The 114,342-nt window shown below is 71.9% G+C and carries 102 protein-coding genes and 1 riboswitch (1 of these 103 only partly in view); of the genes, 27 read left to right on the forward strand and 75 right to left on the reverse strand.

What is annotated here, in order from left to right; all coding sequences use genetic code 11:
* Positions 1-138: 138 nt before the first annotated feature.
* From truB to rimP, 7 genes are all read right to left on the reverse strand, one after another.
* Complete coding sequence (truB, locus tag ACIPPS_RS00175; protein WP_401424943.1) at positions 139-1,065, reverse strand: tRNA pseudouridine(55) synthase TruB; 927 nt, start codon at positions 1,063-1,065, stop codon at positions 139-141.
* The gene (rbfA, locus tag ACIPPS_RS00180; RefSeq protein WP_401424945.1) at positions 1,065-1,520 is read right to left on the reverse strand and encodes a 30S ribosome-binding factor RbfA; all 456 of its coding nucleotides are present in this window, start codon (positions 1,518-1,520) and stop codon (positions 1,065-1,067) included. The genes truB and rbfA overlap by 1 nt, the downstream gene beginning before the upstream one ends.
* A gap of 29 nt (positions 1,521-1,549) precedes the next feature.
* Positions 1,550-1,843 (reverse strand): DUF503 domain-containing protein, encoded by a 294-nt coding sequence (locus tag ACIPPS_RS00185; RefSeq protein WP_401424948.1) that lies wholly within the window; start codon positions 1,841-1,843, stop codon positions 1,550-1,552.
* A gap of 141 nt (positions 1,844-1,984) precedes the next feature.
* Positions 1,985-5,086: a translation initiation factor IF-2 gene (gene infB, locus ACIPPS_RS00190; protein WP_401424950.1), complete on the reverse strand. Its 3,102-nt coding sequence runs from the start codon at positions 5,084-5,086 to the stop codon at positions 1,985-1,987.
* A gap of 147 nt (positions 5,087-5,233) precedes the next feature.
* On the reverse strand, positions 5,234-5,512 hold the full coding sequence (locus ACIPPS_RS00195) for a YlxR family protein (RefSeq protein ID WP_401424953.1): 279 nt from the start codon (positions 5,510-5,512) through the stop codon (positions 5,234-5,236).
* 130 nt (positions 5,513-5,642) lie between these two features.
* Complete coding sequence (gene nusA / locus ACIPPS_RS00200) at positions 5,643-6,650, reverse strand: transcription termination factor NusA (protein ID WP_401424955.1); 1,008 nt, start codon at positions 6,648-6,650, stop codon at positions 5,643-5,645.
* Between the two features lie 2 nt (positions 6,651-6,652).
* On the reverse strand, positions 6,653-7,150 hold the full coding sequence (rimP, locus tag ACIPPS_RS00205; RefSeq protein WP_401424958.1) for a ribosome maturation factor RimP: 498 nt from the start codon (positions 7,148-7,150) through the stop codon (positions 6,653-6,655).
* 152 nt (positions 7,151-7,302) lie between these two features.
* On the opposite strand from rimP, the gene ACIPPS_RS00210 reads away from it, so the two are divergent.
* The 4 genes from ACIPPS_RS00210 to ACIPPS_RS00225 all read left to right on the forward strand — a co-directional run bounded on the left by ACIPPS_RS00210 (position 7,303) and on the right by ACIPPS_RS00225 (position 10,400).
* Entirely contained in the window at positions 7,303-7,893 is a 591-nt protein-coding gene (locus ACIPPS_RS00210) for a hypothetical protein (protein ID WP_401424961.1), read from the forward strand.
* Entirely contained in the window at positions 7,890-8,306 is a 417-nt protein-coding gene (locus ACIPPS_RS00215; protein WP_401424963.1) for a DUF4439 domain-containing protein, read from the forward strand. The genes ACIPPS_RS00210 and ACIPPS_RS00215 overlap by 4 nt, the downstream gene beginning before the upstream one ends.
* 43 nt (positions 8,307-8,349) lie before the next feature.
* A complete protein-coding gene (locus ACIPPS_RS00220; protein WP_401424966.1) occupies positions 8,350-9,249 on the forward strand; it encodes an aminoglycoside phosphotransferase family protein in 900 nt (299 codons plus the stop codon).
* A gap of 143 nt (positions 9,250-9,392) precedes the next feature.
* Positions 9,393-10,400, forward strand: coding sequence for a slipin family protein (locus tag ACIPPS_RS00225; protein ID WP_401424968.1), 1,008 nt, complete (start codon positions 9,393-9,395; stop codon positions 10,398-10,400).
* Positions 10,401-10,547: 147 nt separating this feature from the next.
* Here ACIPPS_RS00225 and ACIPPS_RS00230 read toward each other — a convergent pair whose 3' ends face one another.
* The 11 genes from ACIPPS_RS00230 to ACIPPS_RS00280 form a co-directional block, all read right to left on the reverse strand.
* The gene (locus ACIPPS_RS00230) at positions 10,548-12,248 is read right to left on the reverse strand and encodes a proline--tRNA ligase (protein WP_401424971.1); all 1,701 of its coding nucleotides are present in this window, start codon (positions 12,246-12,248) and stop codon (positions 10,548-10,550) included.
* Positions 12,249-12,352: 104 nt separating this feature from the next.
* Positions 12,353-12,901 (reverse strand): GNAT family N-acetyltransferase, encoded by a 549-nt coding sequence (locus tag ACIPPS_RS00235; RefSeq protein WP_401424974.1) that lies wholly within the window; start codon positions 12,899-12,901, stop codon positions 12,353-12,355.
* A gap of 21 nt (positions 12,902-12,922) precedes the next feature.
* Positions 12,923-13,768, reverse strand: coding sequence for a GNAT family N-acetyltransferase (locus tag ACIPPS_RS00240; protein WP_401424976.1), 846 nt, complete (start codon positions 13,766-13,768; stop codon positions 12,923-12,925).
* A gap of 209 nt (positions 13,769-13,977) precedes the next feature.
* Entirely contained in the window at positions 13,978-15,135 is a 1,158-nt protein-coding gene (gene ispG / locus ACIPPS_RS00245; protein ID WP_401424979.1) for a flavodoxin-dependent (E)-4-hydroxy-3-methylbut-2-enyl-diphosphate synthase, read from the reverse strand.
* A 102-nt stretch (positions 15,136-15,237) separates the two neighbouring features.
* A complete protein-coding gene (locus tag ACIPPS_RS00250) occupies positions 15,238-16,542 on the reverse strand; it encodes a M50 family metallopeptidase (protein ID WP_401424982.1) in 1,305 nt (434 codons plus the stop codon).
* Positions 16,539-17,801 (reverse strand): 1-deoxy-D-xylulose-5-phosphate reductoisomerase, encoded by a 1,263-nt coding sequence (gene dxr, locus ACIPPS_RS00255; protein WP_401424984.1) that lies wholly within the window; start codon positions 17,799-17,801, stop codon positions 16,539-16,541. The genes ACIPPS_RS00250 and dxr overlap by 4 nt, the downstream gene beginning before the upstream one ends.
* Positions 17,802-18,261: 460 nt before the next feature.
* The gene (locus ACIPPS_RS00260; RefSeq protein ID WP_401424986.1) at positions 18,262-20,190 is read right to left on the reverse strand and encodes an acyl-CoA dehydrogenase family protein; all 1,929 of its coding nucleotides are present in this window, start codon (positions 20,188-20,190) and stop codon (positions 18,262-18,264) included.
* A 259-nt stretch (positions 20,191-20,449) separates the two neighbouring features.
* A complete protein-coding gene (locus ACIPPS_RS00265; RefSeq protein ID WP_401424988.1) occupies positions 20,450-21,895 on the reverse strand; it encodes an aldehyde dehydrogenase family protein in 1,446 nt (481 codons plus the stop codon).
* 201 nt (positions 21,896-22,096) lie between these two features.
* Complete coding sequence (locus ACIPPS_RS00270) at positions 22,097-23,068, reverse strand: EamA family transporter (RefSeq protein ID WP_401424991.1); 972 nt, start codon at positions 23,066-23,068, stop codon at positions 22,097-22,099.
* A gap of 103 nt (positions 23,069-23,171) precedes the next feature.
* A complete protein-coding gene (locus ACIPPS_RS00275; RefSeq protein ID WP_401424993.1) occupies positions 23,172-24,731 on the reverse strand; it encodes a PucR family transcriptional regulator in 1,560 nt (519 codons plus the stop codon).
* Between the two features lie 163 nt (positions 24,732-24,894).
* The gene (locus tag ACIPPS_RS00280) at positions 24,895-27,261 is read right to left on the reverse strand and encodes an ATP/GTP-binding protein (RefSeq protein ID WP_401424995.1); all 2,367 of its coding nucleotides are present in this window, start codon (positions 27,259-27,261) and stop codon (positions 24,895-24,897) included.
* A 217-nt stretch (positions 27,262-27,478) separates the two neighbouring features.
* Here ACIPPS_RS00280 and gabT point away from each other — a divergent pair, with 217 nt between their 5' ends.
* The 3 genes from gabT to ACIPPS_RS00295 all read left to right on the forward strand — a co-directional run bounded on the left by gabT (position 27,479) and on the right by ACIPPS_RS00295 (position 30,357).
* Positions 27,479-28,813, forward strand: coding sequence for a 4-aminobutyrate--2-oxoglutarate transaminase (gabT, locus tag ACIPPS_RS00285; RefSeq protein ID WP_401424998.1), 1,335 nt, complete (start codon positions 27,479-27,481; stop codon positions 28,811-28,813).
* Positions 28,814-29,144: 331 nt separating this feature from the next.
* Positions 29,145-29,747, forward strand: a complete 603-nt coding sequence (locus ACIPPS_RS00290; protein ID WP_401425001.1) for a phosphatase PAP2 family protein — start codon at positions 29,145-29,147, stop codon at positions 29,745-29,747.
* Positions 29,701-30,357 (forward strand): hypothetical protein, encoded by a 657-nt coding sequence (locus tag ACIPPS_RS00295; RefSeq protein WP_401425003.1) that lies wholly within the window; start codon positions 29,701-29,703, stop codon positions 30,355-30,357. Before ACIPPS_RS00290 ends, ACIPPS_RS00295 begins: the two co-directional genes overlap by 47 nt.
* A 79-nt stretch (positions 30,358-30,436) precedes the next feature.
* Here the strand turns inward: ACIPPS_RS00295 and ACIPPS_RS00300 are convergent, their stop codons facing one another.
* The gene (locus ACIPPS_RS00300; RefSeq protein ID WP_401427119.1) at positions 30,437-32,239 is read right to left on the reverse strand and encodes a chitinase; all 1,803 of its coding nucleotides are present in this window, start codon (positions 32,237-32,239) and stop codon (positions 30,437-30,439) included.
* 115 nt (positions 32,240-32,354) lie between these two features.
* On the reverse strand, positions 32,355-32,825 hold the full coding sequence (locus tag ACIPPS_RS00305; protein ID WP_401425006.1) for a hypothetical protein: 471 nt from the start codon (positions 32,823-32,825) through the stop codon (positions 32,355-32,357).
* A gap of 284 nt (positions 32,826-33,109) precedes the next feature.
* Here ACIPPS_RS00305 and ACIPPS_RS00310 point away from each other — a divergent pair, with 284 nt between their 5' ends.
* From ACIPPS_RS00310 to ACIPPS_RS00320, 3 genes are all read left to right on the forward strand, one after another.
* A complete protein-coding gene (locus ACIPPS_RS00310) occupies positions 33,110-35,380 on the forward strand; it encodes an MMPL family transporter (protein WP_401425009.1) in 2,271 nt (756 codons plus the stop codon).
* A gap of 272 nt (positions 35,381-35,652) precedes the next feature.
* Positions 35,653-36,249 carry a DUF485 domain-containing protein gene (locus ACIPPS_RS00315; protein ID WP_401425011.1) on the forward strand — a complete coding sequence of 199 codons (597 nt, stop codon included), beginning with the start codon at positions 35,653-35,655 and terminating at the stop codon, positions 36,247-36,249.
* Complete coding sequence (locus ACIPPS_RS00320) at positions 36,246-37,865, forward strand: cation acetate symporter (protein WP_401425013.1); 1,620 nt, start codon at positions 36,246-36,248, stop codon at positions 37,863-37,865. The genes ACIPPS_RS00315 and ACIPPS_RS00320 overlap by 4 nt, the downstream gene beginning before the upstream one ends.
* Positions 37,866-38,005: 140 nt before the next feature.
* Here ACIPPS_RS00320 and ACIPPS_RS00325 read toward each other — a convergent pair whose 3' ends face one another.
* The 6 genes from ACIPPS_RS00325 to ACIPPS_RS00350 form a co-directional block, all read right to left on the reverse strand.
* Positions 38,006-39,424 (reverse strand): NAD(P)/FAD-dependent oxidoreductase, encoded by a 1,419-nt coding sequence (locus tag ACIPPS_RS00325; RefSeq protein WP_401425015.1) that lies wholly within the window; start codon positions 39,422-39,424, stop codon positions 38,006-38,008.
* A 34-nt stretch (positions 39,425-39,458) separates the two neighbouring features.
* Positions 39,459-40,253, reverse strand: coding sequence for an ABC transporter permease (locus tag ACIPPS_RS00330; protein WP_401425017.1), 795 nt, complete (start codon positions 40,251-40,253; stop codon positions 39,459-39,461).
* Complete coding sequence (locus tag ACIPPS_RS00335; RefSeq protein ID WP_401425019.1) at positions 40,253-41,185, reverse strand: ABC transporter permease; 933 nt, start codon at positions 41,183-41,185, stop codon at positions 40,253-40,255. The genes ACIPPS_RS00330 and ACIPPS_RS00335 overlap by 1 nt, the downstream gene beginning before the upstream one ends.
* The gene (locus ACIPPS_RS00340; protein ID WP_401425021.1) at positions 41,182-42,333 is read right to left on the reverse strand and encodes an ABC transporter ATP-binding protein; all 1,152 of its coding nucleotides are present in this window, start codon (positions 42,331-42,333) and stop codon (positions 41,182-41,184) included. The genes ACIPPS_RS00335 and ACIPPS_RS00340 overlap by 4 nt, the downstream gene beginning before the upstream one ends.
* 78 nt (positions 42,334-42,411) lie before the next feature.
* A complete protein-coding gene (locus tag ACIPPS_RS00345; RefSeq protein ID WP_401425023.1) occupies positions 42,412-43,659 on the reverse strand; it encodes a PotD/PotF family extracellular solute-binding protein in 1,248 nt (415 codons plus the stop codon).
* Between the two features lie 29 nt (positions 43,660-43,688).
* Entirely contained in the window at positions 43,689-45,203 is a 1,515-nt protein-coding gene (locus ACIPPS_RS00350; RefSeq protein ID WP_401425026.1) for a gamma-aminobutyraldehyde dehydrogenase, read from the reverse strand.
* A 145-nt stretch (positions 45,204-45,348) separates the two neighbouring features.
* Here ACIPPS_RS00350 and ACIPPS_RS00355 point away from each other — a divergent pair, with 145 nt between their 5' ends.
* Positions 45,349-45,927, forward strand: coding sequence for an NADAR family protein (locus ACIPPS_RS00355; protein WP_401425028.1), 579 nt, complete (start codon positions 45,349-45,351; stop codon positions 45,925-45,927).
* A gap of 131 nt (positions 45,928-46,058) precedes the next feature.
* Here the strand turns inward: ACIPPS_RS00355 and ACIPPS_RS00360 are convergent, their stop codons facing one another.
* Positions 46,059-46,700: a DUF4190 domain-containing protein gene (locus tag ACIPPS_RS00360; RefSeq protein WP_401425030.1), complete on the reverse strand. Its 642-nt coding sequence runs from the start codon at positions 46,698-46,700 to the stop codon at positions 46,059-46,061.
* Positions 46,701-46,775: 75 nt separating this feature from the next.
* On the opposite strand from ACIPPS_RS00360, the gene ACIPPS_RS00365 reads away from it, so the two are divergent.
* The 3 genes from ACIPPS_RS00365 to ACIPPS_RS00375 are packed head-to-tail and all read left to right on the forward strand — an operon-like array spanning position 46,776 to position 49,295.
* Complete coding sequence (locus ACIPPS_RS00365; protein ID WP_401425033.1) at positions 46,776-47,804, forward strand: adenosine deaminase; 1,029 nt, start codon at positions 46,776-46,778, stop codon at positions 47,802-47,804.
* 16 nt (positions 47,805-47,820) lie between these two features.
* Positions 47,821-48,513 (forward strand): glycerophosphodiester phosphodiesterase, encoded by a 693-nt coding sequence (locus tag ACIPPS_RS00370; protein ID WP_401425035.1) that lies wholly within the window; start codon positions 47,821-47,823, stop codon positions 48,511-48,513.
* Positions 48,510-49,295 (forward strand): SAM-dependent methyltransferase, encoded by a 786-nt coding sequence (locus ACIPPS_RS00375; protein ID WP_401425037.1) that lies wholly within the window; start codon positions 48,510-48,512, stop codon positions 49,293-49,295. The genes ACIPPS_RS00370 and ACIPPS_RS00375 overlap by 4 nt, the downstream gene beginning before the upstream one ends.
* A 177-nt stretch (positions 49,296-49,472) precedes the next feature.
* On the opposite strand, the gene ACIPPS_RS00380 is transcribed toward ACIPPS_RS00375, so the two are convergent.
* From ACIPPS_RS00380 to ACIPPS_RS00390, 3 genes are all read right to left on the reverse strand, one after another.
* Positions 49,473-50,096 (reverse strand): hypothetical protein, encoded by a 624-nt coding sequence (locus tag ACIPPS_RS00380; RefSeq protein WP_401425040.1) that lies wholly within the window; start codon positions 50,094-50,096, stop codon positions 49,473-49,475.
* 61 nt (positions 50,097-50,157) lie between these two features.
* A complete protein-coding gene (locus tag ACIPPS_RS00385; RefSeq protein ID WP_401427122.1) occupies positions 50,158-51,321 on the reverse strand; it encodes a PotD/PotF family extracellular solute-binding protein in 1,164 nt (387 codons plus the stop codon).
* 206 nt (positions 51,322-51,527) lie between these two features.
* Positions 51,528-52,964 (reverse strand): gamma-aminobutyraldehyde dehydrogenase, encoded by a 1,437-nt coding sequence (locus ACIPPS_RS00390; protein ID WP_401425042.1) that lies wholly within the window; start codon positions 52,962-52,964, stop codon positions 51,528-51,530.
* Positions 52,965-53,155: 191 nt separating this feature from the next.
* Between ACIPPS_RS00390 and ACIPPS_RS00395 the strand changes: the two genes are divergently transcribed.
* From ACIPPS_RS00395 to ACIPPS_RS00415, 5 genes are all read left to right on the forward strand, one after another.
* Positions 53,156-53,662 (forward strand): Lrp/AsnC family transcriptional regulator, encoded by a 507-nt coding sequence (locus tag ACIPPS_RS00395; protein WP_401425044.1) that lies wholly within the window; start codon positions 53,156-53,158, stop codon positions 53,660-53,662.
* Positions 53,647-55,026 carry an aspartate aminotransferase family protein gene (locus ACIPPS_RS00400; protein ID WP_401425046.1) on the forward strand — a complete coding sequence of 460 codons (1,380 nt, stop codon included), beginning with the start codon at positions 53,647-53,649 and terminating at the stop codon, positions 55,024-55,026. The genes ACIPPS_RS00395 and ACIPPS_RS00400 overlap by 16 nt, the downstream gene beginning before the upstream one ends.
* Before the next feature lie 232 nt (positions 55,027-55,258).
* Positions 55,259-55,987 carry an ABC transporter ATP-binding protein gene (locus ACIPPS_RS00405; protein WP_401425049.1) on the forward strand — a complete coding sequence of 243 codons (729 nt, stop codon included), beginning with the start codon at positions 55,259-55,261 and terminating at the stop codon, positions 55,985-55,987.
* Positions 55,969-57,114 carry a hypothetical protein gene (locus tag ACIPPS_RS00410; protein WP_401425051.1) on the forward strand — a complete coding sequence of 382 codons (1,146 nt, stop codon included), beginning with the start codon at positions 55,969-55,971 and terminating at the stop codon, positions 57,112-57,114. The genes ACIPPS_RS00405 and ACIPPS_RS00410 overlap by 19 nt, the downstream gene beginning before the upstream one ends.
* Positions 57,115-57,456: 342 nt before the next feature.
* Positions 57,457-58,413 (forward strand): hypothetical protein, encoded by a 957-nt coding sequence (locus tag ACIPPS_RS00415; RefSeq protein WP_401425054.1) that lies wholly within the window; start codon positions 57,457-57,459, stop codon positions 58,411-58,413.
* 46 nt (positions 58,414-58,459) lie between these two features.
* Here the strand turns inward: ACIPPS_RS00415 and ACIPPS_RS00420 are convergent, their stop codons facing one another.
* The 4 genes from ACIPPS_RS00420 to rlmN form a co-directional block, all read right to left on the reverse strand.
* On the reverse strand, positions 58,460-59,488 hold the full coding sequence (locus ACIPPS_RS00420) for an ABC transporter ATP-binding protein (protein ID WP_401425056.1): 1,029 nt from the start codon (positions 59,486-59,488) through the stop codon (positions 58,460-58,462).
* A complete protein-coding gene (locus ACIPPS_RS00425; protein ID WP_401425058.1) occupies positions 59,488-61,104 on the reverse strand; it encodes an ABC transporter permease in 1,617 nt (538 codons plus the stop codon). The genes ACIPPS_RS00420 and ACIPPS_RS00425 overlap by 1 nt, the downstream gene beginning before the upstream one ends.
* A 104-nt stretch (positions 61,105-61,208) precedes the next feature.
* Complete coding sequence (locus tag ACIPPS_RS00430) at positions 61,209-62,288, reverse strand: thiamine ABC transporter substrate binding subunit (protein WP_401427125.1); 1,080 nt, start codon at positions 62,286-62,288, stop codon at positions 61,209-61,211.
* Positions 62,289-62,375: 87 nt separating this feature from the next.
* Positions 62,376-62,483, reverse strand: a riboswitch (TPP riboswitch).
* Positions 62,484-62,512: 29 nt separating this feature from the next.
* Positions 62,513-63,619 carry a 23S rRNA (adenine(2503)-C(2))-methyltransferase RlmN gene (gene rlmN / locus ACIPPS_RS00435; protein WP_401425060.1) on the reverse strand — a complete coding sequence of 369 codons (1,107 nt, stop codon included), beginning with the start codon at positions 63,617-63,619 and terminating at the stop codon, positions 62,513-62,515.
* Positions 63,620-64,436: 817 nt separating this feature from the next.
* On the opposite strand from rlmN, the gene ACIPPS_RS00440 reads away from it, so the two are divergent.
* Positions 64,437-64,877 (forward strand): STAS domain-containing protein, encoded by a 441-nt coding sequence (locus ACIPPS_RS00440; RefSeq protein WP_401425062.1) that lies wholly within the window; start codon positions 64,437-64,439, stop codon positions 64,875-64,877.
* Positions 64,878-64,955: 78 nt separating this feature from the next.
* Here the strand turns inward: ACIPPS_RS00440 and ACIPPS_RS00445 are convergent, their stop codons facing one another.
* The 5 genes from ACIPPS_RS00445 to rpsB form a co-directional block, all read right to left on the reverse strand.
* Positions 64,956-66,041 (reverse strand): phosphatidate cytidylyltransferase, encoded by a 1,086-nt coding sequence (locus ACIPPS_RS00445; RefSeq protein ID WP_401425064.1) that lies wholly within the window; start codon positions 66,039-66,041, stop codon positions 64,956-64,958.
* On the reverse strand, positions 66,041-66,598 hold the full coding sequence (gene frr / locus ACIPPS_RS00450) for a ribosome recycling factor (RefSeq protein ID WP_361603651.1): 558 nt from the start codon (positions 66,596-66,598) through the stop codon (positions 66,041-66,043). The genes ACIPPS_RS00445 and frr overlap by 1 nt, the downstream gene beginning before the upstream one ends.
* A 101-nt stretch (positions 66,599-66,699) precedes the next feature.
* Positions 66,700-67,464, reverse strand: a complete 765-nt coding sequence (gene pyrH / locus ACIPPS_RS00455; protein ID WP_401425068.1) for a UMP kinase — start codon at positions 67,462-67,464, stop codon at positions 66,700-66,702.
* Positions 67,465-67,622: 158 nt separating this feature from the next.
* Positions 67,623-68,459 (reverse strand): translation elongation factor Ts, encoded by an 837-nt coding sequence (gene tsf, locus ACIPPS_RS00460; RefSeq protein ID WP_401425071.1) that lies wholly within the window; start codon positions 68,457-68,459, stop codon positions 67,623-67,625.
* Positions 68,460-68,583: 124 nt separating this feature from the next.
* The gene (gene rpsB, locus ACIPPS_RS00465; RefSeq protein WP_401425074.1) at positions 68,584-69,534 is read right to left on the reverse strand and encodes a 30S ribosomal protein S2; all 951 of its coding nucleotides are present in this window, start codon (positions 69,532-69,534) and stop codon (positions 68,584-68,586) included.
* A gap of 255 nt (positions 69,535-69,789) precedes the next feature.
* On the opposite strand from rpsB, the gene ACIPPS_RS00470 reads away from it, so the two are divergent.
* The gene (locus ACIPPS_RS00470; protein WP_401425077.1) at positions 69,790-70,314 is read left to right on the forward strand and encodes a M23 family metallopeptidase; all 525 of its coding nucleotides are present in this window, start codon (positions 69,790-69,792) and stop codon (positions 70,312-70,314) included.
* Between the two features lie 46 nt (positions 70,315-70,360).
* Here ACIPPS_RS00470 and ACIPPS_RS00475 read toward each other — a convergent pair whose 3' ends face one another.
* The 17 genes from ACIPPS_RS00475 to ACIPPS_RS00555 all read right to left on the reverse strand — a co-directional run bounded on the left by ACIPPS_RS00475 (position 70,361) and on the right by ACIPPS_RS00555 (position 83,195).
* On the reverse strand, positions 70,361-70,918 hold the full coding sequence (locus ACIPPS_RS00475; RefSeq protein WP_401427127.1) for a TetR/AcrR family transcriptional regulator: 558 nt from the start codon (positions 70,916-70,918) through the stop codon (positions 70,361-70,363).
* A gap of 53 nt (positions 70,919-70,971) precedes the next feature.
* Positions 70,972-71,808 (reverse strand): RNA polymerase sigma factor WhiG, encoded by an 837-nt coding sequence (gene whiG / locus ACIPPS_RS00480; protein ID WP_401425080.1) that lies wholly within the window; start codon positions 71,806-71,808, stop codon positions 70,972-70,974.
* Positions 71,809-72,047: 239 nt separating this feature from the next.
* Positions 72,048-73,205, reverse strand: coding sequence for a DNA-processing protein DprA (gene dprA / locus ACIPPS_RS00485; RefSeq protein ID WP_401425082.1), 1,158 nt, complete (start codon positions 73,203-73,205; stop codon positions 72,048-72,050).
* Positions 73,202-74,815, reverse strand: coding sequence for a YifB family Mg chelatase-like AAA ATPase (locus ACIPPS_RS00490; RefSeq protein WP_401425084.1), 1,614 nt, complete (start codon positions 74,813-74,815; stop codon positions 73,202-73,204). The genes dprA and ACIPPS_RS00490 overlap by 4 nt, the downstream gene beginning before the upstream one ends.
* 1 nt (position 74,816) lies before the next feature.
* Positions 74,817-75,182, reverse strand: coding sequence for a YraN family protein (locus ACIPPS_RS00495; protein ID WP_401425087.1), 366 nt, complete (start codon positions 75,180-75,182; stop codon positions 74,817-74,819).
* A 105-nt stretch (positions 75,183-75,287) separates the two neighbouring features.
* Positions 75,288-75,596 carry a DUF2469 domain-containing protein gene (locus ACIPPS_RS00500; RefSeq protein WP_055510545.1) on the reverse strand — a complete coding sequence of 103 codons (309 nt, stop codon included), beginning with the start codon at positions 75,594-75,596 and terminating at the stop codon, positions 75,288-75,290.
* A gap of 55 nt (positions 75,597-75,651) precedes the next feature.
* Positions 75,652-76,170 carry an NUDIX hydrolase gene (locus tag ACIPPS_RS00505; protein ID WP_401425089.1) on the reverse strand — a complete coding sequence of 173 codons (519 nt, stop codon included), beginning with the start codon at positions 76,168-76,170 and terminating at the stop codon, positions 75,652-75,654.
* Positions 76,167-76,928, reverse strand: coding sequence for a signal peptidase I (gene lepB, locus ACIPPS_RS00510; protein WP_401425091.1), 762 nt, complete (start codon positions 76,926-76,928; stop codon positions 76,167-76,169). The genes ACIPPS_RS00505 and lepB (ACIPPS_RS00510) overlap by 4 nt, the downstream gene beginning before the upstream one ends.
* Positions 76,929-76,991: 63 nt before the next feature.
* Positions 76,992-77,972, reverse strand: coding sequence for a signal peptidase I (lepB, locus tag ACIPPS_RS00515; RefSeq protein ID WP_401427129.1), 981 nt, complete (start codon positions 77,970-77,972; stop codon positions 76,992-76,994).
* Positions 77,887-78,945 carry a signal peptidase I gene (lepB, locus tag ACIPPS_RS00520; RefSeq protein ID WP_401425093.1) on the reverse strand — a complete coding sequence of 353 codons (1,059 nt, stop codon included), beginning with the start codon at positions 78,943-78,945 and terminating at the stop codon, positions 77,887-77,889. Before lepB (ACIPPS_RS00520) ends, lepB (ACIPPS_RS00515) begins: the two co-directional genes overlap by 86 nt.
* Positions 78,938-79,702: a signal peptidase I gene (lepB, locus tag ACIPPS_RS00525; protein WP_401425095.1), complete on the reverse strand. Its 765-nt coding sequence runs from the start codon at positions 79,700-79,702 to the stop codon at positions 78,938-78,940. The genes lepB (ACIPPS_RS00520) and lepB (ACIPPS_RS00525) overlap by 8 nt, the downstream gene beginning before the upstream one ends.
* Before the next feature lie 71 nt (positions 79,703-79,773).
* Positions 79,774-80,124, reverse strand: a complete 351-nt coding sequence (gene rplS, locus ACIPPS_RS00530; RefSeq protein WP_401425098.1) for a 50S ribosomal protein L19 — start codon at positions 80,122-80,124, stop codon at positions 79,774-79,776.
* A 129-nt stretch (positions 80,125-80,253) separates the two neighbouring features.
* Positions 80,254-81,075 (reverse strand): tRNA (guanosine(37)-N1)-methyltransferase TrmD, encoded by an 822-nt coding sequence (gene trmD / locus ACIPPS_RS00535; protein WP_401425101.1) that lies wholly within the window; start codon positions 81,073-81,075, stop codon positions 80,254-80,256.
* On the reverse strand, positions 81,072-81,653 hold the full coding sequence (gene rimM, locus ACIPPS_RS00540; RefSeq protein WP_401425104.1) for a ribosome maturation factor RimM: 582 nt from the start codon (positions 81,651-81,653) through the stop codon (positions 81,072-81,074). The genes trmD and rimM overlap by 4 nt, the downstream gene beginning before the upstream one ends.
* A gap of 85 nt (positions 81,654-81,738) precedes the next feature.
* Positions 81,739-81,978, reverse strand: a complete 240-nt coding sequence (locus tag ACIPPS_RS00545; protein ID WP_005311361.1) for an RNA-binding protein — start codon at positions 81,976-81,978, stop codon at positions 81,739-81,741.
* Between the two features lie 2 nt (positions 81,979-81,980).
* Positions 81,981-82,421: a 30S ribosomal protein S16 gene (gene rpsP / locus ACIPPS_RS00550; protein WP_401425107.1), complete on the reverse strand. Its 441-nt coding sequence runs from the start codon at positions 82,419-82,421 to the stop codon at positions 81,981-81,983.
* Positions 82,422-82,601: 180 nt separating this feature from the next.
* Entirely contained in the window at positions 82,602-83,195 is a 594-nt protein-coding gene (locus tag ACIPPS_RS00555; protein WP_401425109.1) for a hypothetical protein, read from the reverse strand.
* Positions 83,196-83,575: 380 nt separating this feature from the next.
* Here ACIPPS_RS00555 and ACIPPS_RS00560 point away from each other — a divergent pair, with 380 nt between their 5' ends.
* A complete protein-coding gene (locus ACIPPS_RS00560; RefSeq protein WP_401425112.1) occupies positions 83,576-84,316 on the forward strand; it encodes a class I SAM-dependent methyltransferase in 741 nt (246 codons plus the stop codon).
* A gap of 75 nt (positions 84,317-84,391) precedes the next feature.
* On the opposite strand, the gene ftsH is transcribed toward ACIPPS_RS00560, so the two are convergent.
* From ftsH to ACIPPS_RS00590, 6 genes are all read right to left on the reverse strand, one after another.
* The gene (ftsH, locus tag ACIPPS_RS00565) at positions 84,392-86,332 is read right to left on the reverse strand and encodes an ATP-dependent zinc metalloprotease FtsH (protein ID WP_401425114.1); all 1,941 of its coding nucleotides are present in this window, start codon (positions 86,330-86,332) and stop codon (positions 84,392-84,394) included.
* Between the two features lie 146 nt (positions 86,333-86,478).
* Positions 86,479-88,035 carry a signal recognition particle protein gene (gene ffh, locus ACIPPS_RS00570; protein ID WP_401425117.1) on the reverse strand — a complete coding sequence of 519 codons (1,557 nt, stop codon included), beginning with the start codon at positions 88,033-88,035 and terminating at the stop codon, positions 86,479-86,481.
* 344 nt (positions 88,036-88,379) lie between these two features.
* Positions 88,380-90,845 (reverse strand): [protein-PII] uridylyltransferase, encoded by a 2,466-nt coding sequence (locus ACIPPS_RS00575; protein ID WP_401425119.1) that lies wholly within the window; start codon positions 90,843-90,845, stop codon positions 88,380-88,382.
* 40 nt (positions 90,846-90,885) lie between these two features.
* Complete coding sequence (locus ACIPPS_RS00580) at positions 90,886-91,224, reverse strand: P-II family nitrogen regulator (protein WP_101390346.1); 339 nt, start codon at positions 91,222-91,224, stop codon at positions 90,886-90,888.
* Complete coding sequence (locus ACIPPS_RS00585; protein WP_401425122.1) at positions 91,221-92,567, reverse strand: ammonium transporter; 1,347 nt, start codon at positions 92,565-92,567, stop codon at positions 91,221-91,223. Before ACIPPS_RS00585 ends, ACIPPS_RS00580 begins: the two co-directional genes overlap by 4 nt.
* 318 nt (positions 92,568-92,885) lie before the next feature.
* The gene (locus ACIPPS_RS00590) at positions 92,886-94,361 is read right to left on the reverse strand and encodes a hypothetical protein (protein WP_401427131.1); all 1,476 of its coding nucleotides are present in this window, start codon (positions 94,359-94,361) and stop codon (positions 92,886-92,888) included.
* Between the two features lie 416 nt (positions 94,362-94,777).
* Here ACIPPS_RS00590 and ACIPPS_RS00595 point away from each other — a divergent pair, with 416 nt between their 5' ends.
* Positions 94,778-95,431: a bifunctional DNA primase/polymerase gene (locus ACIPPS_RS00595; RefSeq protein WP_401425124.1), complete on the forward strand. Its 654-nt coding sequence runs from the start codon at positions 94,778-94,780 to the stop codon at positions 95,429-95,431.
* 158 nt (positions 95,432-95,589) lie between these two features.
* Here ACIPPS_RS00595 and ftsY read toward each other — a convergent pair whose 3' ends face one another.
* The gene (gene ftsY, locus ACIPPS_RS00600) at positions 95,590-96,816 is read right to left on the reverse strand and encodes a signal recognition particle-docking protein FtsY (RefSeq protein WP_401425126.1); all 1,227 of its coding nucleotides are present in this window, start codon (positions 96,814-96,816) and stop codon (positions 95,590-95,592) included.
* Between the two features lie 85 nt (positions 96,817-96,901).
* On the opposite strand from ftsY, the gene ACIPPS_RS00605 reads away from it, so the two are divergent.
* Positions 96,902-98,374 (forward strand): cytosine permease, encoded by a 1,473-nt coding sequence (locus ACIPPS_RS00605; protein WP_401425128.1) that lies wholly within the window; start codon positions 96,902-96,904, stop codon positions 98,372-98,374.
* Between the two features lie 98 nt (positions 98,375-98,472).
* The gene (locus tag ACIPPS_RS00610) at positions 98,473-99,450 is read left to right on the forward strand and encodes an LLM class flavin-dependent oxidoreductase (protein ID WP_401425131.1); all 978 of its coding nucleotides are present in this window, start codon (positions 98,473-98,475) and stop codon (positions 99,448-99,450) included.
* Positions 99,451-99,498: 48 nt separating this feature from the next.
* Here the strand turns inward: ACIPPS_RS00610 and ACIPPS_RS00615 are convergent, their stop codons facing one another.
* The 4 genes from ACIPPS_RS00615 to ACIPPS_RS00630 form a co-directional block, all read right to left on the reverse strand.
* Positions 99,499-100,929 (reverse strand): sugar porter family MFS transporter, encoded by a 1,431-nt coding sequence (locus tag ACIPPS_RS00615; protein WP_401425133.1) that lies wholly within the window; start codon positions 100,927-100,929, stop codon positions 99,499-99,501.
* A gap of 200 nt (positions 100,930-101,129) precedes the next feature.
* Entirely contained in the window at positions 101,130-104,738 is a 3,609-nt protein-coding gene (smc, locus tag ACIPPS_RS00620; protein WP_401425136.1) for a chromosome segregation protein SMC, read from the reverse strand.
* Between the two features lie 210 nt (positions 104,739-104,948).
* Positions 104,949-105,164, reverse strand: coding sequence for a hypothetical protein (locus tag ACIPPS_RS00625; protein ID WP_401425138.1), 216 nt, complete (start codon positions 105,162-105,164; stop codon positions 104,949-104,951).
* Between the two features lie 394 nt (positions 105,165-105,558).
* On the reverse strand, positions 105,559-105,840 hold the full coding sequence (locus tag ACIPPS_RS00630; RefSeq protein ID WP_401425141.1) for an acylphosphatase: 282 nt from the start codon (positions 105,838-105,840) through the stop codon (positions 105,559-105,561).
* A gap of 216 nt (positions 105,841-106,056) precedes the next feature.
* Between ACIPPS_RS00630 and ACIPPS_RS00635 the strand changes: the two genes are divergently transcribed.
* Both ACIPPS_RS00635 and ACIPPS_RS00640 read left to right on the forward strand, forming a co-directional pair.
* A complete protein-coding gene (locus ACIPPS_RS00635) occupies positions 106,057-106,977 on the forward strand; it encodes a CAP domain-containing protein (RefSeq protein ID WP_401425143.1) in 921 nt (306 codons plus the stop codon).
* A gap of 83 nt (positions 106,978-107,060) precedes the next feature.
* A complete protein-coding gene (locus ACIPPS_RS00640; RefSeq protein ID WP_401425145.1) occupies positions 107,061-107,444 on the forward strand; it encodes a winged helix-turn-helix transcriptional regulator in 384 nt (127 codons plus the stop codon).
* Here ACIPPS_RS00640 and mutM read toward each other — a convergent pair.
* The 8 genes from mutM to recG all read right to left on the reverse strand — a co-directional run.
* Positions 107,434-108,294, reverse strand: coding sequence for a bifunctional DNA-formamidopyrimidine glycosylase/DNA-(apurinic or apyrimidinic site) lyase (mutM, locus tag ACIPPS_RS00645; protein WP_401425148.1), 861 nt, complete (start codon positions 108,292-108,294; stop codon positions 107,434-107,436). The genes ACIPPS_RS00640 and mutM overlap by 11 nt on opposite strands.
* 122 nt (positions 108,295-108,416) lie before the next feature.
* Positions 108,417-109,274: a ribonuclease III gene (gene rnc, locus ACIPPS_RS00650; protein WP_401425150.1), complete on the reverse strand. Its 858-nt coding sequence runs from the start codon at positions 109,272-109,274 to the stop codon at positions 108,417-108,419.
* Between the two features lie 19 nt (positions 109,275-109,293).
* Complete coding sequence (gene rpmF, locus ACIPPS_RS00655) at positions 109,294-109,467, reverse strand: 50S ribosomal protein L32 (RefSeq protein ID WP_030496967.1); 174 nt, start codon at positions 109,465-109,467, stop codon at positions 109,294-109,296.
* A gap of 2 nt (positions 109,468-109,469) precedes the next feature.
* Complete coding sequence (locus ACIPPS_RS00660) at positions 109,470-110,108, reverse strand: YceD family protein (protein ID WP_401427133.1); 639 nt, start codon at positions 110,106-110,108, stop codon at positions 109,470-109,472.
* Positions 110,109-110,259: 151 nt separating this feature from the next.
* Positions 110,260-111,327 (reverse strand): ATP synthase F0 subunit B, encoded by a 1,068-nt coding sequence (locus ACIPPS_RS00665; protein ID WP_401425153.1) that lies wholly within the window; start codon positions 111,325-111,327, stop codon positions 110,260-110,262.
* Positions 111,328-111,437: 110 nt separating this feature from the next.
* Complete coding sequence (gene coaD, locus ACIPPS_RS00670) at positions 111,438-111,929, reverse strand: pantetheine-phosphate adenylyltransferase (RefSeq protein WP_401427135.1); 492 nt, start codon at positions 111,927-111,929, stop codon at positions 111,438-111,440.
* Between the two features lie 26 nt (positions 111,930-111,955).
* Positions 111,956-112,537 carry a 16S rRNA (guanine(966)-N(2))-methyltransferase RsmD gene (gene rsmD / locus ACIPPS_RS00675; RefSeq protein WP_401425156.1) on the reverse strand — a complete coding sequence of 194 codons (582 nt, stop codon included), beginning with the start codon at positions 112,535-112,537 and terminating at the stop codon, positions 111,956-111,958.
* Between the two features lie 88 nt (positions 112,538-112,625).
* Positions 112,626-114,342, reverse strand: the 3' portion of a protein-coding gene (gene recG / locus ACIPPS_RS00680) for an ATP-dependent DNA helicase RecG (protein WP_401425158.1). Its footprint extends 518 nt past the window's final position; 1,717 of the gene's 2,235 nt are visible here — the last part of the coding sequence; the start codon falls outside the window, past its right edge; its stop codon occupies positions 112,626-112,628.

Here is a 114,342-nt window from a genome sequence, read left to right on the forward strand (position 1 = left end):
CGTAGGGGGGGGGGGGGGGGGGGGGGGGGGGGGGGGGGGGGGGGGGGGGGGGGGGGGTGGGGGGGGGGGGGGGGGGGGGGGGGGGGGGGGGGGGGGGGGCGCCCCCCCCCCCCCACGAAGGGGAGAGACGTTCCCGCCTCAGCCGAAGACGGCCAGGCTCTTCGCCTTGCCCTTCTGGTCCTCCACCAGCGCCAGCAGACGCCCGTCCGGGCCGAAGACCGCGACGGGCCCCGCCGGGTAGGACGGCATCTCCAGGCGCACGCCGTTCAGCAGCAGCCGTGCCCGCTTCTCGTCGACGTCCCAACGGGGGAACGCCGCGGTGGCCGCGTCGGCGACCGGCATGACCGTCAGCTCCTCCTGGAGCTGGTCGAGCGTCCGGGCCGAGTCCAGCTTGTACGGGCCGACCCGGGTCCGCCGCAGCGCGGTCAGATGACCGCCCACGCCGAGCCCGGCGCCCAGGTCGCGGGCGAGCGCCCGGATGTACGTACCGGAGGAACAGACCACCGAGACGACGAGGTCCACGACCGCCGTGCCGTCCTCGGCGACCGCCTCCCGGACGTCGTACACCTGGAAGGACGAGACCGTGACCGGCCGCGCCGGGATCTCGAACTCCTCGCCGCCGCGCACCCGCGCGTACGACCGCTTGCCGTCGATCTTGATGGCGGAGACCTTCGACGGCACCTGCATGATGGCGCCGGTCAGCTCCGCCACGCCCGCGTCGATCCCCTCCCGGGTCACCTTGGACGCGTCCACGGAGGCCGTGATCTCGCCCTCGGCGTCGTCGGTGATCGTCGTCTGACCGAGGCGGATGGTGCCGAGGTACTCCTTCTCGGTCAGCGCGAGGTGACCGAGCAGCTTGGTCGCCCGTTCCACGCCGAGGACGAGGACGCCCGTCGCCATGGGGTCGAGCGTGCCCGCGTGGCCGACGCGACGGGTCTTGGCGATCCCGCGCATCTTGGCCACGACGTCGTGCGAAGTGAAGCCCGACGGCTTGTCGACGATGACCAAGCCTCCCCCGGCCTCCGGCCGGGAGGTGCCCCCAGGCGTCTTTGCTGCGGTGCTCATCAGGCGGTGGTGCCCTCTTCGTCCTCGTCCTCGTCCTCGGGCTTGCGGTACGGGTCGGCCTCGCCGGCGTACTTCGCGCCGGACGACGCCTCGCGCACGGCCGCGTCGGAGGCCCGCGCCTTGTCGAGGAGGTCCTCGATCGTCTTGGCGGTCTCCGGGAGGGCGTCCGCGACGAAGGTCAGCGTCGGCGTGAACTTCGTCCCGGCGGCGGAACCCACGGCCGAGCGGAGGATGCCCTTGGCGCTCTCCAGGCCGGCGGCCGCGCTGGCCCGCTCCTCGTCGTCGCCGTAGACCGTGTAGAAGACCGTGGCCTCCCGCAGGTCACCGGTGACGCGGGTGTCCGTGATGGTCACGTGCGTACCCAGGCGCGGGTCCTTGATGCCGCGCTGCAGCTTCTCGGCGACCACCTCCCGGATGAGGTCCGCCAGCTTCTTCGCCCGCGCGTTGTCGGCCACTGGTCCTTCTCCTTCTTTGCCTTGCTCATTCAGTCTTCATCAGTGTGGAGCCTGCGTCGCACCGACAGCAGCTCCACTTCGGGCCTGGCCGCGACCAGCCGCTCGCAGCGGTCCAGCACGTCCGACACGAACCCCGGGTCCCCGGACACCAGCGCTACGCCCAGCTGGGCCCTGCGATGGAGGTCCTGGTCGCCCACCTCGGCCGCGCTCACGGAGAACTTGCGCTGGAGCTCGGCGACGATGGGCCGGACGACGGAGCGTTTCTCCTTCAACGAATGAACGTCGCCGAGGAGCAGATCGAAGGACAGAGTCCCCACGTACATGTAATGCCGGATGTCCCGCCGGTTCGGGTTCGGTGGCCCGCCATGCCGTCGCTTGGCAGGAACACCAGAACCGTACACGCAACGGCCGGGGCCGATCGACGGAAATAACTTCCGCCGACCGGCCCCGACCTACCGCTGCGCTCAGGCGCGCGGCTTCTCGCGCATCTCGTACGTCGCGATGACGTCGTCGATCTTGATGTCGTTGAAGTTTCCGAGGTTGATACCGCCCTCGAAGCCTTCGCGGATCTCGGTGACGTCGTCCTTGAAGCGGCGCAGACCGTGGATCGTGAGGTCCTCGGCGATGACCTTGCCGTCGCGGACGAGGCGCGCCTTGGTGTTGCGCTTGACCTCGCCGGAGCGGATGAGGACACCGGCGATGTTGCCCAGCTTGGACGAGCGGAAGACCTCGCGGATCTCCGCCGTACCGAGCTCGACCTCTTCGTACTCCGGCTTGAGGAGGCCCTTCAGAGCCGCCTCGATCTCCTCGATGGCCTGGTAGATCACCGAGTAGTACCGGACGTCGACGCCTTCGCGCTCCGCCATCTGGGCCGCACGGCCGGCAGCCCGGACGTTGTAGCCGATGACGATGGCGTCGGAGCCCATGGCCAGGTCGATGTCGGACTCGGTGACCGCACCCACACCGCGGTGCAGGACACGGATGTCGACCTCTTCACCGACGTCGAGCTGGAGCAGCGAGGCCTCGAGAGCCTCGACCGCACCGGACGCGTCGCCCTTGATGATGAGGTTGAGTTCCTGGACCAGACCGGCCTTGAGCACCTTGTCGAGGTCCTCGAGGGACACCCGGCGGACGCGCTTGGCGAAGGCGGCGTTGCGCTCACGCGCAGCACGCTTCTCGGCGATCTGACGGGCCGTACGGTCCTCGTCGACAACCAGGAGGTTGTCGCCGGCACCCGGGACGTTGGTGAGACCCAGGACCAGGACGGGAGTCGACGGGGTCGCCTCCTCGACGTTGTTGCCCTTGTCGTCGAGCATCGCCCGGACACGGCCGTACGCGTCGCCGACCACCACGGTGTCGCCGATGCGCAGCGTTCCGCGCTGGACCAGGACGGTCGAGACGGCACCACGACCACGGTCGAGGTGGGACTCGATCGCAATACCCTGCGCGTCCTGGTTCGGGTTGGCCCGCAGGTCGAGCGAGGCGTCGGCGGTGAGGACGACGGCCTCCAGCAGGGAGTCGATGTGCAGACCCTGCTTGGCGGAGATGTCGACGAACATCGTGTCGCCGCCGTACTCCTCGGCCACCAGACCGAACTCGGTCAGCTGACCACGGACCTTGGTCGGGTCCGCGCCCTCGACGTCGATCTTGTTGACCGCGACGACGATCGGGACGCCGGCGGCCTTGGCGTGGTTGAGCGCCTCGATCGTCTGCGGCATGACGCCGTCGTTGGCCGCGACCACGAGGATCGCGATGTCGGTCGACTTCGCACCACGGGCACGCATGGCGGTGAACGCCTCGTGACCCGGGGTGTCGATGAAGGTGATGCGACGCTCTTCGCCGTTGACCTCGGTACCCACCTGGTAGGCACCGATGTGCTGGGTGATGCCACCGGCCTCGCCCGCGACGACGTTCGTCTTGCGGATCGCGTCGAGAAGTCGGGTCTTACCGTGGTCGACGTGACCCATGACGGTGACGACCGGCGGACGGGAGACCAGAGCCTCTTCGCCGCCCTCGTCCTCGCCGAACTCGATGTCGAAGGACTCGAGGAGCTCGCGGTCCTCCTCCTCCGGCGAGACGATCTGAACCGTGTAGTTCATCTCCTCGCCGAGCATCGTCAGCGTGTCGTCGGAGACGGACTGCGTGGCCGTGACCATCTCACCGAGGTTCATCATCACCGCGACGAGCGACGCCGGGTTGGCGCCGATCTTCTCGGCGAAGTCGGTGAGGGAGGCACCGCGCGACAGGCGAATGGTCTCGCCGCCGCCGCGGGGCAGCATCACGCCGCCGACCGACGGGGCCTGCATGGCCTCGTACTCCTGGCGCCTCTGCCGCTTCGACTTGCGACCACGACGCGCGGGACCGCCGGGGCGACCGAAGGCGCCCTGCGTGCCACCACGGCCACCGGGGCCACCGGGACGGCCACCGAAGCCGCCGGGACGACCGCCGAAGCCGCCGCCACCGCCGCCGGGACCACCCGGACGACCGCCGCCGCCACCACCGGGACCGCCGGGGCGGCCGGCGAAGCCGCCGCCGCCACCACCGGGACCGGCCGGACGGCCGGCGAAGCCGCCGCCGCCGCCACCGGGACGACCGCCGCCGCCACCCGGACGACCACCGGGGCCACCGGGACCACGACCGCCGCCGGGGCCACCACCGGGACGCGGGCCGGCAGCGGGACGCTGCGGCATCATGCCGGGGTTCGGACGGTTACCGCCGGGCGCGCCGCCCGGACGGGGAGCCTGCGGACGCGGCATGCCACCGGGGGTGGGACGCGCGCCGCCCTGGCCCTGGGGACGCGGGGCGCCACCGGGGCCGCCCTGCGGACGCGGGGCACCCGGCGCGGCACCGCCGCCGGGACGCGGGGCACCGCCACCGGGACGGGGCGCCTGCGGGCGCGCCATTCCGGTGGAGCCACCCGAGGTGAAGGGGTTGTTGCCCGGACGCGGACCGGCCGGACGGGCACCGCCCGGGCGCGGAGCGCCCTGGCCCTGCGGACGCGGGGCACCCTGGCCCTGCGGACGCGGAGCGCCCTGACCCGGACGGGCGGGACGCTCGCCGGCGGGACGGGGTCCCGGGGCGGCGCCACCGGAACGCTGACCGGCGGCGGGAGCCGACGGAGGCGCGGTGAACTCGGGTGCGGCCGGAGCCGGCGTGGCCGGCTTGGGCGCGGGCTTCGGGCCCGGGCGGGGGCCCGAGGCGGCCGGAGCCGGAGAGGGGGTGCTGCTCGCCGGAGCCGCCGGGGCGACCGGGGCCGCAGGCGCGGCGGGGGCCGGCTTGGGGGCCGGGGCGCCGGGCTTCGGGGCAGCGGGACGTGCCGCGGCGGCCGGAGACGGCGCCGAGGGCTTCGAGGGGGCGGCCTTACGAGGCGCGCCAGGCTTCGCAGCGGTCTTGCCGGCGTTACCGCCGGGACCCTGCAGCGCATCAGTCAACTTGCGCACGACCGGCGCCTCGATCGTCGAGGACGCCGAACGGACGAATTCACCGAGTTCTTGGAGCTTGGCCATGACGACCTTGCTCTCCACGCCGAACTCCTTGGCGAGTTCGTATACCCGGACCTTAGCCACTTCGCTCCTTTTAGGTCCGGTTACCGCCGGACCGTCGCTACTTCATGGGCGTACTCATCGCGTACTCATCGAGTGCTCATCGCAATCTCGACCTACTTCCAACTCGCGAGGTACCTGACCGCACGGTCATCCGTGCCGTACTTCTTCTTACGGTGCTGCCTGCTCGACGTGAAAGCGGATTTCCGCCGTTTCGAGCGGACCCTGGACCTTGAAGGCCCTCGGGAACGCCCGGCGACGGACCGCCAGGTCGAGACAGACCGAGGCGGGGTGCAGATACGCACCCCGGCCGGGCAGCGTACCGCGATGATCGGGGACGCATGCGCCCTCGACCGCCACGATGCGCAGCAGATCGCTCTTGGCCGCTCGCTCCCGGCATCCCACACAGGTTCGCTCAGGGCACGCGCGGGCATGCGTCCGGCCAGACACGCTTAAGTCTACCTCCCCGTAACGACCTCACCCGTTCGGGGCAAGAATCGAACGGTCGTCTTGTCGTGATCTCGCCGTCGCACAACGTGACGGCGGCGAGATTCATTCCTCGGTCGGGGTGTGGATCCGCTCAGTCCCGGTCGCGCTCGTCCTCGGACGGGTGCTCGGTGTCCGGGCGGATGTCGATGCGCCAGCCGGTGAGGCGGGCGGCCAGACGGGCGTTCTGCCCCTCCTTGCCGATCGCCAGCGAGAGCTGGTAGTCCGGCACGGTCACCCGGGCGGAGCGGGCCGCCAGGTCGACGACCTCGACCTTGGAGACCCGGGCCGGGGAGAGCGCGCTGGCCACCATGTCGGCCGGGTCGTCGGACCAGTCCACGATGTCGATCTTCTCGCCGTGCAGCTCCGCCATGACGTTGCGCACCCGGCTGCCCATCGGGCCGATGCAGGCGCCCTTGGCGTTCAGGCCCGAACGGGTGGACCGTACGGCGATCTTGGTGCGGTGGCCGGCCTCACGGGCGATCGCCGCGATCTCGACGGAACCGTCGGCGATCTCGGGGACCTCCAGGGCGAACAGCTTCTTCACCAGATTGGGATGCGTACGCGAAAGAGTGACGGACGGACCGCGGACACCCTTGGCGACCCGGACGACGTACGTCCGCAGGCGCAGACCGTGCGTGTACTCCTCGCCCGGCACCTGCTCCTGGACCGGAAGAATGGCCTCCAGCTTGTCGTCCAGGCGGACCAGGACGTTCTTCGGGTCCTTGCCCTGCTGCACCTGGCCGGAGACGATGTCGCCCTCACGGCGGGCGTACTCGCCGAAGGTGACGTCGTTCTCGGCGTCGCGCAGCCGCTGCTGGATGACCTGGCGGGCGGTGCTCGCCGCGATCCGGCCGAAGTCGGACGGGGTGTCGTCGAACTCCTTGGGCTCCTGGCCCTCCTCCAGCTCGGAGGGGTCCTCCTTCGCCCACACCGTCACGTGACCGGTCTGCCGGTTCAGCTCCACGCGCGCGTGGCGGCGGGCCGAGGGCGTCCGGTGGTACGCGATGAGGAGGGCCGACTCGATCGCCTCGACCAACAGGTCGAAGGAGATCTCCTTCTCTTGTGCCAAGCCCTTCAGGAGCTTCACGTCGATGTCCACGGCTACGCCTCCTCTTCCTTCTTGTCCTTGCGGTTGAACTCGATCTCGACACGCGCCTTGGCGATGTCCGCGAACTCGGCCCGGCGGGCGGTGGGCTTGCGCCCCTTCACGCCCGGGACCTCCAGGTCCACGCCGGTGTCGTCGACGGCGAGGATCCGCGCGACGAGCTCGTCGCCGTCGTTCAGCTGGAGCCTGGCGAGGCGGCCGATGGCGCGCACGTAGTGGCGGGGCTCGGTGAGCGGGCGCTCCGCGCCCGGGGTACCGACCTCGAGGGTGTACTCCCCCTCGCCCATCGCGTCGGTCTCGTCCAGCGTCGTCGAGAGCGCGCGGCTCACATCGGCGACCTGGTCCAGATCGGCACCTTCGTCGGAGTCGACGACCACGCGCAGCACCCGCTTGCGTCCCACCGAGGCCACCTCGATCTCCTCGAGGTCGAGTCCCTGCGAGGCGATGAGCGGCTCGAGGAGTGCTCGCAGCCTGTCGCTCTGGGTGGTGCTCATCCGGGTGACTCCTCGGCCGCGTGTGCTGTTGTGGGTTCGTCGCGTGTCAGACCAAAGGGTATCCGGTCGCAAGGGGTGTTGCCGTCCACGGGCCGGGAGGCCGCGGGTACGCTCGCCTGCGGTGATCTTCGATCCGGGCCGAGGGAGTGGATGTGGGGCGCACGGGGACCGTAGGCAGGCGCGCGCTCCTGGCTGCCGGGGCGGTGACGCTGGCCGGCTGCACCTCCGGGGGCGGCGCCGAGCGGCCCGCGAAGCCGAGCGCGGCCGAGCTGGCGGCGCGGGCCGAGGCGGCGCTGCGGCGGCGCTCGGCGGCGACGAGCCGGGGCCTGCTGGAACGTTACGACGCGGTGCTCGCCACGCATCCCGCGCTGGCGGGGCGACTGACCCCGCTGCGGGCGGCGGTGGCGGCGCAGGCCGCGGCGCTGGCCGGGGACGAGGGCCCGGCGGGTGACGCCGCCCCCTCGGCCACCGCTCCCCCGAGCGCCGCTCCTTCGGCGGACACCCGGTCGGCGGATCCGGGCGCCGGGCGGCCCGCGACGGCCTCGTCCTCGGCCTCCCCCGCGCCCGTACCGGCCGATCCGGCCGCCGCGCTCAAGGAGCTGGCGGCCGCCGCGCGGAGGACCGCGGACGCGCACGCGACGGCGCTGCTCGCGGCGCCGCCCGAGTACGCCCGGCTGCTCGCCTCGGTGGCGGCGTCCGGCGCCGCGCACGCGTATCTGCTGACCGAAGGGGACCGGGCATGAGCGCCCTGGACGCGGCGCGGGCCGCGCTCGCCGCCGAGCACGCGGCGGTGTACGGCTACGGGGTCGTCGGCGGCCGGGTCGGGGCCGAGCGACGGGCGGAGGCCACGGCCGCGTACGAGGCGCACCGGGCCCGGCGGGACGGGCTGCGCCGGACCGTGCGGGACCTGGGTGGCGAACCGGTCGCCGCGGCGGCCGGCTACGCGCTGCCGTTCGCGGTGCCGGACACGGCCGCCGCCGTACGGCTCGCCGCCGTCCTGGAGGACCGGGTGGCCGAGGTGTACTCCGATCTCGTGCGGGCCGCGGAGGGTCCGTTGCGGCGGGACGCGGCGGCGGCGCTGCGCGAGGCGGCGGTACGGGCCGTCCGCTGGCGCGGGACCGACGTAACCTTTCCTGGGCTCGCCGAGCGGGTGTAGGCCCCTCGACCCGGCCCCTTTGACCAGAAGGAACAACGCACGCATGGCTTTCGAACCGCCGCAGCGACTGGCACGCACGCTCGGCGAGACGTACGGGGACGCGGTCGCGGCCGAATGGCTCGGGAAACTGCCCGAGCTGGCGCGGACCACGCTCCAGAACGCGTCCGTGGACGTCGAGCGGGTGATGGCGCCCGGCGGGCGCAGCAGCCTGGTGGTGCTCGTACGGCGGGCCGACGGCTCCCCCGCGGCGGTGAAGATCGCCCCTGGTGCGGCACGCCCGGACCTGGAGCGGGACGCGCTGGCGCACTGGGACGGCTGGGGCGCGGTGCGCCTGCTGGCGGCTCCCGAGGACGGTTCGCTGCTGCTCGAACGGCTGCATCCGGAGCAGTCGCTACGGTCCCTTCCGGAGGCGAAGGCGCTGCTCGAAGCGGCGGGCACGGTACGCAGGCTCTGGGTCGAGCCGCCCGCTGGGCACGGTTTCGAGTCGGTCGCCGAGCGGACGGCCCGGCAGGCGACGGCCATGGAACCCCATCGTGCGGATCCGGAGACCGGTGCGCTGACGGCGGCCGCCCTGGAGGCCCGCGAGGAGCTGGTCGCGCTCGCCCCGGAGACGCTGCTGCTGCACGGGAACTTCCGCCAGGGCAAGGTGCTCGCCGGTGACCGCGCGCCGTGGCTGGCCGTGGGCCCCGAGCCGCTGGTCGGGGAGCGGGCGTACGACCTGGCGCGGCTGGTACGGGACCGGGTCGAGGACCTGGTGGCGGCCTCCGCGGGGGCGTCGGCCGCCCGTCGGCGGGTCAACAAACTGGCGGACTCGCTGGAGGTGGACCGGGAGCGGCTGCGCGGCTGGACGCTGTTCCGCGCGGTCGAATCGGGGACGCGGGCGCTGACGGCGGGGCGCCGGCAGGACGCGGAGCTGCTCCTGGAGTTCGCGGGCTGGCTGTAGGTCCACGGGGCGGCTGCGGTTTCGCGAGGCGGTCGCAGGTCTGCGGGGCGGTTGCGGGTTCGTGGGGCGGCTGTGAGTTCGTGGGGCGGCTGTGGGGGGAATACCCCTGCTGTAACGCTCGGCTCGAAGCTCAGGGGGCCGTCATGGTCGAGGAGCTGTTGGCAGCGGCGGCGGCGACCGGAGTAGCGGTCGTGGTCTACATCGGTGCGGCCGCGCGCGTGGTGAAGCAGTACGAACGGGGCGTCGTCTTCCGCTTCGGCCGGCTGGTGAAGGAGGTCCGGCAACCGGGCTTCACGCTGGTCGTCCCCGTGGTCGACCGGTTGCACAAGGTGAACCTCCAGATCGTGACGCTGCCGGTGCCGGCCCAGGAGGGCATCACCCGGGACAACGTGACGGTGCGGGTGGACGCGGTCGTCTACTTCAAGGTGGTCGACGCCGCGGACGCGCTGGTGCGGGTGGAGGACTACCGCTTCGCTGTCTCGCAGATGGCCCAGACCTCGCTCCGGTCGATCATCGGCAAGAGCGATCTGGACGACCTGCTGTCGAACCGGGAGAAGCTCAACCAGGGTCTGGAGCTGATGCTCGACAGTCCGGCCATGGGCTGGGGCGTCGCGATCGACCGGGTCGAGATCAAGGACGTCTCGCTGCCGGAGACGATGAAGCGCTCCATGGCGCGGCAGGCGGAGGCGGACCGGGAGCGGCGGGCGCGGGTGATCAACGCGGACGCGGAGCTCCAGGCGTCGAAGAAGCTGGCGGAGGCGGCGGAGGTCATGTCGGAGCAGCCGGCGGCGCTCCAGCTGCGGCTCCTGCAGACGGTGGTGGCGGTGGCGGCGGAGAAGAACTCCACGCTGGTGCTGCCCTTCCCGGTGGAGCTGCTCCGGTTCCTGGAGCGTGCGGCGCAGCCGCAGGGCGCGTCGGCGCAGGGCGCGCAGCCGCACGCCGAGAGCGCCGCGGACGCGGCGGCGCGGGAGGAGCGCAGGGTGCCGGTGGCGCCGCCGGAGGCCTTCCAGGACCCGGTGCCGATCCTCCCGGGCGAACCGCCGCTGTCCCGACCGACCGTCGACCTCCCGGACCTGGCGCCCCTGCCCGACGACACGCTGGCGGGCGCCCCGGCGGACCCGGCCCCGGACCCCAGGGACGAGGCGGCCTGAGCCGTCCCGTCCCGTTCCGTCCGGCGCGGGGCGGGCGGTTCGGCGTCCCGTCGGGGGAGCCGGCCACGACCGGCTGTGGCCCGCCCCGGCGGAACGGGGCGGGCCACAGGACGGATACGGCCCAGGGGCCGATCCGAGGGTCAGGTGCTAGGCGCTCAGGCGGGCGACGGCCTCGGCGACCGTCAGTTCCTCGCGCTCGCCCGTGCGGCGGTCCTTCAGCTCCAGGACGCCCTCGGCCGAGCGGCGGCCGGCGACCAGGATCTTCGGGACGCCGATGAGTTCCGCGTCGGTGAACTTCACGCCCGGGGAGACGCCCGCGCGGTCGTCGACCAGGACCCGCAGGCCCGCGGCGCGCAGCTGCTCGGAGACATCCAGGGCCAGCTCCGTCTGGAGCGCCTTGCCCGCGGCCACGACGTGGACGTCCGCCGGGGCGACCTCCGCCGGCCAGCACAGGCCCTTGTCGTCGGCGCTCTGCTCGGCGAGGGCGGCCACGGCGCGCGAGACGCCGATGCCGTACGAGCCCATGGTGACCCGGACCGGCTTGCCGTTCTGGCCGAGGACGTCGAGCTTGAGGGCGTCGGCGTACTTGCGGCCCAGCTGGAAGATGTGGCCGATCTCGATGGCGCGGTCCAGCTGCAGTCCCGTGCCGCACTTCGGGCAGGGGTCGCCGTCCTGGACGACGACGACGTCGACGTACGCGTCGACCTCGAAGTCACGGCCCGCGACCACGTTCTTCGCGTGCATGCCGTCCTTGTTCGCGCCCGTGATCCACGCCGTGCCCGGCGCCACCCGCGGGTCGGCGACGTAGGTCACCTTCTCCAGGCCCTGCGGGCCGACGTAGCCGCGCACGAGGTCCGTGCGCTCGGCGAAGTCGGTCTCGGTGACCATCTCGACCGTGGCCGGGGCGAAGTGGGCCTCGACCTTGCCCAGGTCGACCTCACGGTCGCCGGGGACGCCCACGGCGACGATCTCGCCGTCCACCTTCACCAGCAGGTTCTTCAGCGTGGCGGAGGCCGGGACGCCGAGCGAGGCGGCGAGGGTCTCGATGGTCGGGGTGTCCGGGGTGGGGATGTCCTCGGCGGCGGCGACGGCGGAGCCGTCCACCGGCTTCAGCTCGTAGGCGACCGCCTCGGTGTTCGCCGCGAAGTCGCAGTTCGGGCAGTCGGCGAAGGTGTCCTCGCCGGCCTCGGCCGGGGCGAGGAACTCCTCCGACTTCGAGCCGCCCATCGCGCCCGCGGTCGCGGCGCAGATGCGGTAGTCGAGGCCGAGGCGCTCGAAGACGCGCTGGTAGGCCTCGCGGTGCAGGGCGTAGGAGCGGGCGAGGCCCTCGTCCTCGGTGTCGAAGGAGTACGAGTCCTTCATCAGGAACTCGCGGCCGCGCAGGATGCCGGCGCGGGGGCGGGCCTCGTCGCGGAACTTCGACTGGATCTGGTACAGGATGACGGGCAGGTCCTTGTAGGACGAGCACTGGTCCTTCACCAGGAGCGTGAAGATCTCCTCGTGCGTCGGGCCGAGGAGGTAGTCGCCACCCTTGCGGTCCTGGAGGCGGAAGAGCTCGGCGCCGTACTCCTGCCAGCGGCCGGTGGCCTCGTAGGGCTCACGCGGCAGCAGCGCGGGCAGGGAGACCTCCTGCGCGCCGATGGCGTCCATCTCCTCGCGGACGATGCGCTCGACGTTGGCGAGGACCTTCTTGCCCAGCGGCAGCCAGCTCCAGATGCCGGCGGCGGTGCGGCGCACGTAGCCCGCGCGGACGAGGAGCTTGTGGCTGAGGACCTCGGCGTCCGCCGGGTCGTCGCGCAGCGTCTTCGCCATCAACTGGGACATGCGCTGGACCGGTGCGTTGGCCATGGTTCTCGTACTCCTGCCGGAAAAGGGTGATGGCATGGAGGTTAGCCGGGCGGCCCACGCGGGCGGAAATCAGTTCCGGCGCGGCGGCGGGCGGGGGGGGCGGGTCACCGCCTCCGCAGCGGCAGCGGGGCGCCCATCACCGCGTACGGGCGGGGTGCGCTCGGGAAGTGGACCCGGCGGGCCAGGTCGACGTAGCCGAGGGAGCGGTAGAGGCCGCGGGCCGGGCTCTCGGTGTCGATGGCGGAGAGGATCGAGCGGGGCAGCGGCGACCCGTCGGTGATGGTGGTGATCAGCGCGCGGCCCACGCCCCGGCCCTGGTGGGCGGGGTGGACGTGGAGTTCGGTGATGACGAAGGAGTCGTCGAGCCATGCCACGGTGTCGGTGGCGCGGAGGTACGGCTCCACGATGGAGGACCACCAGTGGCCGCGGTCGTTGGGCATCCCGTAGACGAAGCCGACCAGCCGGCCGGCGGCGGTGGTCGCGCCGTACGCGCGGGCGCCCGGGTTCTGCAGATGGCGCAGCACGATGTGGCGGCGGACGACGACCTCGTCCTCGCTCAGTCCGAAGGCGATCGCCTGTACGGCGAGGGCGTCGTCGACCCGTGCGGCGAGGTCGACCGGTCCGATCGTGACGTCGGTGTCAGCGTCATCCATGCGCCGCACCTTACAAGTGCCTCAGAACAGCACGCTCATGAAGGCGCCGACCTCGCGGAATCCGACGCGGCGGTAGGCGGCCCTGGCGGGGGCGTTGTAGTCGTTCACGTAGAGGCTGACGATCGGGGCGACGTCGGCGAGCGCGTAGCGGAGCACGGCGGCCATGCCGGTCTCGGACAGGCCCCGGCCCCGGTGTTCGGGGGCGACCCAGACGCCCTGGATCTGGCAGGCCTGGCGGGTGGCGGCGCCGATCTCCGCCTTGAAGACCACCCTGCCGTCCTCGATGCGGGCGAAGGAGCGGCCGGAGCCGACGAGTTCGGCGACGCGGGCCTGGTAGAGCAGTCCGCCGTCGCCGGCCATCGGGGAGATGCCGACCTCCTCGGTGAACATGGCCACGCACGCGGGCATGATCACCTCCATCTCGTCCTTGCGGATGCGGCGGACGAGCGGGTCGGGGTCGACGGTGACGGAGGGCGCCTCGGTGACCATCAGCGGCTGGTGGGCGCGGACGTCGCGGGCGGGGCCCCAGCTGGGTTCCAGGAGGCTCCAGAGCCGGGAGGTGGGCTCGGAGGGGCCGACGATCGAGGAGCAGCGGCGGCCGGTCCTGCGGGCGCGGTCGGCGAAGGCGCGGATTGCCTCGGGGGTGGCGCAGATGGGGACGAGGTTGGCGCCGGAGTAGCACAGCGAGCGCAGCCGCCCGTCGGCGTACCAGCCCCACATCTCGCCGCCGAGGCGCCAGGGGTCGAGCCCGGCGGCCCGGACGCGGGCGGTCACGAAGGCGTTCTCGACGGGGGCGCTCTCCAGGACGGCGAGCGCGGCGCCGAGGTCGGCGGGTTCGAGGACCCGGGTGGTGGTCTGCGTCAACACGAGGGGGCCTCACCATGCGGTCTGTTGATTCTCCGCACTGTACCTGGAGCGTCGGGGAGGTGGCGGGTGGTGTGCGCGAGGACCCTGCCGGGCGTCCGCGCGGGTCCGGTGGCCCGTCTCCTGCCGGTGGCCCCTCCCGCGCGGACAGCGCGAGACCCCGGCGCGGGGGCGCCGGGGTCTCGGGTGTGCGTCACGTTCCTACGGGTCGGTCAGACGCCGATGGCGACCGTCGGCTCGCCCGACATCACGCCGTCCTTCTCCATCTGCTCGGCGATCTTCATCGCCTCCTCGATGAGGGTCTCGACGATCTTCGACTCGGGGACGGTCTTGATGACCTCGCCCTTGACGAAGATCTGGCCCTTGCCGTTGCCGGAGGCGACGCCGAGGTCGGCCTCGCGGGCCTCGCCGGGGCCGTTGACGACGCAGCCCATGACGGCGACGCGCAGCGGGACCTCCATGCCGGTGAGACCGGCCGTGACCTCTTCGGCGAGCTTGTAGACGTCGACCTGGGCGCGGCCGCAGGACGGGCAGGAGACGATCTCCAGGCGACGCGGCTTGAGGTTCAGCGACTCCAGGATCTGGTTGCCGACCTTGACCTCCTCGACCGGCGGGGCCGAGAGGGAGACGCGGATGGTGTCGCCGATGCCCTCGGACAGCAGCGCGCCGAAGGCGACGGCGGACTTGATCGTGCCCTGGAAGGCGGGGCCGGCCTCGGTGACGCCGAGGTGCAGCGGGTAGTCGCACTGGGCGGCCAGCTGGCGATAGGCGTTGACCATGACGACCGGGTCGTTGTGCTTGACCGAGATCTTGATGTCGCCGAAGCCGTGCTCCTCGAAGAGGGAGGCCTCCCACAGCGCGGACTCGACCAGCGCCTCGGGGGTGGCCTTGCCGTACTTCTTCAGCAGCCGGGCGTCGAGGGAGCCCGCGTTGACGCCGATGCGGATCGGGGTGCCCGCGTCCTTGGCGGCGTGGGCGATCTCCTTGACCTTGTCGTCGAACTGCTTGATGTTGCCCGGGTTGACGCGGACGGCCGCGCAGCCGGCGTCGATGGCGGCGAAGACGTACTTCGGCTGGAAGTGGATGTCCGCGATCACGGGGATCTGCGACTTCTTCGCGATCGTCGCGAGCGCGTCGGCGTCGTCCTGCGTGGGACAGGCGACGCGCACGATCTGGCAGCCGGAGGCGGTCAGCTCGGCGATCTGCTGGAGCGTGGCGCCGATGTCGGACGTCCGGGTCGTCGTCATGGACTGGACCGAGACGGGTGCGTCGCCGCCGACGGCCACCGTACCGACCTGGATCTGGCGGCTCTTGCGCCGCTCGGCGAGCCGGGTCGGAACGGAAGGGATACCGAGAGAGATCGCGGTCATCAGCTGTACAACCCCAAGGTGTGGTTCATCGGGCTCAGGTCTTCGAGATTACCGCCCCCGTGGCGGGTGGCCGGACACCCCGGGGGTCCGGCCACCGAAGGATCACGTCAGCTTCACCGGGTTGACGATGTCCGCCGCGAGGACGAGCAGGGTGAAGCAGACGAACACGCCCGCGACGACGTACGCGGCCGGCATCAGCTTGGCCACGTCGAACGGGCCCGGGTCGGGACGCCGGAAGATCCGTGCGGTGTGGCGGCGTACGGACTCCCACAGGGCGCCCGCGATGTGACCGCCGTCGAGCGGGAGCAGCGGCAGCATGTTGAACAGGAACAGCGAGACGTTGAACATCACGAGCAGCTGGAGGAAGAAGACCAGCCGGGTCTCGGCCGGTGCCTCGATGCTCATCAGCTCGCCGCTGATACGGGCCGCGCCGACGACACCCACGGGTGAGTCCTGCTTGCGCTCGCCGTCGCCGAAGGTGGCGTCCCAGAGGTCCGGGACCTTGCCGGGCAGGGCGAGCACGGAGTGGAAGCCGGCCTGGAGCTGGTCGGTCATCCGGGAGGCGGACTCGCCGAACGTGAGCGGGACGACCTCGCGGCCGGATTCGAAGCCGAGGTAGCCGGCGGAGACGTACTGCGCGGGTTGCAGGACCCGGCCGTCCGCGTCCTTCTTGAGGACCTTGTTCTCCATGAGCGTGGCCTGGAGGGCCAGCTCCCGCCCGTCCCGCTCGACGGTGACGGTGGCGGGCCCGGTGGTGGCGCGGATGCGGTCGGAGAGGGTGTTCCAGTCGGTGACGCGCTCGCCGTTGAAGGCGACGATCCGGTCGCCCTTGAGCAGGCCGGCCTGCTTCGCGGGCGAGACCCGGTCGCTCGGCTTGCAGGTGTCGCGCTTCTCGCTCTGGTCGATGACGCAGTTCGTGACGCCCGCGACCTTGGTGGTCTGGGCCTCGAAGCCGACGGCCATCGCGCTGCCGAAGAAGAGCACGACGGCGAGGACCAGGTTCATGAACGGGCCGGCGAACATCACGATGACGCGCTTCCACGGCCTGCGCGTGTAGAAGAGCCGCTTCTCGTCGCCGTCCTGGAGCTCCTCGAAGGAGGCCTCGCGGGCGTCCTCGATCATCGCGCGCCAGGGCGAGGTGGAACGGGCCTCGATCCGGCCGTCCTTGCCGGGCGGGAACATGCCGATCATCCGGATGTAGCCGCCGGCCGGGATGGCCTTGATGCCGTACTCCGTCTCGCCCTTCCTCCGCGACCAGATGGTCGGACCGAAGCCGACCATGTACTGGGGGACGCGGATGCCGAAGAGCTTGGCCGTGGAGAGGTGGCCGAGCTCGTGCCAGGCGATGGAGACGAGCAGCCCGAACGCGAAGAGCGCGATGCCGAGGAGCGTCAGAAGTACGGTCATGCGCGCGCCTCCGCGGTCGCCTTCGCAGCCTGTGCTGCCAGTTCCCGGGCCCGGGCCCGGGCCCAGGTCTCCGCTTCAAGGACGTCCGACACCGTCAGTGAGGTTCCCCGGTCGGGGATGCCGTGCTCGGTGACGACTGCCGTGACCGTATCCATGATTCCTGTGAAGGGCAGCCTTCCGGCGAGAAAGGCCTCGACGCACTCCTCGTTCGCCGCGTTGAAGACGGCGGGGGCGGTGCCGCCCAGTTCGCCGACGTGACGGGCGAGGCCGACGGAGGGGAAGGCCTCGGTGTCGAGCGGGAAGAACTCCCAGCTGGAGGCCTTGGTCCAGTCGAAGGCGGGGGCCGCGTCCGGGATCCGCTCGGGCCAGCCGATGCCGATCGCGATCGGGCCGCGCATGTCCGGTGGGGTGGCCTGGGCGAGCGTGGAGCCGTCGGTGAACTCGACCATCGAGTGGACGTACGACTGGGGGTGCACGACGACCTCGATGCGGTCGAAGGGGATGTCGTAGAGGAGGTGCGCCTCGATGACCTCCAGGCCCTTGTTCACCAGGGTCGCGCTGTTGACCGTGATGACGGGGCCCATGGCCCAGGTCGGGTGGGCGAGGGCGTCCTCCCGGGTGACGTGCGCGAGCTCCGCCCGTGTACGGCCGCGGAAGGGACCGCCGGAGGCGGTGACGACCAGCTTGCGGACGTCGGCGCGGGTGCCGGCGGCGAGGGCCTGGAAGAGGGCGGCGTGCTCGGAGTCGACCGGGATGATCTGGCCGGGCCGGGCCAGCGCCTTGACCAGCGGGCCGCCGACGATCAGCGACTCCTTGTTGGCGAGGGCGAGGGTGCGGCCGGCTTCGAGGGCGGCGAGCGTGGGCGCGAGGCCGATGGAGCCGGTGATGCCGTTGAGCACCGTGTGGCAGGGCGAGGCGGCGAGCTGGGTGGCGGCCTCGGGTCCGGCGAGGATCTCGGGGAGGGCGGCGCCGGGGCCGTGCAGCCGCACGAGCGCCTCGCGCAGCTCGGACGCCTTGTCCTCGCGGGCGACGGCGACCGCCGCGACCTTCAGCCGGTACGCCTGCTCGGCGAGCAGCTCGACCCGGCCGCCGGACGCGGCGAGGGCGGTGACCCGGAAGCGGTCGGGGTTGCGCAGGACCAGGTCGATGGCCTGGGTGCCGATGGACCCGGTGGAGCCGAGGACGACGATGTCCCGGCGGCCTTCGGCGGGATCGAAGACCACGTGCGGGTCGGCGAGAGGAGAGGGGCGGTCGCTCATGCCCCCATTCTTGCCGCAAAGACGTCGCGCCCTTCACGGGGGACGGGTGAACGCTCCGAAGAGGTCGTGCGAGAGAGGTCGTGCGAGAGAGGTCGTGCGAGAGAGGTCGTGCGTGCGAGCGGGCGGCCACGTTCCGCGCGCGGGTCGAGTCGGCGGCGGTGATGCCGGGTGCGGGGGGGCGGTGACGGCGGGGGGCGGTGACGGCGGGGGCCGGATGCCCCCGGCCCGGGGGCTCGGCCGGGAGGGCGGTACGCCCGGGGGCTGAGCCGGGAGGGCGGTACGCCCGGGGGCTGGGCCGGGGGCGGTAGGCCCAGGGGCCCAGGCCGAGGGGCCGGTGGGTCCGGGGGCCTGGGCCGGGGCCGGTAGGCGTGCCGGGCCGCGGGGGGCTGGGCGCCCGGCCGACCCTTCCTGACGAGCGTCCGGAGCGGTGGCCGGTGGGCGCCGGCTCGGCGGTGCTCCGTCACGGGATCGTGCGGTGGGCGTTCTCCTGGGTGGACGGGCCCGGCGCCGCGTCCGCGACCCACGGGCCGTCGCCCGAGGGGTCCACCACGCCCGCCTCCAGCCACTCGAAGCGGCCCGCCATGACGCCGTCCACCACCCGGCGGTCGATGTCGTCCGTGTTCGACCAGAGGCGCCCGAAGAGCTCCTCCACCCGCAGCCGCGCCTGTCGGCAGAACGCGTCCGCCAGCGCGTGGGCCTCCCGGCCGTGCGGGTCGCCCGAGGACCGCATCCACTCCGCCCGTACACACGCCGCGCTCATCGCGAAGAGCTCCGCGCCGATGTCCACGATCCGCCCGAGGAACGCCTGCTTGAGCTCCATCCGCCCCTGCCACCGCGACATCGCGTAGAACGTCGAGCGGGCCAGCTTCCTGGACGTCCGCTCCACGTACCGCAGGTGCGCCGCGAGGGCGCCGAACTCCGCGTACGCGTTCGGGAGTTGCCCCGGACCGGCGACCAGCTTCGGCAGCCAGCGCGCGTAGAAGCCGCCCGCCCTGGCCCCCGCCTTCGCCTTGTCGCCCAGCGACGCGTCCGGGTCGATGATGTCGCCCGCCACGGCCAGGTGCGCGTCGACCGCCTCGCGGGCGATCAGCAGGTGCATGATCTCGGTCGAGCCCTCGAAGATCCGGTTGATCCGGAGGTCGCGCAGGAGCTGCTCCGCCGGGACCGCCCGCTCACCGCGCGCCGCCAGCGAGTCCGCCGTCTCGTACCCCCGGCCGCCCCGGATCTGGACCAGTTCGTCGGCGATCAGACAGCCCATCTCGGAGCCGTACAGCTTCGCGAGGGCCGCCTCGATCCGGATGTCGTTGCGGTCCTCGTCGGCCATCTGGGAGGAGAGGTCGACGACCGCCTCCAGGGCGAACGTGGTCGCCGCGATGAAGGAGATCTTCGTGCCGACCGCCTCGTGCCGGGCGACCGGCTTGCCCCACTGTTCCCGTACCGCCGACCACTCTCGCGCGATCTTCAGCGCCCACTTCCCCGCGCCCACGCACATCGCGGGAAGCGAGAGCCGGCCGGTGTTCAGCGTCGTCAGCGCGATCTTGAGGCCCGCGCCCTCGGGGCCGATGCGGTTCGCGGCGGGCACCCGCACCCCGTGGAAGCGTGTGACGCCGTTCTCCAGACCGCGCAGGCCCATGAAGGCGTTGCGGTGCTCGACGGTGATGCCGGGCGAGTCCGCCTCCACGACGAAGGCGGTGATGCCGCCCCGGTGTCCCTCGGACTTCGGCACCCGGGCCATGACGACGAGCAGATCGGCGACGACGCCGTTGGTCGTCCAGAGCTTCACCCCGTCGATGACGTAACCGTCCTCGCCGTCGGGCACGGCGGTGGTGGCGAGCCGGGCCGGGTCGGAGCCCACGTCCGGCTCGGTCAGCAGGAAGGCCGAGATGTCGGTGGTGGCCAGGCGCGGCAGATAGGTGTCGCGCTGTTCCTGCGTACCGAAGATCTTCAGGGGCTGCGGTACGCCGATCGACTGGTGCGCCGAGAGCAGCGCGCCGATCGCGGGGCTCGCCGAGCCCACGAGGGCGAGGGCCCGGTTGTAGTACACCTGGGTGAGGCCGAGGCCCCCGTACTTCGTGTCGATCTTCATCCCGAACGCGCCGAGCCTCTTGAGACCGGTGACGACCTCGTCGGGGACGCGGGCCTCGCGTTCGATGAGCCGGCCGTCGATCCGGGTCTCGCAGAACTCCCGCAGCTTGGCGAGGAACGCCTCGCCACGCCGTACGTCCTCCTCGGACGGGAGCGGGTGCGGGTGGATGAGATCGAGCCGGAACCGGCCCAGGAACAGCTCCTTCGCGAAGCTGGGTCTGCGCCAGTCCTGCTCGCGCGCTGCCTCGGCGACCTGCCGGGCCTCGCGTTCCGTGACCTTGGGCCGCTGGGTGGGTGCGGACATGAGGAGCTCACCTCGCCGCTCGTCGGGTGCCTTGTGGCTACTCGTCCGTGGTACCCGATTCCGGGCCGTACGGAAAGCGGTACGGGCGGTGGTACGCGGCGGGTTCGGGAGGCGGCGCTCAGCGCGTTCCGGGCGGCGTACGCGACGAGGGGCGGGGCGCGCGCGTACGAGGACGGCCGGAGCCCCCGCACAGTGGGCTCCGGCCGTCGGTCTCGGATAACCCGTACGCCGCGTGCGTGCGTACGGGTGACAGGGCCGCCTAGAGGGCGAGGCCCGTGAGGACGAGGACGCGCTCGTAGGTGTAGTCGTCCATCGCGTACTTGACGCCTTCGCGGCCGACGCCGGACTTCTTGGCGCCGCCGTACGGCATCTGGTCGGCGCGGTAGGACGGGACGTCGCCGATGATCACGCCGCCGACCTCGAGCGCGCGGTGGGCGCGGAACGCGGTCTGCAGGTCGTGGGTGAAGACGCCCGCCTGGAGGCCGAAGTCCGAGTCGTTGACGGCGGCGAAGGCCTCGGCCTCGCCGTCGACCTTGGCGACCGTGAGGACCGGGCCGAAGACCTCGGCGCGGGCCAGGGTGACGTCGGCCGGGATGTCGGTGAGGACGGTCGGGGCGTAGGTCGCGCCCTCGCGGCCGCCACCGGTGAGCAGCTTCGCGCCGCCCTTGACGGCCTCGTCCACCCAGGCCTCGACGCGCTTGGCGGCGTCCTCGTCGACCAGCGGGCCGACGTCGGTGGCGTCGTCCGCCGGGTCACCGGTGACCTGGGCCTCGACGGCCGCGACGATCTTCGGGACGAGCCGGTCGTAGACGGTCGCGTCGGCGATCACGCGCTGCACGGAGATGCAGGACTGGCCGCCCTGGTAGTTGGAGAAGGTGGCGATCCGGGTCGCCGCCCAGTCCAGGTCCTGCTCGGACGCCCAGTCGCCGAGGACGACGGCGGCGGCGTTGCCGCCGAGCTCCAGGGTGCAGTGCTTGTGCGGCACGGACTGCTGGATGGCGTAGCCGACGGTGTCCGAGCCGGTGAAGGAGATGACCGGGAGGCGCTCGTCCCGCACGAGGGCGGGCATGCGGTCGTTCGGCACGGTCAGGATGGACCAGGAGCCGGCCGGGAGGTCGGTCTCGGCCAGCAGCTCGCCCAGGATCAGGGAGGACAGGGGGGTGGCCGGGGCCGGCTTCAGGATGATCGGGGCGCCGACGGCGATGGCCGGGGCGACCTTGTGGGCGCTGAGGTTCAGCGGGAAGTTGAACGGCGCGATGCCGAGGACGACGCCCTTGGGGATCCGGCGGGTGAGCGCCAGGCGGCCGACGCCACCGGCCTCGGTGTCGAGCCGCTGGGCCTCTCCGCCGTTGAAGCGGCGGGCTTCCTCGGCGGCGAAGCGGAAGACGGAGACGGCGCGGCCGACCTCGCCGCGCGCCCACTTGATCGGCTTGCCGTTCTCGGCGGAGATCAGCTGGGCGATCTCCTCGGTGCGCTCGGCGAGCCGCTTCGATACGTGGTCGAGGGCGGCGGCGCGGACGTGCGCCGGGGACGCGGCGAACTCGTCGACGACCGCGTGGGCGGCGGCGACGGCCTCCTCGACCTGGGCCTCGGTGGGCACGCTGACCTTGCCGACCAGACGTCCGTCAAAGGAGTTCGTGACGTCGAAGGTGGCGTCGCCGGTGGCCTCGCGGCCGGCGAGCCAGAAGGCGTGGGTGGCAGTCATTGCGTCCCGGCCCTTTCGTATCGGGGGTGCGAGCGATTGCTCTCGTGCCACGTTAGGGCGAAGCGGGCGGACGGTGGTTTGTGCGGTGTGGAGTGGTGGGGGCGGTCGACTCCTACGGATTGGCGGAAGGGCGGTGTGCGGGCGGCGGCAGGGCGGGCGGAGGGCTGCGGGCGGCGGGCGCCCGGGGTGGGCGCAGCCCGCTCAGCGGCGGCGTTCCGTCGTCACGATCAGGCACACGCCCGCCACGACCACCGCGCCGCCGAGGGCGATGGGCCAGGTGAGGGCCTCGTTCAGGATGAGGGCGCCGAGGAGGACGGCGACGACCGGGTTGACGTACGCGTAGGTGGCGACGAGCGAGAGCGGCGCGGTCTGGAGCAGCCAGGCGTACGCGGTGAAGGCGATCAGGGACCCGAAGACGACGAGGTAGGCGAGGGCGGCCCAGGAACGGGTGGAGATCGCGGCGAGGTCGAGCCCGTGCTGCTCGCCCCTGATCAGCGCGACCGCCGCGCAGCCGAGGCCGCCGGCGACCATCTCGTACGCACTGGCGGTGAAGGGGTTGGCGGGCATCGGGATCCGGGAGGACGAGAAGGAGCCGACCGACCAGAGCAGGGACCCGACGACGACGAGGGCGACGCCGCTGATGCGGACGTCACCGCTGAGCCCGGGGAGGGTGAGGACGGCGAGTCCGGCGAGTCCGAGGAGGACGCCGGCCACGCCGCCGAGGGTGGGGCGCTCCCCGGAGACGGCCTTGAGGACGACGACCCAGGCGGGGACGACGGCGACGAGGAGTGCGGCGAGACCGGAGGGGACGGAGGTCTCGGCGAGGACGACGAGGCCGTTGCCGCCGAGGAGCAGCAGCACGCCGACGAGGGCGGCGGAGCCGAGCTGCGCGCGGGTGACCTTGAGCGCGGCGGGGCCCTGCCGCCAGGCGATCAGGCCCAGGAGGAGGAGGCCCGCGACCACGAAGCGGAGCCCGGCGGACAGGAAGGGCGGCATCGTCTCGACGACGATCCGGATCCCGAGGTAGGTCGACCCCCAGACGACGTACACGATCCCGAGTCCGGCCCAGACGGCCCCGGATATCCGGCGTCCCGACCGCTCGGGGGTGGGGACAGGAGCGGAGGGAGGAGTGAGGGGGCGGACCTCGTGAGCCGGATCGACGGGGCTTGTCATGCACAGGAGATTAGGCAACCGGATGCCAGGAGGCCAAGGAATTTGCCCGCGATCGGGCAGCAGGAGCAGGTTCTGGCGCCGAACTGGCCGGGTCTCGGCCTCCCTACCGCTCCCCCGCGTCCGTCCCCGTCGCCTTCAGGGCCAGCCACAGCTCCATGCGGACGTCCGGGTCGTCCAGGGAGCGGCCCAGGATCTCCTCGACGCGGCGCATGCGGTAGCGGAGGGTGTGGCGGTGGACGCCCAGGTCGGCCGCCGCCGCGTCCCACTGGCCGTGGCGGGAGAGCCACGCCCGTAGGGAGGCGACCAGGTCGCCGCGGCCCGTCGCGTCGTGTTCGTACAGCGCGCGCAGCATGCCGTCCGCGAAGGCGCGCACCGCGTCGTCGGCCAGCAGCGGCAGGACGGAGCCCGCCGCCAGGTCCTCGTGCTCGACCAGCGCCTTGCCCCGCCGCCGCGCCACCGACAGCGCCTGCTCGGCCTGCTTGTACGCGGCGGCGGCAGCGATCGGGCCCGCCGGGGCGGAGAGCCCGACGACGACACCGGCGTCCTCCGCGTCCCGCTCGCTGTACGCCTCACAGGCCGAGACGACCGCCCCGCCGTCCCCGGCCAGGACCAGCAGGCGCTCCTCGCCCTCCGGCACCGTCAGAACCGTCTCGCCCGCGCGCGCCGCCGCCGACTCCAGGGCCTCGGCCAGCTCAGGGAGCGGCGGCTCGCCCTCCCGCTCCCCCGGCACCGGCTCGGCGATGAGCAGCCGGAAGGGGGCGTCGAGGAGCCCGCCGTACAGGTCGCCGGCGACCGCCCGCGCGTGGTCCGGCTGGCCGGACAGCATCATCCGCAGCACCGCCGCGCCGAGTCGCGCCTCGGCCGCCTGGAGCGAGCGCGAGCGCTCGGTGGTCAGCGTGAGCAGGGCGATCGCGGAGTGCACGGCGTATCGTTCCGCCGTCCCGAGCGGCGCGCCCGTGCCGACCGCGAGCGCGCCCCTGACCCGCCGCCCCGTGCCGAGGGACTGGAGCTCGACCCGGTCCTCCGTGCCGCCGACGACCGCGCTCGCGGGCGCGGGCCGCTCCCGGAGCCGTTCGACGTCGGGGGTCAGTCGGGCGGCCCGGCGCGCCGCCCACTCGGGGGAGGCGGCGAGGACGGTCCCGGAGGTGTCGTAGAGCGCCGCCCAGCCGTCCACATGGGCCGCGAGCCGCGCGACGACCGCGACGGGGCCCTCCGCGAGCGCGGCCCTGGTCATCTCGCGCTGGGCCTCGAAGCCGGCCGTGACCGCCCGGTACTGGTCGGCCGCGATGGCCGCGGAGACGGCCTTGCTGATGGCCAGGAACGGGGTCCGGCGCGGTACTTCGAGCAGCGGGAGGCCCTCCGCCCGCGCGGCCTCCACGAGCGTGGCCGGAATGTCCTCGTAGTTGACGCCGATGGCGAAGCCGAGCCCCACCACGCCCGCGCCGAGCAGCCGCCGGACGTAGCGGCGCATCGCGTCGGCGTCCCCGGCGTCCAGGGTGAGCGCGGTGGTGAGCAGCAGTTCGCCGCCCTCCATGTAGGGGACCGGGTCGGCGAGCTCGCTGACGTGGGCCCAGCGCACGGGGGTGTCGAGGCGGTCCTCACCCGCGCGGACGGTGAGCTTGAGAGCCGAGTGCTGGACGAGGGAGGCGAGGGTGGGCGGCATTGGGGACCGTCGGACCTTTGAGCGAGGGGGCGCCGCTCAGCCGAGCGGCGCACTCGATTGTGCCAGGGCCCGCGAGCGCCCGCTCCGGCTCGACGGTGGCGACGACCGCTTCAGGCCCCCGCTCCGGCCCCCGGCGCCCCGTCTCCCGGCCCCGGGCCGTTCCTCAGCCCCGCAGGTCCACCAGGAGCGGCGGCGTGTGTTCGCCGCGCACATGGGTCAGTGACAGGACGGCGTGCCCGGCGGGGACGGCGTGCGCGAGGTCCGAGGCCGACCAGCGCTCGCGCTCCACCTCCCGTACGGTCACGGCCTCCGCCGTCGCCGCCCGGCCGGTCACCAGCCGGCGCATGAAGTGCAGGGCCTTGGTCAGGGGCTCGTCGGAGATGATCTGCCGGTTGGTGACGTCCCGGGTCTGCACCCACTCCGTGCCCCAGGTCTCGGCGAACCGGCCGCCGTCCCACGGCGCGATCCCGGCGAACACCATCCGGCAGCCGACCGCCCCGAGCAGCGGGCCGCGCAGCGCCTCCGGTACGTCCTCCAGGCTGCGGAGCGCGAGGACGACGCCCGCGTGGGCGGAGCGCAGCCGTTGCAGGGCCCGTACGGAGTCGCCGGTGACGGTGTACGTCGCGTCGTCGAGGACCAGGCAGGCGAAGAGGGACCGGTCGCGACGGGCGAGGGCCGCCTCCGCGAACTGGGCGAGCAGCAGCCGGGAGACGATCCGGGACGCCTCGGCGTGCCCGCGTTCGGGCAGGTCGACGCGGACGCGGAGCGGGTGCTCGACGGCGCCGAGGGAGAACTGCGGCCGTTCCCGAGCGCCTTCGCCGCCCTCCGTGCGGAAGAAGCCGGCGAAGGCCGGCCGGTCGAGGAAGGCGATGCGCTCGGCGAGCAGGACACCGACCTCGTCGCCGCGGTCCGCCTGCCGCCCGCGCGCGTCGAGCTCGCGCAGCTGGGCGGGGTCGTCGGCGACGGCGGCCCGCAGCGCCGCGAGCGGCTCGGGCGCTCCCGTGAGCAGCTCCCGCAGCTCCGGCACGCCGGGGAAGCGGCCGTACGCGGCCCGGAACGGGCCGATCAGCTGGGCGAGTGCGGTGCCGGCCCGGCGGCTGTCGGCGACGAGGTCCCCGACGAGCGCCTCGGCGAGGATCCGGGCGGCTTCGTCGGGGTCGTCGGCGCCGCCGTACAGGTCGAGGTCGTGGGTGGACCCGGGCCGCCCGACGGAGACGACGACGTCGAAGGAGTCGTCGGGACCGAGGGCGGCGCCCTGGGCGGTGACGGCGACGACGGCGGCCCGGTTGGCGAGCGCCTGGAGGCAGAGTGCCTCGACGACGGGCCGGACCAGGCGCACGGTCTTGCCGGCACCCGCGGGCCCGACGGCGAGCAGCGAGGTCCCGAGCACGGCCGGTTCCAGAGCGACGCCGGTGGTGCGCCGGGCATAGGGGTTGCGCGGGTGGTCGGCGGCGGTGCCGATGAGGACCTGGCCGGTGGCGAGGTCGTGGGTGGCGGTACGGACGGGCAGGTCGCGCAGGCCCGAGGGGTGGCCGCAGGCGGCCGCGCCCCGGGTGCGCACGGCGTCGGTGAAGGCGGCGAGGCGCTCGGGCCGGGTCCGTACGCCCTGCCAGGCGCGGCGGATCCGGGCGTAGTCGACGTCCCCGAGCGCGCCCTGCCGGGTGGCCTCGGCGAGCTGGGCGGCGGCCTCGGGCAGCCCGGCGTCCCGCAGCTCGGACCACTCGGCGGGGTCGGCGCCGGGCGGGGGCGGCGGGGCGGCGGCCGTCGCCCCGGCGGGGCCGCCGAACCGGCGGCGTACGGCGGGCCAGGCGCCGGCCCGGCCGACGGCCGCGACGAGGGCGGCGATCAGGAGGACGTAGTAGAGGTTGGAGACCCAGGTGAGCCAGGTGACCGTGCGGGGCATCTCGCGCCAGACGCCCGGCACCAGCACGAAGAGGGGCCAGACGGGCACGCCGTAGCGCTGCCAGATCTCACGCCAGTTGCCGACGCGGCCGAAGCCGACGGCGAAGAGGGTGAGGAGGATCCCGTACCAGAGGTAGACCGCGCCGACGTAGACCGCGAAGTCGGGGCTGGTGGCGGCGCGCCACTCCTCGGGGACGAGCCACAGCATCGGCAGCAGCCACCAGTCGTTGACGAAGATCCACCACCCCTCCAGGTAGCCGTTCCAGAGGAGCGACCAGAGGAGCCAGCCGCAGAGGTACGCGACGAACGCGCCGGTGATCAGCTGGCGGCCGGGGACGAGGTCGGGTTCGCTCTCGGGCCGCTCGCGGTGGCCGAGCCGCCAGATGCCGGGGGCTGCGGCGGGGCGGGGGATACGGAGCCAGTCGGCGACGCCGATGCGGGTGGGCGCGTGGGTGGGCGGTGGCGGTACGGGCGTACGGGGTCCGGCCTGGGAGGTCCGCGGTACCCGGGACGGGGGCCCGGCCGGCACGGGCGGTCCCGCCGGGCGCGGAACCGCGCCCGACCCGGGATCGCGCGGCTCGCCGCCGCCCCGGGTGTCGCGTGACTCGTACGTGCCGTCGGTCTCCATGAAACCCCTGCCCCCTGACCAGCCAGGTCGCCGCATCTGTGCCACCGTCAATCTAGTGGGCGCGGACCGGGCCGGAGCGGTTTCCCCGCCGCCATGTCCACACCGGACAAGGACATACCCCGCAACACTCCCGATCGGCGCATGCCCGCGCGCCTCCCCCGCGCCTAGCCTGCGGAAGAAACCCACAAGAGCGTCCAGAACACCCCAGGAGCCCCGCATGAACGCTGTCCCGCAGGAGCGGCGCGTCGTCACCGCCATCCCCGGTCCGAAGTCGCAGGAGCTTCAGGCCCGCCGCCTCGACACCGTGGCCGGCGGCGTGGGCTCCGTCCTGCCCGTCTTCACCGCGAAGGCCGGCGGCGGCATCATCGAGGACGTCGACGGCAACCGCCTGATCGACTTCGGCTCCGGCATCGCCGTGACCTCCGTCGGCGCCTCCGCCGAGGCCGTCGTGCGCCGCGCCGCCGCGCAGCTCGCCGACTTCACGCACACCTGTTTCATGGTGACGCCGTACGAGGGGTACGTCGAGGTCTGTGAGGCGCTCGCCGAGCTGACCCCGGGCGACCACGCGAAGAAGTCCGCGCTCTTCAACTCGGGCGCCGAGGCCGTCGAGAACGCGGTCAAGATCGCCCGTTCGTACACCAAGCGTCAGGCCGTCGTCGTCTTCGACCACGGCTACCACGGCCGCACCAACCTCACGATGGCGCTGACGGCGAAGAACATGCCGTACAAGCAGGGCTTCGGTCCGTTCGCCCCCGAGGTCTACCGCGTACCGGTCGCCTACGGCTACCGCTGGCCCACCGGCGCCGAGAACTGCGGCCCCGAGGCCGCCGCGCAGGCGATCGACAACATCACCAAGCAGATCGGCGCCGAGAACGTCGCCGCGATCATCATCGAGCCGGTCCTCGGCGAGGGCGGCTTCATCGAGCCGGCCAAGGGCTTCCTGCCGGCGATCGTGAAGTTCGCCAACGACAACGGCATCGTCTTCGTCGCCGACGAGATCCAGTCCGGCTTCTGCCGCACCGGCCAGTGGTTCGCGTGCGAGGACGAGGGCATCGTCCCGGACCTGATCACGACCGCCAAGGGCATCGCGGGCGGCCTGCCGCTCGCCGCCGTCACGGGCCGCGCCGAGATCATGGACTCCGTGCACGGCGGCGGCCTGGGCGGCACCTACGGCGGCAACCCGGTGGCCTGCGCCGGCGCGCTCGGCTCCATCGAGACCATGAAGGAGCTCGACCTCAACGCCAAGGCGAAGAACATCGAGTCCGTCATGAAGGCCCGCCTGTCGGCGATGGCGGAGAAGTTCGACGCCATCGGTGACATCCGCGGCCGCGGCGCCATGATCGCCATCGAGCTGGTCAAGGACCGCGCCACCAAGGAGCCGAACCCGGAGGCCGCGGGCGCGCTGGCGAAGGCCTGCCACGCCGAGGGCCTGCTGGTCCTGACCTGTGGCACCTACGGCAACGTGCTCCGCTTCCTGCCGCCGCTGGTCATCGGTGACGACCTCCTGAACGAGGGTCTCGACATCATCGAGAACGCGTTCGGGCAGATCTGAGCCGATCCACACGCGGTGTGAAGAGAGTGTGGGGGGCCGATGGCGGGATGGAGATCCGGCTGTCGGTCCCCTTCTTCCTGCCGTACGGTTTCTGCAGATGAGAGAAACACCCCGCTCGCAGGTGACTGCGGGCGACAACCGGGCGGAGCCTCCCCAGCCCCGTCCTGGTCGCGCCCTGGCGCACACCACTGGAGCCTCGTGCTCCGGAACTCCTCACCGATCGGATGGCCGCCCGCCCCACACCCCCCGGGGCGCGCGGCAGCCCGATCACCTCGGACGCCCCGGAACCACCCCCCCTGTTCCGGGGCGTCCGGCTGTCTTCTCGGCGGTCGTGCTGCTGGCGGCCCTCACCTGGCAGGTCCTGGTGCGGGGCCCGCTGGCGCGCCTGGACGAGCACGCGTCACGCGCCCTGGTCGACCTCGTCCCCCGCCCCCTCTCCGAACTCGGCGCCGACCTCGGCAACATGACGGTCGCCCTCCCGGTCCTGGCCTGCGCGATGGCGTACGCGGCCTGGCGCGGCCGCCGCTCCCAGGCCCTCTTCGCGGGGCTGACGATGGCGCTGGTCCCGCTCCTGGTCATCCCCCTGAAGGAGTGGACGGCCCGCCCGGGCCCCCTGGAACCGTGGGCAGCCGGCTACTACCCCTCGGGCCACACGGCGACCGCGATGGTGGCGTACGTCGGCGCCGCCTACCTGGTCTCGACCCGCCTGCTCCCGCCGGCCGCCCTCCTCACCGCCCTGACCGCCACGGGCCTGATCCTCCGCGGCTACCACTGGCCCCTGGACGTCCTGGCCTCGGTCGCCCTCTGCGTCCCCCTGCTGCGCTGGCCCGTCGTCGCCGAGCGATACGGTCGCCGCACGATCTTGACCGACGATCCGGGGAGCAGACATGACGTGGGGACGGCCGGGAGTGCCGGGGGACCTGCCGGCACCTGAGGTGCTGTGGGCGCGCTGGGCCCTCGTCGCCGTGGTGGAGGCGACCACCGAGGCGGAGGAGAGCGCGCGCTACCGCACCGGCACCTGGATCGACGAGGAGGGGCTCCACCTCGACGACTGCGGCTGCACCTGGTGGACGTTCTCGCGCATGGCCGACGGCAGGTACGTGCTCTTCGGCGAGGACGAGTCGAGCGAGGTCAAGTGGCACCGGCCGCCGGTCGACATGCTGGCGGGCGCGCCGGACTGGCTCCCCCACGAGGAGCTGCGGGACCGCCTCGAAGGGAACGAACTGGGCTGCGTCTACTGGTACGAGAACGGCGCCTGGGCGCGCGCGCCGTACCCCGGCGACCTGGGTGACGACGGACTCGACTGCGGGATGAGCCGTTTCGTGGTCCGCGTCGAGGCCCTGCGTCTGCTGGACGAGCGTGTCCGCCGCGACGGCGGGACGTCCGCAGCGGCCCTGCTGGAGCACGCCGAGCACCGGCGTCTGACCCCGGAGCTCCTGGAGTCCCTCGTCGCTCCCGCCGACGGATCGGCCCCGGACCTTCCGGCCATGACCCGGGCCCTGCACCGCGCGGGTCTGGCGCCCCGTACGGCCGCGGCGGGCTGATCGTCCGTACCGCGGACGGGCGGTCCGGAGTCACGTGAGCGGCTCCGGACCGGCCGTCCTGCGGCGGACGGATCGACCGTCAGCTCCAGCGGTAGGCGTCGAAGTTGCGGCTGAACTCACCGCCGTTGAAGCGGTCCCAGTTGATCGACCAGGTCATCAGGCCGCGCAGGGCGGGCCAGGTGCCGTGGGTCTGGTACGGGCCGCAGTTCTGCTTCTTCGTCAGGCAGTCCAGGGCCTTGTTGACCTCGGACGGGGTCGTGTGGCCGTTGCCCGCGTTCGGGGAGGCGGGCAGACCGATGGCGACCTGTTCCGGGCGGAGGGCCGGGAAGACGCGGTCGGGGTTGCCGGCGACCGGGAAGCCGGTGAGGAGCATGTCGGTCATGGCGATGTGGAAGTCCGCGCCGCCCATGGAGTGGTACTGGTTGTCGAGGCCCATGATCGGGCCCGAGTTGTAGTCCTGGACGTGGAGCAGGGTGAGGTCGTCGCGCAGGGCGTGGATGACCGGCAGGTAGGCGCCGGCCCGCGGGTCCTGGCCGCCCCACTGGCCGGAGCCGTAGAACTGGTAGCCGAGCTGGACGAAGAAGGTCTCCGGGGCCATCGTCAGGACGAAGTCCGCGCCGTACTTGGCCTTCAGGGACTTGACGGCCGAGATCAGGTTGACGATCACCGGGCTGGTGGGACTGCGGAAGTCGGTGTCGCCCGTGTTCAGCGACAGCGAGTGGCCCTCGAAGTCGATGTCCAGGCCGTCGAGTCCGTACTCGTCGATGATCTTCGAGACCGAGGAGACGAAGGCGTCGCGGGCGGCCGTGGTGGAGAGCTGGACCTGGCCGTTCTGGCCGCCGATGGAGATCAGGACCTTCTTGCCCGCGGCCTGCTTGGCCTTGACGGCCGCCTTGAAGTCGGCGACGGACTCCACGTTCGGGCACTCGGTGGCCGGGCAGAGCGAGAAGCGGATGTCTCCGGAGGTCACCGAGGTCGGCTCGCCGAAGGCGAGGTTGATGACGTCCCAGGAGTCGGGGACGTCGGCCATCCGGGTGTAGCCGGAGCCGTTGGCGAAGCTGGCGTGGAGGTAGCCGACGAGCGCGTGGGCGGGCAGGTCACCGCCGGGGTTGCCGCCTCCGCCGGAGGTCGTGGTCGCCGTCACGGCCGTGGACCTCGCCGACTCGCCCGCGCTGTTCACGGCGGAGACCTGGAAGGTGTACGCGGTCGAGGGCGCGAGCCCGGTCGCGGTGTACGAGGTGCCGGTGACGGTCCCCGCCAGGGCGCCGCCCCGGTAGACCTTGTAGGAGGTGGCTCCGGAGACCGCCGGCCAGGACAGCGGTACGGAGGTGGAGCTCGGCGAGCCCGCCGTGAGGCCGGTGGGGACCGCCGGTATCTGGACGGGGGCGCCGCCGGGGCCGAAGAGCGAGAGGTCGTCGGCGTGGTAGGCGCCGGTGCCGTACCAGCCGTGGGTGTAGAGGGTCACGGAGGTGGTGGAGGCGCCGGTGGTGAAGGTGGTGCTGAGCTTCTGCCAGTCGGGGGCGGACTGGGTCCAGGTGGAGACGTCGGTCGTGCCGGTGCCGGACGCGCCGAGGTAGACGTAGCTGCCGCGCACCCAACCGCTCAGCGTGTAGGCGGAGTTCGGCTTGACGGTGACGGTCTGGGAGCACCGGGCCTGGTCGCTGCCGGCCGGGGTCGCCCGGAGCGCCTTCGTCCCGCCGTGCACGGGGGACGCGACGACAACTCCGCTGCCCGCCGTACAACTCCAGCCGTCCAGGCCGGCTTCGAAGCCGCCGTTGCGCGCCAGTTCGGAGTCGGCCGCCTGGGCCACGGGGGTGAGGGCGGCGAGTCCGCCGGCGGCGAGCACGCCCGCCAGGGCGAGGACGAGAGGGCGGGTGCCGATGGTGCGGGGGGTGCGTCTGGTGCCTCGGGATCCTGTGGTGCGGTCCACAACTGCCTCCGGGGGTGGGGGAATCGAGGTGGAGCGCGCCACAGCATGGTCCAGACCAATCAAGTGGTCAAGACCTCTGCCCGTCTTCCCCGCGCGCCAGACCGCCCGCCGCCTCGTGCATCGCCAGCTCCAGGAGCGCGGCGTCATTGAGGGTGCCGGTCCCGTCCGGCGTCACCAGCCAGCGCACACCGCCGGCCGTCCGGCCGGGGTAGGGGACGACGATCCAGGTGCCCCGGCCCGCACCGCGCACCCCCGTGCCGAGCCAGCGGGAGGCCGTGCCGGGCGGCACGAAGAAGCCCATCCGCGCCTCCCCGAAGTCGGCGAGGACCGGGCCGGGCCGGTCCACGAGCCGGGTCAGGACGTCGAGCGTGGGATAGCCGAGCTCCCCCGGCAGGATCAGGACGTCCCACCGCCTGCCGGCCGGCAGCAGCGCGATCCCGAGCGGATTGCGCTCCCACTCCCACCGGCAGGCGTCGGGATCCGGTGCCACCGACGCCAGCCATTCCACCGCGGTCTTGGCCGCCCCCGAACCAGTCATGGCCTACGGCCTCCCTTCCGTCCGCGGACACGGTGTCCGCACACGGGAGAGCGGGGTCGGTGACGATCATTACGCGGGTTCGGCCCGCCAGTTGGCAGTGACCTGAGTCACAGAGCGAGGAAGGGGGCGCCTCGGGGCTCCCCCGCCGGTCCCCGGCCCCTCCTTCGGCGCGCGCCCGTTCGGGTGGAGAGCGGTGGGCGAGGTCGTCGGCCTCCCGGTCCCGCCCGCCGCCCCGTGTTCGGATGGCCCTCCGTACGCGCGCCGCACTCGCCCCGGGAGCACCCATGTCGAATCCCACCCCACCGGGCAGAGGACTGCTGCGGCGGCTGGGCGAGTGGTCCGCCCGCCACTTCGTCGTCGTGCTGGTCGCCTGGGTCGTGGCACTGGGCGCCCTCATCGGGCTGAACCACGCGTACGGGGGCGAGTACTCCGACAACTACTCGCTGCCGGGCACCCAGTCCCAGAACGGCCTCGACGTGCTCCGCGCGCACGATCCCGCCGCCGGCGGCTACGGCGCCCAGGTGGTGCTGTACGACGGCGCCAAGCCGCTCACCGAGTCCGGCGACCAGGTCTCGTCCGCGGTGGACTCGCTGAAGAAGCTCCCGCACGTCCTGACCGCCACGAGCCCGCTGCCGGCGCCCGGCGCCCAGCCGCCCGCGCCACCCCCGGGCACCCCCGACGTCGGTCCGCTGTCCACCGACGGGAAGACCGGGTACATCACCGTCCGGTTCGACGTCCAGCCCGGCACCCTCGGCGACGACTACCTGACCGGTGTGGACAGCGCCGTGGAGCCGCTGCGCGCCGCCGGGGTCCAGGTCGAGTACGGCGGTTCGCTGGGTGAACTCGCCCGGCCCGAGGCGAACGACCGGACGAGCGAGGCGATCGGGTTCGGCGTCGCGATCGTCGTCCTGATCATCGGCTTCGGCAGTCTGATCGCCGCCGTACTGCCCCTGGTCACCGCCCTGGTCGCGGCCCTCTGCGGCCTCGCGATCCTCGGTCTCCTCGCCGCCGTGTGGACCTTCGCGACCGTCTCCCCCACCCTGGCCACGATGATCGGCATCGGCGTCGGCATCGACTACGCGCTCTTCCTCATCACCCGGCACCGGCAGTTGCTGATGAACGGCCGGGACCCGGTCACCGCGGCCGGCATCGCGACCGCGACCAGCGGACGGGCCGTCCTCGTCTCGGGCTGCACCGTCATCATCGCCCTCGGCGGCCTGTGGGTCTCCGGGCTGAGCTTCATCGGGCTGCTCGGCCTGGCCGCGACCTCCACCGTGGTCACGGCCGTCGCCGGGGCCCTCACGCTCGTCCCGGCGATGCTCGGGCTGATCGGGCGCCACATCGACCGGCTGCACCTGCGGGCCCCCGTCGCCGAGGCCGACGAGACGACCGGCGAGGCACACGGCACCTGGCACCGCTACGCGCTGCGGGTGGAACGCCGTCCCTGGTGGTTCCTGACCTCGGGCGTCGTCGTCCTCGTGGTGCTCGCCATCCCGCTGTTCTCCATCCAGCTCGGCCACATCGGCGACGGCGCGGACCCGAAGTCCTTCACCGACCGGCGCGCCTTCGACCTGATGTCCACGGCCTTCGGGCCCGGCTCCAACGGGCCGCTGACGCTGGTGATCGACCAGACCTCGGTCCCGGCGGCGGACCGTTCCGCGCTCGCGAGCCAGGCGCAGAAGGCGCTCACCGGCGTTCCCGACACCGTCCTGATCACCCCGCTCACGCCGACCTCCGACGGCGACGTCCTGCTCGCCACGGCCTACTCGGTCGCCGCCCCGCAGGACGAGCGGACCACGTCCCTGACCAACCACCTGGCCGACGACGTCCTCCCGCAGGCGGTCGACGGCACCACGGCGGCCACGTACGTCACCGGCACCACCGCCAGCCAGGTGGACTTCCTCGACATCGTCTCCAGCCGGCTGCTGCTCATCATCGCGGTGGTCGTCGCCCTGGCGTTCCTCGTCATCCTGGTCGTCTTCCGCGGCCCGCTCGTCGCCGCCAAGGCGGCGGTGCTCAACATGCTGTCCATCGCCGCCTCGTACGGCGTCGTCGTCGCCGTCTTCCAGTGGGGCTGGGGCGGCCCGGCGCTCGGGGTCTCCGGCGACGTGCCCATCGAGAGCTATGTGCCGATGATGATGTTCGCCATCGTCTTCGGCCTCTCCATGGACTACGAGATCTTTTTGCTGTCCCGGGTCCACGAGGCGTGGCTGCGCACCGGCGACGCGAAGGCGAGCGTGGCCCACGCCCTGGAGATCACGGCGCGGGTCATCACCTGCGCGGCGCTCATCATGGTGAGCGTCTTCGCTGCCTTCATCCTCAACGACAGCATCGTGGTGAAGATGATGGGGCTCGGCCTCGCCGCGAGCGTGCTCATCGACGCGACGGTCGCGCGTCTGCTGCTGGTGCCGGCCGTGATGACGCTGCTCGGCAAGTGGGCCTGGTGGACCCCGCGCTGGCTGGACAGGATCCTGCCGCACGTCGACACGGAGGGCGAGGGCGAGCTGGCGCAGGCGGGCGGCGACGGCACGGCGGGGTCGCGGAAGACTCCGTGACGGCCACCGCTCGGCCCGCCCGGCGCATTGCCCCGGACCGGTCGTGCCGAGCGGTCCGGCCGGCCCCGGAGGCGGTCCGAGACACCGCCGTGACCTGCGGAAAGATCCACGAGGGGGTTACCGCGGGTTTCGCGACCACGCGCACAGGATCGTCACCGAACCGACATACCGAGCGGTCGGAAACCCCTTATGCGGGGGCTATACCCATGAGTAACGTACGCGGACCACCGGCGCCACCCGCCCGTTCCCCGGGGCGGCAAGGAGCGAGATCGATGTCGTACCACCAGCCTTTCCCCGGCCCACCGCCCATACCCCGGCACCGGAATTCCGGGCGGCACCGCCATGAGGCGGGGTCGCAGTCCTGGGAGGGTGGATCGCCGTCCTGGGACACCGATCCACAGGAAGCCTGGGACTCGTCCCCGCGAGCGTGGGACTCCTCGCCGCAGGACCGGGACTCCACGCGGCAGCCCTGGGACGCGTCCCCGCAACCGCCCGCCGCCACCCGCGAGCGTGATGATCTGCACCGGCTCGGAGCGGCCTACCGCAGGCTCCGCCGCGTCGCCACCTTCACCGCGCTCGGCTACTTCGTCATCTTCCTTCTCCTGTCCGGCTACGCCCCCTCGATGATGACCGGCAACCTCGCCGGTGGTCTCACCGCCGGTCTGGCCCTGGGGCTCCTCCAGTTGCCCGTGGCGCTGGCCGCGATCGCGCTGTACGAGCGGATCGCGCGCCACCGCGTCGACCCGCTCGCCGCGGCGATCCGCGAGCGCGCCGAGCGGGCGGCCGCGGCAGCCGCGCCCCGGCCGGAACGCCCGAGCCCCTCCGGACGTCCCGTGTGGCAGCGGCCCACCGGAGGTGCGGGCGCATGACCAGCTTCAGCTCCGAGGCCCAGACCATGTCGCTGATGGCGTTCATCGCGGTCATCACCGTCACGCTTCTGCTGTGCGTGATGACCGGCCCCGACCGTGACGACCTGGGCGACTTCTACACCGGCTACCGCTCGCTCTCCCCCGTGCAGAGCGGCCTCGCGATCGCCGGCGACTACATCTCCGCCGGCACCGTGCTCGGCACCATCGGCATCATCGCGCTCGTCGGCTACGACGGCGTCACGCTCGCCCTGAGCACCGTGCTCTCGCTGGTCCTGATGATGTTTCTGCTCGCCGAACCGCTGCGTAACGCCGGCCGGTTCACGATCGGCGACGTCTTCACCCGGCGTCTCCCCGGCCCCGCCGTGCGGATCACCACGGCCGCGGTCACCCTGACCGCCCTGCTGCCGCTGGTGATCTTCCAGCTCGCGGGCGCCGGTGATCTCCTCTCCGTCGTCCTCGGCGTCGACGCCGACGGCTTCAAGACCGGGGCGATCGTGTTCCTGGGCCTGCTGATGATCGCGTACGCGGCCATCGGCGGCATGAAGGGCACCGCCTTCATCCAGATCGTCAAGACCGTCGCCCTGCTCGGCGCGTCCCTCGCGATCGCCACGCTCATCCTCAACCGCTTCGACTTCAGCCTGCCCTCCCTGCTGGACGCCGCCAAGCGCGGCAGCGGGGCGGGCGAGGCCTACCTCGCCTCCGGTCTGCAGTTCGGCGGCAACGAACTCGACATGATCAGCACGCAGTTGACGGTCGTGCTCGGCGCCGCGGTGCTGCCGCAGATCACCATGCGCATGTTCACCGCGCGCAGCGCGGCAGCCGTGCGGCGCTCGATGTCCTGGGCCGTGTCGACCGTCGTCGTGACCTGTCTGCCGATCGCCGTCATCGGCTTCGGCGCGGCGGCGATCGTCGGCCACAAGGGGATCGTCGCCGGCGACCCGCAGGGCAAGACAGCGTTCCTCATGGTCAGCCAGGCCGTCATGGGAACGGACCAGACGACCGCCGAGGCACTGCTGTTCACGGCCGTGGCGACAGCCATCTTCCTCACCCTGCTGGCCTCGGTCGCCGGGATCACCCTCGCCTGCGCCAACACCCTGGCGCACGACCTCATCACGCACGGGCTGCGCCGCAAGGCGCGACTGAAGGCATCCGCGGAGATGGCCATCGCCCGGACCGCCGCGGCGGGCGTCGGGCTCGTGGCGATCGCGATCGCCGCCGGTGCACGGCACCTGAACCTCCAGGCACTGCTCACCCTGTCGTTCTGCATCGGCGCGTCCGCGGTCGCACCGGCGCTCGTCTACAGCCTCTTCTGGCGCCGCTACTCCCGTACGGGACTGCTCTGCACCCTCATCGTGGGCAGCGCCTCCGCGTTCGTCCTCATGACCGGCAGCAACCTGGTGTCCGGATCACCCCAGGCGATCTTCCCCGACCAGGACTTCAACTGGTTCCCGTTCACCACGTCGGGCATCCTCTCGGCCCCGCTGGGCTTCCTCGCGGGCTGGCTCGGCACGGTGCTCTTCGAACGTGACCCGGCCGGCCAACGCATGCGGTACGAAGCGGTGGAGGCGACGATCCTGGCCGGCGCACCCGCGGCGAACAGCGCCTCCGAGTCCTGACGCGCCCGCCCCGACGCAGGGGCGCCCGGCCTGAAGTCCCAGGCCGGGCGCCCCTGCGGCTGTCCCGAGGTGCTGGGGGCCGCTCGTTCGGATCGTGCCGGGCTCGCGTCCCTGGTACCGCCCGATCCGATCGACACCCCCTAGCTGTCGAAGCCCAGGCCGACGCGGTCCATGGCCTTCAGCCACAGATTGCGCCGGCCGCCGTTCTCGTCGGCGCGGGCGAGGGACCACTTGGTGAGGCCGATGCCGGCCCAGGCGATCGGCTCCGGCGGGAACGGCAGCGGCTTGGAGCGGACCATCTCCAGCTCCGTCCGCTCGGTGCGCTCCCCCGCCAGCAGGTCGAGCATCACGTCGCCGCCGAAGCGGGTGGCGCCGACGCCGAGACCGGTGTAGCCGGCCGCGTACGCGACCTTGCCCTGGTACGCCGTACCGAAGAAGGCCGAGAAGCGGGAGCAGGTGTCGATCGCGCCGCCCCAGGCGTGGCTGAAGCGGAGCCCCTCCAGCTGCGGGAAGCAGCGGAAGAAGTGCTCGGCGAGCTTCAGGTACGTCTCCGGGCGGTGGTCCATCTCGGCGGTTACCTTGCCGCCGAAGCGGTAGATCGCGTCGTAGCCGCCCCACAGGATCCGGTGGTCGGCGGTGATCCGGAAGTAGTGGAACTGGTTGGCGCTGTCGCCGAGGCCCTGGCGGTTCTTCCAGCCGACGGCGGCGAGCTGCTCGGGCGAGAGCGGCTCGGTCATCAGGGCGTAGTCGTAGACGGGGACGGTGTAGGGGCGGACCCGCTTGACCAGCGACGGGAAGACGTTGGTGCCGAGCGCGACCCGGCCGGCGAGGATCCTGCCGTACGGGGTGCGCACGCCCATGCCCGCGCCGACGGCGACCAGATCGAGGCCGGGGGTGTTCTCGTAGATCCGTACGCCCAGGTCCTGCGCCGCGCGCTTGAGGCCCCAGGCCAGCTTGGCGGGGTTGAGCATGGCGACCCCGCGCCGGTCCCACAGACCGCCGAGGAAGGTCGGGGAGTCGACCTCCGCGCGGACCGCGTCGCCGTCGAGGAGTTCGAGGCCGTCGGCGAGACCGAGCCGCTCGATCTCCTCGTACACCTCGTGGAGTTCCTCGACCTGGTACGGCTCGGTGGCGACGTCGATCTCGCCGGTGCGCTCGAAGTCGCAGTCCAGCGCGTAGCGGGCGACCGCCGCCTCGATGGCGTCGAGGTTGCGCTCGCCGAGCTCCTCCAGCTTCGGCAGCTCGTCCGGCCAGCGGGCGAGCCCGTTGCCGAAGCCGTGGGTGAGGGAGGCGGCGCAGAAGCCTCCGTTGCGGCCCGAGGCGGCCCAGCCCACCTCGCGGCCTTCGATCAGGACGACATCCCGGGAGGGGTCGCGCTCCTTGGCGAGGAGCGCGGTCCACAGTCCGCTGTAGCCGCCGCCGACGACGAGAAGGTCGCACTTCTCGGTGCCGGTGAGGGCGGGCAGGGCGCCGGGCTTGCCGGGATCTTCCAGCCAGAAGGGGACGGGCCGGGCGTCGGAGAGAGATTGTGCAGCGAGACGCATGGCGACTGGGGCCATGGTTTCCAACTCCTTCAGGTGTTACGGGGTCTGCTCAGCTTGTCGCTGTTTTCTTGCGCCGGTTCGAGATGATCTGTCCGGCTACCACCACCAGTACAGCAAGGACGAACATCGCTGTGCCGATGACGTTGATCTGGACGGGCGTACCGCGCTGTGCCGAGCCCCAGACGAACATGGGGAAGGTGACGGTCGAGCCCGCGTTGAAGTTGGTGATGATGAAGTCGTCGAACGAGAGCGCGAAGGCGAGCAGCGCGCCGGCGGCGATGCCGGGGGCGGCGATCGGCAGCGTGACCCGTACGAAGGTCTGCACCGGGCCCGCGTAGAGGTCGCGCGCGGCTTCCTCCAGGCGCGGGTCCATGGACATCACGCGCGCCTTGACGGCCGTCACCACGAACGACAGACAGAACATGATGTGGGCGATCAAAACCGTCCAGAACCCCAGCTCGGCGCCCATGTTGAGGAAGAGCGTGAGCAGGGAGGCGGCCATGACGACCTCGGGCATGGCCATCGGCAGGAAGATCAGCGAGTTGATCGCGCCGCGCGCCCGGAAGCGGTAGCGCACCAGCGCGAAGGCGATCATCGTGCCGAGGACCGTGGCGCCGACGGTGGCCCAGGCGGCGATCTGCAACGACAGGGTCAGGGAGCCGCACATGTCGGCGACACCGCAGGGGTCCTTCCAGGCGTCCAGGGAGAAGCGCTGCCAGGCGTAGTTGAAGCGGCCGTTCGGCTTGTTGAACGAGAACACCATCACGACGATGTTCGGCAGGACCATGTACGCGAGCGTCAGCAGGCCCGCGATGACGACGAGGTTCCGACGGATCCAACGCATCAGACCAGGTCCTCCGTTCCCGCGCGGCGGATGTAGACGGTGACCATGACCAGCACGATCGCCATGAGGATGAAGGAGAGCGCGGCGGCCGTCGGGTAGTCGAGCACCCGCAGGAACTGCGACTGGATGACGTTGCCGACCATCTTGGTGTCGGTCGAGCCGAGCAGTTCGGCGTTGACGTAGTCGCCGCTCGCCGGGATGAAGGTGAGCAGCGTGCCGGAGACCACGCCGGGCATCGACAGCGGGAACGTCACCTTGCGGAAGGTGGTCGCGGGGGACGCGTACAGGTCCCGCGCGGCCTCGTGGAGCCGGCCGTCGATCCGCTCCAGGGAGGTGTAGAGCGGCAGGATCATGAAGGGCAGGAAGTTGTACGTCAGACCGCAGACCACCGCCATCGGGGTGGCGAGCACGCGGTCGCCCTCGGTCCAGCCGAGCCAACTGGTCACGTCCAGGACGTGCAGCGCGTTCAGCGCGTCGACCACCAGGCTGTCGTCCGCGAGGATCGTCTTCCAGGCCAGGGTCCTGATGAGGAAGCTGGTGAAGAAGGGCGCGATGACGAGGACGAGGACGAGGTTGCGCCAGCGGCCGGCCTTGAAGGCGATCATGTACGCGAGCGGGTAGCCGAGCAGCAGGCACAGGAGCGTGGCGGTGCCGGCGTACAGCAGCGAGCGGACGAACTGCGGCCAGTACTCCTGGAAGGCGTCCCAGTAGGTCTGGACGTGCCAGGTGACCTCGAACCCCTTCTCCAGGGAGCCGGTCTGCACGGAGGTGGAGGCCTGGTAGACCATCGGCAGCGCGAAGAAGACGACCAGCCAGATGATGCCGGGCAGCAGCAGCCAGTAGGGGACGAGCCGCTTGCGGGTGGAGGGCTTGCGCGTCACCGGTTCCTCGACCGGTGCGGCTTCCCCCTTCGTCAGGGTGGGGGCGCTCATCCGGCGGCCTCCACCGTCTCCACGCCCGCGTCGATGTCCTGGTCGGCGTCCAGGCAGAAGGTGTGCGCCGGGTTCCAGTGCAGGACGACCTCGGCGCCGGGCACGAGACGGGTGTCCCGCTCGATGTTCTGCTCGTAGACCTGGAGCTCCGCGCCCGCCGGCGAGTTCACCACGTACTGCGTGGAGACGCCGATGAACGAGGAGTCGGCTATCCGCCCGGTGACCTTGTTGCGGCCGTCGGCGAGGGACGCGGCGTCGTCGGCGTGGGTGAGGGAGATCTTCTCGGGGCGCACGCCCACGAGGACCTTCCCGCCGGTGCGTACCGTCGCCGAACATCGGTCGGCGGGCAGCCGGAGCGTGCCGCCGCCGGCCGTCACGACCAGGTCGGAGCCGCCGGCCTCGACGACCTCGGCCTCGATCAGGTTGGACGTGCCGAGGAAGTTGGCGACGAAGGTGGTCCGCGGGTTCTCGTACAGGTCGGCGGGGGCGCCGAGCTGCTCGACCCGGCCGCCGTTCATCACCGCGACCTGGTCGGCCATGGTCATGGCCTCCTCCTGGTCGTGGGTGACGTGCACGAAGGTGATGCCGACCTCGGTCTGGATGCGCTTGAGCTCCAGCTGCATCTGGCGCCGCAGCTTGAGGTCGAGCGCGCCGAGCGGCTCGTCGAGGAGCAGCACCTGCGGGTGGTTGATGAGCGCGCGGGCCACCGCGACGCGCTGCTGCTGGCCGCCGGAGAGCTGGTGCGGCTTGTGCCGGGCCTTGTCGCCGAGCTGGACGAGCTCCAGCATGTCGTCGACCTGCTTCTTGACCGACTTGATGCCGCGTCGGCGCAGACCGAAGGCGATGTTCTCGGTGATGTCCATGTGCGGGAAGAGCGCGTAGGACTGGAAGACGGTGTTCACCGGACGCTTGTACGGCGGGAGGGCGGTGACGTCGGTGTCGCCGAGGAAGACCGAGCCGCTGGTGGGGTCCTCCAGGCCGGCGATCATCCGCAGCGTGGTCGTCTTGCCGCAGCCGGAGGCGCCGAGGAGCGCGAAGAACGAGCCCTGCGGGACGGTCAGGTCGAGCGGGTGGACGGCGGTGAAGGGGCCGTACGTCTTGCTGATGCCGGTGAGACGGACGTCGCCGCCGGTGTTCTTGTCAGTCATGGGTTGCGATCCCAGGGGTCGTGAGAGGTGGACGGCATGGGGGCGGAGTCCGCGCGGCGTGCCGCCGCGGGGGGAGGCTCAGGCGCCGATGAGCTTGGCGAACTTCTCCTCGTACGCCGTCTCTTCCTGGCTGGTCAGCGAGCGGAAGGCGTGCGACTTCGCGGCCATGGCCTTGTCCGGGAGGATCAGCGTGTTCGAGGCGAGCTCGGGGTCGATCTTGGCCAGCTCGTCCTTCACCCCGTCGACGGGGCAGACGTAGTTGATGTACGCGGCGAGCTGGGCGGCGACCGGGAGCTCGTAGTAGTAGTCGATGAGCTTCTCGGCGTTGGCCTTGTGCCGGGCCTTGGCCGGGACCATCAGGTTGTCGCTGGAGGTGATGTAGCCGGCCGAGGGGATCGCGTACTGGATGTCCGGGTTGTCGGCCTGGAGCTGGATGACGTCCCCGGCCCAGGCGAGGCAGGCGGCGAGGTCGCCCTTGTCCAGGTCGGAGGTGTAGTCGTTGCCGGTGAAGCGACGGATCTGCTTCTTGTCGACGCCCTTCTGGAGCCGGCCTATCGCCTCGTCGTACTCGGCGTCGGTGAAGTCGCCCGGGTCCTTGCCCATGTCGAGCAGGGTCATGCCGACGGTGTCGCGCATCTCGGTGAGGAAGCCGACCCGGCCCTTGAGGGCGGGGTCGTCCAGGAGCTGGGTGACGGAGTCGACCTTCTTCCCGCCGGTCGCCTTGGTGTTGTAGGCGATGACGGTGGAGATGCCGGTCCACGGGTACGAGTAGGCGCGGCCCGGGTCCCAGTCGGGGCGGCGGAACTGCGCGGAGAGGTTGGCGTAGGCGTTCGGCAGGTGGGCCGCGTCGAGCTTCTGCGCCCAGCCGAGCCGGATGAGGCGGGCGGCGAGCCAGTCGGTGACGCAGATCAGGTCGCGGCCGGTGTCCTGGCCGGCCGCGAGCTGCGGCTTGATCTTGCCGAAGAACTCGACGTTGTCGTTGATGTCCTCGGTGTACTTGACCTTGATCCCGGTGCGCTTGGTGAACGCCTCCAGGGTCGGGCGGGACTTCTCGTCCTCGCTGACGTCCATGTACTCGGTCCAGTTGGAGAAGCTGAGCTGCTTCTCCTTGGCCGAGAAGTCCGTGGACGCGGGGCCCTCGCCCTCACGCTTGGCCGGCGGGATGCCACAGGCGCTCAGGGACGCCAGGCCGCCGATCGTGAGCGCGCCGACCCCTCCGGCGCGCAGCATCGAACGGCGGGTGAGGGCGCCCCGGCCGCTCGTGAGACTGCGTCGCATCGCCGCGAGTTGCGCGGCGGACAGGCTGTCGGGCTCGTTCTGGTCCATGCGCTGTGCCTTCCGGGGGTTGGGGAGGACTACCGGTCTCCGAAGATCGTGCGGTGCCAGTCCTTCCGGACCACCGCGGTGTTTTCGTACATCACATGCTTGACCTGCGTGTACTCCTCGAAGGAATACGCCGACATGTCCTTTCCGAACCCGGAGGCCTTGTAGCCGCCGTGCGGCATCTCGCTGATGATCGGGATGTGGTCGTTGATCCAGACACATCCCGCCTTGATCTCGCGGGTGGCGCGGTTGGCGCGGAAGACGTCACGGGTCCAGGCGGAGGACGCCAGGCCGTAGGGGGTGTCGTTGGCGAGCCGGAGACCGTCGTCGTCGCTGTCGAAGGGCAGGACCACGAGGACCGGCCCGAAGATCTCCGACTGCACGACCTCGCTGTCCTGCGCGGCGCCGGTGATCAGCGTCGGCCGGTAGTACGCGCCGTCCTTCAGCTCCCCGCCGGGTGCCTCGCCGCCGGTGACGACGGTGGCGTAGCCGCGGGCGCGTTCGACGAAGCCGGCGACCCGGTCGCGCTGGGCGTGGCTGATGAGCGGGCCGAGGTCCGTGGAGGGGTCGAACGGGTCGCCGAGGCGGACGCTCTCCATGAGCTCGGCGACGCGGGCCACGAAGGCGTCGAAGAGCGGGCGCTGCACGTAGGCGCGGGTCGCGGCGGTGCAGTCCTGGCCGCTGTTGATGAGGGAGCCGGCGACGGCGCCGTGCGCGGCGGCCTCCAGGTCGGCGTCGTCGAAGACCACGAAGGGGGCCTTGCCGCCGAGTTCGAGGTGGAGCCGCTTCACGGTGGAGGTGGCGATCTCGGCGACCCGCTTGCCGACCGGGGTGGAGCCGGTGAAGGAGGTCATGGCGACGTCGGGGTGGCCGACGAGGTGCTCGCCGGCGACGCGGCCGGCGCCGTTGACGATGTTGACGACACCGTCGGGGATACCCGCCTCGGTGGCGGCCTGGGCGAACATCAGCGAGGTGAGCGGGGTGAGCTCGGCCGGCTTGAGGACGATCGTGTTGCCGGCGGCGATGGCCGGCAGGATCTTCCAGGCGGCCATCTGGAGCGGATAGTTCCAGGGCGCGATGGAGCCGACGACACCGATCGCCTCGCGACGGACGTACGAGGTGTGGTCGGCGCTGTACTCGCCGGCGGACTGGCCCTGGAGGTGGCGGGCCGCGCCCGCGAAGAAGGCGGCGTTGTCGACGGTGCCGGGTACGTCGAACTCGGTCGACAGCTTGATCGGCTTGCCGCACTGGAGCGATTCGACGCGCGCGATGTCCTCGGCCCGCTCGGCGAGGACGCCCGCGAAGCGGTGCAGGGCGTCGGAACGCTCGCCGGGGGTCGCGCCCGCCCAGCCCGGGAAGGCCTCGGTGGCGGCGGCGACGGCGGCGTCGACGTCGGCGGTGGACGCGAGGGTGTACGTGTACACGCTCTCGCCCGTGGCCGGATCGACGACGCTGTGCTCGTCCCCCGAGGTTCCGGGCCGCAGCCGCCCGCCGATGTACTGTGCGCCGTCCGCGAAGCGGTCCGTCACCTGGAAGCGGTTGCCCATGACGCTCTCCGTTGTCCCAGCTCGAATTGAGTGCCGATCCTGACAGAGGGATATCCGACCAACAAGTGATTCCGTTGTTGCCTTTTGGTTACGCGACGGAATCGGTCGACCATGTGTCGAGGACCCAGGAAAATCTCCATACGGAATGTCCGTGGCGGCTGCCAGACTCGCATGCATGGGGCAGATCGAGGAGTTGACACAGCAGGTCAGACGGGGTGACAGGGTGAAGTTCCTGCCCTTCTGGGGGCACCGCCCACGGCCGGACGGGACGCTCTCGGCGAGCTGTCTGAGCCAGTGGTGGGAGTCGCCCTTCGAGGTCGGCGGCGTACGGTACGCGACGGCCGAGCACTGGATGATGGCGGCCAAGGCCAGGATTTTCGGGGATCCGGAGGCCGAGGGGGCCGCGCTGGCGTCGCGTACGCCCGCCGAGGCGAAGAAGGCCGGGCGGTTGGTGCGCGGGTTCGATCAGGGCGTGTGGGAGCGGGAGCGGTTCGGCATCGTCGTCGAGGGCAGCGTCCACAAGTTCGCCTCGGACGAGGCGCTGCGGGCGTTCCTGCTCGGCACCGGTGGCCGTGTCCTGGTGGAGGCGAGCCCGCTGGACCGCGTGTGGGGCATCGGTCTCGCCGCCGACGACCCCCGCGCGACGGACCCGGCCCGCTGGCGCGGTCTGAACCTCCTGGGCTTCGCCCTCATGGAGGCCCGGGAGCGGCTGCGGGGCGGCTGACACCCGCCCGGGCGACGGGGGCGCCACGCGCACGAGAGAGGAGCCGCGGAGGAGCGGCCACGACGGCCACGCCCATGAAGGAGGGGCCCCGCACCTGAAACGCGGGGCCCCTCTTCGTACCGGAGTCGCGGCTAACGCCTCTCAAGCACCAGGCTCGTCGCGAACGGGTCGTCCGAGTCGTCGCCGAAGGACTCGTCCTGGGCGATCGCCCAGATGATGAAGGCCAGGAACACCGCGCTGACCAGGATGCCGATCGAGCCGAGCACGATGCCCGCCGTCGCCATCCCGCCGTTGTTCGCCTCGCCGCGCTGGACCTTCTTGCGGCCGATGACGCCGAAGACCAGCGCGAGGATGCCGAGGACGACCCCGAGCCCGTACATGCAGAAGCCGGCCACCGCGATGATGCCGAGCACCATCGCCGCCGTGCCCATGCCGTTCGACGGGGGCTGCTGCCAGCCGGGCTGGGCGTAACCGCCGCCACCCGTCCCGTAGCCCGGGTAGCCGGGGTAGCCGTACCCCGACGGCGCGGGCGCCGTGACCGGCGGCGGCGTCGGGTAGCCGTACGAGCCGGCCGCCGGGCCACCGGGAGCGACCGGCGGCGGCGGCACCTCCCCCGACGGCATCGCGGTCATCGTCGGCTGGTCGTGGACCGGCGGCCGGTCCTGCGGCGCGGGCGTCGCCGGCTTGCTCAGTTCCACCCCGTCGCGGTTCGGCGGAGCCCACGGGTCCGCCGGGTCGTACCCGCCCCGCGGCTGGTCGCTGTTGTCAGACATGGGCCTCCCCCATCGTGGTCACGCCATGCTACGACCTCGCCCCGGGACGGGACCCGCCCGGCCTACGATGATCCGATGAGCGATCTGCACCCCTTCATCGCGGGGCTCCCCAAGGCCGAGCTGCACGTCCACCACGTCGGCTCCGCCTCGCCCCGGATCGTCGCCGAGCTGGCGGCGCGGCACCCGGACTCCAAGGTTCCGACCGACCCCGAGGCGCTCGTCGACTACTTCACCTTCACCGACTTCGCCCACTTCATCGAGGTCTACCTCTCGGTCGTGGACCTCGTCCGCACCCCGGAGGACGTCCGGCTGCTGACCTACGAGGTCGCCCGTGACATGGCGCGGCAGAACATCCGGTACGCCGAGCTGACCATCACGCCGTACAGCTCGACCCGCCGTGGCATCGACGAGGTGGCCTTCATGGCGGCGATCGAGGACGCCCGCAAGGCCGCCGAGACCGAGCTCGGCGTCGTGCTGCGCTGGTGCTTCGACATCCCCGGCGAGGCCGGTCTCGAGGCCGCCGAGGAGACCGCCCGGCTCGCCGTCGACCTGCGGCCCGAGGGCCTGGTGGCGTTCGGGCTCGGCGGTCCGGAGATCGGTGTGCCGCGCCCGCAGTTCAAGCCGTACTTCGACCGGGCCGTCGAGGCCGGTCTGCACTCCGTCCCGCACGCCGGCGAGACGACCGGCCCGGAGACGATCTGGGACGCCCTGCGGGACCTGCGGGCCGAGCGCATCGGCCACGGCACCAGCGCGGTCCAGGACCCGGCGCTCCTGGCCCACCTGGCGGAGCACCGGATCGCCCTGGAGGTCTGCCCGACGTCCAACATCGCCACCCGCGCGGTCGCCGACCTGGACCGGCACCCCATCAAGGAGATGGTGGCGGCCGGGGTCCTGGTGACGATCAACAGCGACGACCCGCCGATGTTCGGCACGGACCTGAACACCGAGTACGCGGTCGCCGCCCGTCTCCTGGAGCTCGACGAGCGCGGTCTGGCGGCCCTGGCCAAGAACGCCGTCGAGGCCTCGTTCCTCGACCCGGCCGGCAAGGCCCGCATCGCCGCCGAGATCGACGCGTACACGGAGAAGTGGCTGGCGGGACGGTAGCCGCGACAATGGCCCCATGGACCACGTCACTGTCGTAGGCCACCGCGGGGACCCGTACCGCGTCCGGGAGAACACCATCCCCTCGATCGTCTCGGCGATCGAGGGCGGGGCGGACGCCGTCGAGATCGATGTACGGCTCACCGCGGACGGCGTCCCCGTCCTGCTCCACGACGACACGCTCAAGCGGCTGTGGGGCCACGACCGGCCGCTGTCCGCGCTCACCCTCGCCCAGGTGCGGGAGCTGACGCACGACGGCGTCCCCACCCTGCGCGAGGCGCTGATCGCGGCCGGGCCGTACCGGCTGATGCTCGATCTGCCCGGCGGGAACGAGGACTCGGTCCGCACGGTCGTCGGCACGGTCCGCGAGTGCGGCGCCGGCCGGCGCGTCTACTACTGCGCGGGCGGGGTCGCCATGCTCCAGGTGCGGGCCGCCGACCCGTCGGCGGAGATCGCCCTGACCTGGAACTCGCTCGCCCCGCCGCGGGCCGCCCTCCTCGACGCGGTGCGGCCGCGCTGGCTCAACTACCGCTTCGGGGTGCTGAGTCGGGAGCTGGTGGAGCGCGTGCACCGGGACGGCTACCTCGTCTCGGCCTGGACGGCGGACACCCGGCGCACCATGCGTAAGCTCCTGTCCCACGGGGTGGACGCGATCACCACCAACCGTGTCGACGCGCTCGCCGCCGAACTGCGAAGGGGTACACCGAGGTGACCGGCATCGAGAGGATCCGTACCGACGTCGCGCACAACGCCCGCGTGTGGAACTACTGGTTGGGCGGCAAGGACAACTATCCGGTGGACCGGGCGGTCGGCGATCAGGTCACCGGATTCTACCCGAGCATCGGCGAAGTCGCCCGCGCGGACCGGGCGTTCCTGGGCCGCGCGGTGACGCATCTGGCGGACGAGGCCGGGGTGCGCCAGTTCCTGGACATCGGTACGGGACTGCCGACCGCCGACAACACCCACGAGGTCGCCCAGCGCGTCGCCCCGGAGTCCCGGATCGTCTACGTCGACAACGACCCGATCGTGCTGACCCACGCCCGCGCGCTGCTGACCAGCGCGCCGGAGGGCGTCACCGAGTACGTCGACGCCGACGCGCGGGACCCGAAGCGGATCCTGGCGGTGGCGGGCCGCACGCTCGACCTGTCGCGGCCGGTCGCGGTGATGATGCTCGGCATCCTGAACTTCGTCCTCGACACCGAGGAGGCCCGGGGCGTCGTCCGCACGCTGATGGACGCGGTCCCCTCCGGTTCGTACCTCGTCCTGACCCACCCGACGCTGGAGCCGGAGCTCGGCGGTGACGGGAACGTGGCGGCGATGGCGTTCTGGAACGAGAACGCGACCCCACCGATCACGGCCCGCACGCGCGCCGAGTTCACCTCCTTCTTCGAGGGGCTCGACATGCTGGAGCCGGGGATCGTGTCCTGCGCGAGCTGGCGGTTCGCGCCGGCGGGCGAGGTGGCACAGTTCGGCGCGGTGGGCCGGAAGCCGTAGTGGGGATACGGGGGATGCCGTTCGTCGTGCCCCGCGCCCCCGAACTGCCGTCGGCGAGCTGGCTCGCGTACGGGCTGACGACGCTCACCGTGCTCCCGCTGGTCTGGCGCCGGCGCGCGGGAGATGCACGACGTCCTCTCGCACGAACAGCGTCGCCCTGGCCCTGATGGTGGCGGCCTACGGACCGCCGACGACCTGAGGCGCGGGCGCCCCCGCACCCGGCGGACCCGCCTGACCCGCCTGACCTGCCTGCCCCGCCGGGACCGACTGGACCGGCGGACCCGCCTGAGCCGCCTGAGCCGCCTCCAGGCGCCTGATCATCCGTCGTACGACGAGCAGCGGGACGATCCCGAGGACGCCGAACGACATGTCGATCACCGACCACCAGAAGGGGATGCCCCGGATCGGGCCGCAGATCAGGGCGAGCGGGATGATCCCGACGCAGGCGATCATCCCGAACTCGATCACCCAGATGTTGCGGACCGGGTCGCGGTACGGCCCGTAGAAGGCGACGGCGATGACGAGGTGCGCGAAGGCGAGCCAGTCGGTGCCGTACAGCAGGAACGGGTGCTGGGCGTCGGCGGTGTCGAGGCCGTCGCCCACCCGCACGATCCACTCCATGAGCCCGGGGAAGAGCTCCCCGACCGGCGACGCCCAGGACGTCAGAGCCTCCTCGGTGAGGCGGAGTTCGGTCACGAGCGGGAAGGCGGTCAGCCCGCTGAGCACCAGACAGACGATGAAGAGGACCAGCCACACACGGATACGCCGAAGAAGGGCCACGGGCCCGTTCGCCTCGTTCATGACAGCAGACTACGCCTCTCATGAACGCGTTCAAAAACGAGGTCGCCCCGGCCCCTGGGGCTCACAGACCGACGAGGGCGTTCCACCTCTTCGCGAACTCCGTCCGCTCCTCGGAGGTGATGTCCCGGGCGATCGCCAACCGTCCCCGCATCTCGTCGTCGGGGAAGATCAGCGGGTCCTCGGCGAGGGCGGCCAGCTCCTCGTCGCCGGAGTCGGCGAGCACGTCACGGGCGGCCGGCACCGGGCAGACGTAGTTGACCCACGCGGCCAGCTCGGCGGCGACCTCGGGCTCGTAGTAGTAGTCGACGAGCTTCTCGGCGTTGGTCTTGTGCTGCGCGAGGTTGGGGATCATCAGCGACTCGGCCCACAGCTCGGCACCCTCCTCGGGGACGACGAACTCGATGTCGGGGTTGTCGGCCTGGAGCTGGATGACGTCGCCCGAGTACGCCTGACAGGCCAGCACGTCACCGGTGGACAGGTCCTTGATGTAGTCGTTGCCGGTGAAGCGGCGGATGTGGCGCTGGGCGACGAGCTTCTCGACCTGCTCGCACATCGTGTGGAAGTCGTCGGCGGTCCAGCGCGTCACGTCGACCCCGTTGCCCTGCATGAGCAGCGCGAAGGACTCGTCGAGCCCGGAGAGCAGGGTGACCTTCCCGCGCAGTTCGCGCTCCCACAGCTCGTTGACCGAGCGGATCTCCCGGCCGAGCTTCTTGCGGTTGTACGCGATGCCGGTGATCCCGGACTGCCAGGGGACGGTGTGCAGCCGGCCCTCGTCGAAGGCGGGCGAGCGCAGCTGGGGATCGAGGTGCCGGACGATGTTCGGCTGCGCGGCCCGGTCCATCTCCTGCACCCAGCCGAGCCGGACGAACCGGGCGGCCATCCAGTCGCTGACGACGATGAGGTCCCGGCCGGTCTCCTGGTGGTTCATCAGGGCCGGGCTGACCTTGCCGAAGAACTCGTCGTTGTCGTTGATCTCCTCGGTGTACCGGACGGATATCCCGGTGCGCGCGGAGAAGGCGTCCAGCGTGGGGCGCTTCGAGGTGTCGTCGTCATCGGTGTCGATGTAGAGCGGCCAGTTGGCGAAGTCGAGCGTACGGTCCCGCGCGGAGAGGTCCCGGCCCGCCCGTCGCCCGGGCTCGACGTAGGCGGCCGGCACTCCGCACCCGGCGAGCAGGGCCACCGCCCCCGCGCCGCCCATCCCGCGCAGCAGGGACCGGCGGGACATGTTCTTCCTCGCTGTCGCTCTCATCCGAGCAGCATCGCCGCCGCACCTCGACGGGGCAATGGACGCTCCGTTCGACGGAACGACCGCGGCCCCGACACCCTGTCGATCACGGGACGGGCCGGATCCGCCCGGAAACAACGGCGCGGCCCCGCCGCCCGAAGGCGACAGGACCGCGACCGTCACGACCTGGTGGGACCGGAGAGGTCCTAGCCGAGGGACGTCATCACGTGCTTGATGCGCGTGTAGTCGTCGAAGCCGTACGCCGAGAGGTCCTTGCCGTAGCCGGACTTCTTGAAGCCGCCGTGCGGCATCTCCGCGACCAGCGGGATGTGGGTGTTGATCCACACACAGCCGAAGTCGAGCGACTTCGACATGCGCATCGCGCGGCCGTGGTCCTTCGTCCAGACCGAGGAGGCGAGCGCGAACTCGACGCCGTTGGCGTACTCCAGGGCCTGCTCCTCGTCACGGAACGACTGGACCGTGATGACCGGGCCGAAGACCTCGTTCTGGATGATCTCGTCGTCCTGCTTGAGGCCGGAGACGACGGTCGGGGCGTAGAAGTAGCCCTTGTCGCCGACCTGGTGACCGCCCGTCTCGACCTTGGCGTGGGCCGGGAGGCGGTCGATGAAGCCGGCGACCTGCTTCAGCTGGTTGGCGTTGTTCAGCGGGCCGAAGAACACGTCCTCCTCGTCCGGCTGACCGGTCTTCGTGTCGGCGGCGGCCTTGGCCAGCTGCGTCACGAAGTCGTCGTGGATCGACGCGTGCACGAGGACACGGGTCGCGGCGGTGCAGTCCTGGCCGGCGTTGAAGAAGCCCGCCGCGGAGATGTCCTCGACGGCCTTGGCGATGTCGGTGTCCTCGAAGACCACGACCGGCGCCTTGCCGCCCAGCTCCAGGTGGACGCGCTTGACGTCCTTGGCCGCCGACTCGGCGACCTGCATGCCGGCGCGTACCGAACCGGTGATGGAGGCCATCGCCGGCGTCGGGTGCTCGACCATCGCGCGGCCGGTGTCCCGGTCGCCACAGATGACGTTGAAGACGCCCTTGGGCACGATGGAGCCGATGATCTCCGCCATCAGGACGGTCGACGCGGGGGTCGTGTCCGAGGGCTTGAGCACGACGGTGTTGCCCGCGGCGAGCGCCGGGGCGAACTTCCACACCGCCATCATCATCGGGTAGTTCCACGGCGCGACCTGGGCGCAGACGCCCACCGGCTCGCGGCGGACGATGGAGGTCAGGCCCTCCATGTACTCGCCGGCCGAGCGGCCTTCGAGCATCCGGGCGGCACCCGCGAAGAAGCGGATCTGGTCGACCATGGGGGGAATCTCTTCGCTCGCGGTGAGGGCGAGCGGCTTGCCGGTGTTCTCGACCTCGGCGGCGATCAGGTCCTCGGCGCGCTCCTCGAAGGCGTCCGCGATCTTCAGCAGAACCTTCTGGCGCTCGGCGGGCGTGGTGTCACGCCAGGCCGGGAACGCGGCCGCGGCCGCGTCCATGGCGGCGTCGACGTCCGTCTGGCCCGAGAGCGGAGACGTGGCGAAGACCTCGCCCGTGGCCGGGTTGACCACATCGATGGTCCGTCCGTCGGCGGCGTCCCGGAACTCCCCGTTGATGTAGTTACGCAGCCGGCGCAGCTCGGTGGTCACTTTGCCACCCCTCCTGTCACGTTCTTGGTCGCACATCGTCGTGCGGCGTCCCGTTTGCTGAGACACCCCAGCCTAATCGCTTCCCTGACGCTTTCGACAGGTCCAGCACCCGCCAACTTCGGATTCAGTGCGATCGGGCACCTCAAACAACGAATTACATCGCTCTGGGGTTGCGATACAGACGAGTCTCGGTGCACAGTGAGTGCGTGGCCAGTCAAAGCACGAATTCCAGAACCGGTTCCGGTTCGTCCCCGACGATCGATGCCGTCTCCCTGGCGATCATCGAACAGCTCCAGGAGGACGGCCGCCGTCCGTACGCCGCCATCGGCAAGGCCGTGGGCCTGTCCGAGGCCGCCGTACGGCAGCGCGTCCAGAAGCTGCTCGACCAGGGCGTCATGCAGATCGTCGCCGTCACCGACCCGCTCACCGTGGGCCTGCGACGCCAGGCGATGGTCGGCATCAACGTCGAGGGTGACCTCGATCCGGTGGCGGAAGCACTGACTGCCATGTCGGAATGTGAGTACGTGGTGATGACCGCGGGCTCGTTCGACCTGATGGTGGAGGTCGTCTGTGAGGATGACGACCACCTGCTGGATGTGATCAACAAGCGCATCCGCACCCTTCCCGGCGTGCGCTCCACGGAGAGCTTCGTCTACCTCAAGCTCAAGAAGCAGACCTATATGTGGGGAACTCGATAATCGTGACCCAGGACCTGTCCAAGACCGCGTACGACCACCTGTGGATGCACTTCACCCGCATGTCCTCGTACGAGAACTCCCCCGTCCCCACCATCGTGCGTGGTGAGGGCACCTACATCTTCGACGACAAGGGCAAGCGCTACCTCGACGGTCTCGCGGGTCTCTTCGTGGTCAACGCCGGGCACGGCCGCAAGGAGCTGGCCGAGGTCGCGTACAAGCAGGCCCAGGAGCTCGCGTTCTTCCCCGTGTGGTCGTACGCGCACCCCAAGGCCGTCGAGCTCGCCGAGCGCCTGGCCGACTACGCCCCGGGCGACCTGAACAAGGTGTTCTTCACCACCGGTGGCGGCGAGGCCGTCGAGACCGCGTGGAAGCTCGCCAAGCAGTACTTCAAGCTGCAGGGCAAGCACACCAAGTACAAGGTCATCTCGCGTGCGGTCGCCTACCACGGCACCCCGCAGGGCGCCCTGTCGATCACCGGCCTGCCGGCCCTGAAGGCCCCCTTCGAGCCGCTGGTCCCCGGCGCGCACAAGGTGCCGAACACCAACATCTACCGCGCCCCGATCCACGGCGACGACCCCGAGGCCTTCGGCCGCTGGGCCGCCGACCAGATCGAGCAGCAGATCCTCTTCGAGGGCGCCGAGACCGTCGCCGCCGTCTTCCTGGAGCCGGTGCAGAACGCCGGCGGCTGCTTCCCGCCGCCGCCCGGGTACTTCCAGCGGGTCCGCGAGATCTGCGACCAGTACGACGTGCTGCTCGTCTCCGACGAGACGATCTGCGCCTTCGGCCGCCTCGGCACGATGTTCGCCTGTGACAAGTTCGGCTACGTGCCGGACATGATCACCTGCGCCAAGGGCATGACCTCGGGCTACTCCCCGATCGGTGCCTGCATCGTCTCGGACCGCATCGCGGAGCCGTTCTACAAGGGCGACAACACCTTCCTGCACGGCTACACCTTCGGTGGCCACCCTGTGTCGTCGGCGGTCGCGATCGCCAACCTCGACATCTTCGACAAGGAAGGCCTGAACCAGCACGTGCTGGACCAGGAGGGCAACTTCTTCGAGACCCTGAAGAAGCTGCACGACCTGCCGATCGTCGGCGACGTCCGCGGCAACGGCTTCTTCTACGGCATCGAGCTCGTGAAGGACAAGGTCACCAAGGAGTCCTTCACGGACGAGGAGACCGAGCGCGTGCTCTACGGCTTCCTCTCCAAGGCGCTCTTCGAGAACGGCCTGTACTGCCGTGCCGACGACCGTGGCGACCCGGTCATCCAGCTGGCCCCGCCGCTCATCGCCGACCAGGGCACCTTCGACGAGATCGAAGGCATCCTGCGCTCGGTGCTCACGGAGGCGTGGACCAAGCTCTGACGGTTCCGGCCCGGGGAGGCACAGCCTCCCCGGCACAGAACCTCACGCCGCCCTCACGGCGTGACCCCGGCCCGGGTGTGCGGCCATCCGAGTGGATGGCGGCCGCCCGGGCCGTGTGCTGTCCGTACAAACGGATCTGAATCCTTACGGTGCCCAGTGACCGACAGGCCCGTCCCTTCGTTCCCTCGGACGGGGGAACGCAAGTATCGGATCCGACATCGAGGTGTACGCGATGGCCCCACCGGACAACGACGTGCTCTGGGCGCGTTCCCTGCACTGCACGCTGGAGGGCTCGGACGTCCTGACCGGCGTCTCCCTGGGCGTGCGCGAGGGCGAGATCCTCGCCCTCGTCGGCCCACGCGGCAGCGGCAAGACCACGCTGATGCGCTGTCTGTCCGGCCAGACGCTCGCCCAGCAGGGCGAGGTCTGGTTCAACAGCAGCCCCGTGCACACCATGAGCCCGGTCCAGCGCGAACGGCTCCGCCGGGACCGGTTCGGCTGGATCGACCCCGAGCCCGGACTGGTGCCGGAGCTGACCGCCTGGGAGAACGCGGCCCTGCCGCTGCTGCTGCGCGGGGTCTCGCACCGGGCCGCGAAGGCCTCCGCCCTGGAGTGGCTGGAGCGCCTGGACATCGGCGCCTGCGCGCGCAGGCGTCCGCACGCGCTGACCCAGTCGCAGCGCCAGCGGATCGCCATCACCCGGGCCCTGGTGACCACCCCGTCCGTGCTCTTCGCGGACGAGCCGACCGCCTCCCTGCACAGCGCCGACGGCGCGCAGGTGCTGCGGACGCTCACGGCGGCCGCCCGCTCGCACCGGATCACCGTGCTCCTCGCCACCCACGACACGGAGGTGGCCGCCCTGGCCGACCGCTCGGTCGCCCTGCTCGACGGGCGCCGGGTGGGGGCCTCGGCGCCGACCAACGGGGCGGAGGGCGTCGCGGCGTGCTCGCTCTCCGTCTAATCCGCGGGACCCACCCCCTCGTCCTGCTGCGGCGGCTCCTGGTCGCCGCGGCGGCCGCGGGGGTGGGCTTTCTGCTGTTGTGCACGCTCGGGTACGCCGTGGGCCACCCGGACCGGTCGGCCGCCGCGACCCTGCGGCTGCTGTGGTGCCTGATCCCGCTGGCCGCGACGGTGCACTTCGCGGTCGCCGTGGCCCGTACGGACCCCAGCACCACGCCACGGCCCGGGCTCTCGGCGATCGGACTCGGCCCGGCCCGGCTCACGGCCATCGCCGCGGCCTCGACCGCAGTCGCCTGCACGCTCGGCTCGATGGTGGCCCTGCTGTTCTTCCTGCACCTGCGCGGCGACATCACCGGGCTGCCCTTCGACGGCGCGGCAGCCGAGCTGGTCGCGGCGGGCCGCCCGATCCCGCTGGCCGCCGCGCTCACGCTGCTGGCGATCCTGCCCGTGGCGGCCACCACGGCGGCGGCGCTGGCCCTGCGCCCCCGGAAGACCCCGGCGGGCCCCGAGGGCGTGGAGAAGTCGCCGCCCTCGGGCCTCCCCTGGGGGGTGGCCCTGCTCGCGGCAGGCCTGGCGGTCGAGACGTACGCCGGACAGGGCGGCGCGGCCGGCGGGCTGCCGCTCCCGGGCCGCTTCGACGCCAGCCCGGCGGGGGTCCTCGCGGGCTGGGTCATCACGGCGATCGGCCTCGCGACGGCGGGCCCCGGCATCACCCACTGGTGCGGCCGTCTGCTCCAGGCCGTCCGCCCCGGCGCGACCCGACTGCTCGCCGGCCGCGTCCTGATGGACGAGTCCCGGCGCATCGGGCGCCCGCTGGGCGTGGTGTGCGCGGTGGCATCGGGCGCGGTCGCGGCGGTGACGCTGTACGACTCCGGCACGGGCGGCTTCGGCCCGCTGACCGGCCTGGGCGCGTCGCTGGTGATGGCGTGCACGACGGCGACGCTGCTGACGGCGGCGCTGGAGTCCAAGCAGTGCCGCGCCCACACGACGGAAGCCCTGGTCCGCCTCGGCGCCCCGCCCACGGTCCTGCGCACAGCGGCCCTGATGCGCGCGGGCGCGCTGCTGGCGGTGTTCCTCCCGCTCACCTGGCTGGTGGGCACGCTGGCAGCGGTCCCGCTGGCGGCGTGACGACGCCGAGGCGTGACAGCGGCCGCGGAAGTCACGGCGACCGAGGGCGTGACGGCGGCCGGGGCCGTGACGGCCGGGGCCCCGGGAGTGCGTGCCGGGACCCGGCGATCCGTCACTCGAACCGGCTGCTGGTGGGGACGCCCGCGGAGGCGCGCACACGAATCGAGCACATGCACGAGCGCTGGCGGGCTGAGCACTCTCGTCCGGGGCGACATCTGAGGAGTGGCTCGCGCCCGGCCGCGGCGCGCCGCGTCACGGAAGGCCCGAGGAGGCAACGTCGACGCCCGATCAGCCGTCTGGCAGTCCGGACACCGACCTCTCCTCCCGGAACGGAGCCACCTCGTGCTCATAGGACTGCTGACGGCCGTCGCCGCCTCGATCTGCTACGGCACCGGCTCCGTCCTCCAGGCCGTCGGATCGCGCAGATCCGCCCGGCGCGAGGCGGCTGCCGAGGCGGCCGGGCAGGTCACCGGCCGAGGCGGGCCCAGCCTGGCGTCGACCGCGAAGGCGGCGACGACCTGGGAGTTCGTGGTCGGCACGGTCCTGGACTTCATCGGCTTCGGCCTCGGCGCGCTCGCCGCCCGGATGCTGCCCCTGTTCCTCTCCCAGACGGTCATCAGCGCGAACCTGGTGATCACGGCGGTCCTGAGCGTCCGGATGCTCGGCATCCGGCTGACGCGCGCCGAGTGGACGTCGATCGGCGTGGTCTGCTCCGCGCTCGTGCTGCTCGCGAGCGCGGCGGGCCCCGAGGGCAGCGGGCACGCCGCGCCCGGCACGCACGGGTGGCTGCTCGCGGTCGCGCTGGTCCTGATGGCCGGCGGCACGCTCCTCGTCCGGCTCCTGGGCGCGCGGGCGGCGATCCTCGCGGGCCTGCTGTCGGGTCTCGGCTTCGGCGCGCTCGGGGTGGGCGTACGGATCCTCGACGGCGTCGACCCGTTCGACCTCGGCACGCTCGTCACCGATCCGGCGCTGTACGCGATCCTCGTCGCCGGGATCGGCGGGATGTACCTGCACACCGTCGCGCTCCAGATCGGCTCGGTGAACGGGGCGACGGCGGCGCTCGTGGTCGGCGAGACCGTGCTGCCCGGGATGATCGGCGTGTGGTGGCTGGGCGACACCTCCCGTGCGGGCTTCGGCTGGCTGGCCGTCCTCGGCTTCGCACTGGCGGTGGCGGGCGCCGTGGCGGTCGCCTGGTTCGGCAACCCGGCCGCCCACGGCACCCCGCCCCCGCCGGAGGACCCCCCGTCCCGGGACCCGGCCGCCGCACCGCGCGCCGCCGAGTCCCCCGCCCTGCGCTAGGGGGTCGTGCGGGCAACCCCGCGACCGCCACTGACGGGCCATCACCTCACGGCGCCTCGCCCGCGAGGACCACGACCTCGTCCGCCGCGAAGGCCACACCCACCTCCGCGCCCTCCGCCGGAGCGTCGCCGAGGGCGCACTCCGCCTCCAGGGGCGGGCCCTCGGCCGGGCGCAGGAGGACGGTGACGTGCGTGCCGCGGAACGTGCGCGCCTCGACCGTGCAGGTCAGGCCGTCCGCCGGGCCCACCAGCCGTACGCCACCGGGGCGTACGAGGACCTCCCGCGCGCCCTGGGGCGAGCCGTCCGGCACCGGGATACCGCCCCAGACGGTGTCGGCGGCCGCGCCGCTCACCGTCCCGGGCACCACGTTGTCGAAGCCGAGGAAGCGGGCCACGAACGCGGAGGCCGGGCGCCGCCAGACCTCGAGAGGGGTCCCGGACTGGGCGATCCGGCCGTCGCGCATCACCACCACCCGGTCGGCGAGCGCGAAGGCCTCGCCCTGGTCGTGGGTGACGGCCAGCACGGTCGTACCCAACTGACGGAACAGGCTCCGCAGTTCGACCACGAGCCGTTCCCGCAGTCGGCGGTCCAGCTGGCCGAGCGGCTCGTCCAGCATCAGCAGCCGGGGCCGGGGCGCGAGCGCGCGGGCGAGCGCCACGCGCTGCTGCTCGCCGCCCGAGAGCGAGGCGACGGCCCGCCCGCCGGCCCCGGACAGCCCGACGAGCTCCAGCAACTCCCGTACCCGCTCGTCCCGTTCGGTCTTCGCGACACCGTGCATCCGCAGCCCGAATGCGACGTTGCCGCCGACGTCCCGCTGCGGGAAGAGCTGGTGGTCCTGGAACATCAGGCCGACCCCGCGCCGGTGCGACGGCACCCCGGTCTGGTCCGTGCCGTCGAGTCGGACCCGTCCGCCGTCGAGCGGCTGGAGCCCGGCGACGGCCCGCAGCATCGTGGACTTGCCGCTGCCGCTCGGCCCGAGCACGCACACGATCTCGTGGTCGGACACCGCCAGCTCCACGGAGTCGAGCACGGCCCGTTCCCCGAACCGTACGGTCGCGTCCTCGATGTGCAGCATCAGAACTCCCCCGCGGTGGTCCGGTCGGTCCGGAGCCGTTCGAGCAGCAGCAGGGACACCGCGCACACCACCATCAGAATCGTCGAGAGGGCCATGGCCTGGCCGTAGTTGAGCTCGCCGGGCCGACCGAGCAGGCGGGCGACGGCGACCGGCAGGGTCGGGTTGTCGGGCCGGGCGATGAAGACGGTGGCGCCGAACTCGCCCAGCGAGACGGCGAAGGCGAACCCGGCCGCGATGAGCACCGCCCGCCGTACCAGCGGCAGATCGACCTCGCGCCAGGCCCGCAGCGGCGAGGCGCCCAGGACGGCAGCCGCCTCCCGCAGCCGTTCGTCGACGGCGCGCAGCACGGGCAGCATGGTCCGTACGACGAAGGGGACGCCGACCAGCGCCTGCGCGAGCGGGACGAGGATCCAGCTGGCGCGCAGGTCGAACGGCGGCTCGTCCAGGGTGATCAGGAAGCCGAAGCCGACCGTCACCGCCGAGACCCCGAGCGGCAGCATCAGCAGCGCGTCGAAGCCCCGTACGAGACGCCCGGCCCGGCGGGTGAGGGCGGCCGCCGCGAGCCCGCCGACGAGGAGGGCGAGGGCGGTGGCGACGACGGCGTACCGCAGCGAGTTCCCGATGGTGTCGACCATCGGGACGAGGAAGGTGCCGGAGGGGTCGACGGACTGCAGGGCCCGGTAGTAGTCGAGCCCGTACCCGTCCGAGGTGGCGAAGGACCGCTCGACGAGCACCGCGAGCGGCAGCACCAGCAGCAGGACGATCGAGACGAGGACGCCCCCGAAGAGCGCCCAGCCGCCGAACCCCCGGGGCCGCCGCGCGGTCTGTTCCGGCGGGACCAGCTTCAGGGCGGTCTCCCGCCGCCGTACCGTCCGGGCGTGCACGGCGAGGACGGCGCCGACGGCGACGAACTGGACGATCGTGAGGACGGCGGCCGTCGTCAGGTCGAACCGGTCGACCGTCTGCCGGTAGATCTCCGTCTCCAGCGTGGAGTACGCCGGTCCGCCGAGGATCTGGACGATCGCGAAGGAACCGGCGGTGAACAGGAACACCATCAGCGCGGCCGCGGCGACGGCGGGACCGAGCGCCGGGAGGGTCACCGTCCGCCAGGCCGTGAACCGGGAGGCGCCGAGGACCCGGGCGGCCTCCTCCTGGCGCGGGTCGAGCTGGGCCCACAGACCGCCGACGGTCCGGACGACGACGGCGTAGTTGAAGAAGACGTGGGCGAGCAGGATGGCCCAGACGGTCGTGTCCAGACGCACGCCCCACACCTCGTCGAGCAGCCCGCCGCGCCCGACGAGCGCCAGGAAGGCCGTGCCGACCATGACCGTGGGCATCACGAAGGGCACGGTGACGACGGCCCGCAACAGCCCCTTGCCGGGGAAGTCGAAGCGCGCGAAGACGTACGCGCCGGGCAGGGCGATCAGCAGCGTCAGCGCGGTGGAGGCGAGCGCCTGCCACAGGGTGAACCAGAGGACGTCGAGGATCTCCGGCCGGGTCAGCGTCTCGCCGAACCGGCCGAACTCCCACGCCCCGTCGACGCGCAGCCCGCGCTCGACGATCGAGGCGACGGGCCAGGCGAAGAAGAGGGCGAAGAAGGCGACGGGCACGACCATCAGGCCGAGCCGAACCGCGCTTCCCCGCCGGTCCGACCGGACCGACCGGACGGACCCGGCGGGCCCGCCCGTGGGTTCGGTCCGGCCGGACCTCTTGTCGGGGCCTACTTCACGACGGTCGAGGACCACGTCTGGATCCACTGCTCGCGCTTCTCGGCGATCTTCTCGGGCGCCATGGTCAGCGGCTTGTCGATCGTCACACCGTGCCGGGTGAACAGCTCGGGCAGCTTGGCGCCCTCGGTCACCGGGTTGACGAACATCTGGAGCGGCATGTCCTCCTGGAACTTCTTGGAGATCAGGAAGTCGATCAGCGCCTTGCCGCCCGCGGGGTTCTTCGCCCCGTTCAGCAGTCCGGCGAACTCGATCTGCCGGAAGCAGGTGCCGGTGGAGACGCCGGTGGGGGCCTCCTTCGGCTGCGGCTCGGAGTAGAGGACCTCGACCGGCGGGCTGGAGGCGTAGGAGACGACCAGCGGTCGGTCGCCCTTGGCCTGCTTGCCGCCGGCGGAGCCGGAGAACTCCTGGTTGTACGCGAGCTCCCAGCTGTCGACGGTCTTCACGCCGTTGGCCTTGAGCTTCTGCCAGTAGCCCGGCCAGCCGTCGTCGCCGTACCGCGCGGCGGTGCCGAGGAGGAAGCCGAGGCCCGGGGAGGACTTCTCGGGGTTCTCGACCACGAGCAGGTTCTTGTACTCCGGCTTGGCCAGGTCGTCGAAGGTCTGCGGGGGCGCGAGCTTCTTGTCGGCGAAGTACTTCTTGTCGTAGTTGACGCAGATGTCACCGGTGTCGATCGGGGTGACCCGCTGCTCCTTGTCGACCTTCGCCTCGGCCGCGACCCCGTCCAGGCCCTTCGCCTCGTACGGAACGAAGATCCCGTTGTCGAGGGCTCGGGAGAGCAGGGTGTTGTCCACGCCGAAGAAGACGTCGCCCTGCGGGGAGCCCTTGGTCAGGATCTCCTTGTTGACGGCGACACCGGCGTCGCCGCTCTTGAGGACCTTGACGGTGAAGCCGGTCTGCTTCGTGAACTCCGCCAGGACCTCCTTGGAGGCGTTGAAGGAGTCGTGGCTCACGAGGGTCACGGTCTTCGGCGCGCGCTCGTCGGTCTTGCCGGCCGCGTCCCTGACGTCCTCGGTGCCGCACGCGGCGAGAGTCGTGACGCCGAGCGCTGCGGCCATGGCCGCGGCGGCCATCTTCTTGGTGCTCACTGGAAATTCCTCCTGGGTGTGACCAGGAAGAGACGCGGCCCCGCCCACCGCGAGGTGGGCAGGGCGCAACAGCTCGAGTTGCGACCGAACTTCCTACCCAGAATGACCTGGGCGAGGTTCAGAGGGTCTGCGGTCCGATGACCGCACTCTCAGCGCTGTGGCGCTCCCCTGTCGGAATATGGAGATGTGTTCGAGCACAGACTACAAGGTCAGCGCTCGGAGGCCGCCAGCTGTCCACAGGCGCCGTCGATCTCCTGCCCGCGGGTGTCACGGACGGTGACCGGAACACCGTGGGCGGCGATGGCCTCGACGAAGGCCTTCTCGTCCTCGGGCCGGGACGCGGTCCACTTCGACCCGGGCGTCGGGTTCAGCGGGATCAGGTTCACGTGGACCCGCCTGCCCTTGAGCAGCCGCCCGAGCAGGTCACCCCGCCAGGCCTGGTCGTTGATGTCGCGGATCAGGGCGTACTCGATGGAGATCCGGCGGCCGGACTTCTCGGCGTACTCCCACGCGGCGTCGAGGACCTCGCGGACCTTCCAGCGCGTGTTGACGGGCACGAGGGTGTCGCGCAGCTCGTCGTCGGGGGCGTGCAGCGAGACTGCGAGACGGCACTTGAAGCCCTCGTCGGCGAAGCGGAGCATCGCGGGCACCAGGCCGACGGTGGAGACGGTGATCCCGCGCTGCGAGAGACCGAGCCCGTCGGGCTCCGGGTCGGTGAGGCGGCGGACGGCGCCGACGACCCGCTTGTAGTTGGCGAGCGGCTCGCCCATGCCCATGAAGACGATGTTGGACAGCCGCGCCGGTCCCCCGGGCACCTCGCCGTCGCGCAGGGCCCGCATCCCGTCGACGATCTGGTGCACGATCTCGGCGGTCGACAGGTTCCGGTCGAGACCGGCCTGGCCGGTGGCGCAGAACGGGCAGTTCATCCCGCAGCCGGCCTGCGAGGAGATGCACATGGTGACCCGGTCCGGGTACCGCATCAGCACGGACTCGACGAGCGTGCCGTCGTGCAGCTTCCACAGGGTCTTACGGGTGGTGTCGTCGTCGCACGAGATGTGCCGCACCACCGACATCAGGTCGGGCAGCAGCTCCCCCTGCAGCTTCTCGCGGGAGCCGGCGGGGATGTCGGTCCACTCGGCGGGATCGTGGGCGTACCGCGCGAAGTAGTGCGTGGACAGCTGCTTGGCGCGAAACGGCTTCTCCCCGATCGCGGCGACAGCCTCCTTGCGCTCGGCGGGCGTGAGGTCGGCAAGGTGCCGCGGCGGCTTCTTGGCTCCGCGGGGGGCGACGAAAGTGAGTTCTCCGGGCTTGGGCATGGTTCCCCCAGTGTCGCAGACGAACGCGGAAACCCGGGCGCCGCGGGACGAGCAGGGGCCGCACGGGCGGTCGGGCAGGGGGAGGCGGGGCCGCGCAGGCGGTCGGGCCGGGGGACGCCGGGCCGCGCGGGCGTCGGGCCGACCGGCCGAGGGGCCGCACGGGCGGTTGGCCGGCAGGCCGAGCAGGGCCGCACGGGCGGTCGGGCCGCAGGAGGAGTGGGGGCCGCACGGGCGGTTGGCCGGCAGGCCGAGCGGGGCCGCTCGGGCGGTTGGCCGGCAGGCCGAGCGGGGCCGCTCGGGCGGTCGGGCCGCAGGAGGAGTGGGGGCCGCGCGGGCGGTCGGGAGGGGACGGCCGCACGGGCGGTCGGGCCGCAGGAGGAGTGGGGGCCGCGCGGGCGGTCGGGAGGGGACGGCGGCACGGGCGGTCGGGCCGCAGGAGGGGCGGGGACGGCGACGCGGGCGGCGGCGCGAGCGGTCCCGTGGGGGCGGCAGGGGCGTCAGCCGGGGCGCGCCGCCTGCGGAATGGGGGGCCGCAGGCGGCTGCGTGCCGCGACAGGCCGGCCGCCGCGGGTGGGGGGGGTACCGCGGGCAGCCGGCTCCGGCCCACCGAGTACCCCCGAAAACGCACCTCACACCACCCTCCCCGTCGGCCCCGTCCGGCCCGCGCCGGGCGGCGGAGGACGCCACGCGACCGGGGGTCCGCCGCCCCACACGTGTGGCCCTTTGCCCTCTCGCCGGGTGATCCGCAATGGTCAGATGGGGTGAAGCGGGCGCGTTGATCGTTTCCCCGGACGGGCCGCGAGGCGTTCATGGGGATGTGAGTACCGCAAGCGCCGCCCCGATACTGCCCGCCGCCCTCGCGCCCCTGGCCGCCTCTCCCGTGCACGACTCGGGCGCGGACACCGCGCCCGGAGTCATAGGCATTGACGCCTGCACCACGCTCGGCACGACGCTCGTCGTCCATGTCAGCGGAGAGATCGACCGCCTCAGCTCGGCTCCGCTCGGCGCCCTCATGGCGTCGGCCGCCGAGGACGGATACATCGGGCTCGTGCTCGATGCCTCCCAGGTCACCTTCTGCGACTCCGGCTTCCTCCGCGTCCTGCGCTGGTGGCCCCGTGACGGGCGTCGGCTCCGGCTGACGAACCCCTCACGGGCCGTGCAGCACCTCCTGCGGGCGGTCGCGGTCACGGCGCGGAACCCGGCAAGGGCGCGCCCCTTCGCCGGGGGGATCACGGCCCTGTCGACCCTGCCCGGCTAGCCGCGCCTCCGGTCGCGGAAACGACGTGAGGGGCCCGCCGCTCGAAAGCGGCGGGCCCCTCACGTACGGACAGGCAGGTCAGGTGGTGCCGACGAAGACCACCAGCAGCAGCCAGACCACCGGAGCCGTCGGCAGCAGGGAGTCCAGGCGGTCCATGATGCCGCCGTGGCCCGGCAGCAGGGTGCCCATGTCCTTGATGCCGAGGTCACGCTTGATCATCGACTCGCCGAGGTCGCCGAGCGTCGCGCTCGCCGCCACCGCGAGGCCGATCAGCAGGCCCTGCCACCAGGTGCCGTCGTCGATCAGGAACTCCATGCACAGCGCGCCCGCCGCCATCGCGAAGGTCACCGCTCCGACCAGGCCCTCGCGGGTCTTGCCGGGGCTGATGCGCGGTGCCAGCTTGTGCTTGCCGAAGCGCCAGCCGATCGCGTACGCGCCGGTGTCGCTGACGACCGTGAGCAGCAGGAACGTCAGGACCCGCTCCGGACCGTCGTCGGCCGTGAGCATCAGCGCCACGAACGTCGCCAGGAACGGCACGTAGAACGCGGCGAAGACGCCCGCCGTGACGTCCTTCAGATAGCCCTCGGGCGGCTCCGTCATCCGCCACACGAGGACCGCGAGGGCGGTCAGGGCCATGGCGACCCAGGCCCCCTCCGTCCCGCGGACGTAACCGGCGACGACCATCGCGGCGCCGCCGACCGCCAGCGGGACCAGCGGGGCCTTGATGCCCTTGCGCTCCTGGAGCCGGGAGGTGAGCTCCCACAGGCCGACCACGACGGCGACCGCTATGACGCCGACGAACGCGGCCTTCCAGATGAAGAGGGACGCGATGATGACGGCGCCGAGGCCGATGCCCACCCCTATGGCCGCGCCCAGGTCGCGCCCCGCGCTCTTCTTCTGCGGGGCAGCGGGCCGATTCGGGCTGGACATGGGCTCCTGCGGGTGCTCGTTCGGCGTCTCGTCACGGAACAGGGGACCGCTCGGCTGAGCGGCCCCCCGGTCGTGGTCGTCCTGGTGATCGCCGGCGGGGACGTCGGGCACGATGGGCATGGGCCGAGTCTGCGCCGCCTGTAGCCCATCGTATGCGGGACCCGCCGGGGCAGGCCCCTGGTCGGGCCCCCAGTAGCCGGAACCGGCCGGGGCCCCCCAGGAAGAGTCGTTCATCAGACCTCGAGCAGCTCGGCTTCCTTGTGCTTGAGCAGCTCGTCCACCTGCGTGACGTACTTCGCGGTGGTGTCGTCGAGCTCCTTCTCGCCGCGCCGGCCCTCGTCCTCGCCGACCTCGCCGTCCTTGACCAGCTTGTCGATGGTCTCCTTGGCCTTGCGGCGGACGGAACGGATGGAGATCTTGGAGTCCTCGGCCTTGCCCTTGGCCACCTTGATGTACTCGCGGCGGCGCTCCTCGGTGAGCTCGGGGAACACCACACGGATGATGTTGCCGTCGTTGCTCGGGTTGACGCCCAGGTCCGAGTCCCGGATCGCCTGCTCGATGTTGCGCAGCGCGCTCTTGTCGAACGGGGTCACGACCGCCATGCGCGGCTCGGGAACCGAGAACGACGCCAGCTGATTGATCGGCGTGATCGCACCGTAGTAGTCGGCCACGATCTTGTTGAACATCGCCGGGTGCGCACGCCCGGTGCGGATCGCGGCGAAGTCCTCCTTGGCGACCACGACGGCCTTCTCCATCTTCTCCTCGGCCTCGAGGAGGGTCTCTTCGATCACCACTTGCTCCTGCGTGTCGTCGCGTCTTGTCCTGCACGGTGATACGACCGGCAGGGCTCTGTCCATCCCCTCGAGGGGAGGTACCCGGTTCGAGCCGAGGCTCAGGCCCGGGTGCCCTGGTCGCTCACGAGAGTGCCGATCTTCTCACCCTTCACCGCGCGCGCGATATTGCCCTCGGCGAGCAGTTCGAAGACGAGGATCGGGAGCGTGTTGTCGCGGCACAGGGTGATGGCGGTGGCGTCGGCGACCTTGAGGTCGCGGGAGAGCACCTCGCCGTACTCCAGCGCGTCGAACTTGACCGCGTCGGGGTTGGTCTTCGGGTCGGAGTCGTAGACCCCGTCGACGCCGTTCTTACCCATGAGCAGGGCCTCGGCGTCGATCTCCAGGGCGCGCTGGGCGGCCGTGGTGTCGGTGGAGAAGTACGGCATGCCCATGCCGGCGCCGAAGATGACCACGCGGCCCTTCTCCAGGTGGCGCACGGCCCGCAGCGGGATGTACGGCTCCGCGACCTGGCCCATGGTGATGGCGGTCTGGACGCGGGAGTCGATGCCCTCCTTCTCCAGGAAGTCCTGGAGGGCGAGGCAGTTCATGACGGTGCCGAGCATGCCCATGTAGTCGGAGCGGGCCCGGTCCATGCCGCGTACCTGCAGTTCGGCGCCGCGGAAGAAGTTTCCGCCGCCGATCACGATCGCGATCTCCGCTCCGTCGCGGACGACTGCGGCGATCTCGCGTGCGATTTTGTGCACGACGTCGGGGTCGACGCCGAGCGCGCCGCCTCCGGCGAATGCCTCACCGGACAGCTTCAGCATGAAGCGGCCGGCCTTTTTGCCGTGGATGTCGTCGCCCTGTGCGGCGGACTGGTTCATGGAGATCTCCTCGTGCACATACGACGAAGGCCATTGCCGGTGGGTCCTTGCGGTTTCCCGTACGGCAATGGCCTCCTCGTCAGATCTGCGGTCGTCCTGCGCGAGCGCGGACGACTGCTTCAGACCCTACCGGGGTCCGGTGTCCGTCGCGTACGGACTCAGATGCCGACCTTGATGCGCGTGAAGCGCTTCAGGGTGACACCGGCCTCGTCCAGGATCTGCTGGACGGACTTCTTGTTGTCCAGCGCGTACGGCTGGCCGAGCAGCGTGGCGTCCTTGAAGAAGCCGTTGACGCGACCCTCGACGATCTTCGGGAGCGCGGCCTCGGGCTTGCCCTCGGCGCGGGTGGTCTCCTCGGCGACGCGACGCTCGGTCTCGACGACCTCGGCCGGAACGTCCTCACGGGTGAGGTACTTCGGCGCGAAGGCGGCGATGTGCTGGGCGACACCCTTCGCGATCTCGGCGTTCTCCTTGTCGAGCTCGACGAGAACACCGATCTGCGGGGGCAGGTCGGGCATGGTGCGGTGCATGTAGGCCGAGACGAAGCCGTCGGCGTACTGCGCGAAGCGGTCGAGAACGATCTTCTCGCCCAGGTTGGCGTTGGCCTCGTCGACGTACGCCTGGACCGTCTTGCCGGGCTCGATCTCGGACGCGAGCAGCGCCTCGAGGTCGGCCGGGGCGGTGGCGGCGACGTGGGCGGCGAGCGCGTTGGCGACGGCCTGGAACTTGTCACCCTTGGCGACGAAGTCCGTCTCGCACTTCAGCTCGACGAGGACACCGGAGGTGTTGTCGTCGGCGATGACGGAGACGACGGCGCCGTTCTCGGCAGAACGGCCCTCGCGCTTGGCGACGCCCTTCTGGCCCTTGATGCGCAGGGCTTCGACGGCCTTGTCGACGTTGCCGTCGGCCTCGTCCAGAGCCTTCTTGCAGTCCATCATGCCGGCGCCGGTGAGCTCACGGAGCTTCTTGACGTCAGCGGCGGTGTAGTTCGCCATGAGTCTGAGTTTCTCTCTCGAAGTCTGAAAGATCTACGGGTGGACGGCGGGGGCTTCGTGGGCCCCCGCCGTCCAACATCCGAAACAACCAACCGGACCCGGTCCGTGAAGACCGGGCCATGGGTCAGGCCTGCTCGGCCTCGGCGGCCGGGGCCTCGGCGGCGGGGGTCTCGGCGGCCGGGGTCTCGGCGGCCGGGGTCTCGACGGCCTCGACGGCGTCGGCGACCTCGGTGGCCTCGGCGTCGGCGACCTTCTCGGTCTCGGCGGAGGTCTGGACCTCGGCCTCGTCAGCCTTCTTCTCACCCTCGAGCAGGTCGCGCTCCCACTCGGCGAGGGGCTCGCCGGCGGCCTTCTCGCCCGGCTTCGAGTCGCCGGTCGCGGCGCCGGAGCGGGCGATGAGGCCCTCGGCGACGGCGTCGGCGATCACGCGGGTGAGCAGGGTGACGGAGCGGATCGCGTCGTCGTTGCCCGGGATCTTGTAGTCGACCTCGTCGGGGTCGCAGTTGGTGTCGAGGATCGCGACGACCGGGATGTGGAGCTTGCGCGCCTCACCGACGGCGATGTGCTCCTTCTTGGTGTCGACGATCCAGACGGCGCTCGGCACCTTCTGCATCTCGCGGATACCACCGAGGGTCTTCTCCAGCTTGGCCTTCTCGCGGGAGAGGACCAGGAGCTCCTTCTTGGTGAGGCCGGAGGCGGCCACATCCTCGAAGTCGATCTGCTCGAGCTCCTTGAGGCGCTGCAGACGCTTGTAGACGGTGGAGAAGTTGGTGAGCATGCCACCGAGCCAACGCTGGTTGACGTACGGCATGCCGACGCGCGTCGCCTGCTCGGCGATGGCCTCCTGCGCCTGCTTCTTCGTACCGACGAACATGATGGAGCCGCCGTGGGCGACGGTCTCCTTGACGAACTCGTAGGCGCGGTCGATGTACGACAGCGACTGGAGCAGGTCGATGATGTAGATGCCGTTGCGCTCCGTGAAGATGAAGCGCTTCATCTTCGGGTTCCAACGACGGGTCTGGTGACCGAAGTGGACGCCGCTTTCCAGCAGCTCCCGCATCGTGACGACGGCCATGGCCGTATCTCCTTGAGTTTCTCGGTTATGTCCTGACGCCCCGACGCGCCGTGCCACAAGGGACCGAAAGGCGCTGCCACGGCCGGTGAGGGCTGTGTGGCGGGGCGTGCGAAGTCGACCCGGTGACCCGGATCGCCATAGGAAGTGTACGGGACCCCGGGGGTGCCGGGTGACGGCGCTGTCCACAACCGGCTGGTCGTCCACAGATGGCGACCATGATCGGCACGGAGCGGGCGGTTGCGGGACGGTGGCGCCATGCACCTCACGACTCCGCTGCTCGCCCTGGCCCTGGCGTGGCCCGCGAGCCTGCCGCCCGCGCCGCCGACCTGGCCGCTGGGACCGCCGCGCCCGGCGGTGGTGCGCGGCTGGGAGCCTCCGCCCGGTCCGTACGCCGCCGGGCACCGGGGGCTCGACCTGGCGGCCCCGGTGGGCGCCGCGGTCCGCGCCGCGGCGCCGGGGACCGTCACGTTCGCGGGCCGGGTGGCCGGCCGCGGCGTCCTCACGATCACCCTGGACGGCACAGGGGACCCGCCGCTGCGCACCACCTACGAGCCGGTGATCCCCCGGGTCGCCGCGGGCACGAGGGTCGCCCGGGGCGCCCCGGTCGCCACCCTCGCGGCGGCGCCGCCCGCGTCCGCCCACTGTCCGGGCGCCTGCCTCCACTGGGGCCTGCTGCGGGGCGACACGTACCTGAACCCCTTGCTTCTGCTGCGCCAGGGGCCGTCCAGGCTGCTGCCGGTGACGGATCAGCCGTCGTTCTCGTGGGGCACGAGGTCGTAGAGGTACGAGCGGGCGTCCTCGCAGCGGCGCGGGGGTGGCCGGCCGGTCAGCCGCTGACGCCGCGCAGGGCCATGGCGACGGCGGCCTCCGCGATGGCGTCCGGGTCCTCGGCCGCGCCCAGCTCGATGCGGCGGACGGCCGCGTCCACGACGCCCTGGAGGAGCATCGCGCCCAGGCGGGGCTGGGCCTGGCCCAGGTCGACGAGGGCCTCGACGATCATGGTGACGAGGCCGCCGTGGGCTGCGCGGATCTTCTCGCGGGCGCCGTCGTCGAGCTCGCTCGCGGAGATCGCGACGACCGCGCGGTGGCGCCGGTCCCCGACGAGCTCCAGCTGCGTGCGCACGTAGGCCTCGACCTTGCCCTCGGGCGTCGGGGCCCCGGCCATCGCCGTCTCGACCTCGGCCGCCCAGACGGGGAAGTCGACGGCGCACAGCTCCTCGACCACGGCCGCGCGCGACCGGAAGTACTCGTACACCGAGGAGCGGGCCAGGCCCGTGCGCTCGGCGAGGGCGGGGAAGGTCAACGCCTCCGTACCGCCCTCGGACAGCAGGGAACGCGCGGCGTCCAGCAGGGCGCCGCGCTGCATCGTCCGGTGCTCGGCCACCGAGGCCGCTCGAATCCTTGGCACGGCTCCACCATACGACCGGCCGCGCGCCGTCAGCGCCCCACATCGGCCAGCTTGGCGCGCAGCTGGAGGACGGACTTGGTGTGGATCTGGCTGACGCGGCTCTCGGTGACGCCGAGGACATGGCCGATCTCGGCCAGCGTGAGGCCCTCGTAGTAGTAGAGCGTGACGACGGTCTTCTCCCGCTCGGGGAGGGTGTTGATGGCGCGGGCGAGCAGCCTGCGCAGCTCGCGGTCCTCGGCGACCGCGACCGGGTTGTCGGCCGCGGTGTCCTCCAGGGTGTCCATCAGCGACAGCCGGTCGCCGCCCTCGCCGCCGACGTGCAGCAGCTCCTCCAGGGCGACCACGTTCGCCAGGGACAACTGGCTGAAAACGGCGTGCAGTTCCTCCAGGGCGATGTCCATCTCCGCCGCGACCTCGCTCTCGGTCGGGGTGCGGCGCAGCTTGGCCTCCAGGGTGGCGTAGGCGCGCTCGACGTTGCGCGCCTTCTGCCGCACGGAGCGGGGGATCCAGTCGAGCGCCCGGAGCTCGTCGATCATCGCGCCGCGGATCCTGGTGATCGCGTACGTCTCGAACTTGATCGACCGCTCGACGTCGAACTTCTCGATGGCGTCGATCAGCCCGAAGACCCCGGAGGAGACGAAGTCGGCCTGTTCCACATTGGACGGCAGCCCCACGCTGACCCGGCCGGCGACGTACTTCACCAGCGGCGAGTAGTGCAGGATCAGCTGTTCGCGCAGCCGCTCGTCGCCCGTGTCCTTGTACGACCGCCACAGCTCGTCGAGCGATGTCGGTGCGGGCGGTCGCACGGTGCCCCGGGCTGCTGGGGGCACCGCAGCGCGGTCAGACCCGGAGGTGTGCTGGGGCATGCGTTGCCTTGAGCCGTTCTGCTGGCGGGTTTGTCGGGGTGGATGTCCGGCGGGGAATCCTGGCGAGCGTAGCGTGACTGGACGGTCGCGGTGTGCGAACCTCTGCGGATCGCACCGCTGTGGGTGGACGTCCTCGGCCACATCTTCGAACCCGGGCCGTGGCGCGTGTCGGCCCCTCGGGTGCGGCCGAGACAGCTGGGTTGTTCATCACCCTCACCATTTCACCCGAATGCTCCAGGTCAAGTACCGCCTCGCCGCGCATTCGCCCCATCCGTGGGGGTCTTCGTCAACCGCCAGTCGTCGCCTTGCCGTTCGGCGAACCCCAGAGAGTGCAGTTCGTACAGTCGGACGAGGGTGTCGTCGGGGGTGGTGCCGGACCGGTCGGCGATCTCGCCCACCGGGGCGGCGCGGCCGGCGGGCAGCGCTTCGAGGACGCGGGCGACCTCCGGAGCGAGGAGGTCCCTCGGCAGGACCGGCCCGCGCCGGGCCGGAGCGAGCTGGCCCATGTCCCCGACGAGCTCGATCACTTCGGCGGCTTCGGTGACGAGGGTGGCCTCCCCGCGCAGCAGTTCGTGGACGCCGGCGGAGAGGCCGCTGGTGACGGCGCCGGGCACGCCCATGGTGTACCGGCCGAGGCGCGCGGCGGCGCGGGCGGTGACGAGGGAGCCGCTGCGGTACTCGGCCTCGACGACGACGGTGCCGCGGGTGAGGGCGGCGATGACCCGGTTGCGGAGGATGAACCTGCTGGGCGTGGGGTGGCTGCCGGGCGGCAACTCCCCGATGACGAGCCCTTGTTCGGCGACGCGGCCGATCAGTCCCGCGTGGCCGCGCGGGTAGGGGACGTCGACGCCGCAGGCGAGGACGGCGACGGTGGCGCCCCGGGCGGCGAGGGCACCTCGGTGCGCCGCGCCGTCGATGCCGAAGGCGGCCCCGGAGACGACGACCCAGCCCTGTTCGGCGAGCCCGGAGGCAAGGGTGGTGGCCATGTGCGCCCCGTAGGGCGTGCAGGCGCGGGCGCCGACCAGGGCGACGGAGCGCAGAGCCCAGGTCCGCAGGTCGGCGCGGCCCCGGACCCAGAGGCCGACCGGGCGGGTGTCGCCGAGGTCGTCGAGCTGCCGGGGCCATTCGACGTCGCCCGGGACGATCAGCCGGCCGCCCTGCCCGCCGACGGTGTCGAGGTCCCGCCGGGGCTCGGCGCCCTCGGCACGCCGACGCCATCCGGCGACCCGTTTCTCCCCGGTGCCGGGGAACGCGTCCGGGTCGTCGGCGGGGCACCTCAGACGCTGGAGGAAGCCCACGGCGCCGTACTCCCGGAGCCAGCGGCCGGCGTGGGCGTCGCCGGGTTCGACGGTGCGGGTGAGGGCGGCCCGGGCGAGACGCTCGTCGTCGGTGATCATGCCCGCTCCCCCGCTCCGACCGGTACGCCCCGGGCGATGCCGGTCCGCAGTTCGAGGGCGAGGCCGATGTCCTGGGCGTCCGGGCGGTCGTGGCCCGCGAGGTCCGCGGCGGTCCAGGCGACGCGCAGGACCCGGTCGAGTCCGCGCGCCGTGAGCAGGCCCCGCTCGATGTCCCGCTCCGCCGCGGCGAGGGCTCCCGGGGAGACGAGGAAGCGGGTCCGCAGCTCATGGCCGGGGACTTCGCTGTTGACGGTCCAGGGAGTCCCGGCGAGGCGGGCGGCCGCGCGGGCGCGGGCCTCGCGGACGCGGTCGGCGACGACGGCGGTGGTCTCCCCGCGCCCGCCCTGGCCGAGGAGGTCGGAGCGGGTCACCGGCTCGACCTCGACGCGCAGGTCGACCCGGTCCAGGAGCGGGCCGGAGAGCCGCGCCTGGTAGCGGCGGATGAGGGAGGCCGGGCACTCGCATCCCGCACCGTGCAGGGTGTGCCGTCCGCACGGGCAGGGGTTGGCCGCGAGGGCCAGGAGGAACCGGGCGGGCAGCCGGACCACCCCGGCCGCGCGGGCGACGACCACGTGTCCGGACTCCAGCGGCTGGCGCAGCGCGTCGAGCACCTTCCCCGAGAATTCGGGTGCTTCGTCCAGGAAGAGGATCCCGCGATGGGCGAGGGACACGGCGCCCGGGCGCGGGAGGCCGTTGCCGCCGCCGACGAGGGACTGCATGGTCGCGGAGTGGTGCGGCGCGCAGTACGGGGCGCGGCGGACGAGGGGTTCGCCGGGCGGGAGGATGCCGGCCACGGAGTGGACGGCGGTGACTTCGAGGGACTCCTGGCGGGTGAGCGGGGGCAGGATGCCGGGAAGCCGTTCGGCGAGCATCGTCTTGCCGGCTCCGGGTGGCCCGGAGAGCAGGATGTGGTGGCTGCCGGCGGCGGAGACCTCCAGGGCGCGCCGGGCTCCGTGCTGCCCGGCGACGTCGGCGAGGTCCGGTCCGTCGGCCGGGTCGGCGGCGAGGCCGGTGCCGACGCCCGCGCCCGGCACGAGGAGTCCGGCGAGCATGGCGTCGGGGCGTCCTTCCTCGGCGGACTCCTCCTCGGGGACGGGTTCGTCGGAGAGGACGGCGATGAGCTGGCGCAGGCTGCGGACGCCGAGGACGGAGACCCCGGGGACGAGGGCGGCCTCGCCGGCCGTCTGCTCGGGGACGACGACCTGGCGATAGCCGGCGTCGGCGGCGGCGAGGACCGCGGGCAGGACGCCTCGCACGGGCCGGACGCGGCCGTCGAGGCCGAGTTCGCCGATGAGGACGAGGTCGGCGATGCCCCGCGGGTCGATCCGCTCGGCGGCGCCGAGCACGGCGGCTGCCACGGCCAGGTCGAAACCCGACCCGCCCTTGGGCACCGACGCCGGGCTGAGCCCGACGGTCAGCTTCTTCTGGGGCCACTCGGCGCCCGAGTTGACGATGGCGGCGCGGACGCGGTCGCGGCTCTCGCTGAGGCTCTTGTCGGGGAGTCCGACCAGGGTGAAGGCGGCGACTCCGGCCTCCAGGTCGGCCTGCACCTCGACGACGACCCCTTCGACCCCGACGAGGGCGACGGAGCAGGTGCGGGCGAACCCCATCTCAGGCCACCCCCTGGGCGTGGGTGACGACGGGGGCGCCACGGCGGGGCAGCACGACCCCGACGAGATCGATCCGGACGCCGCCGTCGGGCGGTGGTCCGCCGTGGCGGTCGAGCCAGCAGGCGGCGAGGCGTTTGAGCCGGTCGGCCTTGACGGGCGTGACGGCGGCCATGGGGTGCTCGAAGGCGCCGTCCCGCCGCGTCTTCACCTCGCAGACGACGACCGTGTCCCCGTCCTGGGCGACGATGTCGATCTCGCCGGTCCGTCCGCAGCGCCAGTTCCGCGCGAGGATGATCATCCCGGCCGCGGCGAGCCTGCGGACCGCCAGCTGTTCTCCGTACTGTCCGAGGGCGCTCGTTGCGTTCATTCGGTACCACCTCCGGCACCGACTGTGACGCTTCGCGACGTTCCGTGTGCGGGCCGGTGGACAACCTCCGACCTGTGGAGAACCCCGTCACCCCTGCGGGTGGTCTCAGCTGCTGGGAAGCTCCAGATCGCTCTTGTTCAGCTCCTCGATGTTCACGTCCTTGAAAGTGAGCACCCGGACCTGCTTGACGAACCTGGCCGGCCGATACATGTCCCAGACCCAGGCGTCGGCCATGGACACCTCGAAGAACACCTCGCCCTGGACCGAGTGCACCTGCATCTCGTAGTCGTTGGTGAGGTAGAACCGACGCTCGGTCTCGATCACGTATTTGAACAGCCCGACGACATCGCGGTACTCCCGGTAGAGCTTCAGCTCCATCTCGGTCTCGTACTTCTCGAGGTCCTCGGCGCTCATGGCATGTTCCCCTTCAGCCGTGCGTCCACCCATTGTGCGCCAGCCGCTCGCACCGTTAAGCGATTTCCGTGGCGAGCACCAGCGGCGCACTCGGCGGTCCCTCGTCGAGCAGCCTGTCCAGCAGCTCGGCGAGTCTGGTCGGGTACACCGTCTCACGCGCCGCCGACAGTTCGGCGGAGGTCCACCACCTCAGCCCCGCGACACTGCGCTCCTCCAGCTCGGTCAGGCCACCGGGGGCGGTCACGGTCTGACTGGTTCGTGCCAGGTAGTACCACTCGTCCTGGTCCCAGCGCCGCCCGTCGAACGGGAAGGAGCAGATCCGCCGCCACAGCACCGGCCCGAGTTCGACGTCCGTGATCCCGGTCTCCTCGGCCAGCTCGCGCAGCGCGGCCTCCTCCCGGGTCTCCTCGCCCTCCAGACCGCCACCGGGCGTGAACCACCAGGTCTGCGCCGGGTCGTCCGGCTCGTAGCCGTGCATGAGGAGGATGCGGTCGTCGGGATCGAGCAGTACGACCCGGGCGACCCGGCGCAGCTCCGGCCCGGCGACCTCGCCCGAGGGGCTCGTACCCGTCACGCGTCCACCGTCTCTCTCCCCGTCGGCCGGCCACCGCGCCGGCCGCTCGACCGTCGCCCCGCGAGCCGCGCCACCGGTCCGTACGCCGCCCCGCCCAGGATCAGTACACACCCGCCGACGATCGCGTAGAAGAGCGGCTCCACGGGCCCGGGGACGGAGACCCCGCCCGGCAGCGCCGCGAAGCCGGCGGGACGCTCCACGACGTCCGGCGCGGGCCAGGCGACGGCGTCGACCCTGCCCGTCACCGTCGAGCGCGGCACGGAGCCCTGCCCGACGTCCTCCAGATGGGTCCGGGAGTCCAGCGAGTGGTGCCGCTCGTCGCCGAGGAGGAAGAGCTTCCCCTCGGGCACGGCCGCCGAGAACTCCCGCCCCGAGGCGGCGGCGCCGCCCCCGGTGTACGGCTCGACGACCGCCTTGCCGTCGATCATGAGCCGCCCGTCCTTGTCGCAGCAGGCGACCGTGTCACCGCCGACGCCGACGACCCGCTTCACCATGGTCGAGCCGCCCCAGAGCGGGTCGTTGAAGATCACGATGTCGCCGCGCCGCGCCTCGTCGCCGTCGATCCGCTCGGCGAGGACCTTGGAGCCGACGGCCAGCGCCGGGGTCATCGAGTCGGTGGGCACGCTGTACGGCTGGTACAGCAGGGCCCCCCAGACGAACCCGCCGAGGAAGAGCACACAGCCGACGGCCACGGCCAGCCCCGACAGCACACTGCCGAGGCGGCCGCGGCCGCCGTCCGTACGTATCGTTCCGCTCATCCCAGCGCTCCCCACCTCGAAGGTCGGTTCGACGATCTGGGACGGCACCCTACCCGCGCGTCGCTACGCGGCGGTATGCCGAGCGGTCGACCTCTTCCTCCGCCACAGCACCAGCGGCAGCGCGCCCGCCAGGCCGGCCGCGGCCGGGGCCACGGAGAGGGCCTTGTTCAGCCCGGGCTGGTCGAAGGTCTCCGGCACGGGCAGCGTCGCCCAGCGGGTGACCGGCCAGGCCACGAAGACCGCGCGCCCGACGACCTGGTCGTTGGGGACCGTGCCGCCGCCCGCCAGGTTCTGGTGGTACCGCGAGTCCAGCGAGTTCTGCCGGTTGTCGCCCATCACCCAGATGCTGCCCTCGGGGACGGTGAGCGGCCCGAAGGCCTTGTCACCGCAGGGCGAGGAGCCGGGGTAGATGTACGAGGTCTCGTCGAGCGTCTTGCCGTTCAGGACGACCTTGCCGCCCTCCTTGCAGGAGACCGTGTCGCCACCCACCGCGATGACGCGCTTGATCAGGTCCTTCTCCTCGGCCGAGGGCATCAGGCCGATGAAGGAGAGGAACTCCTGGAGCACGTTCGGGTCCGGCGTGGGCTCGCCCTCCAGCCAGCCGCCCGGGTCGTGGAAGACGACGACCTCGCCGCGCTCCGGCTCGGAGCCGAACCACGGGGTCAGCTTGTCGACCAGGACCCGGTCGCCCCGCTGGAGCGTGTTCATCATCGAGTCCGAGGGGATCGAGAACGCCTGCACCAGGAAGGTCTTGATCACCAGCGCGAGCACGAGGGCGATGCCGATGAGCAGCGGCAGTTCCTTCCAGAAGGAACGCGGCCTCCTCGGGGCGCTGTCGGCCTCGCCGCCCTGCCCGTCGCCACCCTCGTCACCGGAGTCGCCCGCGCCACCGGCGGCACCGGCGCCGTCCGGGCCGTTCGCGTCGTGGGCCGGGTCGGCGTCCCGCCCGCCGGCGGAGTCATCCCTCATGGCCACCGACGACTCGGCGAGCTGCTCGGGCCTCTCCTCGGGCTCGTCGTGTCCGGATCGTGCGCCGACGGCCACATCCCCCACATCCACTCCTCAGTCCGTGCAAATGCCTGCCCCGGAACAGGGACAGGCCCACCACTCCCATAACGAGCGGGAGTTCCGCAGGAGTCGGGAGCCAGGGCAATCCGTTCAGATTCCGCGAGGACACACTATGCGACGCGCCGTCCGCCGACACAGCACCCGAACGGCCGTCCGGTACGGCCGCGAACGTGTCCGGCTCCTCCAGCCGGCGCCAGTGGCCCACCGGCCAGACGATGCCGACCGCCCGGCCGACGACGTCGTCCACGGAGATCGTCCCCTGGTCCTTCTCGTCCAGGTGGAAGCGCGAGTCGGCGGAGTCCGAGCGGTGGTCGCCCAGGACGAAGATCCGGCCCTCCGGCACCTTCACCTGGAACCTGATCTTCGAGGGCTCGTTCCCCGGGTGCAGATACGGTTCGTCCAGCGGCACGCCGTTGACCGTGATCCGCCCGTCCTCGCCGCAGCAGGCGACGGTGTCACCGCCGACCGCCACCACCCGCTTGATCAGGTCCTGTTCGTCCGCCGACGGCAGCAGCCCGATGAAGGTCAGGGCCTGCTTGACCTGCTGGACGCCGGGAGGGGCGTCGCCGGTCGGGGCCGCGTCCTGGAGCCAGTTGCCGGGGTCCTTGAAGACGACGACGTCGCCGCGTGCGGGCGTCGAGCCGAACCAGGGCGTGAGCTTGTCGACCACGACCCGGTCGTCGATCCGGATCGTCTGCTCCATCGAGCCGGACGGGATGACGAACGCCTGGACCAGGAAGGTCTTCAGGACGAGCGCGATCAGCACGGCGACCGTGAGGAGGAGCGGGATCTCCTTGATCGCCGAGCGCTGCCGACGCCGCTTGACCTTGCGGGCGAGCCTGCGCCGCTCCGCCCGCCCGGGCAGCGGACGGCCACCCGCCGTGGGCCGGGTGCCGGTGGGCAGCGGCATGTCGGCGCGGTGCCCGCCCGCCCTGCCCCGGTTACCCATGGCCGCCCGCCGCGGGCTCCGGTACGGCGTCGAAAGCACCGGTCTCCGGCACGCCGGACCAGCGGCCGAAGGGCCAGCCGATCCAGTCCGCGCGCCCGATCACCCGCTCCACGGGCACCATGCCGCCACCCGGCCGGCCCAGGTGGTCGCGGGAGTCGCTCGACTGACTGCGATGGTCGCCCATCACGAACAGGGCGCCCTGGGGTACGACGATGTCGAAGGGCACCTTCGAGGGCGCGTCGCCCATCAGGACGTACCACTCCTCGACGGGGACGCCGTTGACGGTGAGCCGGCCGTCGGTGTCGCAGCAGACCACGCGGTCGCCGCCGACGCCCACGACCCGCTTCACGAAGTCGGTCTCGGCGGGTTCGGCGAGCCCGAGGGCGGCCGCGGCACCGTGCAGGAGCCCGGTGACCGGATTCTCGGCCGGGGGCTGCTGCACGAACGAGTCGGTGCCGTCGAAGACGACGACGTCGCCCCGGCGGGGCTGGTCGCCGAACCGGTACGCCAGCTTGTTCACCAGGATCCGGTCGCCGACCTGGAGCGTCGGCTCCATGGAGCGGCTGGGGATCAGGAACGGCTGCAGCACGAAGTGGCTCAGGAGCAGCACGAAGACGACGCAGACGGCGCCGATGAGGCCGGTGCGCCGCCAGGACCAGCCGAAGCGGTCGGCGAACCCGGTGAAACGCGCGGAGCGCGACCGCTCCTCCGTATCGGAGGAGCGGTCGCGCTCCGTGTGCTGTGCTTCGGTGTCCATCGGGGGCAGAGCTTATCCGGCCACCCTGGGAGTCAGTGCTCCGAAGCCCCGCGCGATCGGTGAGCCGGAGCTCAGTTGTCGCGCTTCTCCTTGATCTTGGCGGCCTTGCCGCGCAGCTCACGCAGGTAGTAGAGCTTGGCGCGACGGACGTCACCGCGGCTGACGAGCTCGATCTTCTCGAAGATCGGGCTGTTCACCGGGAAGGTGCGCTCGACGCCGACGGAGAACGAGACCTTGCGGACCGTGAAGGTCTCGCTGACGCCCGAGCCCTGGCGGCGGATGACAACGCCCTTGAACTGCTGGATACGGGAGCGGTTGCCCTCGATGACGCGCACGTGGACGTTGACGGTGTCGCCCGGGCGGAAGGAGGGGAGGTCGGAGCGGAGCGAAGCCGCGTTGACCGAGTCGAGCAGGGAGGCCATGGTGGTCTCTTTCCTCGCTGATGCCACAGGTCATCAGCGGAACGTTCGAAGAGGTGTGAGAGCGCCGTGCGCACCGGGCGGGCGTCGTCCCCCTGTGGCAGGGGCGCTCGTCGGACACACAGCAGCGGCCTATTCTTCCACGGCCTCCGGCCTGCGCCAAAATCGGCCGCCGGGCTCGGGGGCCCAGCCGAGCATGGAGAGGATCTCGCGGTCCTTCTTGTCGAAGGCGGCGGGGTCGCAGCGCTCGATCAGGTCCGGCCGGTGGGCGGCCGTACGCCGGAAGGCCTCGTCTCGGCGCCAGCGCGCGATCTTCCCGTGGTGCCCGCTGACGAGTACGTCGGGGATGGCGCGGCCACGCCACTCCGGGGGCTTGGTGTAGACCGGGCCCTCCAGCAGGTTGGCCATGGCGCCGGGCGCGAAGGAGTCGTCGCGATGGGACTCGGCGTTGCCGAGGACGCCGGGCAGCAGTCGCGCCACGGCCTCGGTGACCACCAGGACCGCCGCCTCTCCGCCGGCCAGGACGTAGTCGCCGATGGAGACCTCGTAGACCGGCATCCGGGTGGCGTACTCGTCCATGACGCGGCGGTCGATGCCCTCGTAGCGGGCGGGCGTGAAGATCAGCCACGGGCGCTCGGAGAGCTCGACCGCGAGCTCCTGGGTGAAGGGGCGCCCGCTGGGGGTGGGGACGACGAGGACGGGGCCGTGGGCGCCCGCCTCGAAGCCGTCGGCGAGGGTCTGGTCCAGGGCCTCGCCCCAGGGCTCGGTCTTCATGACCATGCCGGGACCGCCGCCGTAGGGGGTGTCGTCGACCGTGTTGTGCCGGTCGTAGGTCCACTCCCGCAGGTCGTGGACGTGCACGTCGAGCTGTCCACGCGCGCGTGCCTTGCCGACCAGGGAGACGTTCAGCGGTTCCAGGTACTCGGGGAAGATCGTGACGACGTCGAGCCTCATGCGTCGTCGTCCTCGGCCGCCGGGGCGTCGCCGGGGGCTTCCTCGTCCCGGGAGGAGGCGATCACGGCGCGGTCGTCGATCAGGCCGGGCGGCGGGTCGATGACGGCACGCTGCTCCTCCAGGTCGATCTCGGTGACGATCTCCTCGACGAACGGGATCATCAGCTCGGTGCCGTCGGGCCGCTCCACGATGAAGAGGTCCTGGGACGGCAGGTGCGAGATCTCGGTGATCCGGCCGATCTCGGTGCCGTCCGCGAGCACCACGTCCAGGTCCATGAGCTGGTGGTCGTAGTACTCGTCCTCCTCCGCCGGCAGCTCGTCGGGGTCGACGTCGGCGATGAGCAGGGTGTTGCGCAGGGCCTCCGCCGCGGTGCGGTCGCGGACGCCCTCGAAGCGGAGCAGCAGACGTCCGCTGTGGACGCGCCCGGCCTCGATGGTCAGAGGGCCTGTGGAGGCCGGGTCGGTGAGCAGGACCGCTCCGGGACTGAGCCTCAGTTCGGGCTCGTCCGTCCGTACCTCGACGGTGACCTCGCCCTTGATGCCGTGGGCGCGGCCGACCCGCGCGACTACCAGCTGCACGTCTTCATTCTCTCCTGATCCGACGACGACGGGCCGGGGCGGACCCGAAGGCCCTCCCCGGCCCGTGCCGGTGTGTCCAACTTGCTCAGCGGACCTGGTCCACGTCGACGAGGTCGACACGGATACCACGGCCGCCGATCGCACCCACGACGGTACGCAGCGCACGCGCGGTGCGGCCGTTACGGCCGATCACCTTGCCGAGGTCGTCCGGGTGCACCCGGACCTCGAGCACGCGACCGCGACGCAGGTTGCGCGAGGCGACCTGCACGTCGTCGGGGTTGTCGACGATGCCCTTCACGAGGTGCTCGAGAGCCTCCTCGAGCATGCTCAGGCCTCGGTCGACTCGGTGGACGCGGCCTCGGCCTCGTCCGCCTTCTTGTCGGCCTTCTTCGCCTTCGGGGTGATGGCCTCACCCTTGGCGTCGTCACCCTCGAGGTCCTTGGCGAACGCGTCGAAGGAGGCGCGCTTGTCTTCCTTGGTCGCCGGCTGGAGCAGCGGCGCCGGGGCCGGCAGGCCCTTGTGCTTCTGCCAGTCACCGGTGAGCTTCAGGATGGCGAGGACCGGCTCGGTCGGCTGGGCGCCGACGGACAGCCAGTACTGCGCGCGGTCCGAGTCGACCTCGATCTTCGACGGGTTGTACGTCGGGTGGTACAGACCGATCTCCTCGATCGCACGACCGTCCCGGCGGGTGCGGGAGTCGGCGACGACGATGCGGTAGTGCGGCTGGCGAATCTTGCCGAGGCGCTTGAGCTTGATCTTGACTGCCACTGGAGTGGTGTCTCCTGGTCTTGACGTGGTTGGGCACATGAGATGCCACGTGGGGTTGCGGTACTCGGGTGCCCGATGGACGCGTCAGCCGGAGGAGAGAGGGGTCCTATGCGACTGTCGAGTACAGCTAGCCATTGTGCCACACGACCGTGGCGCCCCTGACCCGGCCGGGTCAGGGGGTCAGCCCGCCGCGCCCACGGTCTCCGGGATACGGAAGGGCTTGCCGCACCCGCCGCAGACGATCGGCGCCTGGGCGAGGACCGAGGGGACCACGCGCACGTTCCGGCCGCAGTCGCAGACGGCCTTCACGCGCACACCGCCGCCCGAGGAGCCGTGGCGGGCGGCGGGGCCGCGGAAGGAGCGCTTGGTGTCCGCCGCGGTCGCGACGGTGTGGGCCTTGAGGGCGCGCTGGAGCCGCTCGATCGTGGGGCGGTACCGCCGCTTCGCCTCGGGGTTGAGCGTGACCAGGGAGAAGCCGCTGCTGGCGTGCGGCTCCTCGGCGTGGTCCAGGCCCATCTCCTCGGCGATCGCGAGGAATCTGCGGTTGTGGTAGCGGCCGGCGCGTGAGGTGTCGCGGACACCTCGGGCGGCGGCGATGCCGTGGACTGCCTCGTGGAGCAGTCGTTCGAAGGAGAGCTCGGCGCCACAGGCGGACGAGGACTCTCCGATCAGGGACTCGGGCGCGGCAAGATCGGGCAGTTCGGGGTGGTGCCGCTGAATGTCGGCCCACGCCTGTGCCAGCTCTGCGGCGAGAACAGGTGGTGTCGTGCTCACGTCGCGTACAACGAGCCGACGCGCCCCCGGGTTCCATTCCGGGGCATCCCAAATATTTTGCACGTACCCGTCAGTTGCCGTTGATGCGTCCGGACGAGGGTCAGTGCGCTGATGTGCGGAGAAGTCGCACAGCTCGCGTCAAGGTGGTGCGTAGCGGCGCATACGCCCCGGCGCGTAGGGAAGGCGTACGCGCCCCGGGGATCGATGCAGGGACAGTACCGGGTCATCGGCCCGGGCGGCGCACCGGCCCCACCCGGATGGCGAAGTGGTCCGGCGCGAGCACTGGACGCGGGCACGGATCGGCAGTTCCCTGACATACGGGGGATGCGAGCGCATGTACACGGGGGCTGTCGACCAGGCACTTGATTGGGGCGCTTTCCATGACACCTACGCTCGTCCCGTACCACCCCGCGCGCGACTGGGCCGAGATCCAGGAACGGATGCTCGTACCCCTCTACGAGGCCGTGTACGACCGCCTTGAGGTGGGCTCCGGCTCCCGGGTCCTGGGGCTCGGCTGCGGTTCGGGGCTCGCGCTGCTGATGGCCGCCTCGCGGGGCGCGCGGGTGACCGGCGTGGACCGGGACCACGCGCGCGTGGAGCTGGCCCGGGAGCGGCTGCCGGAGGGGGCGGGGCACACGGTGGTGGAGGGCGAGCCCGGGGACGCCGTGGGCGCCGGCTACGACGTGATCACGGCGTTCCACCCCTCGGCGGAGCTCGGCCGGGAGCTGGCGTCCGTCACTCCTCCGGCGCAACCGGGCACGACGGTCGTGCTCGCGGGCTGGGGGCCGCCCGAGCGGTGCGCGACGTCGTCGGTGCTGCGGGTCGCCGCCCGGCTCGCGGGCTGGCGCCCGGCGTTCCGCGACGACCTGGAGGACGTGGTGGCGCGGGCGGGTCTGAAGCCGGACGGCTCGGGCCGGGTGTCCTGCCCCTTCGGGTACGCCGACCGGGACAGTGCGGTGCGGGGGCTGGTGTCGACGGGCGACTTCGACGCGGCGGTCCGCGCGACGGACCCGTCCCAGGTCGAGAAGGAGATCACGGAGGCGCTGGATCCGTTCGTCCGCCGGGACGGGACGGTCTGGATGACGAACGTCTTCCGCTACCTGATCGCACGGGTGCCGTGACCCGCGGCCGACGGCCGGCACGACCGGAAGCCGTCGTCAGCCACAAGAGACCCCCTGGCCCTAGACCCCCGAACCCTAGGTCTCCTCACCCCAGGGCTCCTTCCTCAGGCGGGTGATGCCCGCCGCCCGGTAGGCCGCGTCCTCCTCCAGGGTCTCGTCGGCGAGGAGGGCCGCGGCCAGGGCGTCGAGCTTGTCGCGGTTCTCGCGGAGCTGGCGGACCGCGCTCTCGTAGCACTCGTCGACGATGCGGCGCATCTCCTCGGCGACCATGTCGAGCGTCGCGGGGGCGGCCGAGAGCCCGTACGCCTGCTGGGCGTCGCTCGGGATGGCCGTGAGGCGGCCGACGCGTTCGCTCATGCCCCAGCGGCCGGCCATCCCGCGCGCGAGGGTGGTGACCTGCTCCAGGTCGCTCTCGGAGCCGGTGGTGACGACACCGAAGACGACCTGTTCGGCGGCCATCCCGCCGAGCGCGCCGATGATCCGGCCGCGCAGGTACTCCTCCGTGTACGCGTACTTGTCGGCGTCCGGCGTCGAGAGCGTGACGCCGAGGGCCCGGCCGCGCGGGACGATCGTGACCTTGCGGACCGGGTCGGCGCCCGGCTGGAGCATGCCGAGCAGGGCGTGGCCGCTCTCGTGGTACGCCGTGCGGCGCCGCTCCTCCTCCGGCATCACCAGCGGCCGCTCCGCGCCGAGCTGGACCTTCTCCAGGGCGTCGGAGAGATCGGACCGGGTCACGGCCTTCTGCTGCCGCTTCACGGCGAGGAGGGCGGCCTCGTTGGCGAGGTTGGCCAGTTCGGCGCCGGTCATCCCGGGGGTCGTCCGGGCGACCTGGACCAGGTCGACGTCCTGGGCGAGCGGGATGTCCCGGGTGTGGATCTTGAGGATCGCCTCCCGGCCCCCGCGGTCGGGCGGGTTGACGTGCACGATCCGGTCGAAGCGGCCGGGCCGGGTGAGCGCCGGGTCGAGGACGTCGGCGCGGTTGGTGGCGGCGAGGACGATGACGCCCTCGGAGCCGGTGAAGCCGTCCATCTCGGTGAGGATCTGGTTGAGCGTCTGCTCGCGCTCGTCGTGGCCGCCCATGCCCGAGCCGCCGCCGCGGGCCCGCCCGATGGTGTCGATCTCGTCGATGAAGATGATCGCCGGGGCCACCTTGCGGGCCTCGGCGAAGAGTTCCCGTACCCGCGAGGCGCCGACGCCGACGATCATCTCGATGAACCCCGAGGCCGAGGCGGAGAAGAACGGCACTCCCGCCTCGCCGGCGACCGCCCGCGCGAGCAGGGTCTTGCCGGTCCCGGGCGGTCCGGCGAGCAGCACGCCGCGCGGCATCCTGGCGCCCATCTCGCGGTAGGCGGCGGGGTTCTTCAGGAAGTCGACGACGTCGTTCAGTTCGCCCTCGACCTCGTCGATGCCGGCCACGTCCTCGAAGGTGGTGCGCTTCTCCCCCGCCTCAAGCTCGACGGGCTTGGGAGGGGCCTTGCGACCGAGCATGCCGCCCGCACCGCCCATTCCTGAGCTCATCCGGCGGGCGATGAAGATCCACAGCACGACGAGGAGCAGCATCGGCGCGAGCGAGATCAGCAGGTTGACGAGGAAGCTGCGCTCCTGGACGACCGGCTCGGCGGTGACGGTGACGCCCTTCGCGGTCAGCTCGTCCCAGAGCTTGTCGTCGGCGAAGGCGGGCCGCTGGGTGGTGAACTTGGTGTAGTCGCCCTTGTCGCCGTTCGGCAGCGGCTGCTTGTTCTTCAGCTCGCCCTGGATGGCGTCGCCCTTGGAGTAGATCTTGGTGACGTTGCCGGCGGTCACCTGCTTGCTGAACTCCGTGTACGAGATCGTCGGCTCGTCGCCCCGGTTGAAGAACGACAGCACGAGGTTGGCGATCAGATAGACGACCAGGGCGGTGAGGATGAGCCCGCCCCAGCCGCCCGGCATCTTCCTCTTCGCCGGTGGGGGCGGCGGGGCGCCCTCCGAGCGCCAGGGCTGGTCGGTCCGGTCGCGCGGGGGTACGGAGTTGGGCACGCTGCTCTCCTCACACCGACGTCAGGACCGGCCCCCAGTATCGGAAGGGCGGACGTTCCCGGCATTCCGGGCAGGGTGGAGGAGTGAAAAGGGGCCCGGGGCGGTTCGCACCGCCCCGGGCCCCTTCACGTACGGCGTGACCGGCGTCAGCCCATGAACTTCTTGAACTCGTCCGGCAGCTCGAAGTCGCCCGGGCCCTGGCCTGCGCCCGGAAGGCCGAACGCGCCGCCGCCCTGCTGCGCCTGCTCGCGGCGGGCCTGGGCGGCCTCCTCCTCGGCCTTGCGCTTCATCGGGTTGCCGCTCTTGCGCTTGCCCTTGGCCTGCTTGATCTGCTTCTTCTGCCGGCCGGGGCCGCCGCCCATGCCGGGGATCCCGGGCATGCCCGGCATGCCGCCGCCCTGGGCCATGCGGGACATCATCTTGCGGGCCTCGAAGAACCGCTCGACGAGGCCCTTGACCGCGCTGACCTCGACGCCGGAACCCTTGGCGATTCGGGCGCGGCGCGAGCCGTTGATGATGGTCGGGTCGTGGCGCTCGCCCGGGGTCATCGACTTGATGATCGCGGCCGTACGGTCGACGTCCCGCTCGTCGATGTTGTTGATCTGCTCCTTCATCTGCGCCATGCCGGGAAGCATCCCGAGCAGCTTGGAGATGGAGCCCATCTTGCGGACCTGTTCCATCTGGGCCAGGAAGTCGTCGAGCGTGAACTCCTGCCCCTTCTTGGACGCCAGCTTGGAGGCCATCTTGGCGGCCTCTTCCTGGCTGAAGGTCTGCTCGGCCTTCTCGATGAGCGAGAGCATGTCGCCCATGCCGAGGATGCGGGACGCCATGCGGTCCGGGTGGAACGCGTCGAACTCGTCCAGCTTCTCGCCGTTGGAGGCGAACATGATCTGGCGGCCGGTGACGTGCGCGATGGAGAGCGCGGCGCCGCCTCGGGCGTCGCCGTCGAGCTTGGAGAGCACGACACCGTCGAAGCCGACGCCGTCGCGGAAGGCCTCCGCGGTGTTGACCGCGTCCTGACCGATCATGGCGTCGACGACGAAGAGGACCTCGTCGGGGCTGACGGCGTCGCGGATGTCCGCGGCCTGCTGCATCAGCTCCTGGTCGATGCCGAGGCGGCCGGCGGTGTCGACGATCACGACGTCGTACATCTTGGTCCGCGCGTACTCGATCGAGTCCTTCGCGACCTGGACCGGGTCACCGACGCCGTTGCCCGGCTGCGGGCCGTAGAACGCCACGCCCGCGCGCTCGGCGACGACGCCGAGCTGGGTGACGGCGTTCGGGCGCTGGAGGTCGCAGGCGACGAGCAGCGGGGAGTGGCCCTGGCTCTTCAGCCAGAGACCGAGCTTTCCGGCGAGGGTGGTCTTACCGGCGCCCTGGAGACCGGCGAGCATGATCACGGTCGGCGCGGTCTTGGCGAAGCGCAGTCGCCGGGTCTCGCCGCCGAGGATGCCGATGAGCTCCTCGTTGACGATCTTGATGACCTGCTGGGCGGGGTTCAGCGCCTGGGAGACCTCGGCGCCGGTGGCCCGCTCCTTGACCTGCTTGATGAACGCCCGGACGACGGGCAGGGCGACGTCCGCCTCGAGCAGGGCGATACGGATCTCGCGCGCGGTGGCGTCGATGTCCGCCTCGGACAGGCGGCCCTTGCCCCGGAGGTTCTTGAATGTCGCTGCGAGGCGGTCGGAGAGGGTATCGAACACGGCGGTCGCGGATCCTCGGTGTCGGGGGCGGGCGGACGGATTGCCCTCAAGGGTATCTGCCCGGCCGAAGTACGTGCCCCCGCCCGTCGAAACGGACGGGAAGACGGACGGGAAGACGGACGGGAGGACGGACGGCCGGGCGGGGCGGCAGTCCGGTCGTGCGGGCGGTGTGGCGGGCGGTGCGAGGCGGCGTAGGGCCGGTGGGACGGACGGTGTGCGGCGCCTCACCGGCGCGGACCCGGCTCACCCACGCCTCACCCGCGCGGGCGCGCCGCACCGGGCGCGGGCGCGCCACGCCCCGGCGGGCGCGCCACACCCCGGGAGGCGCGCCTCACCCGCGCGCCTCACCGCAGCGCGCCCTCCAGCGCCTTCGCCAGGTCGGCCGCCTCCCCGTCGGTCAGCAGGCTGCCGTCGGGCCGGGTCACGTACAGCGTGTCCACCGCGTTCGCTCCGAGGGTCGACACGTGCGCGCTCCTGACCCGGACCTCGGCGCCCTCCAGTGCCCTGCCGATGCGGTGCAGCAGGCCGGGGGCGTCCTGGGCGCGGACCTCGATGACGGTGGCGAGGCGGGAGCCGGCGGCGGCGACCGTGACGCGGGGTGGCGGGGCCGGGACTCCGCGTCGCCTCGGGTGGGCGGCGTCGCGTTCGGCGAGGCGGGCCGGGATGTCGAGGCCGCCGTCGAGGGCCCGGACGAGGTCGGCGCGGAGCCGGACGGCCTGGGGCAGCGAGCCGTACGCGGCGGCGACGCGCCAGTTCAGGACCAGGACGACGCCGGGGCCCAGCTCGGTGGGGAGCTCGATCGCGCGCAGGTCCGCGGCCCGGACGGTCAGCCGGTGCAGGGCGAGGACACCGGCCACGGTGGGCAGGACGCCGGGCTGGTCGGGCAGGGCGACGAGGAGCTCGACGCCGACCGGTTCGGGCGCGCCGTCCTCGGGCGCGTCCTCCGGCTGGGTGTGCAGGGCGAGGGCGGGCTCGCCGGTGCGCAGCGCCTCGATCGCGAGCCGCTCCTGTTCGGCGCTGGGGGCGGCGGGCTCCGGCTCGGTCGCGGGCTCCCCCGCGAGGACGGCCCCGACGCGGGTGACGAGGTCGTCGACGAGCGAGGCCCGCCAGGTGGACCAGGCGGCGGGTCCGGTGGCGAGCGCGTCGGCCTCGGTGAGGGCGTGGAGCAGTTCGAGGGCGCCCTGCGTCCCGACGGCGGCGGCCACGGACCGTACGGTCGCGGGGTCGTCCAGGTCGCGCCGGGTCGCGGTCTCGACGAGCAGCAGGTGGTGGCGTACGACGGTGGCGAGGACGGCCGCGTCGGCGCGGTCGAAGCCGATCCGGGCGGCGACGTCACGGGCGATGGTCTCCCCGGCGACGGAGTGGTCGCCTGGCCAGCCCTTGCCGATGTCGTGCAGCAGCGCGGCGACGAGCAGCAGGTCGGGCCGGCCGACCCGGCGGGTCAGCGAGGAGGCGCGGACGGCGGTCTCGACGAGGTGCCGGTCGACGGTCCAGGTGTGGACGGGGTTGCGCTGCGGGCGGCACCGGACGCGCTCCCAGTCGGGCAGGAGCCGGGAGATCAGGCCCTCGGCCTCCAGGGCCTCCCAGACGGGCACGGTGGACTCCCCCGCGCCGAGCAGGGTGACGAGTTCCTCGCGCGCCTCGGCGGGCCACGGCACGGGCAGCGGCGCGGCGTCGGCGGCCAGGCGGCGCACGGCGTGCAGGGAGAGCGGCAGCCCGGACTGGGCGGCCGCGGCGGCGGCGCGCAGCGGGAGGACCGGGTCGCGGTCGGGGCGGGCGCTGAGGGCGAGGACGACCTCGCCGTCCATCTCCACCACGCCCTCGGCGAGCGGGGTGCGGGCGATGGGCGGCTTCACGCCGCCGGTACGGCCGGCTCCCGACCGACCGCCGAGCAGGGCGCGCAGCCGGGGCCGGGCGGAGCGGGCCTTCAGGACCCGGTTGACCTCGCGCCAGGTGACGTCGCCGGCGTACGAGATGGTCCGGGCGGCTTCGTAGACCTCGCGCAGCAGGGTGTCGGCGTCCAGGAGGCCCAGCTCGTCGGCGACGGCGTCCTGCTCCTGGAGGGCGAGCCGGTCGGTGGCGCGCCCGGTGGCGAGGTGCAGCGCGTCGCGGGCGTCCAGGAGACGGCGGCGGGCGCCGTCCAGGCCTTCGCGGGGTGCGTCGGCGAGCCAGGACGCGGCCACGGCGCGCAGTACCTGGGCGTCGCGGAGCCCTCCCCTGGCCTCCTTCAGGTCGGGTTCGAGGAGGAACTGGAGCTCCCCCATCCGCTCGGCCCGCTCCCGGCAGAGGGCGTCGAGCTCGGGGAGCCGCTCGGGGGCGTGGTTCCGCCAGTCGGCGAGGACGGCGGTGCGCAGTCCGGCGACGAGGCCGAGGTCACCGGCGACCGGCCGGGCGTCGAGGAGGCCGAGATGGACCTTGAGGTCGTCCCCGGCGGTCTTCAGGGCCTCGGCCGGGGTCCGCACGGAGTGGTCGAGGGCGAGGCCCAGGTCCCAGACCGGGTACCAGATCCGGTCGGCGAGGGTGGCGACCGCGCCCGCGTCGGCGCTGCCGTCGTGCAGCAGGACCAGGTCGAGGTCGCTGCGAGGGGAGAGCTCACCGCGCCCGTAGCCGCCGACGGCGACGAGCGCCACCCCTCGGGGCGGCCCGGCGGCGGTGAACAGTCCGGTCAGCCAGTCGTCGGTGAGCCGGGCCAGGGCGGCACGGCGCGGCGGCCCGGACTGCGCCTTCTCGGTGAGAAGGCGCAGCCGGGCCGCCGCGTAGCCGCTGGGTCCCGAGTCTTCCGGTCGTGTGCTCGTGTCGACGCTCGTCACCCAGCAGCTCCTTAAAGTGCTCCGCGCACGTGCTCCGCGCTTACAGTGCGTCCGGACCGCGTTCGCCGGTGCGGACCCGTACGGCCGTCTCGACCGGCACGCTCCACACCTTGCCGTCCCCGATCTTGCCGGTTCGGGCCGCCTTGACCACGACATCGATGAGCTGTTCGGCGTCGTCGTCCTCGACCAGGACCTCGATACGGATCTTGGGGACGAGGTCGACGGTGTACTCGGCACCGCGGTAGACCTCGGTGTGACCGCGCTGGCGGCCGTATCCGCTGGCCTCGGTGACCGTGAGGCCCTGGACTCCGAAGGCCTGCAGGGCCTCCTTGATCTCGTCCAGCCGGTGCGGCTTCACGACTGCGGTGATGAGCTTCATGCGTCCACCTTCTTGGTCTCCGTAGCTGCCGGGGCGGGCGCGGCGGTGGAGCGCGAGGAGGCGCCGCCGCCGGCTCCGCTGAAGTCGTACGCGGTCTCGGCGTGCTCGACCTGGTCGATGCCGGAGACCTCGTCGTCCTCGCTGACCCGCATGCCCATCGTCTTGTCGATGATCAGCGCGAGGATCGCGGAGGCGATCAGAGAGTAGGCGAGGACGGCGAAGACGCCGACGGCCTGCTTGCCGAGCTGCTCCAGGCCGCCGCCGTAGAAGAGGCCCTTGGCGTCGGACTGGACGCCACCGGTGGCGAAGAAGCCGACGAGCAGGGAGCCGACGACACCGCCGACGAGGTGGACGCCGATGACGTCGAGGGAGTCGTCGTAGCCGAACCTGTACTTCAGGCCGACGGCCATGGCGCAGAGCAGACCGGCGATGGCACCGATGGCGATCGCGCCGAGCGGCGAGCAGGAGCCGCCGGACGGGGTGATGGCGACGAGGCCCGCGACGGCGCCCGAGGCGGCGCCCAGGGTGGTGAAGGAGCCGTGGCGGAGCTTCTCGTAGCCGAGCCAGGCGAGCATGGCGGCGGCGGTCGCGACCTGCGTGTTGACGAACATGACCGCGCCGACGCCGTCGTCGTTGCCGAGCCAGGAGCCGGCGTTGAAGCCGAACCAGCCGAACCAGAGCAGACCGGCGCCGAGCATCACCAGCGGGAGGCTGTGCGGGCGCATCGGGTCCTTCTTGAAGCCGACGCGCTTGCCGATGACGAGGATGACACCGAGGGCGGCGGCACCGGCGTTGATGTGCACGGCCGTACCGCCGGCGAAGTCGATGACGCCCATCTCGAAGAGCCAGCCGCCGGCGCCCCAGACCCAGTGCGCGACCGGGAAGTAGACGACGGTGACCCAGAGGGCGATGAAGAGCGCCCAGGCGGTGAACTTGACCCGGTCGGCGAGGGCGCCGCTGATCAGGGCCGGGGTGAGGATCGCGAACATCAGCTGGAAGACGGCGAAGACGTACACCGGGATGGTGTAGCCGTCCCACAGCTCGGTGACGCCGATGCCGCTGAGGCCGACGTAGTCGGAGGACCAGCCGATGATCGATCCGGAGTCGGTGCCGAAGGCCAGGCTGAAGCCGTAGAGCACCCACAGGATCGTGACGATCCCGAGGCTGATGAAGCTCATCATCAGCATGTTCAGGGTGGATTTGACGCGGACCATGCCTCCGTAGAAGAAGGCGAGTGCCGGGGTCATCAGCATGACCAGGGCGGAGCAGATGAGCATGAACCCGGTGTTGGCTGCAGACAGCGCGGGGGCGTCTGCGGCCAGGGTCGTGATGGCTGGAGCCATCGGCGTCTCCTCGTCGTCGGTACGGCCTGTGCGGGGCGGGGCCGGAGAGCGGCTTTGGCCATGAGGGGTGGCCGGTTATGCGCCAGAGGTTGGCGCAGCGCCGTTTCCGTCGATGCCGCACGATGTTTCGCCGCAGTGACGAAGGAGTGGTGCGTGTTACGTGACTGTGAACCCCCGGGTCACGGGCGTGTAACGCAGGGGACGTGACCGGCCGCGACAGGTGCCCGGTGTCCTGGCGGCGGGGGAGCCGAGTCGGGCAGTACGGGAACGCTGTCGCGGCCGGAGTGCGCGGGGCCCGCGCGGGGCGGGCCGGTGGGCTCAGACGGCCTCGGCCGTCTCGGGCAGCAGGGCGGTGAGCCGGTCGGTGAGCTGGACGACCTCGGCGACGTCGCGGAAGTCCCGGGCTGCGGTGTCGACGGTCTTGCGCAGTCGGGTGTTGACCCGCTCGGAGCGGACGCTCTTGGCGACCCCGAGCGCCTTCTCGACCAGGGCGGCCGACTGCTCGGGCTCGCGCTTGAGGAGGTGCACGGTGGCCATGCCGATCAGGTTGAGTGCGTACGAACGCTGGTGCTCGGGGTCCTTCTCGAAGAGGGAGACGGCCCGCTCCATGACGGGCTCGGCGAGCGAGGCGTACGTCGGGGAGCGCCCGGCGACGTAGGCCAGGTCGCGGTAGGAGTGGGAGTTCTCGCCGTTGAGTTCCGCCTCGGAGAAGAAGCGGATCCAGTCGGGCTCGGGCTCGCCGTCGAGGCCGACGTCGGCGAAGGTGTCCTCGGCCATCCGCACGGCCCGCTTGCACTTGGAGGGCTGGCCCATGTTGGCGTAGGCGCGGGCCTCCATCGCATACAGCATGGCCTGGGTGCGCGCGGTGGCGCAGTCGCGGCTGCCGTACTGCGCGAGGTGGATGAGTTCGAGGGCGTCGTCGGGGCGGCCGAGGTGGATCATCTGACGGCTCATCGAGGACAGGATGTACGAGCCCAGGGGCTTGTCCCCGGCCTCCTTCGCGGCGTGCAGGGCGAGGACGAAGTACTTCTGGGCGGTGGGCTGCAGGCCCACGTCGTAACTCATCCACCCGGCCAGTTCGGCCAGTTCGGCGGCGCAGCGGAAGAGGCGCTGGGCGGTGGCGGCCGGCTGGGGCTCCTGGAGGAGGTCGGTGACCTCGTGGAGTTGGCCGACGACGGCCTTGCGGCGCAGCCCGCCGCCGCACTGGGCGTCCCACTGGCGGAACATCGCCGTGGTGGATTCGAGGAGGTCGAGCTCGATCGCGGAGAGCTTGCCGGGCCGGTGGCCGGCGGGGATCGGCTCGGGCGGCGCGGGCTCGCCGGCCGGGGTGGGCACGAGCCAGCGCTGCATGGGCTCGATGAGGGAGGGGCCGGCGGCGAGCGCGAGCGAGGTGCCGAGGAAGCCCCGGCGGGCGAGCATGAGGTCGCTGCGGGAGAACTCGCTGAGCAGCTCGACGGTCTGGGGGCCGGCCCAGGGCAGGTCGACACCGGAGACGGACGGCGCCTGGTGGGCGGTGCGCAGCCCGAGGTCCTCGACGGCGACGACCGAGCCGAACCGCTCGGAGAACAGCTCGGAGAGGATCCGCGGGATGGGCTCACGCGGCTGCTCGCCGTCCAGCCACCGGCGCACCCGCGAGGTGTCGGTGGAGATGTGGTGCGCGCCCATCTGGCGTGCTCTGCGGTTCACCTGGCGCGCCAGTTCGCCCTTCGACCAGCCGCTCCGCACGAACCACGAGCTCAACTGCTCGTTCGGGCGCTTGCCGGCAGTCGTACCGTCTGCGCCGTTGCCGCCCACAGGAACGCCCCCATCCACGTCGAGACTCTGTTGCGCGAACCCGTATCAGAATGCCGTCTCGTGCGGCATCCGTCCGGAGGTTCCACTCCTTCGAACAGGGAAACGGGTTGCCTCCGGCATACCCGTGCGCGCACGACCTCCAGGGTTCGAGCACCGAAAGTAATCCTACGATCACCCGTCTCGCGAGCCGGTTTCAAGAAACGCCACCATTCGCCACCCCTTCGAATGAACTCGCCTGCCACCGAACACGATTCACTTGACATGCGACGAACCAGGGTCGGCGGACTGGAGCGCCGGCAGGCGCGCGCCACGGTCCGCACCACCTCACCCGCGTCCGCACGCCATCCTCGGCGACGGAGCGTGACAGAGGGGCTCCGGGTCGTAACCACCGGCGCGTCCGACCCGTTGGAGGGGGCATGGGCTTCACGATCGGCGGCATTCGTGAGATGCGGACCGGCTCACGCCGCCGCGTCCGCACCACTGAGTGCACAGCGGTGGCCGAGTACACGGGACTGTGGGGCTGGGACGTGGTCCCCGGCGCGCGGGCCGTCTCCGGCCGGTGTTCCTGCGGGGACGCGTCCTGCCCGGCTCCGGGGGCGCATCCGCTCTCGTTCGCCGCGCCGGTCCGGGCCGGCGCGGGCCTCGACGAGGCGACGAAGGCGTGGGCCGAGTACCCGGGCGCGGCGCTGCTGCTGCCGGTGGGCGGGTCCTTCGACGTGATCGAGGTCGCCGAGCCGGCCGGGCGGCGGGCGCTGATCCGCCTGGAGCGCATGGGCCTGCCGCTGGGCCCGGTGTGCGCGACGCCGACGGGACGGGCGCAGTTCTTCGTGGCGCCGGGCGCGGCGGCGGAGTTGCCGCAGCTGCTCTACCGGATGGGCTGGGACGACGCGGACCTGGACCTGCGGGGCCTGGGGCCGGGCGAGCACGTGACGGCGCCGCCGTCGGAGCTCGGCGGCCTGGGCCCGGTCCGCTGGCTGCGCCCGCCGACCCTCGACACGGCGGGCGCGCCGCCGCAGGCGCGGCTGCTGCTCGGCACGCTGGCGTACATCTGCCACCGCACGCACTTCTGACCCACGGCGGCACGCGGCGGGCGTACGGCGGCCCGCCAAGAGCCCACGCCGACAGGGAGAGCCCACGCCGTCAGGGGAAGAGCCCACGGCGACACGCGAAGGGCCCCGCCGAATTCCGGCGGGGCCCTTCCTGTGCGTACGAGACGCGTGCGAACGCGTCAGTCGCCGATCAGCGCGTCGACGAAGGCGCCCGGCTCGAAGGGGGCCAGGTCGTCCGGGCCCTCGCCCAGGCCGATCAGCTTGACCGGGACGCCGAGCTCGCGCTGGACGGCGATCACGATGCCGCCCTTGGCCGTGCCGTCGAGCTTGGTGAGCACGATGCCGGTGATGTCCACGACCTCGGCGAAGACGCGCGCCTGGACCAGGCCGTTCTGGCCGGTGGTGGCGTCGAGGACGAGCAGGACCTCGTCCAGCGGGCCGTGCTTCTCGACGACCCGCTTGACCTTGCCGAGCTCGTCCATCAGGCCGGTCTTGGTGTGCAGCCGGCCGGCGGTGTCGATGAGGACGACGTCGGCGCCCTCGGCGATGCCCTCCTTGACGGCGTCGAAGGCGATCGACGCCGGGTCGCCGCCCTCGGGGCCGCGCACGGTCCGCGCGCCGACCCGCTCGCCCCAGGTCTGGAGCTGGTCGGCGGCCGCGGCCCGGAAGGTGTCGGCGGCTCCGAGGACGACCGAGCGGCCGTCGGCGACCAGGACGCGGGCGAGCTTGCCGGTGGTCGTGGTCTTGCCGGTGCCGTTGACGCCGACGACCATGACGACGCCCGGGGTGCCCGGGGCGCTCTCGGTCTTCACGGTGCGGTCGAAGTCCGGGCCGAGCAGGGTGACGAGCTCCTCGCGCAGCAGGGCGCGGAGCTCCTCGGGGGTACGCGTACCGAGCACGCGGACGCGCTCGCGCAGCCGCTCGACCAGCTCCTGGGTCGGGGCGACACCGACGTCGGCGGTGAGCAGGGTGTCCTCGATCTCCTCCCAGGTGTCCTCGTCGAGGTTGTCCCGCGACAGCAGCGCGAGCAGCCCCTTGCCGAGGGAGTTCTGCGAGCGGGCCAGCCGGGCGCGGAGCCGGACGAGACGGCCCGCGGTGGGCTCGGGCACCTCGATCGCGACCGGCGGCGGCTCGGCGACGACCGGGTCCTCGATGGCCGCCGGGGTCTCGACGGCCTCCTCCGCGGTCGGGAGGTCGACCTCCTCGATGGTGCGGCGTGGCTCTTCCCGCGGCGTCTCCGCCTCTTCGCCTACGTGCGGCTCGGCGGGCGGAGCGGTGATGGTCGGCGTGGTGGACGGTGCCTCGGGCGGTGGCAGCTGCTTCTTCTTGCGGCCGCTGATCACGAGCCCGCTGGTCACGGCGACGGCGACGACCAGGGCGATGACTACAGCAAGAATGAGTTCCATAACGGGTCCAGTATCGGCCACGACCGGGCCTCAGGAGGAGCACGTACGCTGGGTGGGTCCCCCACACCCCGCACGGAGTACCGCCATGCCCCCTGCCGCCGAATCAGCCGCCTCGACCCCCGTGAACAGCGCGGAGAGCGACGGCGCCGTCGAGACCCGCGGTCTCGAACCCGTCCCTGACGCCGAGCGCTCCGGTCGTGTCCGCGAGCTGTTCCCGACCTGGGTCGCCGCCAACATCAGTGTGCTTCTTCTCACGATGGGCGCCGGCCTGGTCGTCTTCAACGGCCTGAACTTCTGGCAGGTGCTCGTCGTCGCGACGGCGGCGCCGGTCCTCTCGTACGGGCTCGTCGGCCTGATCTCGATCGCCGGGAAGCGCGGCGGCTCCCCCGGCATGGCGCTGTCGCGGGCCGTCTTCGGCCAGCGCGGCAACCTCTTCCCCGGCTCGCTGATCTGGGTGGCCCGCTGGGGCTGGGAGACCATCAACGCGGTCACCGGCGCGTACGCCGTCCTGACCGTCCTCGACCTGCTCTTCGGGATCAGGTCGAACACCACGCTGATCGTCGTGACGCTGATGCTCTTCGTCGCCTGCACCTTCCTGGTGTCCGGGCTCGGCATCAACGCCCTGCGGGTGTGCAGCACGTGGTCGACGTACCTCTTCGGCGCCTTCTCGGTCCTCGTGCTCGTCTATCTGGTCGCCGACACCGACTGGTCGGCGGTCTTCGACAAGCCGGCCGGTTCGACGGCGATGATGATCGCGGGCATCGGCACCATCGCGGCCGGCGGCATCAGCTGGGTCCCCTCCGGCCCGGACTTCACCCGCTACCTGCCGCGTACGGCCTCCTCGAAGGCGCTGGTCGGCACCACGATCGGTGGCGCCGGGATCGTCGTGCTCCCGATGGTCCTGATGGGCGCGGTGATGGCGGTGGCCACCCCGGGGCTCGCCTCGGCCCAGGACCCGGTGTCGTTCATCGGCGAGCTGCTGCCGGCCTGGATCTCCGTGCCGTACCTGATCATCGCGCTGATCGGGATGCTGCTGATCAACTCGATGTCGATGTACTCGGCCGGGTTCACGGCGCAGACGCTCGGCATCAAGGTCCCGCGCGCGGCGGCGGTCAGTGTGAACGCCGTGATCAGTCTGGTCTTCGGCTTCCTGCTGATGGTGGTGGCGACGAGCTTCATCGGTTCGTTCATCTCCTTCCTGACGCTGCTCGCGGTGGCGTTCTCGGCGTGGATCGGCGTCTTCGGGATCGACATGCTGCGCCGCCGGTCGTACGACGGTGTCGCCCTGATGGACACCACACGGACCAGCGCCTACTGGTACCGGGGCGGCTTCGCCTGGCAGGCCATGACGGCCTGGGCGGTGGCGCTCGTGGTCGGGCTGCTGTTCACGAAGGTCGACTGGTTCTCCGGTCCGCTGGCCTCCTCCTGGATCGGCGAGAACGGGCTGGGCTGGGCGGCGACGATCGTGCTCGCGGGCGGGCTGTACGCCGTCCTGCCGCGGGACCCCGCGCGGGCCGCCGCGGAGCCCGACCCGGCCCGCGAGTCCGTCTCCGTCTGACGCGGACCGTTTCCGTCCGACCCGGACCGTTCTCATCTGACGTCACGTCAGATACCGTCCCCCTTCGCCGGCATCCCACGCGCGGAGGGGGACTTCCCATGCCCTTCACAGTCGTACGGTTCAACCTCGTCGATCCGCACGCGACCCCCGAGTCCCTCTCGGAGCGCTATCGGGCCGCCCTCGCCATGGCCGCCTACGCCGACGACCACGGCGTCGACACGATCCAGACCGAGGAGCACCACGGCGCCGCCAACAACTGGCTGCCCTCCCCCTTCGCCTTCGCGGGCGCGGTGTTCGGGGCGACGAAGCGCATCGCGGTGACGGTCTCGGCGATCATCGGGCCGCTGCACGACCCGCTGCGGCTCGCGGAGGAGATCGCCGTCCTGGACCTGTTGAGCGGTGGCCGTCTGGTGACGGTCGCGGGCATCGGCTACCGCCCGGAGGAGTACGAGGAGCGCGGGGTCGACTGGGGCCGCCGGGGCAAGCTCCAGGACCTGCTCCTGGAGACCCTGCTGAAGGCCTGGTCCGGTGAGCCCTTCACGTACGAGGGCCGTACGGTACGGGTCACCCCGCGGCCCTTCACCCAGCCGCATCCGCTGCTGCTCGTGGGCGGTTCCTCGAAGGCGGCGGCGCGCCGGGCGGCCCGGCTCGGGCTGCCGCTCTTCCCGAGCGCGCACCTGCCGGAGCTGGAGACGTACTACCGGCAGCAGTGCGCGGAGCACGGGACGGAGGGCTGGACGATGATGCCGGCCGAGACGACCCCGCTGGTGCACCTCTCGCAGGACCCGGACCGGAGCTGGGACCTCTACGGGGAGCACTTCCTGCACGAGGCGCGGACGTACGCCTCCTGGCAGTCGAAGGACATCCGCTCGGCGGTGAAGTCGGCGGCCACGACGGTGGCGGAGCTGCGCGCCGAAGGGGTGTACCGGATCGTCACCCCGGAGGAGTGCGTGGCGCTCGGGCAGGAGCTGGAGAGCCTGGTGCTGCATCCGCTCTGCGGCGGGATGCCGGTCGAGGAGGCCTGGCGGTCCGTGCGGCTGCTGGGGGAGACGGTGCTGCCCCGGCTCAAGGCATAGGGCCTTGGCCGGGGCAGTTCCGGTGTCGAGGAGAGGGGCAGCGGGGGGTTAGCCCATCTCCTCCAACGCCTTGCCCTTCGTCTCCTTCACGTACCTGAGCACGAAGGGGATGGAGAGCACGGCGAAGACCGTGTAGATGATGTACGTGCCGGAGAGGTTCCAGTCCGCAAGGGACGGGAAGCTCGCGGTGATGGCCCAGTTGGCGATCCACTGCGCGGAGGCGGCGACGCCGAGGGCGGCGGCGCGGATCCGGTTGGGGAACATCTCGCCGAGGAAGACCCAGACCACCACGCCCCAGGAGAGGGCGAAGAAGAGCACGAACACATGGGCGGCGACGAGGGCGACGACACCCTGGGTCTCGGGGAGCTTGCCGTCGACGAGGTCGGCGGAGAAGGCCCACGCCTCGAAGGCGAGGGCGATCGCCATGCCGACGGAGCCGACGAGCGCGAGCGGCTTGCGGCCCACCCGGTCGACCAGGACCATCGCGATCACGGTGCCGACGATGTTGATGATCGACGTGGTGAACGAGTAGAAGAACGAGCTGGAGGGGTCGATGCCGACCGACTGCCAGAGCGTCGAGGAGTAGTAGAAGGCGACATTGATGCCGACGAGCTGCTGGAAGACCGAGAGGCCGATGCCGACCCAGACGATCGGGAGCAGCTTGAAGCGGGTGCCCGTGACGAACAGGTCCTTGATGGTGGACTTGTGCTCCCTGCGCATCGCCGTCTCGATCTCGGCGACGCGGTGGTCCAGGTCCACGCCCTTGCCCTCGACCTCGGAGAGGACCTCCTTGGCCCTGTCGATCTTGCCGACGGAGATGAGGAAGCGGGGGGACTCCGGGATGGCGAACGACAGCAGGCCGTAGAGCAGGGCGGGGACGACCATCACGCCGAGCATCCACTGCCAGGCTTCCAGGCCGCCGATCTCGCCGCGCTGGTCGCCGTCGGCGAGCTGGAGGATGCCGTAGTTGACCAGCTGGGAGATGGCGATGCCGATGACGATGGCGGCCTGCTGGAAGGAGCCGAGGCGGCCTCGGTAGGCGGCGGGGGCGACCTCGGCGATGTACGCCGGGCCGATGACGGAGGCCATGCCGATGGCGAAGCCGCCGACGATCCGCCAGAAGGCGAGGTCCCAGAGGGCGAAGGGCAGGGCGGAGCCCACGGCGCTGATCGTGAAGAGCACGGCGGCGATCTGCATGCAGCGGATGCGGCCGATGCGGTCGGCCATCCGGCCGGCGGTCGCGGCGCCGATGGCGCAGCCGATCAGGGCGATCGCGATGACCTGGGCCAGGGTGCCGGAACCGATGTCGTAGCGGTCCCGGATGGCTTCGACGGCGCCGTTGATGACGGAGCTGTCGTAGCCGAAGAGGAAGCCTCCCATCGCGGCGGACGCCGTGATGAAGATGACGTGGCCGAGGTGGTCCGGGTGGGCGGCTCGGCCTTCGGACGGCGGCGTGGGCGCCTGCGCGGGGCTGGTCACATGGACTCCTGGGGGCTCCGGCAGCGTCGCCGGGGCGTGGGGGGCGAGCCCTTCAAGTGGCGCACAACATCACGCCGCCCACCACGTGAAGGTAAAAGCAACGTTGCAGAGACTATGCCTTCATGTTTCGAAGTCAAGGGGTGATGTCGTATGACTTAAAACTGAGTTTCACGGCCCTTGCGTTCAAGACTTGAAGTTGATCACCGCAGTCGCTGGCTGATGACCTTCGATACCCCGTCGCCCTGCATCGAAACGCCGTAGAGCGCGTCCGCGACCTCCATCGTCCGCTTCTGATGCGTGATCACGATCAGCTGGGAGGACTCCTGGAGCTCCTGCATGATCCGGATCAGCCGCTGGAGGTTGGTGTCGTCGAGCGCCGCCTCCACCTCGTCCATCACGTAGAACGGGCTCGGGCGGGCCTTGAAGATGGAGACCAGCATGGCCACGGCGGTCAGCGAACGCTCGCCCCCGGAGAGCAGCGAGAGACGCTTGACCTTCTTGCCCGGCGGACGGGCCTCCACGTCGACGCCCGTGGTGAGCATGTTGTCCGGGTCGGTCAGGATCAGCCGGCCCTCGCCACCCGGGAAGAGCCGGGAGAAGACGCCCTCGAACTCGCGCGCGGTGTCCCGGAACGCCTCGCTGAAGACCTGTTCGACACGGATGTCCACCTCCTTCACGACCTGAAGGAGATCGGCCCGGGTCTTCTTCAGGTCCTCGAGCTGCTCGGAGAGGAACTGGTGACGCTCCTCCAGCGCCGCGAACTCCTCGAGAGCCAGCGGATTCACCTTGCCCAGCTGCTGGTACGCCCGCTCGGCGGCCTTCAGCCGCTTCTCCTGCTCCGAACGGACGAACGGGCGCGGCTGGTTGCGCGGATGCTCCGGATCCTCCGGCAGCTCCTCGCCCTCCGCGGGCGGCGAGGGCGGTACGAGCTGATGGGGGCCGTACTCGGAGACCAGACCGGCCGGCTCGACGCCCAGCTCCTCCAAGGCCCTGGTCTCCAGCTGCTCGATCCGCAGGCGCTTCTCGGCGCCGAGGACCTCGCCCCGGTGGACGGAGTCGGTCAGCTTGTCCAGCTCGGCCTTCAGGTCGCGGCCCCGGGTACGGGCGGCGGCCAGGCCCTGTTCGCGCGCGCCCTTCGCGGCGTCGGCGAGCGCGCGTTCCTGCTCGGCCCGGACGAGGGAGACCTCGATGTGGGCGAGGAGCTGCCGGGCTCCCGCGGCGACGGCCCCCGCGACGGCCGCCTCGTGGCGCATCCGGGCGCGCCGCTGCTCGGCACGCGCGCGTGCCTCGCGCTCGGCACGGGCGCCCCGGTCGAGGGAGTCGGCCCGTCCGGCGAGCCCCTTGACCCGTTCCTCATGGGTACGGAGCTGGAGCCGGGCCTCCATCTCCGTCTGGCGGGCGTTGGCGCCGTCGGCCGCGAGCCGGTCGCGCACGGAGGTGTCGGGCTCCTCCTCGGCCGGTGCCTCCTCGGCGACAAGCAGCCGCTCGGCGAGCTCCTCGGCCTCCTGGAGCGCCCTCTCCAGCGCCTCGTCGGCGCGGGCCGCGGCGGCCGCCGTCCGCTCGGCCTCCCCTGCGGCGCCCCTGGCCTGGCCGGCGAGCCGACCGAACTCCTTGCCGACCTCGGCCTTCTCGCGGTCGGCGGCGCGGCGGCGCTGGGCCAGCTCCTCGACGAGCGCGGCGGCGGCGCGCTGGGCCTCGGTGGCGTCCTGCTGGGCGACGGCCAGCTCCTCGCAGCGCGACTCCAGCTGCTCCAGCTCGGCCGCCGCCTCGTCGACGGACGCCTGCACTTCCAGGAGGCTGGGCGCCCCGGCGGAGCCGCCCTGCGCGTAGTGCGCCCCGAGCAGGTCGCCCTCGGCGGTGACGGCGGTCAGCCCGGGGTGCGCGTGGACGAGGTTCTCGGCCTCGTCCAGCGAGTCGACGAGCACGATCCCGTCGAGCAGCCGTCGTACGGAACCCATGAGGTCCTCGGGGCCCCGGACGAAGTCGGCGGCGCGGGGAGGGCCGGAGGGCGCGGCGCCGGACGGCGCGGCGCCGGACGGCGCGTCCGGGTGGGGCTCCCGGGGCGTCGGCTCCCGGGGCGTCGGCTCCGGGGCGCCGGTCAGGAGCAGCGCCGCACGGCCCGCGTCCTGCTTGCGCAGTAGCCGCAGGGCGTCGGCCGCCGCGCGGGGGCCGTCGACGGCGACGGCGTCCGCCGCCGCGCCGAGCGCTGCGGCGAGCGGGACCTCGTACCCGGGGGTGACGGTGAGGAGTTCGGCGGCCGGGCCGAGCAGGCCGGTCAGGCTGTCGCGGGCGCCGAGCAGGGCCCCCGTGCCGTCCTTGCGGCGCAGCCCCAGGGAGAGCGCCTCGTGGCGGGCCCGGGTCGCGGCGCGGCGGCGGTCGGCGGCGGTGGCGGCCTCGCGGGCGCCGTTCAGCGCGGCCTCCGCGTCGGCGAGATCGCGGCGGGCGGCCTCGTACCGCTCCCCCAGTGCGCTGTCGTCCGCGTCGAGGCCGTCGACCTCGGCCTTCAGCTGTTCGTACTCCTCCTGCGCGGCGACCGCCCGCTCCTGGGCCTCGTCCCGGGCGGCGGCGAGCCGGTCGATCTCGGCCTGCGCGGAGGCGGCGCGCGAGCGGGCGGCGTTGACCTGCCCGTGCAGCCGGGCGAGGCCCTCACGCCGGTCGGCGATGGCGCGGGCCACGTCCTTCAGGCGGCGCTCCTCGACGGCGAGCTCGCGCTCCAGGTCGGCGCGGTGGGCGACGGTGTCCTCCAGAGCCCGCTCGGCGGCCTCCAGAGCGGCTTCCAGCTCGGCCTCCTGTTCCCGGATGCGGGCGGCCTCGCGCTCCATGTCCTCCGGGTCGCGGCCCCGGCGCTCCTCCGGCGGCTGGGCGGTGGCGCTCTTCACGCGCGCGTCGGCGAGCGAGATCGTGCCCCGCACCCGCTCGGCGAGCTGGGAGAGTTCGTACCAGGTCTGCTGGGCCCGCTGGAGGCGCGGGGCGAGGCGGCGGACCTCGTCCTCCAGGTCCGCCTCCTTCGCGAGGGCGGCCTTCAGCTCGTTCTCGGCGCTCTCCTTGCGTTCCTTCAGCGCGGCCTCGTCGGCGACCTCGGCCTTCAGCGCCTCCTGGAGCCGGACGAGGTCGTCGGAGAGGAGCCGCAGCCGGGCGTCGCGCAGATCGGCCTGGATGACGGCGGCCCGGCGGGCGACGGCGGCCTGCCGGCCGAGCGGCTTGAGCTGGCGGCGCAGCTCGTCGGTGAGGTCCTGCACGCGCGCGAGGTTGGCCTGCATCGCGTCCAGCTTCCGCAGCGCCTTCTCCTTGCGCTTGCGGTGCTTGAGGACGCCGGCCGCCTCCTCGATGAAGGCCCGGCGGCCCATCGGATCGGCGTGCAGCACGGAGTCAAGCTGGCCCTGGCCGACGATGACGTGCATCTCGCGGCCGATGCCGGAGTCGGAGAGCAGGTCCTGGAAGTCGAGAAGCCGGCAGGTGTCGCCGTTGATCTGGTACTCGCTGCTGCCGCCCCGGAACATGATCCGGGTGAGGGTGACCTCGGCGTAGTCGATGGGCAGCGCGCCGTCGGAGTTGTCGATCGTCAGCGAGACCTCGGCGCGGCCGAGCGGCGGGCGCCCGGTCGTGCCGGCGAAGATGACGTCCTCCATCTTGCCGCCGCGCAGCGACTTGGCGCCCTGTTCGCCCATGACCCAGGACAGCGCGTCCACGACGTTGGACTTGCCGGAACCGTTCGGCCCGACGACGCAGGTGATTCCGGGTTCGAACCGCAGCGTGGTGGCGGATGCGAACGATTTGAAACCACGGAGGGTCAGGGCCTTGAGGTGCACGCCCCCGGACTCTACCGGGGGTCGCGCGTTTCACCCATGAAGGTGCAGGGCATACCCTCCGGTAAGAACGGGGGTGGGACGCGGGGGGTGGCAAGAAAGAAGGGACGCCAGAGCGTCCCTTGCATATCTAGCTGTGCCAGCGAGAGTGTTTCTCACCATGCCCCGGCACGGGGCTGACTGTCGGGGCTGACCGTCTCCTGTTGCCGACTGTCAGGTGAGCGCAGGCTCCGCCTGGGGAACGTCGAGGTCGATGCTGTCGAGCAGCGACTCGCCGTGGTGTGCGGCGGCAGCGTTGAGCGCGTCGTTCTCGGACTGAATCCGTACCAGCTCGGACTCGAGGTCCTGGACGCGCTGCTGAAGCCGTCGCATCTCGGCGAGGAGTCGCGGGTCGGAGCCGCCGACGTAACCGAGAAGCGCCTTTGCCATGATGGATGGTCCTCCACAATGAGTGACCGACCGAATGCGGTGTGGGTCGTGAGGGATGTGGCACCCGCGATGCTCGGCAGTGCTGTATGTCGTGCCGGTTCGTCCTGCCAAACAGCTAAGGTGCGCGGGGATTCCAGAGTCTCACCAAAAAGTTTGACGGTCAACACGATCACGCCCTGTATCAAGGGGCGACCGGGGGGTCTGCGGCCGCACAGCAGGCGGCGGCGCCTCGCAACTCGGTGCCTCAGGGGCGTAGCGATCATCCTTCCGCTCGCGGCCACGCACCGCAAGCCCTTCTCGGCAACCAGCAGGCCATTTCCGCTTCGGCGGCCCTTCGCCGAACGTCCGCCCGAGGACCGCGCGGCCCATCGGACGGAGCCGGGTCGAGGTGCCGTCAGCGGATCGCGAAGCCGTCGTAGCCGCCGCGCGGGGTGTCCCAGATCTCGGTGACTCCGTCCACACGCCCGGGAGTGTCGGCGGAGCGCAGCCACTCCAGCAGACGGTGGCAATTCTCACTCGGCCCCTCGGCCACGACCTGGACGCGTCCGTCGTCGAGATTGAGGGCGAAGCCGACGAGCCCTCCGATCTCCAGCGCGTTTGCCCTGGTGAACCAGCGGAAGCCCACTCCCTGTACTCGGCCGCGCACCCAGGCGGTGAGCCGTACGTCTTCGTTCATGGCTGCACGCTAACGAACCAATTACTCAAGAGGCACGTCAGCCCCGTGCGTCATGGCGTACAGTCCCGACCGAACGAGGCTCACCCGTTCGGGCGTGTCTCCTCGACGACCCTCGCACGGGTCCGCGAAAGCAAAGATCAGCAAAGACCGCAGCACCGTCGGCACCTGTCGCCGCGGACTGCGGAGTCAGCACAGGACGTCAGGAAGGCAGAGCAGATGGGACGCCATCGTCGCTCCGGCGCCGCGCCCGCCGCAGAAGATTACGCGGCCGGTACGGACCGCCGGCACCGGGGGGCCCGCAGGAAGCGGGGTGCCGTGCGCACCGGACTGCTCGGCGTCTCCGCCGCGGTGGCGGTCGGCGCGGTCGCCGTCACCTCGGGCCTGCTGCCCGGTGGGGACACCCTCACCGTCGGCAGCGTGGGCACCGACAAGGAGCAGAGCCAGTCCCGGCAGGCTCCGGAGCTGACGACGCAGGGCGGTTCGTCCGCGACGCCGACCGGCCCGTCGTCCACCTCCGCCTCGCCCTCCGCGCCGAAGGCGCCGACCGCTCCGCGCTCCAGCCCGGTGACGAAGTCCCCCTCCGCGACCCCGTCGACGGCGAAGCCGAAGCCCAAGCCCAAGCCGACGAGGGCGACCACCCCGCCGAAGCCGACGAAGCCGGTCGCCCCGCCGTCGAAGACGGCGACACCGAAGCCGGTGCCGACGACCACGAAGCCGGTCCCCCGCGCCGAGGCCCCCGCCGCGCCGACGCAGGACCGGGCGGCCGCCGCCGAGGCGGAGGTCGTCCGGCTGGTCAACGCGGAGCGGGCCAAGGTCGGCTGCAGCGCGGTGCGCTCGGACGCGGCGCTCGCGAAGCTGGCCGGCGCGTTCAGCCAGGACATGGCCGCGCGCGGCTTCTTCGACCACACGGACCCGGACGGCGACACCCCGTGGGAGCGGGCCCGCCAGGCGGGCGTCACCGGCATGGGCGGCGAGAACATCGCCCGTGGCCAGGCGGACGCCGCGGCCGTGATGGAGTCCTGGATGAACAGCGACGGCCACCGCGCGAACATCCTGAACTGCGACTACACCACCCTCGGCGTCGGCGTGCACTTCGCCGACGGCGGCCCGTGGTGGACGCAGGACTTCGGTTTCTGACGTTCGTCCCGCCCAGGGGGGTGCGCTCACCATGGGTGAGCACACCCCCCTGGTGAGCGCTGTGCCGGAGTACGGTGAAGGACATGAGTGACGACCTCGCCTTCGACGTGTTCGCCCGGGCCTGTCAGTCGCGCGCCACGCTGGAGCACGTGACCGGCCGCTGGGGCATCCTCACCCTCGGCGCGCTCCACGACGGCACGTTCCGCTTCAACGAGTTGCGGCGCCGGGTCGACGGGGTCAGCGAGAAGATGCTGTCGCAGACCCTGCACGCCCTGGAGCGCGACGGGCTCGTGCACCGCGAGGCGCAGCTGACCAACCCACCCCGGGTGGACTACACCCTCACCCCGCTGGGCCGCGAGGTCGCCGAGCGTCTGGTCGGGCTGATCGAGCTGGTCGAGGGCCGGATGCCGCAGGTCCTGTCGGCGCGCGAGCGGTACGACGCGGCCCGCGAGCCGGTCAGGTCGTGACGCGCGGCGGGCGCTGGCAACGCGGGCAGAAGTAGCTCGACCGGTTCATCCAGGGGCGCCGGCGTATCGGGGTCCCGCATCGCCGGCACGGCTCGTCCTCGCGGCCGTAGGCGTCGAGCGAGCGGTCGAAGTACCCGGACTCGCCGTTCACATTGACGTACAGGCTGTCGAAGCTGGTGCCGCCCGCGGCGAGGGCCGCGTTCATCACGTCCCGGACGTGCTGGAGCAGTTCGGCCGAGCGGGGCCGGGTCAGCGCGGCGGTCGGGCGTTCGTAGTGCAGCTTGGCGCGCCAGAGCGCCTCGTCCGCGTAGATGTTGCCGACGCCGCTGATCAGCGCCTGGTCCAGGAGCGCCCGCTTGATCGTGGTGCGGCGCAGGCGGAGGGCGGCCTGGAAGACCGCGTCGTCGAAGAGCGGGTCCAGCGGGTCGCGGGCGATGTGCGCGATGACGTCCGGCAGTCCGTCCGGCGTGTTGTCGTGGAGCGAGAGCCCGCCGAAGGTCCGCTGGTCGACGAAGCGCAGCTCGGTGCCGAGCCCGTCCTGGAACCGGACGCGGACCCGCAGGTGCTTCTCGTCCGGGGCGCTCTCGGGCTGCACGAGCAGCTGGCCGCTCATTCCGAGGTGACCGAGGACGGAGATGTCGGCGTCCGCGAGCGGGATCCACAGGTACTTGCCGCGCCGGCGCGCGGTCCCGAAGCGGTGGCCCTTGAGGCGGGCGGCGAAGTCCGGACCGCCGGCCGGGTGCCTGCGCACGGCCCGCGGATGCAGGACCTCGACCTCGCCCACGGTCCGCCCGTCGACCCAGCGCTCAAGACCGCGCCGTACGACCTCGACCTCGGGCAACTCGGGCACGGGACTCCTCCGGAGGGTCTACGGGAACGCTGCCCGAAGCCTACCGCCGGGCACCGACACAGGAGCGCCCCGGGCCGGGACCCGCAAGGGGGTCCCGGCCCGGGGCGTCGGAAGACGAAGGGTCAGGCGGAAGCCTCGTCGGCGGGCGTCGGCGCCCCGCCGGACTCCGGCCGCTCACCGGCCGGGACGACGTCGCCGGCCGGAACCGCGTCGCCGGCGCCGCCGGTGACGACAGCCTCGGCCGCGGCCTTCGCCGCCGCCACGCGTTCGTCCGCCGCCGCGCGAATCGCGCGCCATGCGGACTCCGCCGCCTGCTGCTCCGCTTCCTTCTTGCTGCGGCCGGTGCCGGTGCCGTACGAGACACCACCGACGCGGGCGGCAGCAGTGAAGGTCTTCTCGTGGTCCGGACCCGTCTCGGAGACGAGGTACTCCGGAACACCCAGACCCTCGGCCGCGGTGAGCTCCTGGAGACTGGTCTTCCAGTCCAGGCCCGCACCGAGGTTCGAGGACTTCTCGATCAGCGGGTCGAAGAGCCGGTGCACCAGCTCCGAGGCCGCGTCGAGGCCCTGGTCGAGATAGACCGCGCCGATCACCGCTTCAAGGGTGTCGGCGAGGATGGAAGCCTTGTCCCGGCCACCCGTGCCCTCTTCGCCCCGGCCGAGCCGGATGAAGGAGCCGAGTTCGAGGCCGCGACCGACCTCCGCCAGCGCACGCGAGTTGACCACCGCGGCCCGCAACTTGGCCAGCTGGCCTTCGGGCAGGTCGGGGTGGGTGCGGTACAGCGTGTCCGTGACCACCAGGCCGAGCACGGAGTCCCCGAGGAACTCCAGCCGCTCGTTGGTGGGCAGACCGCCGTTCTCGTACGCGTACGAGCGGTGCGTCAGCGCACGCACCAGAAGGGCGGACTCGAGCTGATACCCGAGCCGCCCTTCCAGAAGCGTGTGGGACGAGGCATTGTCCGTCTTGATGGACTCAGACATCGCGCCTCTCACCAGCCACTCAGACCGAGAGGACCTGGCGCTTGTTGTAGGTGCCGCAGCTCGGGCACGCGATGTGCTGCTGCTTCGGCTCCTGGCAACGCTCACACGAAACCAGGGTGGGGACCGCAGCCTTCCACTGCGACCGGCGGTGGCGCGTGTTGCTGCGCGACATCTTCCGCTTCGGAACAGCCACGGCTACTTCTCCTGCTTCTCGTCGACGCCAGCTTCGGCGCCGCTCATGTTGTCCTTCTCATCGGTTCCCAGCGAACCGGCGAGTCCCTGCAGTGCCGCCCAACGCATGTCGACGGCATCATGGTGGTGGTCCGGGTTGTCGTTCAGGTTGGTTCCGCACTGGGAACACAGACCCGCGCAGTCCTCCCGGCACACCGGCTGCATCGGCAGTGCGAGCACCACCGCATCACGCAGCACGGGTTCGAGGTCGAACATGCCGTCCTCGAGGGGGATCATGTCCTCGTCGTCCTCGGCTTCGTCGTCCGCGACCGCCTTGGAGCGGCCCCGGTCGTCGGAGTCGGGGTACGAGAACATCTCCTGGAAGTCCACGTCGAGATCGAGCTCGACGGGCTCCAGACACCTTACGCACTCCCCCTCGGCCGATGCACGGGCGGTGCCTGTGACAAGCACCCCTTCCATGACCGACTCAAGACGGAGATCGATCTCCACGGGCGCGCCTTCCGGCACACCGACAACCCCTTCGACACCGAGGTTCGTGGGGGCCGAGACCGAGCGGGAGAGCCGCTGAAGGGCACCAGGACGCCGCCCCAGCTCGTGTGTGTCGAACACGAGGGGGTTGCGGTGGTCAAGGCGCGTGCTCAGGGCTTTTCCTGCTTTCGGATCGTGAGGAGGCTGCCGTGTTCGCCTCGGAGGACGAAGCGGGCAGCGTGGATCGCGGGCATACGCGCGACCGAAGAGCCAGGATACTGGACGCTTCGCTCAGGGCCCAATCCGGGCCCGGGGAACCGTTCGGTCAGTGGCCCTGACCATGACCGTGGCCCTGCTCGTACTGCCGCAGCTGCTCCAGATCGATCATGCTCGTGTCGAAGAAGCTGGTCTCGTCGAGCGCGGCGGCCTGCGGCTGCGACGGGTGCTGGGGCTGGTGCTGCGGCTGCTGGTCGTAGCCGTACTGCTGCTGGTACGCATACGGGTCCTGGTGCTGCGGCTGCTGCTGGTACGCGTAGGGGTCCTGCTGCTGGTACCCGTACGGGTCCTGGTGCTGGACCTGCTGGTAGGCGTACGGGTCCGGCTGCTGGGCCGGGATCTGCGGGGCCTGCTGGTGGACCGGGGGCGCGGCCGGTACGGGGTCGGCCAGCTCCGCGAGTCCGGCCAGGTAGTCGGCGTCGCTGGTGTGCACGGAGCCGCCCGCCGCGTCCTGGGCGGCCATGTGCGCGCCGAGGTCGTCGGTGGCGATCCGCCCGTGCAGCTTCTGCCGGCCGCGGCCGACGGCCTCCAGGGTCTTGGACAGGACGGCCTCGAAGGCGCCGAGCTTGGCGTCGACGTACTCGTCGGCCCTGCTGATCAGGGTCTGCGGGTCCGCGCTGTACTCGGGGGCGTCGTCGTCCGCGGGGTCCGCGTACCCCTGGTCGGGGCCCGGGCCGCGGCCGAGCAGCTTCTCGCGGCCGCGGTCGACGGAGCCGATGGTCTTGTTGAGGACGACCTCGAAGTTGGCGAGCTTGGAGTCGACGTAGTCGTCGGCCTCGGCGCGGATCTCCTCGGCCTCCCGGCGGGCATCGGAGAGGATCCGGTCCGCCTCGTCCTGGGACTGGCGGGCGACCTGGGTGTCGGAGATCAGCGAGCCGCGCTCGGCGTGGGCGGCGGAGATGATCCGCTCGGCCTCCTGGCGTGCCTGCTCGACCATCTGCTCGCGCCCGCCGAGCAGCTCCTGCGCCTGGGCCAGGGAGCCCGGCAGGGCCTCCCGTACCTCTTCGAGCATGTCGAGCAGCTCGGCGCGGTTGACCACACAGGACGCCGACATGGGCATCGAGCGGGCGTTGGTGATCGTCGAGACGATCTCGTCGAGCTTCTTCTGCACGTCCACCGGGTGCTCGCCACTCTCTACAGCTGGATGGAGACGGACGGGACGACTGTAAGGGCAGTCGTCCCCCGCCCGACACCAGGTGACGGACCGTCAGGGACGGTCGCCGGGGGTCACTGCTGGGCGCGCCGCTCGGCGAGGCGCTGGGTGAGCCGGCCGAGGACGGCAGGCGGGACCAGGTGGGAGACGTCGCCGCCCCACGCGGCGACCTCCTTGACCAGGGAGGACGACAGGAAGCTGTAGGTGGGGTTGGTGGGGACGAACAGGGTCTCGACGCCCGAGAGCCCGTTGTTCATCTGCGCCATCTGCAACTCGTAGTCGAAGTCGCTGACCGCGCGCAGGCCCTTGACGATCGCGGGGATGTCGCGCTGCTTGCAGAAGTCGACGAGGAGGCCGTGGAAGGACTCGACCTCGACGTTGCCGAAGTCGGCGGTGACCTCGCGGATCAGCTCGATCCGCTCGTCGACGGTGAACAGCCCCTGCTTGGACTGGTTGATCATCACCGCGACGTGCACGACGTCGTACAGCTTGGAAGCGCGGGCGATGATGTCGAGATGTCCGTTGGTGATGGGGTCGAATGACCCCGGACAGACGGCGCGGCGCAACGTGGGTCCCTCGCTCTCCGGTCCGGTCATCGTGCGTCTTCGCACGTAGAGGCGGCGCGACCGTACCAAAACGTTCCCTCGCCGTAACGACGGGACCGCATCGGGTCGAAACCGGCCGGCCAGCCGAACTCCCCGCCTCGGGTGCTGCGCTCCACGGTGACGAGCGCGTCGTCCGCGATCCAGTCCCCGGAGCGGAGTGTGAGGAGGATCTCCCGAAGATCGTCGTCCGAGACGGCGTACGGCGGGTCGAGGAAGACGAGGTCGTACGGCTCCGCCGGGGCCGGGCCCGTGACGATCTGCTCGGCCTTGCCGGTGCGCAGTTCGGCCCCCGGCAGGGCGAGGGCGCGGATGTTCTCCCGTACCGTCTTCGCCGCCCGGGGATCGGCCTCCACGAGCAGGGCGTGGGACGCGCCCCGGGAGAGGGCTTCCAGACCGACGGCGCCGGAGCCCGCGTACAGGTCCGCCACCCGGGCGCCGGCCAGGCCGTGGAAGGCCTCCCAGGTGGAGAAGAGGCCTTCCCGCGCCCGGTCGGAGGTGGGGCGGGTGCCGTTGCCCGGGGGCACGGCTAGTCGGCGTCCGCCGGCCGTGCCGGCGATCACGCGGGTCATCTGAGGTCCTCGTATCCATAAACCATTGCGTGCGCAATAGCTTATGGCGGACGGCGCGGGGACGCGTCTGTCCGTCCGAGGGCCTGGCTCATCCCTTCTCCAGGAACTCCTCCCGTTCCTTGTCCAGGAGGGCGTCGAGCGCGGTGCACAGCTCGGGGTGGCCGGTGAGGTCGGGGTCGGCGAGGACGACGGCGGTGGCCTCCTCCCGGGCGGCGGCGATGACCTCCTCGTCGTCGATGACGGTGAGCATCCGCAGCGAGGAACGGACGCCGGACTGGGCCTGGCCGAGGACGTCGCCCTCGCGGCGCTGCTCCAGGTCGATCCGGGAGAGCTCGAAGCCGTCGAGGGTGGAGGCGACGGCGTTGAGCCGCTGGCGGGCGGGGCTCGCTTCGGGCATCTCGCTGACGAGGAGGCAGAGGCCGGGGGCGGAGCCGCGGCCGACGCGGCCGCGGAGCTGGTGGAGCTGGGAGACGCCGAAGCGGTCGGCGTCCATGATCACCATGGCTGTGGCGTTCGGGACGTTGACGCCGACCTCGATGACGGTGGTGGCGACCAGCACGTCGGCCTCGCCCGCGGCGAAGCGTCGCATGACGGCGTCCTTGTCGTCCGGGTGCATCCTGCCGTGCAGGACCTCGACCCGGAGTCCGGCGAGCGGGCCCGCGCGGAGCTTCTCGGCGACCTCCAGGACGGCGAGCGGCGGCCGCTTCTCCGCCTCGTCCTCGGGGGACGCCTTCTGCTTCTGCTTCTTCTTCTCGTCCTCGTCGTCGCCGATGCGGGGGCAGACCACGTAGGCCTGGTGGCCCTTCTCCACCTCCTCGCGCACCCGCTCCCACGCGCGCGTGAGGAAGTGCGGCTTGTCGGCGGCGGGCACGACATGGCTGGCGATCGGGGAGCGGCCGGCGGGCAGCTGGTCCAGGACGGAGGTCTCCAGGTCGCCGAAGACGGTCATGGCGACCGTCCGCGGGATCGGCGTGGCGGTCATGACCAGCAGGTGGGGCGTGCGCCGCTCGCCCCGGGTGTGCCCCTTGCCACGCAGGGCGTCGCGCTGCTCCACACCGAAGCGGTGCTGCTCGTCGACGACGACCAGGCCGAGGTCGTGGAACTGGACCTTGTCCTCGATCAGCGCGTGCGTGCCGATGACGATCCCGGCGTCCCCGCTGACCAGGTCGAGCAGGGCCTGGCGCCGGGCCGCCGTACCCATGGAGCCGGTGAGCAGGACGACCTTGGTGGCGTGCTCGGACCCGCCGAGCATGCCGCCCTCGGCGAGCTCGCCCATCATCTCGGTGATCGACCGGTGGTGCTGCTGGGCGAGGACCTCGGTGGGCGCGAGCATCGCGGCCTGTCCCCCGGCGTCGACGACCGCGAGCATGGCGCGCAGGGCGACCATCGTCTTGCCGCTGCCGACCTCTCCCTGGAGGAGGCGGTGCATGGGGTGCTCGGTGGCGAGGTCGTCGAAGATCTCCTGGGAGACCTTTCTCTGGCCGTCGGTGAGGGTGAACGGCAGCTTGGCGTCGAAGGCGTCCAGGAGTCCGCCGGGGGACGCGGTGCGGGCGACGGCGGGCAGTTGGGTGTCGGCGTACCGGCGGCGGGCGAGGGCGACCTGGAGGACGAAGGCCTCGTCCCACTTGAGTCGCTGCCGGGCGTCCTCGATGTCGGCCCTGGTCCGCGGCCGGTGGACCTTCTGGAGCGCCTCGGGCAGCTCGGCGAGGCCACGGTCCTCGCGCAGGGCGGACGGCAGCGGGTCGGCGAGCCCGGCCCAGCCGGTGGCGGTCAGGGAGTCCAGGGCGATGGAGACGGACTGCTCG

The sequence above is a fragment of the Streptomyces sp. NPDC090127 genome (assembly GCF_044746945.1).
Classification (GTDB): domain Bacteria; phylum Actinomycetota; class Actinomycetes; order Streptomycetales; family Streptomycetaceae; genus Streptomyces.

Coding starts and splice junctions, on each gene's coding strand:
- dxr (WP_401424984.1), bottom strand. CDS start 17,801: ATGAGCGACCGCCCCTCTCCTCTCGCCGACCCGCACGTGGTCTTCGAT.
- ACIPPS_RS00325 (WP_401425015.1), bottom strand. CDS start 39,424: ATGGCCCCAGTCGCCATGCGTCTCGCTGCACAATCTCTCTCCGACGCC.
- ACIPPS_RS00215 (WP_401424963.1), top strand. CDS start 7,890: ATGAGCGCCCTGGACGCGGCGCGGGCCGCGCTCGCCGCCGAGCACGCG.
- rnc (WP_401425150.1), bottom strand. CDS start 109,274: ATGTCTGAGTCCATCAAGACGGACAATGCCTCGTCCCACACGCTTCTG.
- ACIPPS_RS00330 (WP_401425017.1), bottom strand. CDS start 40,253: ATGCGTTGGATCCGTCGGAACCTCGTCGTCATCGCGGGCCTGCTGACG.
- ACIPPS_RS00230 (WP_401424971.1), bottom strand. CDS start 12,248: ATGGCCAACGCACCGGTCCAGCGCATGTCCCAGTTGATGGCGAAGACG.
- rplS (WP_401425098.1), bottom strand. CDS start 80,124: ATGGCCTCCCTGCTCGACTCGGTCAACGCGGCTTCGCTCCGCTCCGAC.
- ACIPPS_RS00235 (WP_401424974.1), bottom strand. CDS start 12,901: ATGGATGACGCTGACACCGACGTCACGATCGGACCGGTCGACCTCGCC.
- ACIPPS_RS00250 (WP_401424982.1), bottom strand. CDS start 16,542: ATGACCGTACTTCTGACGCTCCTCGGCATCGCGCTCTTCGCGTTCGGG.
- ACIPPS_RS00380 (WP_401425040.1), bottom strand. CDS start 50,096: ATGAACGAGGCGAACGGGCCCGTGGCCCTTCTTCGGCGTATCCGTGTG.
- ACIPPS_RS00635 (WP_401425143.1), top strand. CDS start 106,057: ATGGGACGCCATCGTCGCTCCGGCGCCGCGCCCGCCGCAGAAGATTAC.
- ispG (WP_401424979.1), bottom strand. CDS start 15,135: ATGACCGCGATCTCTCTCGGTATCCCTTCCGTTCCGACCCGGCTCGCC.
- ACIPPS_RS00495 (WP_401425087.1), bottom strand. CDS start 75,182: ATGAACGCAACGAGCGCCCTCGGACAGTACGGAGAACAGCTGGCGGTC.
- ACIPPS_RS00420 (WP_401425056.1), bottom strand. CDS start 59,488: ATGCTGCACATCGAGGACGCGACCGTACGGTTCGGGGAACGGGCCGTG.
- ACIPPS_RS00385 (WP_401427122.1), bottom strand. CDS start 51,321: ATGTCCCGCCGGTCCCTGCTGCGCGGGATGGGCGGCGCGGGGGCGGTG.
- ACIPPS_RS00340 (WP_401425021.1), bottom strand. CDS start 42,333: ATGACTGACAAGAACACCGGCGGCGACGTCCGTCTCACCGGCATCAGC.
- ACIPPS_RS00370 (WP_401425035.1), top strand. CDS start 47,821: ATGGACCACGTCACTGTCGTAGGCCACCGCGGGGACCCGTACCGCGTC.
- ACIPPS_RS00640 (WP_401425145.1), top strand. CDS start 107,061: ATGAGTGACGACCTCGCCTTCGACGTGTTCGCCCGGGCCTGTCAGTCG.
- ACIPPS_RS00580 (WP_101390346.1), bottom strand. CDS start 91,224: ATGAAGCTCATCACCGCAGTCGTGAAGCCGCACCGGCTGGACGAGATC.
- lepB (WP_401425093.1), bottom strand. CDS start 78,945: ATGGGTAACCGGGGCAGGGCGGGCGGGCACCGCGCCGACATGCCGCTG.
- ACIPPS_RS00360 (WP_401425030.1), bottom strand. CDS start 46,700: ATGTCTGACAACAGCGACCAGCCGCGGGGCGGGTACGACCCGGCGGAC.
- ACIPPS_RS00355 (WP_401425028.1), top strand. CDS start 45,349: ATGTCCGTGGCGGCTGCCAGACTCGCATGCATGGGGCAGATCGAGGAG.
- ACIPPS_RS00365 (WP_401425033.1), top strand. CDS start 46,776: ATGAGCGATCTGCACCCCTTCATCGCGGGGCTCCCCAAGGCCGAGCTG.
- ACIPPS_RS00310 (WP_401425009.1), top strand. CDS start 33,110: ATGTCGAATCCCACCCCACCGGGCAGAGGACTGCTGCGGCGGCTGGGC.
- ACIPPS_RS00405 (WP_401425049.1), top strand. CDS start 55,259: ATGGCCCCACCGGACAACGACGTGCTCTGGGCGCGTTCCCTGCACTGC.
- ACIPPS_RS00545 (WP_005311361.1), bottom strand. CDS start 81,978: ATGCTCGAGGAGGCTCTCGAGCACCTCGTGAAGGGCATCGTCGACAAC.
- ACIPPS_RS00320 (WP_401425013.1), top strand. CDS start 36,246: ATGACCAGCTTCAGCTCCGAGGCCCAGACCATGTCGCTGATGGCGTTC.
- ACIPPS_RS00560 (WP_401425112.1), top strand. CDS start 83,576: ATGACACCTACGCTCGTCCCGTACCACCCCGCGCGCGACTGGGCCGAG.
- gabT (WP_401424998.1), top strand. CDS start 27,479: ATGAACGCTGTCCCGCAGGAGCGGCGCGTCGTCACCGCCATCCCCGGT.
- ACIPPS_RS00280 (WP_401424995.1), bottom strand. CDS start 27,261: ATGGAGACCGACGGCACGTACGAGTCACGCGACACCCGGGGCGGCGGC.
- whiG (WP_401425080.1), bottom strand. CDS start 71,808: ATGCCCCAGCACACCTCCGGGTCTGACCGCGCTGCGGTGCCCCCAGCA.
- tsf (WP_401425071.1), bottom strand. CDS start 68,459: ATGGCGAACTACACCGCCGCTGACGTCAAGAAGCTCCGTGAGCTCACC.
- ACIPPS_RS00305 (WP_401425006.1), bottom strand. CDS start 32,825: ATGACTGGTTCGGGGGCGGCCAAGACCGCGGTGGAATGGCTGGCGTCG.
- ACIPPS_RS00265 (WP_401424988.1), bottom strand. CDS start 21,895: ATGACTGCCACCCACGCCTTCTGGCTCGCCGGCCGCGAGGCCACCGGC.
- ACIPPS_RS00335 (WP_401425019.1), bottom strand. CDS start 41,185: ATGAGCGCCCCCACCCTGACGAAGGGGGAAGCCGCACCGGTCGAGGAA.
- ACIPPS_RS00185 (WP_401424948.1), bottom strand. CDS start 1,843: ATGTACGTGGGGACTCTGTCCTTCGATCTGCTCCTCGGCGACGTTCAT.
- ACIPPS_RS00605 (WP_401425128.1), top strand. CDS start 96,902: ATGCCCCCTGCCGCCGAATCAGCCGCCTCGACCCCCGTGAACAGCGCG.
- ACIPPS_RS00260 (WP_401424986.1), bottom strand. CDS start 20,190: ATGTCCGCACCCACCCAGCGGCCCAAGGTCACGGAACGCGAGGCCCGG.
- rsmD (WP_401425156.1), bottom strand. CDS start 112,537: ATGACCCGCGTGATCGCCGGCACGGCCGGCGGACGCCGACTAGCCGTG.
- truB (WP_401424943.1), bottom strand. CDS start 1,065: ATGAGCACCGCAGCAAAGACGCCTGGGGGCACCTCCCGGCCGGAGGCC.
- ACIPPS_RS00350 (WP_401425026.1), bottom strand. CDS start 45,203: ATGGGCAACCGCTTCCAGGTGACGGACCGCTTCGCGGACGGCGCACAG.
- rpsB (WP_401425074.1), bottom strand. CDS start 69,534: ATGGCCGTCGTCACGATGCGGGAGCTGCTGGAAAGCGGCGTCCACTTC.
- ACIPPS_RS00490 (WP_401425084.1), bottom strand. CDS start 74,815: ATGGGGTTCGCCCGCACCTGCTCCGTCGCCCTCGTCGGGGTCGAAGGG.
- trmD (WP_401425101.1), bottom strand. CDS start 81,075: ATGAGGCTCGACGTCGTCACGATCTTCCCCGAGTACCTGGAACCGCTG.
- ACIPPS_RS00270 (WP_401424991.1), bottom strand. CDS start 23,068: ATGACAAGCCCCGTCGATCCGGCTCACGAGGTCCGCCCCCTCACTCCT.
- ACIPPS_RS00275 (WP_401424993.1), bottom strand. CDS start 24,731: ATGCCGCCCACCCTCGCCTCCCTCGTCCAGCACTCGGCTCTCAAGCTC.
- lepB (WP_401425095.1), bottom strand. CDS start 79,702: ATGGACACCGAAGCACAGCACACGGAGCGCGACCGCTCCTCCGATACG.
- ACIPPS_RS00445 (WP_401425064.1), bottom strand. CDS start 66,041: ATGAACGACTCTTCCTGGGGGGCCCCGGCCGGTTCCGGCTACTGGGGG.
- ACIPPS_RS00470 (WP_401425077.1), top strand. CDS start 69,790: ATGCACCTCACGACTCCGCTGCTCGCCCTGGCCCTGGCGTGGCCCGCG.
- ACIPPS_RS00315 (WP_401425011.1), top strand. CDS start 35,653: ATGTCGTACCACCAGCCTTTCCCCGGCCCACCGCCCATACCCCGGCAC.
- rlmN (WP_401425060.1), bottom strand. CDS start 63,619: ATGCCCAAGCCCGGAGAACTCACTTTCGTCGCCCCCCGCGGAGCCAAG.
- dprA (WP_401425082.1), bottom strand. CDS start 73,205: ATGATCACCGACGACGAGCGTCTCGCCCGGGCCGCCCTCACCCGCACC.
- pyrH (WP_401425068.1), bottom strand. CDS start 67,464: ATGAACCAGTCCGCCGCACAGGGCGACGACATCCACGGCAAAAAGGCC.
- ACIPPS_RS00430 (WP_401427125.1), bottom strand. CDS start 62,288: ATGGCCGCCGCGGCCATGGCCGCAGCGCTCGGCGTCACGACTCTCGCC.
- ACIPPS_RS00225 (WP_401424968.1), top strand. CDS start 9,393: ATGGTCGAGGAGCTGTTGGCAGCGGCGGCGGCGACCGGAGTAGCGGTC.
- ACIPPS_RS00295 (WP_401425003.1), top strand. CDS start 29,701: ATGACGTGGGGACGGCCGGGAGTGCCGGGGGACCTGCCGGCACCTGAG.
- ACIPPS_RS00425 (WP_401425058.1), bottom strand. CDS start 61,104: ATGGTCGTGCCCGTCGCCTTCTTCGCCCTCTTCTTCGCCTGGCCCGTC.
- ACIPPS_RS00345 (WP_401425023.1), bottom strand. CDS start 43,659: ATGGACCAGAACGAGCCCGACAGCCTGTCCGCCGCGCAACTCGCGGCG.
- ACIPPS_RS00585 (WP_401425122.1), bottom strand. CDS start 92,567: ATGGCTCCAGCCATCACGACCCTGGCCGCAGACGCCCCCGCGCTGTCT.
- ACIPPS_RS00625 (WP_401425138.1), bottom strand. CDS start 105,164: ATGGCAAAGGCGCTTCTCGGTTACGTCGGCGGCTCCGACCCGCGACTC.
- ACIPPS_RS00610 (WP_401425131.1), top strand. CDS start 98,473: ATGCCCTTCACAGTCGTACGGTTCAACCTCGTCGATCCGCACGCGACC.
- ACIPPS_RS00630 (WP_401425141.1), bottom strand. CDS start 105,840: ATGAACGAAGACGTACGGCTCACCGCCTGGGTGCGCGGCCGAGTACAG.
- rimP (WP_401424958.1), bottom strand. CDS start 7,150: ATGAGCACCACCCAGAGCGACAGGCTGCGAGCACTCCTCGAGCCGCTC.
- ACIPPS_RS00595 (WP_401425124.1), top strand. CDS start 94,778: ATGGGCTTCACGATCGGCGGCATTCGTGAGATGCGGACCGGCTCACGC.
- ftsY (WP_401425126.1), bottom strand. CDS start 96,816: ATGGAACTCATTCTTGCTGTAGTCATCGCCCTGGTCGTCGCCGTCGCC.
- ACIPPS_RS00220 (WP_401424966.1), top strand. CDS start 8,350: ATGGCTTTCGAACCGCCGCAGCGACTGGCACGCACGCTCGGCGAGACG.
- ACIPPS_RS00500 (WP_055510545.1), bottom strand. CDS start 75,596: ATGAGCGCCGAGGACCTCGAGAAGTACGAGACCGAGATGGAGCTGAAG.
- lepB (WP_401425091.1), bottom strand. CDS start 76,928: ATGAGCGGAACGATACGTACGGACGGCGGCCGCGGCCGCCTCGGCAGT.